Below are 114,317 nucleotides of genomic sequence, written 5' to 3'. Positions count from 1 at the left end.
TGACGAACTGGCCTTTGCGCACCCGCTGGTCAATCCAGGAATAAGACCTGCCAAGCAAGGCAGCAGCCTCTCGCGCCGAATAGGTGGGCTCGACTCCCAGGGCGGCAGTTATTGGGGTGGGATCGGGTGACGTCATTTTTGGCCTCCTGCGCTGTGTGGCATTTGTGGCGCGCAGTTACGCACCACCTCCACAAATTCAGGAGCGGAATAAGCCAAGGATCACAGTCCACAAGCACAAGTGACACAAAATAGGTATGAGTCCTCGGGGCGCATTTTTCGCACCCAAATCGGATTCTCAGGTGCTGTGACCTGCGGTTTTTGTCTCATAAGCTGCGTAGAACCTTCACAATTTTTGGAAGCAAGGTAGAACCGACGGTGCCGGCAGCTCGGTGTCGTATTCGCTGGCGATGACAGGCGTGTTCTCATCCCAGGCAGCTACTCGCTTAGTCGTAAACCTGGTCATTAGCGGGCTACCCTCGCGGGCAGTAGATGTTGATCGCGGTGTCCACCGCGAACTGCGCCTGGGCCAAGGTCATGTCGGTTGATCCGGCCAGCCAGTCCCGCACGATCTGCGGCTCGGGTTCACCCAGGCTAAGCCTGGTGCAGAGCGTGTGGGCGGCATTCACCGTGGCGGCGAGGTTGGTCGAGGTAATTCCATTGCTGGACAGCAGGCTTAAGAACTCTTGGTCGAGGTCGGGGTGGCTCTGGATGGTGGGCAGGGGGGCCGCCTGGGGAGGGGCTGAGCTGTCGGTTGCGGGACCCGAGGGGGCACTGGGGCACCAAGTTTTGGGCGACCCAAGGTTCTTTCGTGCACCGCACTGTATCGGGGGACCCTCGCGGCCCAGAAAAAAGGAACGGAGATAACGCTTCGTTCGGCGACGGTCGCCATAGACCGGGTGAAAGGACCAACGTGTCTGAGACCAAAGCCGAGGTGCTCACCCCGCTCGACGTCGAGGTCGAGTTCCTCATTCCGCGCAGCAGCCAGAAGAAGGGAAGGGCCAAGGGATGTTTCGCCCCCTACTTCCGGGTGGGCCGCCGGGTTTACTACCGCCGGTGTGTGCTTGAGGACTGGATCGCCACCCAAGAGCGGCGAGGTGGTGATCACCCTGAGTGAACTCAAGAGCGATGTCCCTGACGGGTTCAACCCATCCGAAGACGGCTGGTACCAGTTCGAAACGGTGGTGACGTGACCACAAGAGAAAGCCGCCCACTCCCCAGCAGGCGGCCAATCCAGATACTGCGACTGTCTATCTGTCATAGCACTTCGGGCAGTGACTTGTGCCGGAGTGGTCGGAAATGACCGCTTCGACGATGATCCGGCGTCTCCATGAGACCCCCATCCCCGTGTCATTCGCAGACGACACCTATGCCGACAGCCTCACCAAGTGGAGCGTAACCCTCGAACTCAACCCCGACGACCTGAGTAAGTCAGAGCTGTTCGGTGTCCTGGTGAGTGTCGCCATGTCCATGATGCTGCATGGCAACACCCAAGAGGACTTTGCCGACTGGTACCAGTTCTCTTGGGCGGCGTCGGAGAAGCTGGGGCGTTCCAACAAGCGGAACAGATCCGACATCCTTCAACTGACTGGACCCGTACACCGGGAACGAATAGGGAAGGATCTTCGGAAGGCTTGGGATCTAGCCGAGCGCAACCACCGGGCCGTGGTTCTCCCTGACGTCTCCCCACTACGTCAACACCTAGAGAACCACCCCTCCTGTGCTATGGGGGGTGTTGTGAGTACGGATAAATCCGTATCAGCACAAACACGCCGTGGGAGACCTCCAAAGCTGTCTCTGGTGGCTCTGTTCGATGACATGGTCTCCGAGATGCATAAGCTCAATCAGGAGACGTTCACGTATCCCTGCCGTCCCGCAGCACACAGGCTTGGGGTCGACAAGGAAACAGTCTGCAGCGCCCTCAAGAGGCTCTGCATCCTCGGCATCACCAAGCAGGTGCAGCGGGGTCAGGTCAAGGGCCTCAGTGGTGAGGGATATGCCGACGCCAGCAGGTACCGATTCCTGGTAGAGACACCGCGCCAGGCCATGGGGGGTGTTGTGAGTACGGAAAAATCTGACCAGCACAAACCCAAGCCCAAACCCAAGAAGAAGACATCGGTCTGCAAGCTCCCGCTGAAGGTCATGAAGAGGATCGACCAGGAGATCGGCCCCCTGACCTACCAGATGGTCCTGGATCACGGCGGCACAGTCATCCACTGGAAGAACTGGATTCGCTACCTGCAACGGGATCACAGGACGGTGCGGTCCAAGGAGGACCATTACAAGCTGGTGGTGGCCGAGACTGATCCCCAAGGGTCGATTGCCCTGGATGCCCACCGGCGTCGGCAGAAACTGAAGTCTTACGAGTACCTGAACGGCGAAGTCGGTGCTGCCGACCGCAGGCGAATGGTGGCGGCGACGAATGCCCACGGCATCCCCACCGGCTCTAGGGTCACGGTCAGCCGTGACCTGGTGCCAGGCGACTACGACGGCAGAACGTTCAGCTTTCTAGAGTGCTACAGGTTCTCGACCGACTGCCCCATAGCCAAGCACATGCTGGCCAGCCTCGGTGATGTTATCGGCATGCTCCGCGCCGAATCGGCCATCAGGGGGATGGAGGCATACGGCGTTCTGGTTAGTCGGGAGTATCCCGCGAGATGTAGATGCTGAGAGCATGCACCCACAAGAGAACCTCCGCGCTTCCATTGATCACCGTCAGCTGAGCGCGATGGTGCAGAAGATCAACGCCTTGAGGTCGGCGTTGCGACGGAGGGAGACACGTTGTCGGATCTGCCATGACGAAGTAGTGCGCCTACATGTCGACAAGCTGCTGGATTGGCGCGGTGTCCCGATCCCCGTCGGCCCAGGCCGTGTTCACGTAGTCACCTACAACGACGTGATCACCGTGCCGCCCCGGCACCACAAAGACCAAACGCAGATACGACCGGCCGACGAACTGATCACCCTCAGTGCCGGATCCCTACCCCAGGTGCTCAACCTGAATGCCCCCGAACACAATGGGCCGACCGGGTGGATAAAGCATTCAGGGGGAAGATAGAGCTATTGAGGGTGTGGGTTACCGTTGCAGTAGGTCACCATGAGCTGTCGTCATTGGCGTGCGCCTACGCAGTAGCCAGATGGGCGCTGAAGGCACTCGTTGGCGTGGTATCTATGTTCCGCCGATTTGCCAAAGATCAACCCGGTTTGCCAAAAAATCAACAAAAAAGTTGGACCCCGGCTCCGGCCGGAGCCGCAAGCCCCGCAGGTTAGGGACCCGTCACCCGACCTGCCGGTCAGCCAGGGCACTGATAGGCGGCTCGCCTCTCAATTAACCCGGTACCCGAGCCGGACATTGCGTCAAAACGACCCCAATGGGGATGAGGCGAAGCAGAATCTGAATGCAGACGGCCCATGCCTGAGGCGCTTTAGTCGGATGGCTGCCTCGACCAGGCGCGAGTCGTGATCATGGTCGAGGAGGGAGAACTTGTCCAGAATTGAGGTGGCATTCATAGCCGCAGCTACCGCCCTGGTTGCTTTCGCTCCAACCGCCCATGCCGATGAGGACAGTGACTTTCTGGGCTGCCTGGCCAATCACGACGTCACGTACCAGAACAAGGCGGCGATGCTCGATCTGTTCCATCGCATCCAGGTCGATTTGAGGGACGGTGTGCCTATGCCAGTCATCGAGCACAACCTGGTGTACAACTTCGACGTATCGCCAAGCATCGCGCAAGTGGACGTGGAATGTGCCGGGGCGGCAACGTTAATGGAGGGTCATTAGTAGCCACAAACTGGCTGTCGGCGGGTTACAGGAACAGAAGCAAAACGGCTGGTTTCGGGTCTCGGATGACCCAGAACATGATCTGGCTGCGCCGTCGGTCATATCGGCGGATACGTGGGTGCCTAATGAGGATAACCGCGCATGGTCCCGGTGTTCTTATCGGCGCTCGATAACCATCGCCCCCCGGGATTTCTTGCTTCACCTCTCTTGAACCCCCGATTACCAAAACAGCTATAGCGAGTACACGCTCCACATGGGGGTTGATGGGTTCTCCAGAGTCCGTCCACCGGAAAGCAAGGCCCGACTGCCCTGTAAACACCAGACGACGTATCCCTCGCTCGACTGCCCGGTGGACTTCCCGCCGGTCCGACGACGGGCAGCGATCCCCATGCCCCCATGGCTGCCACGTCAGCCCCGTCGCTGGGCTGCCGGGAGCGGCGCAGAACATCTGCTGTCCGGTCGATGAGTCTGTGCCGGATCTTCATCCAGTCAGGGCAAGGGTCACCGACCGTATCAGTCGACGCGACCGGAGCTGATCCCAGCGCAAGCCCGATCAGCAATAGTCCCGTTGCTGCGACACTAGCCAGGATGCAAGCGGTACAACAATTCTCATGTTTGATCCTTTAACGGCTCAGCCGGGCGAGGGCGACCCGTCACTGCATCCGAAGGGGCCGCACGTGCGTGGTCCTGGGCAGATAACGTGTGCGCCATACTGGTCGATGTGGCAACCGGAAGGATCGGTGTACGCCGGGTTAGGCACACATACCCACGGGGTGCCAGCAGGCCCGCCAGCTTTGGGGAGAGTCCCGGGCGGGCACATCGCCGAGTAGGCCGGCGCTGAAGGTGCCGACATCACACCGACCACCATTGCCGCCAGCGGTGCCAGCAGTAGTGCTTTCATGTCCGCGCCCCCCATGTCCAGTACGGGCCGAACCTAAGTCGGGATCATAAACCTACTTCTGCTGGACTGCGGATTTTCCGCAGTTTCTTGGCTGAGGGTTCGGGCTTAGACGAGGCTGCCCCGAGACTTTGCCGCCCGCCCCCGAGGGGTTGATCAACGCAGTGACGCAATTTGCTAAATCCGCACCATCCGAGCCTGCCACGTCCTACGCTAAGGCACGAGCAGGCCAATCAAGATCGGTGTGGGCCCCGTCGCGGTCGTCACCGTTGGGCTTAGCCCAGCACTGGCACCCCCCGCCAAAGCCGACGTATTCGTCCCGTGCCCCGACGGGCTTGAGGGCGTAGTGGGCGGGCACACCACCTGTGAATTCGCCGAAAACGTGCGAGCTGCTTTCTTCGCTTGCGGCGGGTGCCACCATTTCCCCGCGTACTCGCCGGTCACCGGAGAACTCTATGAGATGGACTGCGAGGGTTTGTACCGCGCATACATGGCCGACGGTGAGGTGTTGACGTCGACTCATTGCTACGCCGGCGAGAATGCTGAAGTAGTGATTTGGTGAGCACGGCCGAAATCACAATACTTGGTGGTGCGTTGTTGATCGGGTCCAAGTCTCGAACACGCGCATGACCCTGCAATGGACCACACGACCCCACAAGCCCCTCGATGGTAGCAAGGCCGACTTCGAGACAGGAATCACGGGTCGCCGCCCGCGGGGCGCGCCACGGCGGGTCTCGTATAACTGCCCGATTAAGATTGAAGAGCCTCGTTACCGCCCCTGGGGGCAAGTATAGACACGCCCGACGTCGACACGCCGAAGGGCGTCAGGTGTCAGATTTCGGACTCCTTGACCAACGCCGTCATGACTGAGCATCGAAAGCATCCAGCATGTCATCGATAAATTTTGCGACAGTGGCAAATAATTTCTCTAAGTATGACAACGCGTCGCGGCCATCTTTGTACCGAAATTGCTCCCAGGTGTCGATTCTATTGTTGGTCGGGTCATCTGGAAAAGGAAAGTAGACAGTTCTATCCTGTCGAACCGCAAAACCTGGTGATGACCCGCCTTGTATTGCCCCCGCATGGAGGACGTAGTTGCCGAACTTCCGTGCGTCTTTCAGCGCGGAATTTGCGTTCTCAAAACGGCACTCTATTGCCGTCTTGAGCGGACCGTCTTCCAATGCTGCAAGCAGTCCTGCAGGCTCCCCCTCGGGGTCGTTCCGCCTGACCCGGTCATCGACCGCCCGTGCCCAAGTCAGCGCATTCATTACCGCATACGCTGCATGACGCGAAGCATTGAGCCCAACGGTTGGTGGTCCCGTCTCAGGCGCGGGTATGTGCTTTTTGATGTAGGTGTCGACGTACGCTTGTGCAATTTGACGAGCTGCCCTTAAAGCTTCGATCTCTCGCTCAATACCGCCTGCGGCGACAATTATTTCGGACACCAACCCGCGCACCATGTGATAGCGCAATACGTCATCGTCAACTCGTGCGTGGGTAGCAGCAGGCAGGTTCTTTGCGTCTTTCCAGGGTGCTTGCGCAATCTTTAATTGAGTCGGTGGCCGCATTGTTCGCTGAACCCAGCCGTCGCACTTAGGTAACGGAGTAAGATCGCTTGGCATAGTTACGTCCAGGGGCGTAGTGTACAGCGTGTTGCGGCTGCCAGGCGTGTCGTAGCCGGGTAGCGGGCGGTCATCGCGTGATCCTTCGAAACGACGAGCAAAAGTCAATCGAAGGAGAGCAACGCGATGACCTCATCCCACCTTAGCGACGTCGAGAAACTGTTGGCCGATCAACTCGCCGAGGCGAGCCTCGATCTGCTGCGCGGGTTGCTGTCGGCGTTCATCCACGCCTTGATGGACGCGAAAGCCGACGCCATCTGCGGTGCGGGCTATCGCCAGCGCAGCGACGGGCGGTCCAACCTCTGTAACGGCTATCGGCATCATGATTTCGATACCCGGGCCAGCACGATCGAAGTGGCGATTCCCAAGCTGCGACAGCGCAGCTATTTCCCGGGGTGGCGGTTGGCCCGCCGCAAGCGTGCCGAGCGGGCGCTCACGTCGGTGGGGGCTACCTGCTACCTGCTGGGGGGTGTCCATCCGGCGGATAGAGCGCTTGGTCGAATCCCTCGGTGTCACGGGGCTTTCCAAGTCTCAGGTGTCAATGATGGCCCAAGAGTCTCCTTGGCGGCATCGACGCTCATACCGCCGTAGGTGCGCCGCCAGTTGTACAGCGTCGCCGCCGACACCTCCAGCTCGGCGGCGATCTCCTCATTGGTCATTCCCGCCGCGGCAAGCTCATCAGCACGGCGCAGCTTGCGCACGATGTCCTCGGCGGAATGCCTCTTGCGGCCAGCCATGTGATTCATCGTCCCTTCCGCCCCCCACCCGGGGGCACAGGACTCTAAACCGTAGTTCCCCCTGGTCTGGTGATGAATGCGCTGTGACCTGCGGTTTTGTGTTGTCCACTGACTACATGTAGCCGAGGCGGTGAGTGGTGCCGAGTAGTTCGAAGGCACGGTGCTGCAGTGCGGTGGGGGTGGTGAACATGGTGAATGCTGCCATGTCGGCGGTGGGTTGGATTCGGTTGGCGCAGAGGGTGGCCAGGTCGGCGAGCAGGCTGGTGAAGCTGTGTACCGGGGTGGCGTCGTCGGTGCGTTTGCGGGCGGCTTTGGCCAGGGCGGCATCGGAGCGTTGAGCGGCGACAACAGGATTGACGCGTTTAGCGGCGCCGGCAGCTTTGTCGTGGTCATAAAACAGCAGGGGAGCCAGGGCTTGCTTCATGTGCCAGCTGATGTAGTAGGACAGCATCCGTAGGAACATGTGGGCGCGGACCCGGTCAGCCAGGCGGTGGTGGATGGGCCGCACGTCAAGCTCGCTGTTGAGGGTGCGGAAGAACCGTTCGACGTCTTCGAGTCCCTTGTAGCGCAACACGACGTCGTCGCGGTCCAAAGCGGTGGTGGGCAGGTTGGTGCGCAGCACGTAGATGCCATCGAGGGCGGCTTCGGCGGCGATAGCCTCGTCGTTGCGGGTGAAGCTGAACGCGGTGTCGGTGATGGTGAGGTGGAAGTGTTTGGCCATCTTGTGGCGGTTGATCACCTTGCCGACCCGCAGGGCGATCGTGTCTTTGCCGCGCAACGGGCGCCGTGTTCGGGTGGTGGCTGCCGCGATGGCGGACAGTTGTTTTTCGGTGGCCGCCAACAACTCGTGACGCTTGCGGGTGCGCCGTTGGGCCAGGTCGGGGTTGTGGCAGGCGATCAGGCGTTCACCGGGGTAGTCCGGGGAGTCGATCTCGGCGAGGTCTTGGGTGTCAAACAAGCTCAGCTGCAAGGCGTCGGCTTCGACGAGGGCCTTGATCTGGGGGGCGCGTAGCGCGGTGATCCAGTCCAGCCCGGCGGGGTGAAGTTCGGCGGTGATGCGCGCGCTGGTGATCATGCCGCGATCACCCACCAGAGCCACCCGGGATAGCCCGAACCGGTCTTTGAGCTTTTCGATCTGCACAGACAGGGTTTTCGGGTCGGCGGTGTCGCCGTCGAACACCTCGATGGCCACCGGTATCCCGGTGGAGGTGCACAGTAGTCCGTAGACGATCTGCAGGCGTCCTTTGACCCCGTCGCGGGCGTGCCCGATCTTGCCCAGTGGGCAGGTGCGGCCCTCAAAGGCCGCCGAGGACACGTCGTAGAGCACCACGGTGCCATCAGCTAGATGCCGTGCGGCCAGCTGGTCTTCGATGCTCTCTTTGCGGGCCAGCGCCCAGTCCATCGCCGCATACAGGTCGTCCTCGTCGGCCCCGTCGACCCCCAGCACCTCACCTAGCGAGCTGGTCGCGGTCTGGGCGCGCAGTCCGCGGGCGGTGGCCAGCTTGGATGCCGGGGCGATGACCTGGGCCACCAGCATTGCCATCACCAGATTGCGCCGACGTGACGGTGTCGGGTCGATGAGTTCTTCGACACCTAGGCCGCGGGCGGTGCCCAGCACCGCGGCCACATGCCCATGCGGCAGGCTGCGGGTGATCTCGAAGGCCTCGGATAGATCGCCCACCGTCGGCAAGCCTTTGAGCACCCGCGTCAACGCCTCGACCTTGGGCGCTGGCCAGCGCGACAGGTTGGCCAGGGTGCGGTTTTTCACCTTGCCGTCCTGGCGGTAGGACTCCCGCAGCAGAATCGCCGGCGGTGACCCGCGATTCGGCACCCGCGCCACATACATGTCTACTTTATATCACATAAAACCAGCCAGTATGGCCCGCCACTATATGACACGCCGCAACAAATTTAGAATACATGTCTACACTCACGTTCGGCTGCGGATGCAAAGCGTCTGCTCAGCAACGGAAAACAAGAACCAGACCCGTCTAGCGGGGGGAACTACGGTCTAAAACACGGCGGACTCATCCACCGGGGGACACACCATGGGCACGAAAATTACCCCGCCCGTCCATCTGGGTCGTCTTCGTGGCAACGACGACCGCACTACGGACCACCCCACGATCACGGGCAACCTACGCATACGACCAAATCGACCAGGCCCGAACAGAACTGAACGCCGTCTCGAAATAGACCACATTCGAGACACACCGTCGTGCCCCTTGAGGGTGATGGATCGTCCTGGTCGCAATGTCTCGGAAGTTCGTCTCAGAAATATCCATCTCACCAACGGTGTTCCAACACTTATGAGTCAGGCGGGTGAGAAGAGAACTGGCGGCACCAATCTCGGTATCCGCATCGGTTACACACGTATCTCGACAGTCTCGCAGACTCTTGAACAACAACAGGCTGCACTCGATGCTGCCGGTGTCGCGAGAACTTTCTCCGACATCATGTCTGGTGCCCGGGACGACCGTCCAGGGCTAACTGCTCTTATGGAATACGTCCGCGAAGGCGACACCGTTGTGGTGTGGAAACTAGACCGTCTAGGGCGCAACACCCTGCACATCCTCGAGACCGTCAAGGCACTAACGGATCGTGGCGTTACCCTGGTGTCTACCAGCGACGGCATCGACTCCAGTACCGCAGCGGGGCGGATGATGATCGGCGTCCTCGGGTCGCTGGCCGAATACGAGAGCGAGTTGACCCGAGAGCGCACGGCGCTGAAGCGAATGGCTTCGCGGGCCAACGGCACCCGGTTCGGAAGACCCAAGAAGGTAAAAGAGCCAGACCACATCGCCACAGCGAGGCGAATGAAGGCCGATGGTCATACCGCCAAAGACATCGCCCGATTCCTGGGCGTCAGTCGAGCGACCCTATACCGGTACTTGGCCTCATAATCTTTTGGCATAGCACAAGAGCGCCGACGTAGGTACGCCACGGACATTCGTCCACCACTTGGCCAGTTCGACCGCTGACCCCATCGGCCCGCTTCCTCCCTGGTGTTGGACGTAATATCAAGTATTTCACCAGATCACCACCGCTGCATCATTGCCGCCAGTGCAAAGAACGCCTGGGTGAGTCTCGCCATCGCTAAGGCGCGCGATGAAGTGGGCGTCACTGCAGTCCATTGCGTAAATCTCGCCCGTAACAGGGCTGTATGCTTCGATGAGCGGACCACCGTAGCGGAAGTAATTTTCCCGCACATTGTCGGCGAACGGGCACGATGTAGGTGTGCCGGCAACGACACCATCCATACCAGATGGGCAGATGTCGAAAACAAAGTCGGCATTGGCGTGGGTTGCTAGTGCGACGGCCCCAGCAGCCAAGGCTGCAACAGCCACTGTTGGAACGGCGGCAATCAGTTGGTTCATGTCGAGGCGCTCCTTTCTATGCGCCAATCCTTTTATGCCGAGAGTTTGACTCGGCAATTTTGTGACGTTGCCCGAACCGTCGATTAGAGCGTAATACTTGCACGAATCACCTACATCGGGATTTGTGAAAATTGCCGGCCAGCCCGTGTCAGCGGCGCTCAGCGGGACGGCCTGATGAAGGTGGACCGCTCGATTTATGGCAGGGCTGCTGATTTTCAGTTCGACGTCACCACCGACGGGCGGCCGATCAAGACCGTGTCGATCATCGACGAACACACCCGCGAATGCCTCGGCGACATGGTCGAGCGCAACATCACCGGCGAAGACCTGATCTGCGAGGGCCAAAGGTATACGAGCACCGGTTTAGTGCCTCAAGGTCTGCTCTACCGTTACCTGCTCGACGCTCTGTCTCAGCCTGAGCGAGTGCGTGAGACGATCGCGAAGAGGATCTCGAAACGTCAGTGAGAAGGGCCTAGCGTTTACGTACGGTAGCATCGTCACCTTCGCCGTAGTGCGGAGTCACACGGCATGCCCGATGCACACCTACAACATCAGCGTCTATTCGGCCGCTGGTGGATGATCCACCCCGAGATCGACCAACTCACACAAGCACGCCACGCCGGCGAGATCGAAGACATGGCGCGTTCACTGATCGCGGTCAGCACCGGCCAACCGATCGACGCCATCGCGGTGCACGTCCGCGATTGACGCGCGAAATCATTTCCGGTCTTCAACCGCGGTTGGTTGCTCAAACCACAACAGTCCGCCCGGCTCCATGGACCCGAGGCTGTGACCCGCGACCCATAACCCGCAGTCGGAGTCGTACCACCGGACCAACTTCTTGGGAAAGTCAACCTCGGGAAACGGGTTGGCGTCCTAATCGTCGCCGCGATGCGCCGCGGCCCGTCCCAGACAGAACGGGCAATCATCATGGTCGGCGTCCATGCCCTCTAACGCCCGGTCGGTGATCCGCAGCTCGCGGTCATCGGGCAAATCAGACTCCTCCACGCCCACCATATTCGCACCCGATGCTCGTGTGGACGGCATCTGGTGTGGCATTCCGAGTGCGGCACCGTCACATTTGGGCCGGCGTTGGCCGCCGGCTGCATTCTGCTCGACGGGCTGGCGTGCGTGCGGTAGAGCGATATGCCGCCCCGTGGCCTCAGGCCGCAGTAGCCGCCATGGCGGCGATATCGGTGCAAATCGCGCTAAAGTTGACTGTGTGACCGGGCCACCCAGGAAGACGCTGTTTGATCAATTCGCGCGAAACGATTCCTCTCTGATGTCATACGGTGGCAGTGTTTTTGACTTCTACAACCGGGTCGATGAACCCAAGTGGGCTCGCGTGCGCGACGAGCTGGAAGAGTGGTACAGCCACTACCCGGACCACGGTGGCAGGCTGAGGAAAGACTTCCGCAGCCGCGATCAAGATCAGCATTTCGGCGCCTGGTGGGAGCTGTACATGTACACCTTTTACCGGCTGCTCGAGTACGAGGTCACCCCGCACCCCACGCTGCCCAACGGCAAAAAGCCAGATTTCCTGATAACCCGCGACGGCGCAGGCACTTACGTTGAATGCAAGGCGGTTATCGAAAGGCCCAGGAACGCGTTGGAGGCGTGGATATTCGACTGCACCAACAAGGCCAGCCACCCCGACTTCATCCTGATACTCGATATCGAACAAGAGGGAAGGCAGCAGCCCCGCATTGCCCAGATCCGCACACCGATCGAAAAGTGGCTGCAAGGGTTGAATGCAGACGACGAGGTCGCCGCCCGTGAGGCCGGCAAGCCACTGCCGACTCTCCCGCTTCCTATTGGCGACTGGCAGCTTTTGTACACCGCCTACGCCCTGCCCCCTGAGCAACGCGGCAAATACACGCGTCTGCTGGGCCTGCACTCAGCGCGCGTAGTGATGTACGACAACGTAGGACTCATCAGACGAGCTGTCAGAGACAAGGGCAAAAAGTACACCGACGTCGACACACCGCTCGAATACCCATTTATTGTCGCGCTCAACACTGCGACGGTCTTCATCGACGACGACGAGATCGACGATGCGCTGTTCGGATCGAGGTCCACGCTGTTCAACCCTTACGGGGAACCGAAATTCACTCCACTGGGTCGCCTTCCGAATGGATATTGGCGCGCGGACCCGCTGGGTGGGACTCGGGTGTCTGCCGTGCTGATGGGCCTAAACATCGACCCGGTGGGAGCCGCTAAAGACACTCCACGCATGTGGATCAACCCGTGGGCGCCAATGCCGATTTTCGAAACATACGGGCTCGCAACAAACACTCTCCAAGACGACGGACAAGTCCTCAGAACCAACGGCAACCTCGTAATCCACGAGCTGTTCGACCTACCGTCAGACTGGCCGCTGGTCGATAAGCAATGCGGATAACTTGGGTCCGTGCAACACAATTCGCTCTAAAAATGCTGCAAAGTCAGGCGATAAGCGACCGATTCAGCGGTACGGTTAGCGCGTGAGTGCAAACCCAATCACGTTGCAGCAGGCCGGCAACTCGCCGAACACAGCGCACTCATCACCCGCCAACACCCGAGGGTGCTGCTTATCGGCGCGGGCCGCAATCTCAGCCACCCGACGCCGCGCAGCCTCGACCAAGACCCATTTCGTTGTGCACATGTAGCTGACGATGCGCACCTCATTGTCCAGCAGTGGGCGTGCACCGTTCATGAAACGAACTCGACGCGATATTCGCCTATCTCAACGCCCGAATGCGGTAATCGGCGACGGGAGCCGATAACTACCAGGTTGCCGGGACTGCCCGCCAACCCACGCAGGGCCGGACCGGCAGTGACAGAAGTCGGCTAAGTCTGCGATGGTGCGAGTGACTTCCGCGACGGAACGACCGGGCTTGTCGATGGCGGTGACGACGACGGTGTCACCGGCGCGGGCATACTCGAGCATCGCCCCTCAGGGCCGGGCGGGCTGTCTTTGGCGATCCGGAGAGTTTGTCGGTGAACACCCGATCGGTGTCCACGCCGCCGTCGGGGGTTGGTGAGCAAGGCGGCTTCGCCAGAAGCGATCGGCAGCGGCAGTGACGGCGGTAGTATCCGCACATGCCTTTGGCGATCGGCACGGTTTTTGCTGGGTACACCATCCTCCGGCTGCTGGGTTCTGGGGGGATGGGCGAGGTCTACCTCGCTCAGCACCCCCGATTACGCCGGCGCGACGCGTTGAAGATTCTTCCTGAGGCGCTCACCGCAGATCGTGAATTCCGCGAGAGGTTCCACCGCGAAGCCGACCTCGTCGCCGAACTGTGGCACCCAAACATTGTCGGGATGCATGATCGCGGCGAATTCGATGGTCAACTGTGGATCGCGATGGACTACGTCGAGGGCACCGACGCTGGGCAGCTAATGAAAGCCCAGTACCCGGCCGGAATGCCACCACATGACGTCTCCGTCATCGTCACCGCGGTGGCCAGGGCGCTCGATTACGCCCACCAGCGGGGATTGTTACATCGCGACGTCAAGCCGGCCAACATCTTGCTCACCGAGCCAGAAGACGGTGAACGACGGATCCTGTTGGCCGACTTCGGAGTAGCCCGCCAACTGGCCGACGTCAGCGGCCTGACGGCGACCAATATGACGGTGGGCACGGTGGCTTACTGCGCACCTGAGCAGTTGATGGGGCTGCAGCTGGATGGGCGCGCCGACCAGTACGCGCTGGCGGCCACCGCGTTTCACCTGCTCACGGGCGCCCCGCCGTATCAGCATTCCAACCCGGTGGCTGTCATCAGCCAACACCTCAACGCAGCACTGCCAAAGCTAAGTGATCGGCGCCCGGAGTTGGCGCACCTCGATCAGGTGTTGTCAAGAGCGTTGGCCAAGGACCCCACCGACCGGTTCGGCCGGTGCCGCGAGTTCGCCATGCGGCTCAGTGAGCGGACCGCCGGCGACGCGGAAAGTGATCGTCTCACTGCGGCTGGCATCACCGTCGCCGCCCGCACAGCGGGAGCCGCGCAGGTGGAGCGATACAGCGCGAAACCACAGTCGACGAACGCGAAGCCCCCGCTGCGCTCTGAGGACAGCCTGCCATCGAGCACCGAGCCGGCCGCGGCAAAGAGGCAGCGCAGGCGGCGCCCGATCCTTGTCGGGGCGGAGATAGCGGTGGTGGTGTTGGCCGCCATTGGTGCGACCCTCTACGTGGTCGAGTGGGACAATCCCACAACCACCACACCGCCAACGAGAACCCCAACCCCACCTGCTGCCGTGCTCGACGGCACTTATCGGGTGGAGTTCGACTATGCAAGGCAGATGGAAAACGGCGCGCCCGATTCATCGCGGTCAAGTATCGGAAACAGCGCTTGGTGGGCATTCCGGTCATCGTGCAGACCTACCGGTTGCGTTGCTACCGGGACCGAGCTTGACGTCAACAACCATGACGTGGCGATGGCCCCCGGCCATACAGCGGAGTTCCATTTTGTTGATGGTCACTGGCAGCGAACACCCGTTCAGACCCAAGCACAGTATCCACATTGCCTGGGAGCAGACGGGAAAAGCGTCGTCGCGGGCGCGAACACCGAAATGGTTACGTGGTCGTTGAAGCCACAGCCCGACGGCACGCTTCGCGGCGGCCTGACCGACACCGTCCTGACCAATGAATGCGGCCGCCAAGGAGCGGTGTTCCAGGTCCCGTTGGTGGCGTCGCGGATGGGCGACGTGCCGCTGGGTGTCACCGTGGCCGATCCGGCGATGGTCACCGCTTCCCCAACGACCAGCACCGCAGCCCCGACTGTTGGGGGGGGCCGGGCTTGATGGCACCTATAGCGTAAACTTTGAGATCACAAAGCAGACGGAAAACGGTTCCGCAATAAACGGTCCCGCTGCCGACGAGACACATTGGTGGGCCTTTCGTTCCTTGTGCACATCGGCTGGATGCGTTGCCGCCGGGGCCGCACTGGCCGACGAAAACCACCAAGAGCCCACGGGTTTCGGACACGTGCTCCGTTTCGCCGACGGTCACTGGCAGGACACACCCACTCTTCGATCAGCGGAACAATGCGCTGGAGCAACAAACGGAAAAATTACCCAGGCCGTCACGCTTAGTTGGTCATTGGAGCCACAGCCCGACGGCACGCTCCAAGGCGTTGCGACCCTCACCGCTCTAACCAATGAATGCGGCCAGCAAGGAGACGTATGGCGGACCCCTCTTGTGCTGACCCGCCAGGGCGATGTACCGCCCAGTGTCGTCATAGCTGATCCAGCGTTGTTCCTGGCCCCGCCTGCGCCAGCCCCTGACGGGCCTCGCTGAATCTGCTAGAACGGATAGCAAGGAATTGAGGCGACGGCGCATGGCCGGGCTTCACACCCCGAACCGGGTCCGGCTGGAGACCCGACGAACCGTTCGGCGAGCCTCCTGCGGAGGTTGCCGAGCCCTGAATTGGTTTCCTGCCGAAGCCCCCACCGGCTAGGGCTCCTTGGTTGCTAGGGCTCCTTGGTTGCTAGGACTTTGAGGCTTGTCCTGAGTTTTTACTCTACCGTTGGCAGGACGCGGGCGTTGTGGATGTGTTCTGTGATTTGAACTAGCTTCGATTGCCTGAGCGGTACCGTGGATTGGATGTTCAGGTGGGCACCGACTCCTGCTTCTTCAAGACCTTTAGAGTCCTGAACAATGTGCTTCGGCTGATCCCGAACATCGCGGTCAGTTCGCTCACCGGTTCACCTGTTGGTACAGGTGTCCGGTTACGGGATGCCGGGCGGCTACGCAGATTTGGGTGACTACGGCAGCCCGCTGCCTCAAACCCCCGCCAGCGGCGAGAGAAGTTTAGCCGCCGGGCTCGGGCCGGCCGCCCTGGCACCGCCTTCCCCCCATCCACATTGCGGAAATACGGCGACTAGGAGTGGACGGAGCAGTACTATCCCGTCCCGTGAACACGCCCCGCGTCTTCTCCTCACAGCAGCGCTCTGAGATCCTCGATCAGCAGCTGATGGCGATGGCAAGCCACGGTGGTCGTGTGATGTCTCGCGCGGACACCTGGGCGGTCGTGGCCAGAGGACGCCCGGTCAACCATGTCCTGCACCTGCTGTTATCCCTGGTCACGTGCTCCTTGTGGGTTCCTGTTTGGTTGCTGATGACCGCATTTGCTGGCCAGCGCCAAAGGATAGTCAGGGTCGACGAGTACGGCAATGTGTCCTCCCTGAAGGCCCCGCTGGAAGCCCATCGAGTTATTGCCATCATCGGCGCCGTCATCTGGCTGATCTGGCTGCTGGTTTTCTTCTTTTCGCTCGTCTCAGGGTTCAGCCACAACGACACCTCATCGTCAATGGGCGTTGCGGTCGTCCAACAATTCGTCAACCAACCGCATGCACGACAGCACCCCGTGCTCTCGGCACACCCGACGAACGGCGGCCAGTAACCGCAGCTCGGAGTCAATCGTCGTGACGAGGGTCGCGCATACGGAGCAGCTTGCGCGCCACATCATCGCAGTGCAATACGCTAAGCGGTGGACTGCGGCTTTATTGCACGGCTGATACTTCGTTCGCCTAGATACCGCTGTTTACCTGCATAGATAGTGTTGCCCGGTACTGGGATTGAACCAGCCGATCTATATTTGCAACAAGACTTTATATAGCTTGAGAGCTATATAGCATGAATGTAGTATTGGACCGTGATTGACCTTGCTGAGATACGTCACGCCGCCAGACGAACGCAGGTCGAACTGGCCACTGCACTGGGCATGAGCCAGGGTCAGATCAGCCGGATCGAGCGCCAATCCGACCTCCTCTTGTCGACCTTGCGCGCATACCTGACTGCGCTCGGTGTGCAGGCCAGCCTGGTGGTGTCGGTGGGTGGGAAGACCATCACACAACAACTGACGGAGGAACGGCGGCGATGAGCACTTCGGGCCAGACCGAGATCACCCAAAGAAATCACCGGCGCGCTGTCCGCTTCTTCTGGGGCCTCTTGATCGGTGCGACCACGGTTAGCCTGATCGGCAACATCACCCACGCGATGCTGCCGTACATCCCACATGTCGTCGTCCAGATCGGTGCCGCCGCTGTGCCTCCCATCGCCCTCCTGGCTGCTGTGCACGGCATCGCCGTCGCGGTCCGTGCGGGAGCATCCGGCAGGGTTTACTGCTGGGCGGTTAGCGCTACGGCAGCCATCGGCGCCGGTGCGTTCGCCGTGAGCTTTTTGGCGCTGCGGGATCTGATGCGAGTCACCGGGTATGGCACTGCAAGTGCATGTATTTTCCCCGGCATCATCGACACGGCGGTGGCCGTCAGCACGCTAATGCTGGTTGCGCTCGGGGACAAACCGGTACGCCGTGCACCTCGTGTCAGTCCACAAACCGCGCCAGTACATACGGCAGCATTAACGCCCGTGCAGAGGGCAAAGGCCAACTTCAAAGCGTCCGCACAGGGCGGCATACGGGTACCGCCCTCTGCATCGGTACAACCCAACCCGGCACACACAGTGCAGGACTCAGCGCAAACCCAGGCGCCACAGGCTGACGCAGAAATTGCACAGGCCGATGCAGACCTTGCATTGGAGCTGATTGCATCCGGGGTGACTACACAGCCCGTCGAGACCGTGATCGCGGTGCTGGCGGCCACCCGTGGGGGCGCGTCGATAAACGCTGCCGCCAAAGCATCCGGGATTAACTACCGGACCGCGCAGCGGATCGTGGAGGCTGCCGCAGAGCACCGGCAGCGGCAGCTCGTGGCGGTCGGCTGAGGGCCCTCTACTAGCTGGAGGGAATTCCGCAAAAGTAAAGCCATGATGGCCAACGCCATCACCGTGCCCGCTTCGGGATGAGTCTCAGGCGTTGTCCATCCGTCCCAGTTGGTGACCAGCGTCAGTTGTCCTCGAAGACCATCGAGCCGGTGAGTTCGGAGAATAGCGCTCGGCGCTTCTGCCCGTCCCAGACGACTATCGCCAGGATCTCGTGGTTGTCCTCCGGGTGCGGCCCGGGTACAACCTCGATGATCTGCACGCGCTGACCGGTCTGCGGATCGTTGACGTGCGTGCCGATCCACTTCCAGTAGTCCGTCGCAGGCACGATGACCACCTCACGCAGATCGTCGTCCTTGGTCAGCCGGTCGAACTCATGGCTCGGCTTCACCGCGATCGTCAGCGTCTCGCCGGTAGCGTCAATCTTGGCGATTATCCGGATGCGCCGGTTCGGCTCGTCGTCCTCCAGAGCGGTAATCGTCGCGTACTGGCCGACGGATTGAATGCCGTCGCTTTGTACGGGAATGCTGATTTTATCGCCGGTCTGCAGCAAGCGCGCAGCGGTTCGCCGAGGCAAGAATGGAGGTGGTGTGCTCATACGCCAAAGCTATAGCCGTCCTCCGACAACACCCGGCCACTCGGTGAGGGCGTCGAGGGCGAATACAAGCCCGACCCGACAAACTGCGGTGAATATTCGCCCGACAACTTGCCGCATGGCTGATGCTCGCGTACTGCAGAAATGCCGGTGAGCATGGTGGGTAACACGATGGCACCCCGAAGATGCCGGGCGAACCGAAACGTGTGCAGCCGAGCCGGGCAGCGGGCCGGCGTCCCGGCTAGGCCTTCGTCGCGACGATCGCGATCGAGGTCAACACGTCGCGGTACTTGCGGAACGTGTTGCGCATGTCGAGCACCCGCTCACGGGCATCGCGATCGCGCACCACATTCCACGCGAACCGCAGCGCCCGCAACGGTCCTTCGTCGTCGATCACCCGGCGCGGCTCCAACAGCAGCAACGGTGCGAACAACACATTGTCGATCCGGAAGCCGGCGTCGGTGAGCAGCTGCCGCCATTCGGCGGCCCGCAGCGGATCGACGGTGGCCTTGATCGAGCGGGTCAGGGCCCGGCGAACCTCGGATTTGGCGTCCTCGTCGACGCCGTCTTGCAGCACCATCTCATGGATGGCGTAGCGGCCGCCCGGTCGAAGCACGCGGTAGGCCTCCCGTGCGATTTCGGGCTTGTGGGCATCGGTCTGCATGGTCAGTATCCCCTCACCGACCACCACGTCTGCGCTCGCATCGGGCAACCCGGTGTGGGCGGCCTCACCCCGAATAGCGCGGCCGCGGGCGCCGATGGCCGCACCGGTCAGCTCCGCCGCGTCCTCGTCGAATTCGACGGCGACGTAGCTGGCGGGTTTGCGGTGCAGGACCGTCATCGCGGTGACACCCAGACCGGGCGCCAGCTCAACCACATCGGCCCCCGGCACCCCCGCCGCGGAGAGCATCCGTTCGGTCAGCCCGCGACCGCCGGGCCGCAGCACCCGTTTTCCCAGTCTGGCCAGCAGCCAGTGCCCGGGAAGGTCAATCGTTTTCCGCCCCGACATCGGGAGTTCCATGCCGCCACCCCTAACTTGCTGAACAAGGCCGGCGTCGCCGGCGATTGACATGGTGCGCGCGGGCGCACCCGGTTCCGTTGCCAAGCCCCGCCGACCGGGGATTAGCCGAACGCATATCCGGCGCCGCCGCGGCCCGGCTACCTTGTGACACCCTGCGCAAGGGCTTGGTCCAGCCAGGATCGCAGCACCGCGACGGGTGCGGCGCCGGCCTGCCGCGCAAGCAGCTGGCCGTGGTCGATGACCAGCAGTGTGGGCACGGCCTGCACCCCGAAACGCCCGGAGACCGCGGGCGCGGTGTCCACGTTGATTTTGACGAGTTTCAGTTTCCCCGCCCGCTCGGTCGCCAGCTGCTCGAGCGCCGGTCCGACCATTCGGCACGGTCCGCACCAGGGGGCCCACAAATCCACCAGGACAGGGACCGAGGACTTCTCGACGACCTCGGTGAAATCATCATCGCCGGCCTCGACGATCCAGGGAAGCCAGCCCCGACATTGGGCGCACCGTGGTTTCCCCGGCCCGGCGGCGGGGATCCTGTTGCGTTGCCCACAGTTGGGGCATTGCACGATGGGTGGTTGCATGTTCCTGCCTTCCTCAGCGACCAACGCTGGGTCGAAATCTGGATCGAAATAGCGCACCGCCGGTTCGCGGCGGCACCGGTGGGCCGGCGGTTATTCGGTGCGCGCCGCGGCACCGTGCAATCACGGTGGGATCCTGTTGCGCCGTCTGCCAGAAGCGGATTCGAGTTCTTCGATGCGGTCTAATAAATCGAGCACCAGCCCGATCGCCGCATAATTCAGTCCCAGGCCGGCCCGCAGCCGCTGTATCCGGCCGGCCAGGGCCACCGCCGAGGGGTCGAACCACAGCTCCCCCCGGGCGTCGGGATGGCAGGGCAGCAGCCCCAGCGCGACGAATTTATGCACCGTGTCCGGGTGCAGCCCGCAACGCTGCGCGAAGGTCTCGATATGCAAGCGGGGCGGGCGGGCTAGCGGGTAGCGCCCGCTGAAAGCCGGTTCGCTCAACGTGCCCTCCTCGGATCAAAGCTGGACTCGGCGGCCAGTTGTTCGAATAGCTCCCGTTCCCGGTGGGTGGGTTTGGCCGGCACCACGATTTTGATCTCGGCGTATAGGTCTCCCGGTGACCCGCGCGGGTTGGGCATGCCCTCCCCCCGCAATCGCAGTCGCCGACCGGTCGAGGAGCCCGGCGGCACCTTGACCTTCGTTTCCCCTGCGGGGGTGGGCACCGCGACGGTCGCGCCTAACACCGCCTCCCACGGTGAGATCAACAAGTCGGTGCTGATGTCGCGTCCGTCAAGCCGGAATCGGGGATGCGGCGTGATGTGCACGACCAGGTACAAATCGCCCGGTGGGGCGTTGCGGCTGCCCCGGCCGCCTTCACCGGCCAGCCGGATGCGCTGTCCCTCGGTGACGCCGGCGGGAATGGTCACGGTGTAGGCCCGGCCGTTCAATCTGATTCGGCGGGTGCCCCCGCGGTAGGCTTCCTCGAGGGTCAGCTGCAGCTCGGCCTCTTGGTCGGCGCCGGGAACCGGGCCGAATCCCCCGACCCCCCCGAAAATACCGCTCAGCAGGTCATCGATGTCGATGCCGGCGCCGCGGAAACCGCCCCCGGCACGCCCGCCCACACCGGCGCCGGCACGCTCGTCATAGTCCTCCGGGATCCGGCGAAAGTCTTCGCCGAACCGGTCATAGCGTTCCCGGGTCTTCGGATCCGAGAGCACATGGTAGGCCTCGTTGACTTCCTTGAACCGTTCCTCGGCGCCGGGATCCTTGTTGATGTCCGGGTGATATTTGCGCGCCAGCCGCCGATATGCCTGCTGGATCTGCTCGGGGGTGGCGTCCCGAGAGACCCCGAGTGTCTGGTAGTAGTCACGCGCCACCACGATGTTCAGCCCCGACCGAATTCGGCGTCAATGACATCGTCGTCATCCGGGCGAACCCCGTGGGGCTGTCCGGCGCCGGCGGCGGGCGAGGGCTCTAGCCCGTAGAGCAGCTGCTGCAGGTCCGAGGTCAACGAGCGCACCCGCGCCACCGGTGTCTGCTCCTTGACGGCGTGCCGGGCGTCGGCGATCAGCGTTTCGGCGCGCATCCGGTCATGGGCCGCCACCGAGTCACCCAACTGCGCCAGCCGCCGCTCGACTTGATAGGCGACCGCATCGAGTTCGTTGCGCGCCTCCGCCTCGCGACGCAGCCGCTCGTCTCGGCGGCGGTGATGCTCGGCTTCGGCGATCATGCGTTCAACGTCACCCTCATCGAGGCCGGGCCGCTCACGTACGGTGATGTGCTGCTGGGCGCCGGTGTCCTTGTCACGTGCGGTGACGTTGAGGATGCCGTTGGCATCGACGTCGAAGGTGACCTCGATCTGCGGTTCACCGCGCGGTGCGGGGCGGATGCCGTGCAATGTGAATCGTCCGAGAACCCTGTTGTCACTGGCCATTTCGCGCTCACCTTCCAGCACCACGACATCGACGGCGGGCTGGTTGTCTTCAGCGGTGGTGAAAACCTCGCGCCGGCGGGCCGGGATGGTGGTGTTGCGCTCGATAATCTTGGTCATCACCCCGCCGTGGGTCTCCACCCCCAGCGACAGCGCTGTGACATCCAGCGTCAGCACGTTGGAGAGCTGGCCCGTCAGCACCCCGGCCTGCACCGCGGCGCCCAGCGCCACCACCTCCTCGGGGTGGATGCCCACGGTGGGGTCCATGCCCGCGGTGAGCCGGCGCACCAGCGCCTGCACCGCCGGGATCCGCGTCGACCCTCCGACCAGGATGACCTCGTCGATGTCGACGGCCGTCACCTTCGCATCGGCCATCACCTGCCTTACCGGAGCCAGGCAGCTCTCCATCAAATCGGCGGTGAGGTTTTCAAACGTCGAGCGCATGATGGGCATTGTCAGATGTTTGGGTCCGGCGGCATCAGCGGCGATGAACGGGATGTCGATGCGGGTCCGCGCGACCGAGGACAGCTCGATCTTGGCCTGTTCGGCCGCTTCGAATAATCGCTGCAACGCCTGGGCGTTCTGGCGTAGGTCGATACCGTTCTGCCGTTGGAACTCCTCGGCCAGGTAGTCGACCAGCCGGCGGTCGAAATCATCGCCACCCAGATGCGCATCACCGGCGGTGGCGCGCACCTCCACCACACCGTCCCCCACCTCCAGCAGGCTCACATCGAAGGTGCCCGCGCCCAGGTCGAACACCAGCACCGTCTGGTGGCCCTTCTTGTCCAAGCCATAGGCCAGGGCCGCGGCGGTGGGCTCGTTGATGATGCCCAGCACCTCCAATCCGGCGATCCTTGCGGCATCCCTGGTGGCGATGCGCTGCGCGTCAGCAAAATGCGCGGGAACCGTGATGACGGCTTCGCGTATTCGCTCACCGAGAAACTTGCTCGCGTCGTCGGCAAGTTTGCGCAGCACCTGGGCGCTGATTTGCTCGGGGGCGACGATCTCGCCACGCACATCGAACCGGGCCTCGCCGTTGGGCCCGGCCACCACATCGAAGCCGACCGCCTTGGCCTCGTCGGATATCTCGGCGAAGCGCCGGCCGATGAAGCGCTTCGCCGAATGAATGGTGCCCTTGGGATTCATGATCGCCTGCCGGCAGGCCGATCGCCCCACCAGGCGCTCACCGGACTCGGTGAAAGCCACCACTGACGGGGTGATTCGGGAACCCTCGGCGTTGGGGATCACCATCGGCCCACCGTCACGCCACACCGCGATCACCGCGTTGGTGGTCCCCAGATCGATACCCACCGCGGTCGCCATCAGGTAGTCCTTCCCAGATCCTTCCCGGTCTGTCTCGGGTCCGCCCCAGGCAGCGTTTCCTCGTTACCAGCCCGGCCGGATGAGCTGCCGGACGCCCCGGCCCGACGATCATTCCCAACGCTTCATGTTTGCCGCACTCTTCCGTCTCGGGGCTAAGACATGCCAAGAATCAACCCGTTCACGCCCACGCAAATAGGGGCCAAAGGCCCAACAGCGCAGGACCATTGCCCCTCGAGGAAGACGCGCCCGGCCCGGACGCCCTCGGGCGGACCGTGGGTCTCATATCGACGTTCGAGCACACCAGGTGGTTAGGGTGCCGATATTCGGTGTGGAGCCGCCACCGCCGGATACTTCTGCCGTTTGTGCTGCCGGATCCGTCGAGTAGCCTGAGCCGGTGGACGCGCGCTCCCGGGTGCTCATCACGGCCGCGGAGCTGGCCCGCCTTATCCGGGCTCACGAGCCGGTGACCGTACTCGACGTGCGGTGGCAGTTCGATGAGCCGGATCAGTACGCGGCTTACCTTCAGGGCCACGTCCCGGGCGCGGTGTATGTGTCACTCGAGGACGAACTCAGCGATCGCACCGTCGCCGGCCGCGGCCGTCATCCGCTGCCGTCGGGCGACAGCATCGAGGCGGCCGCCCGCCGCTGGGGAGTCCGTGACGATACGTTGGTTGTGGCCTATGACGACTGGAATCGCGTCGGTTCAGCGCGGGCATGGTGGGTGTTAACCGCGGCCGGGCTCGACAATGTCCGTATCCTCGACGGGGGCCTTGTTGCGTGGCGGTCGGCCGAGGGTCACTTGGACACCGGTTCGGTAACCCCGCAAGTCGGGAACGTCACCGTGCCGCAGCGTGATTTGTATGCCGGAAATCTGCCGACGTTGACCGCGCAGCACTGCGGCGGCGGAGGGCTGACGCTGATCGATACCCGGGTGCCCGAACGCTTCCGCGGCGACGTTGAGCCCATCGACCCGGTCGCGGGCCATATCCCCGGCGCCAAGAACATTCCCAGCACCGCCGTGTTGGCCGGCGATGGCACGTTTCTCGACCAGAGCGCCCTCCACCGGATATTGGCGGCCCACAATATCGAAAATATCGGGACCGCCGACCATGTCGGTGTCTACTGTGGCTCGGGCGTCACTGCGACGGTCACGATTGCCGCGTTCGCCGCGATAGGGTGCGTGGTGCCGCTGTTTCCCGGGTCATGGTCCGAGTGGATTTCGGATCCGGCCCGCCCCGTCGCGCGCGGTCCTGGGTAACGGAGGATTTCCTACCGGTCATCACCGATGGTCGATACCGCTGGCTGGTCACAGGTACGGGCCGGTCTCGGACGCTCCGGTTTGCCCGGGCTGCACAGCTCCCGGAGGCAGCACGCCCTGACGCATCTGCTCGAGCTGCGCCCGGGCGGCCATCTGCTGGGCGAACAACGCGGTCTGGATTCCATGGAACAGCCCTTCCAGCCAGCCGACCAGTTGAGCCTGGGCGATGCGCAATTCGGCATCCGAGGGTGCGGTGTCCTCGCTGAACGGCAAGGTGAGTTGGTCTAGTTCCTCTCGCAGTTCCGGTGCCAGGCCGTCCTCGAGTTCTCGGATACTGATGGCGTGGATCTCGCGCAGCCGGGTACGGGTGGCCTCGTCAAGCGGCGCCGCCCGTACCTCCTCGAGCAGCTGCCTGATCATGGTGCCGATCCGGATCACCTTGGCGGGCTGCTCGACCAGGCTGGTCAGCGACGTTTCCTCTGGGGATCCGGTTTCCTCTTTGCCCGCCGTCGCCCCGGAGTCAGCGCCGACGATCTCGGCCTTGCCGGCGCCTTTTTCGGCACTCAATCCAGTCACCGTCCCTCGTGCATCCGCCGGCTATCCCCGCGGCGTGGTCCAGGCCGTTGGTAGCCTGCGGGCCGCTCCGCTCCCGCCGATCCCCGTCCCCGACTCGGGCTTCCTCGTAACAGTAGTTCATCGAGCATCATCAACCGTTGCCGTGGTGTTATTCAAGGCCGATGTCCCCGCCACGGTCCTTGACGATATTGGCACTCAATTTTTTGCTTTTTTGCTCGGCGTCGGTGCGACGGCGAGGGGTTATTCTCCCGGCGAACGTCACCAGGGTAGAAAGCATTTTTACCGGTTATCGAATTGCGGACAGTAGGCGTCAATAGCGTCGTATGTGCCTTCGATCGCCTGACGATAGTCCAAGTCCGGGCTCTTGAGCTGAGTTTCATGGATGAGCTGCTGGACGGTTTCACCGTTTTCCAGCGCTTGACATGAGTCATGCGCGCTGGCTATTCCGACCGGCACATTGCGGAAATAGATACCGTCCCGCGCGAGTGAGTTTAAAAACTTCTGGTCAGCTCCGGGCTGCGGTGGGGGCTGGACTACCGGGGGCGGCTGAGAAGGCACCCATCGGCGGGGCACCTGCACAGCGGGTGCCGGGACTGCGGGCCGCTGAGGCGCGGCCAGCTGTGGCTTCGGTGACACAGCCAGTGGCCGGGGCACCGTCTTGGGTGCGGGTGCGGGCGTATTGGGTGCCGGGACTTGCACGATGGGCACCGGCGCGATGCTGAAGTGCTCCGGCTGCGATGAGGAATACGCTAGCGTTCCGGCGAAAGCCGCCGCCAGTACGGCCATCGCGGCGATGGCCGCAGGGATGATCCGGCCGTCCAGGTTGCGCAGCAGGCGGCCGACCCGCCCGGCCCTCCTATCGCCGTACCCGTGTTCCGGCTCGTCCCCGCCCTCGGGTTCCTCGCCCCACGCATAGATTGCCGCCGTACCGGGAGGTTCCAAGCTGACCTGGGTATTTGACGAAGTTTCGTCGCTCATGGCTCGATCATCCCTGGGGGTCCGACAACGCGCCACGATCGCACGATTGAGCGTGCCCCCGGCAGGATTCGAACCTGCGACACCGGCTTTAGGAGAGCCTGCAAGCTCTCCCGGCCGTCGCCCCGAAAGGTGCTCTGAGCTGGCGATATAACGCCATCCAGCACCACCACGAGCCACGGCGTGTCGCGGAGTCACCGACCAAGCACCGACCACAGATCAGCGGTGGTTACCGGGCTCGGAAATGAGCGAAGCCCCCCGGCTGCAACCAGGGGGCTCCACGGAGGCGAATGTGAATACCACCGTTTGCGCGCGCGAGCTGATTGTATCGCGGGCGCTCGACAACACCACCGTGACGGTTAACCGGGGCGGTGCCAAATGAGCCAGATGCCAGACGGCTGGTCGGTGGAAGTGGAGGCCGGCGAGGTTGTGGTCCGATTCCGGTCGGCTTGGGAGCGACATGACCACCACCTGACCGCCGAAGAAGCGCGGGCGCTGGCCAATGAGCTCGGGGTTCGGTATCTGCTCGTCAGCGGCGCTCTGGGGGTGGGCGACCCGGATGCTGTGCGGTCCGCCCTGAGGGACTACACGGCGCGCAGTGTGCCAGCGCTCGGGATTGATGAGTACGCGCAGCAGGTCTACGAGGCGCTCAACGAACGTGCCATCGATGCCCCATACGTCCAACTGGCGGCCGAGCCCATTGCCGAATCGGTGGAGGACTCGAGTGCAGCAGAGCATGAGCCGATTGCGTCCGCTGATCATGGTTACGAGGTCCGGGACTACCGCGACGACAAGGATGCTCGGCCGCGGGTCGAGGCGTGGGTGCCTGAGTATGAGTGGCCCTTTGTCCGCGGGGTGAAGTACGCCGGTGGATGGTTGGTGCTGGCCGATCCGATTGTTGCCGAGGTGGCCGGACTCGGTGAAGTTGATCTGACCGGACTGGACGCTGTTGACGCCGATCATGCCTTGGCCTGGGTGAACTTGCTTGCCGCTTTGTACGTAAAGGTGGCCGCCAGGCGCCATCGCCATTTCCACCGGCCCGGTTCGAAGGGCGGTGATCGGTGATGGCCGTTGAGACGAGCGAGGGCACCGCGGTGTCGTGCGGCGGCCCGGCGGCCCGGAGCGCGCCAAGCGCGAAGGGCCAGAGGACCGGCGGCGCGAGCGCAGCGAGCGCTCTTGGTAGTACTCAGAGTTATTGCTTCACACCGCAAGTGGCTGGTGAAAAGGTCGGGTTGCCCGAGGTCGATTCGAAGGAACGCCGTCGGGTCCGGTGGGCAGCTCGGGCGATGTTGTGGCAGGCATCTTCGCTGAAGGCGGTCCGGTGTTGCGGCCGGATGCTGCACAACGATGCGATTTGCGATCCCGATGACGGCCAGGGGGTTGTTGTCCGGCGTCGAGTGGTCGATGGGCGGATGGTCGCGAGCTATCAGAACCTCATGACGTGCGGGTCAGTATGGGCCTGTCCTCGGTGTTCGGGGGTGATCGCCCATACTCGCGCCGAAGAGATTGGCGCAGCAGTACGGGAGTGCTGCCGGCGTGGGGGTCGTGTGTACATGCTGACGCTGACGATGCGGCACTCAGGTCGAGACGCGCTCTCTGAGTTGTGGGACGCATTGAGCGTGGCGTGGCGAGCTACTTTTGGCGGGCGTACGTGGACGGGGCAGCGTGCACGGAGGACTGTTCAGGGCGGCCGCTCGGTGCTGCTGGCGCCTGTGATGGGTGACGCGGAGCGGTTCGGAGTAGCTGGTCTGGTTCGTGTCGTCGAGGCGACCTACGGACGGCCCGTCGATGGCGGCAATGGCTGGCACCTGCATGTCCACGCACTCGTGTTCTCGATGAGTGAATTGTCAGCGGGATTGGTGTCGGACATTGAAGCGGTTCTAGGTATCGATGTCGACCGAAGCTGGCTGGGGCGCAACGTATTTGCATCGCGAATCTACCAGCGATGGTCGTCTGGATTGCTCAAGGCGGACTGCCGAATGCCGGGCTATGTTGCAGTAGATGTCCGTGAGATCACGGACGAGGGAGCTGAGTACGTAGGCCGCTACTTGTCGAAATCAACATATGACGTGGCCACGCGGATTGGAATGGAGATAGGTGCTGGTTCATTGACGAAGGGCGGAATCGTCGAGCGAAACAAGACCCCGTTCGAGGTACTCGCCGAGTTGGCCGACTCGGTAGACGCTCGGGGGTTTGGTATTCGGACGCCGCGTCGGTGGTCAGTGGTGGCCGCGGGCGACGGGGATTGGGCGGTTATTGACAGTGAGACTGGCGAAGTTGCGAACGTGACGCCGCCTGGCGAGTGGCGTGTTTGGCATGAATGGGAGCGGGCTTCGAAGGGCCGGCGGCAGATCGTATGGTCCCGCCGCCGCGCCGAACCGGATTCTGAACGTGAGTTGCTATGGAACGCGTTGCTTGACGCGCGGGGGAACACGGCGGAAGCTAGCGACGAAGAAGTGGCCGCCGAGGATCTGGGCGGTGAACCAGTCGGCGAGATACGAAGGCGCGATTGGTATCGGTTGGTGGTGTGGCGGCCAAGTCTGATCGTGGAAGTCTTAGAGACTGCTGAAGATTTTGGGGCAGAAGTGATTTCATCGCTGCTGGGTCAGTACGGTGTTGAGTTCGTGCAGCGTCAGCCACCACATTAGATGGAAATTGCAGTGGGTCACTGACGTTGGGCCTCATGTAATCGAACTAAACTCGCGTCATTGATGGTGCTGGACGTCAAAACGCGAAACGTATTTGCGCGATTCGCGTGTGAGCAGCATCGGGTCCCCCATCTATATAAGGTTCGTCCTGCAGCAACGGCTGGCGAGACAGTTGGATTAGGGACCAGGCTGCGACGGCGGCGACGACGATGACGCCGGTGAGCCCCAGCCGGTGGAAGTTGCGCTGCAGGGTGCGTTCATCCGGAGACCAGCCTAGTTGGGTGCGTAGGATGCGCCGGATCGCCGCGGCGGTGCGCTGCGGGTTTTCTCGGCGCAGCGCCACCGCCAGCTCCAGCACCTCGGCCGGGGTGCGCGGGGTGCATTGGCGCGGGTTGGGCACCAGGGCGTCGAACCCGCCGGCCCGCCAGTCGCGGATCCAGCGGTCGATGGTTTGGCGGCTGATGCGCACCTTCCGCCCGAACGGATCGACGTGCTCCCGGCAGGCCAGCTCGCGCACCATTTTTCCCCGCTCCTTGGTGGAATGCGCCGCATCGGCGGCTTCTCGGATCAACTGGTATCGGAACAATCCGATCGCTCGGGCCCGCTCGGCCCGCACCTTGTCCTCATCATCGACCGCCACCGGCCGTCCTCCTTTGCTGCCTGTCAAACACACGACAGCGCAAACAATTACGGCCTCTCGACCCTCGGCGGCAGGGTCGACTCGTGTTGCGCCCGCTCGCCGGGCCAGCCCGGTGCCAACAACCGCCCACCCGACACAGCCACCGCCGTCTCGGCCAGCGACACCGTGGGCAGCAAAAACCGGTGTGTGATGGCCACCGCGAGCGCCACAATCGCCACGACCGCATCGGCGAACACCCCGCCGGCCGCATCCGGCATCACCGGATCGGCATCCACCGCGGCCAGCCACACGGTGAACACCGAGCGCACCGCCTCGGCCCGCTCGGCAAAGCGGCGCAGCCAGCCGCGCACCGTCTCGGCCGGGCGAGCCAGCTCCGCGGCGATCCGGCGGAACCCGATCCGGCGCGTGGCTTTCGCCGCCAGCGCCGACAACACCACCGCCGCGGTGTCGGCGCGGCGCAACAACGTGCTCACCGGCAACAACACATGCGTCACCCCGCAGCCGGTGCACCGCGAGCGGCGCGGACACAGCTCCACCGGCCCATCCGGGCCGCGCACCTGCCGCGGTCGAGCCCGTCCCCAGCCGGCCAGCACACTCCCGCATGACGGACAGCTCAACTCACCGGCCGCCAGCCTGCACTCGACTTGATCGACATCTGCTTCTACGGTGACCACTGCGCCTCCAAGCGCAAACAGGCGGCCCTCCCGTAGCACTCGGCCAAGAGACGACGGGAGGGCCGTCGCCTACCAATGACTTGATCACCGTGCCGCCCGGGCACCATGAACAACAAACCAGGCCCCAGCACGTCGACACGCTGCTCACCGCCAGCGCCGGATCCCTACCCCTACGTGCTCACCCTGAATGCCCACGAACAGTCCACCCGGTTCTAGAGTCGGGTTTTGTTGTTCTGGATTCAGTTGATTTCGCAGGCCACAGGGGTGTGGGTGTGGCTGCATCGGGCAGCGTACTCGGCCGGGGTGAGGTAGCCCAGTGCGGAGTGACGGTGCCGGTGATTATGTTCGTGCTTGAAGTCGCCGATGACTACTCGGGCCTCCAGCAGGTTGGTTCAGTGGTTGCGGTTGAGGCACTCCTTCCTGAGCCTGCTGTTGAACGATTCGATGTAGGCGTTGTCCCACGGCGCTCCGGGTGGAATGTCGGACAATCCGACTGTGCCGTCACAAAACTGTTGCAACGCTTGCGAAATCATCTCCGGGCCGTTGTCCATGCGCAGCACCAGCGGCGGTCCACCGGCGGTGGCGAACACCCGCTCGAGTTCATCGACGAGACGCTCGCCGGTGATCGAGCGCTCCACGATGTTCAGCAGCGATTCGCGGGTGTGCTCGTCGACCATCGACGCGATCTTGACGGCCTTGCCGTCGATGGTGGAGTCGAACTGAAAATCGATCGCCCACACCACCTTGGGTGCGTCCGCGACGACCTGCGGCGCCGACGACACCCCCGCGCGCTTACGCGGCGAATGCGCCCGCCGCTGCGGTCCTTCCTCACGCCACAGCCGGTGGACCTTCTTTTTGTTGACCTCACGGCCCTCATCGTGGCGCAACGCCGCCCAGGCGCGCCGAAACCCATGGCACGGATGTTTGGTGGCATACGCGCGCAGCCAGACCCGCAGATCGGCATCCGGGTCGGGCCGGGGTGGTCGATGACCATTCGTTCTTCTTCCGTGAGCGTCACGGCGAATGGCGCATCGAGCTCGACCTGCGGTCCAGCGGACACTTCGTCAAGGCCCTGATTGGTACCGGTGTTGCGGGCGAAGCTCGCTACGACCTGACTTGGCTCACGTTTCCGGGTTTTTTGACCGTTAGCTGTTTGACCTGCTGGTTTGGGTGCCGCGTGGCCGGGATTTGCGCACTAATTTTGGGTTCGTAGGCTGCCTGGATGGCGTATGTCCGCACCGTGAAGACCGCATCCGGGGCGGTCGCGGTACAAGTCGTGTGGTCCTCGCGGCGCGGAGCCCGCCAGATCGAGCACATCGGCTCAGCCCACGATGCCGCGGAAGTGGCCGTGTTGAAAGCAGCCGCCGCCCAGCGGTTGACCGCGGGCCAACAAGTGCTGGATCTGGGTGTGCAGGCCCCGGCTGGAACTGAGCCGCTGCCGATCACCTCGTCGCAGGCGGCTCATTTGTGGGACGCCCTGTGCACAGCCTACAGAGTGCTTGGATTTGAGTCAGCGACCAAAAGCGACAACGTGTTTCGTGAACTGACGCTGGCCAGGATCATCGAATCGGCCAGCAAGCTCGACACCACCCGGGTACTCAATGAGATCGGAATACCCGCGGCCTCGTATGCCACGCTCAAACGCCGTCTGCCGACCTATGCTAAACCCAGCTGGCGCCAAGCACTGGCCAAGGCCCGCTCCGCGCACGCCGGGTTGGGGCCAACCTCGCTGGTGCTCTTCGATGTGTCCACGCTGTACTTCGAGACCGATAGCGGCGATGGATTCCGCGAACCCGGTTTTTCCAAGGAACGACGCCTCGAACCCCAGATTGTTCTCGGCTTACTCACCGACGCATCAGGATTCCCGTTGACAGTGGAAGCATTCGAGGGCAACAAGGTCGAGACCGCGACTATGCTGCCGGTCATCAACGCCTTCAAAACCGCACACGGCCTCACTGATGTCACGATAGTCGCCGATGCCGGGATGATCCTCGAAGCCAACCAGATCGCGCTGCACGCTGCGAGTGTGCGGTTCATCTTGGGCACCCGTATCCCACATCTGCCCGGTGTGGTCAGCGAATGGCAGGCCCAACACCCCGGCGAGACGGTTCCCGATCAGCTGGTGCTGACCCAACCCTGGCCGGCCAGCTCGACCGAGAAGACCCGCGGTGTCCCTGACCGGATGATCTACTACCAGTACCGTGTTGACCGGGCCAGGCGCACCCTGCACGGTATCGATGAGCAGATCGCCAAAGCCGAACGGGCCGTCGCCGGAAAAGCCCCGGTCAAACGCAACCGCTACATCCAGCTCACCGGCGCCGCTACAACGGTCAACCGGGAGTTGGAAGCCAAAAACCGCGCCCTGGCCGGGTGGAAGGGCTACACCACCAACCTGACCGACCACACCCCTGACTTCGTCATCAGCGCCTACCACCAGCTGTGGCACATCGAGAAAAGCTTCCGAATGTCCAAGCACGACCTGGCTGCCAGACCCATCTACCATCGGCTACGCGACTCCATCGAAGCGCACCTGAGCATCGTCGTCACCGCGCTGGCCGTCAGCCACTGGATCGAACGCCAAACCGGCTGGAGTATAAAGAAATTCATACGCACCGCCCGTCGCTATCGGACTATCACCATCCAAGCCGGCGACCACACCCTCACTGCCGCACACCCACTACCCGACGACCTCCACCAAGCCCTCACCGCCATCGGCGACGCAACTGCGCACTAAATTGAGCCAAGTCGGGAAGGCCCTGATTGGTACCGGTGTTGCGGGCGAAGCTCGCTACGAAGACCGCGAGCTGGACGAAGGCGATGCGATCGCCCGCGGGCTGGACTGCGATGAACGGTATGGAACCACACTGGTCGAGCGGGCAAAGTTCATCGTCGACATGATCAGAAGTCACCTCGCGCGCCAAACATGCACGCTACGCACACACGATCTGTCGTCGCTGGAAGCACTACTCGGCCGAGAGGTTCGCTGGTGCCCAGCCTGTGGTGCCCGTTTGCCACCAAATTGATACTGACAATCCGCCGGTCAGCGCATGTGTCGGACCATCCGATAACGCTCTACTCGTCATGCTGTTGGTGTTCGGTGAGGTATTCGTTTTTGGTGTAGGTGCGGCCTTGGCCACGGCGACGTTCGGCTTCTTCGAAGGCGCGTTGGATTTCTGTGTGTCCGGCGTGGCCGCGTAGGTATAGGAAGAGTTCGCGGTCGAGGGCGTAGACGCCGGGTATTGGATTAGTCAGATGGCGTTTGAGTAGGTCGTGTGGAGGTTGAGCATCGTCTTGGCCTGCGTCGAGACGGCGTAGTGCCTCTTTGGTGATTTCGTCGGCGGCGGCTTGTTCGCTGCTGGCGGTGACGTGCCATGTTAGGCCTGGGTATTGGGCACGCCATTGGCCGTCGTTGGCTTGGGTGATGAGCGGTCGGATGTGTGTTGCATATTGCTGATAGAGGATGTCGAGTTCGTCATCGCCGCTGGTTTGGGTCATGGTGTGGGCTCCTCTAGGGGAAGTCGGCATACTTGGTTATTTGTTTGTCGTCAGTGTATGTCATTGCGGTCCCTCACTGCCATTGCCGTGGGCTTGACTGTATTCGGTGGATACGCGGTCCGGGTCAGAAGTCCGATTAGGGGCCTCGTTTCAGAATGCTGTCGCCGCGACTGTTAATGTGTCAAACTCGAACTGGTAGATGTTAAGGGATGAGAGTGAGGTCAGGCTGGCGTCAGCGTTCAGCGCGTCTGATAGCACATCGTGAATGCGACGTGCCTCGTGAGCGTATCTCTGAGCTCTGGTAAGGATACGTTCTAGCTGCGACCCAGCAGCCGCATTTGCGGCGTGCCATCGGTTGAGAAGCGTGTCTACATCCGTCTTGTATAAGAATTGTTGTTGTAACGGATGTTTAGCAGGAATTGTTCTGTGCAGGCCTTTAACTTCGTTGGACAAGCGTCGATGATTGAATATCGTGTTCAGATATGTTGTTTGCACCGACGCAGCTTTCTTTATTGACTTACGCGTGTATTGGGCGCGATACTTTTCGGCTTCGTCGTGGATTAGCTGCGCAACATGTGCAAATTGGTCGAGCAAGTCGATGAGATGCCAGGTTGTTATGAAAAGTTTGTTGCGCGCACGTCTGCATACATCCCAAGTGGCTAACGGACTATTAAGCACGCGAACATAGCAGATGCGTGCGGACTCGAACCTCTGAGCGGTTTCTGCGATTGAGACTTGAGTGGTCGTGATTTTCGCCGTGTATGGCTGGATGTTCTGGGCCCAATACTGAGCGGTGAATGCCTTAATCTGGCGTTGGCTACTTCTCCTGGCGACCTCTACCAGAAGGGCATATTTCATTCGCTGAATTGCAGATGCCATGTTGATGGCGTACTGACATGCGAGGTGCTTCCAACTGGTTCGGTAGAGCGGTATGTGGGCGGTGGGGTCACCATTACCTTGAAGTGGAATTGGTGGCAGGCAGCCGGTGATAAATAGCGCTTTGTTCACCGGTTGCGCGAGGGCGTTATAGGTCTGCTGCCTCAGGCGTTTTGCATTGCTGATCTCAATGCCGGTCTCCGCTCGGACGAGGGCTTGTCCACCACCAGCGCCCCTTGCCAGCTTCGCGAGTGGGTTCAGTGCATCGCTCAGCGCTGTAGCTGTCGCCTCGAGTGAATGGTCGTTCATGAGTGTTGGATCTACTTCATTCATAGCGATGACGGTATCGCCGAGGAGCGACACGATCCGCAATCGCCGGCAGACCGATGCTGGCGGTAAAGCGGATTACGCCGGGATGGGCCTTGACCAGCGAAGTTGTGAATCTCGGGCATCCGTCGCTGGGAGTCCCTACCGTGGTGCATTCTGCATGACACCTGGGGCAAGTGGCTCCGGTGACGTGAAAGGAATTGTGGAATGGCCGAATTGACGACACTTAGGGTGCCCGTGCCAGCGGACTCGCTGATGGTAATCGGTACAGGCGGCGGAGGACGAACTCGGGCAGTGTATCGAGACGGCGCCGCTACGGATGATGTGGTTCAAAGGGACGGCTCGGCAGTTCACAGACTGTCTGGAGCGGCGGTCTCGGTGGCAGGCATCGGCCTGGACGGTGCGGTCTTGGAAACGACTACACCGCTTGAGACTGTGCCGGCCGGCACTATCTTCCGCGTTGAAGGTGCCGCAGAGTTATCCATTCGTGCGGATGTACGGCAGGGCTTCGGAGATCGAGGTGCTCGCGGCGTGTTGGCGGTAACGGTGTACGCGCAGACGTTGACTGCGGTGGGTTCAGTGGACCAGCTCCTGCGCGGCGGGTCACGGCGGGCAAGTGGCGAATAATGCGGACTCCGAATCGCTTTCATTACTGCGATCCGTTCCGGCTGTCGCCGTTGGGTCAGATGCGGGCAGCCGTTGCGTGGATGCGCGGGCCAGCGACCATGACGCGATGGCTGCTGTTGCTCTTCAGCGCATGTGCGGTGGTGACGGCCCTCGGATTCACAGTTGAGTTGGTGATGCAGGCTGCATCACCAACGTCAATGATGCCGCGGAATCAGTCATCGCCGCGGAACCGGCCGCTGTCGCAATCGCGATATGTCAGGCCAGCGTGGGACATGAGTCATGCGGGTCCATCGTCATCAGGCCTCATCGACGTTCCGGGCATCTCGGATTGTCGTCCGCTTCCTGCGGTCAAATGGCCGCCTTATTCGGATCCGTTTGGTGAACCGATGGTCGTGGTGGTCGACCGGTCCGGTGTGGTGTGGGGACCTTCGTGCATCGTCTCGCCAGGTAGGGCGTGGTCATGAATGTAGGTCGGATGCTCACGGTATTTGCGGTGCTGAGCATCGCTTGTGTTGTTGCGGCTGGATTGGCGGATACTTGAGATGGCCGACCCATTGGCGGCATTCCCCGTGCGTCGTCAAGTGATGGTCATAAAGACGTTGCTTATTGGCGAATGTTGCGACCGCAGTGATACGACGGCGCCAACCAAGTGGCTGTACTATCGATCCCCTTCTGAAGTGCGAAGTGCAATAGGCGAATTGCAGCAAAAGTCATGCCTCTGGTTCAGGGGCATTGGGTGGGATGTGCCGGCGACAGCTCCCTCTAAACCATTACGGCAGAGTATCTTTCAGCGGCTGGTGGCGGCGTTCGGCTCGTCGTGTGCCTCATGTGGAGTGCCGGGCGGCCATGTGATTGACCACGATCATCTGACTGGGGCTGTGCGTGGCCTGCTGTGCAGAGTGTGCAATGCGAATGTTGATCGATGTGTACATGTCAGTTCCGAAGAATGTCGGTATGCCAGATACCTGAATGATCCTCCGGCAGCGACGCTCGGGTTGAAGTACTACGCCGGTCATCGGTGGCGTCCATCCGACGATGCTCGGTCGAGAATCTTGGGTTTCAATCTGCTGGATCAGCGGTCCTGGCCGTCGCCACATCCCACACAGTGGGAGTGGGATGTTCCCCCTCCCGAACGGCTGTCCCCGATTGCGGAAAAACGGCTGAGGGAGGGCACATCCAGAAATGAAACCATCATGGTTCGTCAGCGTGACAAGCGCTCGGTGACGTGACCTATGCGCGGGTTTCTAGGGCGCGTGGGCGCCTTCATCTGCATTGTGTGGATGGTAGCAATCTCAGGCTACGGGGTTCCCTCCTTCCGCGCTGTGTGTGCTGTCGCGGTTGGTGCCGCATTGGTGATTATTGCGATCAGTTGGCGTCGACGGCGTCGCACGGCGATGTACGGACCGGATTTGCGTTTTGCGATGTCTGTGTTACTCAGCGAAAACAAGTGGGGTGACCTTCTTGAGATCGTTGGCTTGACGGTAGTTGCGCATCTGCGGCGCAGTCGTGTGACTCAGGCGGCTCGCGTTGTGGTGGGCGGTCGACGTGGCCAGAGGCGAATTGTTCGATACATCCCAGCAATTCTTGGGATTCGGGAAACCTCATACGGCCTCGCGGTACTAGTCCGTGGCGTCCCGGGTCAGAGTAAGGATACATGGCAGCGGCGTTGCGGCCAGCTGGGGTCCGCGTTGCGAGTACTTGAAGTGACTGTCACTGAGCCGTGGGGTGGCACGTTTGAATTGCATCTGCGTGTTCGTGATCCGCTACGGGAATCAATTGTGCTGCCGGCCCCGTTTGTTGGTAGCGGGTTCGATCTTCCTTTGGGCGTCGACGAAGACGGCCGTGCGATAGTCGGCGATTGCCGCAATGTGAGCGGCGTTGTAGTAGGAGGTGTACCCGGAGGAGGGAAGAGTGCATGGCTTGCGTTTGCGCTCACCTCGATGGCTCATAGAGAGGACGTCCAATGGCTTCTCATTGATGGCAAGCAGGGTTATGACTTGGAAGTGCTTGCGCCCCGGGCATATCGTTACATCAGTGGCGAGGAAGCTGGTGATCTCGCGGGGGTCAGGGATTCCCTTAAGGATGTTCAGACAGTGATGTGTGAACGGCTGAGGAATGCACTGCATTTGTACGGTCAACCGAATCTATGGAGCGCTCGACCCTCGCGGAACCATCCAGTCGTGTTCGTGGTGATTGACGAGTGCCAGGCGTACCTGGATTCGCGCTCGTTCACAAGTAAGGAGGAAAAGATTGTTGGAGGCGAAATAGACTCCTGTGTACGAGATTTGGTGAAGCGAGGTCGGTCCGCAGGGGTCGTCGTCGTGCTCAGTACGCAACGTCCTACAGCCGATAGCATTCCTACGAGTACGCGTGACAACTGTGGATTACGTATCTGCTTCTCTGTCCGTACGCGTGAAGCGGCCGCTGCGGTGCTTGGTGAGTACAGCGCGGATAGCGGAATTTCACCTATCGGTGCTCCTACCGGTGTTGGTGTGACTTCTATTGCGGGACAGATGGTGCGGTTCAGAAGCCCGTACGTGCCCCAGGATGCAATTCGCCGTTATGTGAGCGCGATGACGGAATTCGCGCTGAATCCCTTGGATGTTCTTTGCGTCGCGAGGAGGGACTTATCAGACGGGCGGTCGGTGGGTTGATCTTCAACGAGGTGCGGATTCGGAAGATTCTGCGTGTGGTGATGCACAGTGCTCGAACACAAGGCCGCGGTCTTGGCCGCGGCCGCGTGAGGCAGGCAGTCGGTGGGAGGGGTATGGGGTGACATCTAAAGAAATACGGGGCGTACGGGATTGGTATCCAGTGGATAGTGAGCTTCTGAAAATCGAACAGTTGGCGCGGCGGCTAAAGGTGTCTGTTGGCTGTATCCGAGCGTGGCGACTTCGTGGCGAGGGGCCGCCGGCGATTCGAGTCGGAACGGCGCTGCGTTGGGACGCAGCCGAAGTCGAGAAATGGCTCGACTTGCGGCGAGAGTCACGTATGGACGGATAGGTGTCGTGATTGAACCCCGTTTTGGTCCGAATGGGACGAGGGTCTACCGGGTAAGGGTGTATTACCGAGGCCGCTATGTTGCCTCTCGCACCTTCCCGCGGAAGCGAGACGCTCAGGAGTGGGAGCGCAAACAGCTCGAGACACTGAAGACGGGTGTATGGGCGGACCCTAGAGCGGGGGAGAAGCCGGTCCGGGAGTGGTGCGAGATCTGGTTGTCAGCGCAGCCTGTGCGGCAACCCGCAACCGAGCGGAAGATACGAGGCGTGATCGGGAAACAGATTGCGGCTGCGTTTGGTCGACGCCCACTGGTGTCGGTTAGGCCATCGGACGTCCAAGCCTGGGCGGCTGACATTTCGCGTAAACAGTCTGCGGCGACGGCCCGGCACTCACTAGGTGTTCTGCGAAGGGTGTTCGACTACGCGGTTCGAGATGGCGCAATTCACCGCAACCCGGCCGCCGGCATACGGCTTCCGAAGATCCAGGGCAACGACCCACGGCCGCTAACGCATGACGAGCTCTGGCGGCTGGCTGGCCATCTCGAAGACTCAAGGGATCGTCTGCTGGTACTTGTGGCGGGATACTGCGGTTTGCGGTGGGGCGAATTGGCGGCGCTCCGCTGGTCAGACGTCGACTTTGGAAAGAACACACTGCGCGTGAGCCGCGCGTACTCGGAGGAAGCACCACGGGGTGAGCTGTCACCGGTGAAGGATCACCAGGCGCGCACTGTGCCGATCCCGCAAGTTGTGTCTGAGGAGCTCCGAAGATACGGGGCGCAGCGCGAACCTGAAGCACTTGTTTTCCCGTCTGCAAATGGCACACCACTTCGGAACCGCAATTGGCGCCGTGACGTCTTCGACCCGGCGGTTGAGGCCCTGGCCCTGAAAATCACTCCGCACAACCTCCGGGACACTGCAGCGTCCCTGGCCATTCAGGAAGGGGCGTCGGTCGTGGCTGTGTCACGCCTTCTAGGGCACGAATCAGCCGCGACGACGCTGAACCACTATGCGGGGTTCTTCCCGACAGACCTTTACGACGTCGCTTCGCGTCTGAATGCAGCGGCGCGGCGGACCATTGCAAGCCAGTCGGTGTCAATTGATAGCAATGAAACACCGACCAAGTGCCGACCGGAAGGGAGGGAAGAAGACTAGTCAGTCGCCCGGAAACCGGCGTTGACCTGCGGAAACGCTTGGTGCCCCCGGCAGGATTCGAACCTGCGACACCGGCTTTAGGAGAGCCGTGCTCTATCCCCTGAGCTACGAGGGCGGGACACCCTTTCGAAGACCTGACTAAAACCTAGCGGAGTGCGCGACCGGCAGGTTTTTACCGGTGCAGATTCATAGCTCGCAACTCTTTCACAACCGGCAACGTATTCCCAATTGAGCATTGGACAGGCCAAAGGGTGGCAGGTGATCCTGTCAGCTGTGACTGCTGAGCTGCTCCCTCTCGACGGTGTGACCGTGGTTGCTCTCGAGCAGGCGGTGGCGGCGCCACTGGCCACCCGCCACCTTGGCGACCTCGGCGCCCGGGTGATCAAGATCGAGAGGGTCGGGGAGGGCGATTTCGCACGCCACTACGACCAGGCCGTGCGTGGCCTCGCCTCACATTTTGTCTGGCTGAACCGGGGGAAAGAATCGGTGGCGCTGGATCTGAAGTCGCCCGAAGGACAAGCCCTGGCGCGCCGGCTCATCGGCCGCGCCGACGTGTTCGTCCAGAACACTGCCCCGGGCGCAGCCGAACGGCTGGGCCTGGGCGCCGAGGATCTCGTTGCCTGCAACCCCCGGCTGGTGGTTGTCGGTATCACCGGGTACGGCACCGGCGGTCCCCTGCGGGACCGCAAGGCCTACGACATGCTGGTGCAGGCTGAGGCGGGCCTGATTTCGGTCACGGGCACCCCGGAGACCGCCACCAAGACCGGGATCCCCTGTGCGGACATCGCGGCCGGCCTGTATGCAAGTCAGGCCGCGTTGGCTGCCCTTTTTCGCCGGACCCGCACCGGACGGGGCGCGGTGATCGACATCTCGATGTTCGACGCCACGGTGGAATGGCTAGGCCACCCCATGTACGTGTGGCTCTACCAGGGTCGTCAAATCCCCCGGATGGGCCTGAGCCATGCCGCGATCGCGCCATACAACGCCTACCCGACCGCGGACGGTCAGATACTTATCGGTGTTCAGAACGACCGCGGCTGGCAGGCTTTGGTCCGCGACGTGTTCGATCGGCCCGACCTAGCCGATTGCCCGGATTTTGCCACCAACGTCCAGCGGGTCGCACACCGGGAGGAATGCGACCGCGTGGTCGCCGGGGAAACCCGCCGTTTCGGCACCGTGGAACTTGACGCCCGCCTCGCCGCAGCCGGCGTGCCCGCCGCACAAATCACCGACATGGCCGGCCTGGTCAGACACCAGCAGTTGGCAGCGCGGGACCGCTGGCGGCGGGTGGACACGCCCGCCGGCCCGGTGGACGCGGTATTGCCGCCCGTCTCGTTTCGCGATGTCGAGGCCGTGATGGGGCCCGTCCCGGCGCTCGGCGCCCATACCGAAGCGGTGCTCGCCGAGTTAGGCGTCGACCAGGCAGGCATCGACCGTCTGATCGCAGACGGTGTCGCGGGAGTCCCGGCCGACATCGCCATCCCCGGTGGCTGAGTGAGGGCATGATCGGCGGCATCCGGCGCCCGAGGACCGACCGAAACGCATCGGGGTAGCCGGACGGCGGTGTGCAGGCGGAAACGGCGGCCTTCGAGCCGCGGAGCTTCCTAGCATGGAAGGCAGGCTGTAACCGGTCAACCGCGAACGGGACCGTACGGTGCCGAGGGGTTGGGATGGCGGCGAAAGTGGGGACTAACACATGGGTCGACTAATGGCCGCGTTCGGTGCTGCCGCGCTCTGCATGCTCATCGGGGCATGCAGCACCGCCGGCAACCCGAGCCACAAAACGACGACCACCACGTCGACCACCACCAAAAAAATTGCGCCTCCGGTTGCAGAGGGTGCGCTGAAAGGGTTTCTGCTCACACCCGAGCAGATCAATGCCGCCATGGGGGCAACCGGCATGACGGTCACGAAGAGCCGCGTCGCGATGCCCGACGACAGCGCCACGATGGAACCGCGGGAATGCCTGGCCATCGATGGCGCGGCACAGGCCCAGGTCTACGCCGGCAGCAATTTCATGGCGGTGCGTGATCAAACCCTCCAAGAGGGCGATAACTTCACTCATTTCGCCGAGCAGGCAGTGGTGTTATTTCCCTCCGCCAAACAAGCGCAGGCCTTCTTCAACGCCTCGGCGCAGAAGTGGCAGGCCTGCCACCAGTACACGCATATCCAGTCCAAAACGCAGTGGACCGTGGGCGCGATATCCCACACCGACGGCATGCTGAGCACCATCGCAACCCTGGAGAACGCCCCAGGCGAGGGCTGGGCCTGTGGACGGGCGCTGGCGGTCAGAAACAACGTGATTATCGACGTCAACACGTGCAGCGCCGATCCGAAGAACTCGGCTGTCGATATCGCCAACCAGATCGCCGCCAAGGTACCCACGTAAACGGGCAGGAAGGCCGCCGCGCTGCCGGCATCGTCGCCGGGGTCGCTGGGTTGGAGCCGATGGCCCGGCTCCTCCTCAGGCCGCCGCGCGGCCGGCATCGTCGCCGGGCTGGAGCCGGCTAGCGGCGAATGCGGCCGCTTGGTCGGTCATCTCCGGGACATACAACAGGTGCGGGACGATGCTGCCGCCCTCGGAGCAGATCATGTCACCGGGAACACACAAGTCGATGGTTTTAGCGCGGTAGAGCGGGCTGATCGTCGGCAGCTGACCACCCGCCAGCGACTTGGCGTAGGTGCTCTGCGGATTGCCGAAGAGGGCGACCGCAACGACGTGATTGGCCACCTGGGGCGGCATCGAATCGGTGGCCAAATCGATGACGCCGGCGCCCTGAGAGTAGCCACCCAGCACCATTTTGGTGGCGGGGCATTTGGCGGCCAGGTTTTCGACGTAGGTGCTCGCATCGTTAGCGCCGGCGGAGGCGCTGTTGACGTAGTCGCTGCTGGCGGGGTAGTTGACCGGGTAGACGCCAAGCGATAGGCCGGGAACCTGCGCACGAAGCGAGCCGATGAACGCCTGGCCGACCCGTCCGACACCGGGGGGTTCGCCGGTACCGCGAGCGAACACGACTTCACTGTCCGGACACGGGTCAGCGACGGCGGCAGGATGATCGCCGGGTGCGACCAGTAGCACGCTCGCCGTCCAGGCCGCGGCACCCAGGACGCGGGCGATGTCGGGGATCGGCATCTCTTGATGCTGACACATCGTTCACTTCGGTCGGCAACTGGCGGGTGCGGTCGGACACCGCTGCCGAGCACCGCACCCGCCGCCGGGCGTCCTAAGGCACCGGTCCCGTTCTCGCCCAGGATGAAACGGCCTATAGTGACGGTTATGCGCCGATTTCGTTTGAGTCCGGTTCTGTGTGCAGGTGCCGCAGCGCTCACCCTTGGGATGGCTGCGACGGCCTTACCCGCGAAAGCCGCGGCCGACCCTAACGATTCCACCGACGACTTCCCCATTCCCCGGAGAATGATCGAGACCACCTGCACCGCCGAACAAATATTGGCAGCCGCCCGAGACTTCGCCCCGGTGTATTACGAGCGGTACATGATCGACTACAACAATCACCCGAACGTTCAGCAGGCGACCCAGGACAAGGCGCACTGGTTTTTCTCGCTGTCACCGGCAGAACGCCGGGATTATTCCGGGCATTTTTACGCGCCCGTCGCCGACCCGCTGTGGCTGGCCTGGCCCAACCACATGAAGATCTTCTTCAACAACAAGGGCGTCGTCGCGAAAGAAACCGACAACTGCGCGCACTACCCACCGGCCGACATGTCGGTGTGGGGCTGGACGTGATGCGCCGCGCCTCCTAGCCCCCTTTAGGCCCTCTTTTTAGTTTTTAGTCGTCGACCGCGTCTTCGACCGCGACCCCGCCGCGGGGGCGGCCTCGGCGGGGTCGCATCGACGACTTACCCCTCGGCCGCCGGTTGCGCAACCTCCCCCGGGGCGCTTCGGTGGTGAGGGCATCCTCAGCCGCCGGCGGTTCTTCGGTACCCGATTCGGGCCCGGAGGCGGGAGCGGTTGGCGCAGGCTGTGCCGACGGGTCCGGTGGCCCGCCTGCTTCGGCACCCGTCCCGACGTCTACTGCTTCGTCGGCCTCGCTGACCTGGGCCTCGTCGGCCTCGACGGTCTGGGCCTCGACGGTCTCGGCCTCGCTGACCTCGGCCTCGACGGTCTGGGCCTCGACGGTTTCAGCCTCGACGGTCTCGGCCTCGCTGACCTCGACCTCGGCGGTCTCCGGCCCTTTCTTGCGGTCCCTCTTGCGGCGCAGACGCCGGAGTATGGGTTCCCTCTGCGGCTTGGCCGGTTTCGGCGACGGTGGTGGCAGTTCGGCAACGAACGACAGGTAGAACGCGAAAATCGCGAGGATCGCAACCGCAGCTGCGGCCCCGTAGATCCCGAACAACCACGGCCCGGCGGCGTTGAGGCTGAGCCAGATCTCGCTGATCGCGGTGCCGACGATCAGCACCCCGGCCAGCGTGTGGGCCGCGATCGATCCGATCCGTAAAGAAAGGACCAGCTGCGGGGTGCCGGCCTCGGGTTTGCGGGTGCGTAACAGCGTGAACACCACCGGCAACGCGGCCAGTCCGATCAGCGCGCCCACGACGATCCGAAGCGCCGTGCCCAGGGCGTGCGTCGTGTCGCCCATCAGCTCAGGCCAGCGCGGCAACACGAAAAAGAAGTAGAGAACGCCGGCGGCAACGGAAAACAACGCGTGCCACAGCATGGCGACGGTGCGCCCCATAACCCTCCTCATGCTGGTGGGCTCACGTTGGCCTAAAGGCCCGACCACCACGTCTGGTCGCACCTCGGACCGAGCGCGGAGGATGCGGGATTTGAACCCGCGAGGGCTATTAACCCAACCCGCGTTCCAGGCGAGCGCCATAGGCCACTAGGCGAATCCTCCGTCGGCCATGGTAGCCGAGCCTCATCTGGCCGGCGCCGATCACTCCCGCCCGGGTACTACACTCGCGATGGACCCCGTGCGGCGTCCATCCTGTGAACTCCCCCAGGGCCGGAAGGCAGCAAGGGTCAACGGGCTCTGGCGGGTGCGCGGGGTCCCCCAAGTCGGCGGCCCCTGGCGGGCCGGACCCGGTACTTCTTGATACGCCTTCTAAGGCGCCACGGCGTTTCCCGGTGAAACGGCGCGAGTGAAAGGGCGCGAGGTGTCGTTGGATTCCCTCAGTCGTGCGGAGTTGGCAGCTCTGCATGCGCGCCACCAGCAGGACTACGCGAAGCTGCGGGCCATGAAGTTGGCCCTGGACCTCACCCGGGGCAAACCCTCACCCGAGCAGCTTGACCTGTCCAACGCGCTGCTGAGTTTGCCCGGAGACGACTACCGCGACGAGGAGGGCACTGACACCCGTAACTATGGTGGCCTGCACGGCCTGCCCGGGCTGCGGGCGATATTCGGCGAGTTGCTATCCATTCCGGTGCCCAACCTGATCGCGGGCAACAACTCCAGCCTGGAGATGATGCACGACATCGTCGTTTTCTCGATGCTGCACGGCGGCGTGGACTCGCCACGGCCATGGAAGGACGAACCCGCCGTCAAGTTCCTGTGTCCCGTCCCGGGCTACGACCGGCATTTCGCCATCACCGAGTCGATGGGGATCGAGATGATTCCGATCCCGATGCGCGGGGACGGCCCGGACGTCGACCTGATCGAAGAATTGGTCGCCGTCGACCCCGCCATCAAGGGCATGTGGGCGGTACCGGTGTTCGCCAACCCGACCGGCGTCACCTACTCCTGGGAGACAGTGCGCCGGCTGGTCCAGATGCGAACGGCAGCAGCCGATTTCCGACTGTTTTGGGACAACGCGTATGCGGTGCACACCCTGACGCTGGATTTCGTTCCGCAGATCGATGTGCTCGGATTGGCCGCCAAGGCCGGCAACCCCAACCGGCCTTATGTCTTCGCCTCGACGTCGAAGATCACCTTCGCCGGTGCCGGCGTCAGCTTCTTCGGCGGATCGCTGGGCAACATCGCCTGGTATCTGCAATACACGGGTAAAAAGATGATCGGTCCGGACAAGGTCAACCAGCTGAGGCATCTGCGGTTTTTCGGCGACGCCGACGGTGTTCGCCTGCACATGCTGCGCCACCAGCAACTGCTGGCGCCCAAGTTCGCGCTGGTCGCCGAGATCCTCGGGACACGATTGCGCGACTTTAAGATCGCGACCTGGACGGAACCCAAGGGTGGCTACTTTGTCAGCCTCGACGTACTGCCCGGCACCGCGCGGCGCACCGTCGCTCTGGCGAAGGACGCCGGTATCGCGGTCACCGAGGCGGGTGCGACGTTCCCGTACCGCCACGACCCGGAGGACAAAAACATCCGGATCGCGCCGACATACCCGTCGATACCGGAGCTGCGCACCGCGATCGACGGGCTGGCGACCTGTGCACTGCTGGCGGCCACCGAGACGCTTCTGGCCCGGCCCGAACGCGTCTCCGGGCGGGGTTGACCGACCATGGCCCTTTACCGCAAATACCGGCCGGCAACCTTCGCCGAGGTGGTGGGGCAAGAGCACGTCACCGAGCCGCTGTCCACCGCGATAGCCGCGGGGCGGATTAACCACGCTTACCTGTTCTCCGGGCCGCGGGGTTGCGGGAAGACGTCGTCGGCGCGCATCCTGGCCCGCTCGTTGAACTGTGCGCAGGGACCGACGCCCACCCCGTGCGGGGTTTGTGAGTCCTGTGTGGCGCTGGCGCCCAACGGACCCGGCAACATCGACGTCGTCGAGCTCGATGCGGCCAGCCATGGCGGCGTGGACGACACCCGCGAGCTGCGGGACCGCGCGTTCTACGCGCCCGCGCAGTCGCGCTACCGGGTGTTCATCATCGATGAAGCGCACATGGTGACCACCGCGGGATATAACGCACTGCTCACCATCGTGGAGGAACCGCCCGAACACCTCATCTTCGTATTCGCCACCACCGAACCGGAGAAGGTGCTGCCGACCATTCGCTCGCGCACCCACCACTATCCGTTTCGGCTTTTGCCGCCGCGCACCATGCGGGCACTAGTTGAGCGGATCTGTCGCCAAGAAGGCGTCATCGTCGACGACGCGGTGTATCCGTTGTTGATCCGCGCCGGCGGCGGCTCGCCACGCGACACACTCTCGGTGCTGGATCAGCTGATCGGCGGTTCTGAAGCGGGTCCGGATGGGGTTCGGGTGACCTATCAGCGGGCGCTGGGGCTGCTGGGCGCCACCGACATTGCGCTGATCGACCAGGCCGTCGACGCGCTCGCCGCCGAGGACGCCGCGGCGCTGTTCGGGGCGGTCGAATCCGTGGTCGAGGCCGGCCACGACCCCCGCCGCTTTGCCGCTGATCTGTTGGAGCGCTTTCGCGATCTTCTTGTGCTGCAAGCAGTTCCCGATGCCGCGACCCGGGGCGTGGTGGACGCGCCCGAGGACGTGCTAGAGCGGATGCGCGACCAAGCGACCCGCATCGGCCCGGCAACGCTGACCCGCTACGCCGAGGTGGTGCAGGCCGGCCTGGGTGAGATGCGCGGTGCGACGGCCCCGCGTCTGCTGCTCGAGGTGATCTGCGCGCGCCTGCTGCTCCCGTCGGCCAGCGACAGCGAGTCGGCGCTGCTGCAGCGCCTGGAGCGGATCGAAACCCGGCTTAACATGTCGATTCCGGCGCCCATTGCTTCGGATCGGTCGACCCCGAGCGGGCCGGCGCGCAAAACCCCGTCCGAAGCCGCCCACGTCCCGATGCCCGAACCGGGCACGCCGGCGAACGACGGGCCACCCGGCAGGCCACCGGCGGCGACCGCGGTCCCCGGTGCACCCGACGCGGCTGCAGTGCGAACCATGTGGCCGGCGGTGCGCGACAAGGTGCGACGGCGTAGCCGCACCACCGAGGTGATGCTGGCCGGCGCCACCGTGCGCGTCGTAGAGAACAACACGTTGGTGCTGACCCATGAATCGGCGCCATTGGCCCGACGGCTGAGCGAACAACGCAACGCCGACGTCATTGCCGCGGCACTCAAAGATGTGCTCGGGGTGGATTGGCGGGTACGGTGCGAGACGGCCGCGCCATCGACCGGAGCTTCCGATACACCCGCGCCCGTCGACCCCGCTCAGCGTGCCGAGGAGGAGCGCATGCTGGCCGAAGCGGGCCGAGACACCGCCCCGGAGAGGGAACGCGATCCCGAGGAAGTGGCGCTCGAATTACTGCAAAACCATCTCGGTGCCAGGCGCATCGAAAACGGCTAGCCGAAACCTCGGGAAGTCCCGGCCGTCGCGCAGTGTGCTATGGCTGCCACCACGGGCGCAGCGGCAACTCATCGCGGCCGTGCTTGTCGACGTTGCTTGCCAGCACGTGATGTAGCTGAATCGTGTTCCGCTCGAAGCCTACCCGCGACGCAGCCATGTACAGCCCCCACACCTTGGCGGTGGGCAGACCGACCTCGGCGACCGCCTCGTCCCAGCGGCTGACGAGGTTGCGACACCAGTCGCGCAACGTCATCGCGTAATGGTGGCGGAAGTTCTCCGCGTGCAGCACCTCAAAACCGGCTTCTTGGATTTCGGTGGTGATCCGCCCCGACCCGGTTAGCTCCCCATCGGGGAAAACGTAGCGATCGGTGAAGCCGCCGGCCCGGAATGTCGAGCTGTTGTCGGGGCGGGTGATGCAGTGATTGAGCAGCAGGCCGCCGGTGCGCAACTTGCGTTTGAGGAAGCCGAAGTAAGACGGGTAGTTCTTCACCCCGACGTGCTCGGTCAGCCCGATCGACGAGACCGCGTCGAACCCGGTCTCGGGGACGTCGCGGTAGTCGCAGTGGCGGACCTCGGCCAGCTCCGAGAGCCCTTCGTCGCAAATCGCCTTTTGCGCCCAGGCGGCCTGCTCGGCCGACAGGGTGGCCCCGACGGCCCGCACACCGCGGCGGGCCGCGTAGCGGACCATGCCGCCCCAGCCGCAGCCGACGTCGAGCAACCGGTCGCCGGGTCGCAGGCGCAACTTCTCGAAAATCAGCCGGTGCTTGTTTTCCTGGGCCTCCTCCAGCGTCGCACCCGGGTGCGGGTAGACCGCGCAGGTATAGGTCATCGACGGGCCGAGCACCATTTCGTAGAAGGCGTTGGAGACGTCGTAGTGATGGTGGATGGCTTCGGCGTCGCGGGCCTTGCTGTGCCGCAAGCCCTCGGCGATCCGCCGCCACCGCGGCCGGGCCTCCTGGGGCGGCGGTGCGATCGGCATCAGGTGCTCGAGGCCGACCGAGCGGACGACGCTGGCCAGCAGTCGCGGCGACGGCCGCTTGAACTCGAGCCTTTCGGCCAGTGCCTTCAACAGCTCGTACGGGTCGCCGGGGTGCACGCCGCGCGGCTCCAGGTCACCCGCGATGTAGGCGCGGGCCAAACCGAGCTCGCCGGGCGCGGTGACCAGGTAGGTAGTCCCCCGCGGGGTGAGCAGATCCAGGCCCAGCACGGCGTCGTCGGGCCCGGCGCAGCTGCCGTCATAGGCGGTGAACTTCAGCGGCCGCGATCCGCCTTGCATGAAGAGCGCCAAAATCTCCGCCAGGCTGAGCTTGCCGGCGGTGCGGGTAGGGTCCTTGATCGTCGTCATCGTCGTTGTACCGCCTTTGCGTAGAGATCGAGGAGACGCGAATCCGGGTCGTAGGCTTTCTTCACGGTGTTGTAGGTTTCCCCGCCGTAGAGTTCGTCGAACTCCTCACGGGTGTAGTAGGAGTCGGAGTACAACGACTTGTGACCGTCGAGTTCGCCGACCTTCGCCTCGATCAACCGGTTTGTCGCACCCTCGGTCGCTCCCGCGGGAACCGAGGACCAGAACCCGATGTTGACGTAGGTGCGGTCGGGCCGGATCGGGTACAACGGCCAGCCGTCACGATCGCGCAGCCGCAGCGGGCACAGCCAGATCGGTGTGATGGGCACGGTGTCTAAGAACCACTTGAGGAACTCGGCGCAGCGCTCGATCGGCACCTCGACGTCTTGCACCACGCGTTCGCGCGGCGGGCGACCCCGGCGCTTCTCGATGCGGTCGGCGATCCCGAGGCGCCGGTCTAGGGCCACCAGCTTCCAGTAGACGCTGCTGCGCCGGTAGCGCCGCGGCCAGAGCCGGCGCACCCGCGGGTTCTGGGCGCCGAACGCACGCGAGCACCAAAACCAGTCGGTGTCCCAGCGCCAGAAGTAGTCGTGAATCGTCAACCGGTCTTCTTTGACGCCGGCGTCATGTTGAATCGACCGGTAGTAAATGTTTTGCCCGGTGTAGTCGCTGACCGGGCCGGGGGTGGTGGTCCGCACACCGACGCACAGATAGCTTTCACCGGCGCTGAACACCACCCCGTCGAGGTAGTCCACGGGAACGCCGTCGAAACCCTTGGTGTCGACGATCCGGTCCATTGTCGCGACCATCTCGGCGAGCGAGTGGAACCGGACGTGCCGCAGCGCGACGAACGGCGTGACGTCCTCCAGCTCAATCCGCAGCCTAGTTGAATAGCCCAGTGTTCCATAGGAATTCGGGAAAGCACGGTAAAGGTCGGCATGCTGGCGGGGAGATACCGTGAGCAGTTCGCCGGCCCCGGTGAGAATGTCCATCTCCAACACGGATTCGTGTGGCAGACCGTTGCGGAACGATGCCGACTCGATACCCAGCCCGGTGACCGCACCGCCGAGGGTGATGGTCTTCAACTGCGGCACCACCAGCGGCGACATTCCGTAGGGCAGGGTCGCGGCCACCAGCTTTTCGTAGCTGCACATCCCGGCCACATCGGCCGTTCGGGCCTCGGGATCGATGGCGATGACGCCGGTCAGACCCGAGGTGTCCAGACCCGGGGCGTCGCGTTTAACCCGGGTGCGAAACAGGTTCGAAGTGGGCTTGGCAAGCCGGACGGACGCCGTTGCGGGGATGGCACGATAGCTCGCCAACAACCGCTCGACGCCCGCCGCATACGCCGCTGATCCGCCTGCTGCATCGGGCATCACATATACCCTAGTCCCCAGGGGCGGCGCGTGCACGACGCCGACATCCGGAGCGCCACCACCGTGACAGAGGAGTCTTGCCGCATGGGACAGATCAGCGCAGCCAGCACCGTTGTGATCAACGCGCAGCCGGCGAGGGTCCTTGACGCCCTTGCCGACTATCAAACCGTTCGCCCGAAGATCCTCTCGCGGCACTTCAGCGAGTACCAGGTGGTGCGGGGCGGCAAGGGGCAGGGCACGGTTGCCACATGGAAGCTGCAGGCCACCAAATCACGTGTCCGTGACGTGCAGGCCAGCGTCGACGTCGCCGGGCACACCGTGATCGAGAAGGACGCGAACTCCTCCATGGTCACCAACTGGACGGTGGCTCCGGCCGGAACCGGATGCAGCGTTACCGTGAAGACCTCGTGGACGGGCGCGGGCGGTGTCAAGGGTTTCTTCGAAAGGACCTTTGCGCCGTTGGGCCTGAAGAAGATCCAGGCCGAGGTGCTGGCCAACCTGAAAAAAGAACTCGAACGCTCGGAACCCTAGTGTTTTGCCGGCGGTTTTGGGATCCGCCTGGGCGCACCGGTGGGCGGGTTGGGCCGGTCGAAGTGTGGGCCCTACCGGGCCTGTGGTTGCGTGCCCAGGAAGGCCACGATGCCACGGACCACGGCGTCGGCGTATTTCTGCCGACCCGTGGGGGTCTCCATCAGCGCCGAATCGGCGGGGTTTTTCATGTTGCCCAATTCGACCAGGATCGCCGGATACTGCGCCAGGTTGAGTCCGGCTAGGTCGGATCGCCCGTACAGCCCGTTTTGGCCGATGTAATTGGCGGGGGGAATACCCGAGGCCGCCAGTTGGTCACGCATGATCCGCGCGAACTGCACCGACGGGCCGGCCTGGACCGGGTTGAGCGGGGGAGCCGAATAGTTGACGTGGAAGCCTCGCCCGGTCGGCGGGCCGCCGTCGGCGTGGAGGGACACGATCGCGTTGGGGTGCACCGCGTTGGCCATGGCGGCCCGCTCGTCGACGCAGGGACCCACCGAGGTGTCGTCGCCGCGCGACATGGCGGTTCGAGCCCCCAGCGCGTTCAACTCGGACCGGACCAGCAGCGTGGTGTCCCAGGCGAAGGTGTGCTCCGGATAGCCGTCGCTGGTCGCCGTTCCGCTGGCCTGACAGTCCTTGGTGCCGCCGCGACCGGTGGGCACCTGGCGGGTGATGGACGCGTCGTTGGCGCCGTTGTGCCCGGGGTCGAGGAACACGATCATGCCGGCGACGTTCGCGGGAACCCCGGCCGCCATGGGCATGCCCGGCATCGAGGCGCCGACAAGCACACCGGCGGCCATCGCCACCCCGACACGGAGGCAAACGGGCGCGTGCATTGGGTTACCGTAGCGCGACGGCGGCTACGCTGAATGCTTCGAACCGCGCGAGAACCGCAGGCGACACCAAGTCGAGACCACAATGCAAGGGGACCGTCATGCAACCCGGAGGCCAACCGCCGGATATGTCGGCGTTGCTCGCCCAGGCGAAACAGATGCAGCAACGGCTGATCGAAGCCCAGCAGCAGCTCGCCGACACCGAGATACACGGGCAAGCCGGCGGGGGTCTGGTGCGGGTCACGGCGAAGGGCAACGGCGAGGTGGTGGCCGTGAAGATCGACCCCAAAGTCGTGGACCCCGAGGACATCGAAACGTTGCAGGACTTGATCGTCGGCGCACTGGCCGACGCAGCCCAACAGGTCACCAGCATGGCGCGGGCCCGGCTGGCGCCGCTGGCCGGCGGGTTAGGCGGCGTGCCGGGCAAGGCGGAGTCCTGATTTGTTCGAGGGCCCGGTCCAGGATCTCATCGACGAGCTCGGCAAGCTGCCGGGTATCGGGCCGAAGAGCGCGCAGCGCATCGCCTTTCACTTGTTGTCTGTCGCGCCGCCGGAGATCGACCGGCTGACCGCGGTGCTGGCGAGGGTTCGCGAGGGAGTGCGGTTCTGCTCGATGTGCGGCAACGTCTCCGACGCCGAGCGCTGCCGCATCTGCGCCGACCCGCGGCGGGACGGCTCGCAGGTCTGCGTCGTGGAGGAGCCGAAGGACATTCCGGCCATCGAGCGCACCCGCGAATTCCGTGGCCGCTACCACGTGCTTGGCGGCGCGCTGGATCCGCTGTCCGGCGTCGGTCCCGACCAGCTGCGCATCCGGGAGCTGCTGAACCGCATCGGCGAGCCGGCCGAGGGGGTACAGATCTGCGAGGTCATCATCGCCACCGACCCCAACACCGAGGGTGAGGCGACCGCTACCTACCTGTTGCGGGTGCTGCGCGACATCCCGGGGCTGACCGTGACGAGGCTGGCATCGGGGCTCCCGATGGGCGGTGATCTGGAGTTTGCCGACGAGTTGACGCTGGGCCGCGCGCTCACCGGCCGCCGCGCCATGGTTTAGGCCGCTGCGCTCGCAACCGCTCGCGGCGCAGCAGCTCCACCTCGGGAAGCTCCAGCGGCGTCAGCTCGCCGACCACTCGGGTCAGCAGCAGGTCGGCCAGCTCGGGATTGCGGGCCAGGCACGGGCCGTGCATGTAGGTGGCGATGACGCTGCCCTGCACCGCGCCGTCGAAGCCCTCGCCCAGCCGGTTGCCCGCCCCCTTGCGCACCGCGCCCAGTGGCGATGCCGCGGCGCCCAGGACCGTCCCGCCGCGGTGGTTCTCGAAACCGGTCAACGGCTGGGTCAAGCCGACGAGCACGGGCGTGCTGACCAACTCGCCGATGGTGCGTTTCGCCTGCGGCGAAGTGGTCACGTCGAGCAGACCCACGCCCTCGACCCGTTCCCCGGCCGAGGTCTCATACCACTGCCCGAGCACCTGAATCGCCGCGCAAACAGCCAGCACCGGCACCCCCCGGCCGGCCGCGCGCTGCAGCCCGGGATGTCTGATGAGGTGGCGGGTGGCCAGCCGCTGCGCAGCGTCCTCGGCACCGCCCAGCGTGTAGAGATCCAACGACTCGGGCACCGGGTCGGCCAGCGTGATCTCGACGATCTCCGCCGCGATGCCCCGCAACAGCAGTCGTTGCCGCAGGACCACCGCATTGCCACCGTCGCCGTAGGTGCCCATCACGTCCGGCAGCACCAGCCCGATCCGCACCACCGAGTCGGCCGCACGGGTCATTTGAGCCCCGCCAAGCTCCGGTGCAGCTGCAAAAATGCGGTGTAGTTGGCGACGACCTCCACCCGCCCGGGGGGGCACGACGCGATGGCCGCCACCGGGTCATGCACCAGGGTGTGCCGCACCCCGGCGTATTCAAGCCGCACGGCCAGGTCGGTGCCCCGTTCGCCGGCGGCAACCACCGGTGGGCGCTCGCTCCGCTTATCCCCGCCGGCTTCGCCTCGTGGCCCCCCGGCGCCCGGTGATCCGCCGGGCTCGTCGGCCAGCCGCTCGAAGCTCACGTCCCACAGCCACGATAGGTCCTCACCGTCGGGGACTCGTCCGTTCACGGCGATGACCACCCCGTCCGCGTGCCGATCCACCATCGAGAGCGCCTCCTGCCACCCGGCGGGGTTCTTGGCCAGCAGCAGCCTGACGATGTGCTCACCGAGACGCCACGTCCGGTAGCGTCCGGCGACGTCGTCGACCCTCGACACGGCCGTCAGCGCACTCGCGGGATCCGCCCCCAGCGTGACAGCGGCCGCGACCGCCTGGGCGGCGTTGCCGCGATTCACCGAGCCGGGCAGCGCCAGCCGCATCGGCAGCGCCAGCCCGTCAGGCCCGTATAGGGTGTCCTCGTCGAACCACCAGTGCGGGCGGGGTCGTTTGAAATCCGTTCCCGTGGAATACCAGTGGTGGCCCTCACGAACGATCACCTCGCCGCTGCGCGGGCAGCTGACCGAGTCGCGTGACCACCCGCCGCCCGCGGCCACCCACACCACCTGAGCGCTGTCGTAGGCCGCCGACGTCATCAACACGTCATCGCAGTTGGCGACGACGATGGTCTTCGGGTGCCGGGCGAGCCCGGCCCGCAGGGTGCGTTCGATGACGGTGATCTCGCCGACGCGGTCCAGCTGGTCGCGCGACAGGTTGAGCAGGACGACCAGGGCGGCTTCCACCGCGTCCAAGACGTGCGGCACATGCATCTCGTCGACTTCCAGGACCGCCAGCCCAGCGTCGCGATCCGCGGCCAGCGCGGCCACCAGGCCGGCATCCATGTTGGCACCCTCGGCGTTGGTGGCCACAGCGCCCAACGTGCGCAGCGCGGCGGCGGTCATCCGGGTGGTGGTCGACTTGCCGTTGGTGCCGGTGACGATGACGGTGCGCCGTCCGGCGCCGAGCTGCCGCAGAACCGAGCGGTCCAATGTCATGGCGACCAGCCCACCGATCATGGCTCCGGCGCCGCGCCCGGTGACCCGCGACGCCCACCGCGCGCCGGCTCCGGCGGCGAGTGCGAGACGTGCCCGGGTGGTGATCACCCGCGCAGTTTAAGGTCACGACACGGGTCGGTGTGACCCCGGTGACGTCGGTGCGACGTGCCATCCTCAATTCATGCGAATGCCCCGGTGGCAGGCCCGAGGATGACCCCGAGTATGACCTGGGGCCGGCCGGCCACCGTTCCCGGCGGCGGCTGGGCCGTCGTCGACGTCGAGACATCGGGCTTCAGGCCCGGTCCGGCGCGGGTCATCAGCCTGGCCGTGCTGGGCCTAGATCCCGAGGGCCGAATGGAGCGATCCGTCGTAAGCCTGCTCAATCCCGGGGTGGATCCCGGCCCGACCCATGTGCACGGCCTGACCGCCGCGATGCTCGCCGACCAGCCGCGGTTCGCCCAGATCGTCGGCACGGTCGTGGAGGTGCTGCGCGGCCGCACCCTGGTCGCGCACAACGCCGCGTTCGACTACGCGTTCCTGGCCGCCGAAGCCGAGATGGCCGGAGCGGAACTGCCGGTCGACACCGTCATGTGCACCGTCGAGCTGGCCCGTCGGTTAGACCTCGGCGTCGACAATGTGCGGTTGGAGACGCTCGCCGCGCACTGGGGGGTGGTGCAGCAGCGGCCGCATGACGCGCTCGACGACGCCCTGGTGTTGAGCCGGGTGCTTCCCGCGGCGCTTGAGCGGGCCCGGGAGCGCGGCGTGTGGCTGCCCGTGCGTCCGGTCACCCGTCGGCGCTGGCCCAATGGCCGGGTCACCCACGACGAGCTGCGCCCGTTGCGGACGCTGGCGTCACGGATGCCGTGCCGTTATCGCAACCCGGGCCGGTATGTGCACGGCAAGCCGCTGGTCCAGGGGATGCGGGTGGCCTTGACCGCCCAGGTGACCCGGACCCAGGAGGAGCTCATCGAGAGGATTCTGCACGCCGGCTTGGCTTATTCCGATACCGTCGACCCGGAAACCTCGCTGGTGGTCTGTAACGAACCGTGTCCCAAGCACGGCAACGGCTACCTGGCCCGGAAGCTGGGCGTGCCGGTGGTCTCCGAAGTGTCTTTCCTGGAGTGCGCCGAGGACGTCGCCGCCGGCACCGATACCGCGGAATTCACCGGTGCGACGGCCCCAGGCGGACAGTACGCGCTGTTTTGACCCACCGCTCGCCGAACGCCGCGGACTTCGACGAATTCGGACTCGGCCCCGGGTTCAACCGCGGCAGGCGCGGTTCACCGCCGATACCACGGCGCGCAGCGACGCGGTGGTAATCGACGGCGCGATGCCCACGCCCCATACCGGCCGAGCGCCGTGGTCTTCTGGGTGAGGACCCGCTGCGCCCGGCTGCGCCGCGCTGGCGATCCTCACGCTGTCCCCTGGGTGAGGACCCGCTGCGCCCGGCTGCGCCGCGCTGGCGATCCTCACGCTGTCCCCTGGGTGAGGACCCGCTGCGCCCGGCTGCGCCGCGCTGGCGATCCTCACGCTGTCCCCTGGGTGAGGACCCGCTGCGCCCGGCTGCGCCGCGCTGGCGATCCTCACCACCGACGCCTCGACGTAGGCTGCGGCCTGCGCCTGCTCTCCGGCGGACATCGCATGCTCGGAGTAATCCAAGACGTGGATGTGGAAGCCGATCTGGCTGAGCGCGTCAACGAAGGCGGCCAGCGGACCGTTGCCGGTGCCGCTGATCTCAGTCTCCACGCCGTCGACCCGCACCACAGCTTCGATACGGTCGGTGCCGCCGTTGACCTCGGAGGCGACAACCCGCTGCCGCACCCACTGCAGCGGCCGGACCGGGGCCAGGTACTCCTCGGCGAAGGCTTCCCACATCTCCTTCGGCGAGACCTCCCCACCCTCGCCGTCGGCGATCTTCTGGATGACCCGGCTGAACTCGATCTGCAACCGCCGTGGCAGCACCAGGCCGTGGTCGGTCTTCATGATGTAGGCCACCCCGCCCTTGCCCGACTGGGAGTTGACCCGGATCACCGCTTCGTAGGTGCGTCCGACATCACGCGGGTCGATCGGCAGGTACGGCACCTGCCACAGCATGTCGTCGACGTCGGACCCGGCCTCATCCGCGGTGGTCTTCATCGCGTCCAACCCCTTGTTGATGGCGTCCTGATGGCTGCCGGAGAACGCGGTGTAGACCAGATCACCGCCGTAGGGGTGTCTTTCGTGCACCGGCAGTTGGTTGCAGTACTCCACGGTGCGCCGGATCTCGTCGATGTTGGAGAAGTCGATCTGCGGGTCGATGCCGCGGGAGAACAGGTTCAGCCCCAGCGTCACCAGGCAGACATTGCCGGTGCGTTCGCCGTTGCCGAACAGGCAGCCCTCGATCCGGTCGGCACCCGCCTGATACCCCAATTCGGCTGCAGCGACGGCGGTTCCGCGGTCGTTGTGGGGATGCAGCGAAAGGACGGCGGACTCACGCCATTTCAAGTTGCGGCTCATCCATTCGATCGAGTCGGCGTAGACGTTGGGGGTTGCCATCTCGACGGTGGCCGGCAGGTTGAAGATGATCGGGTTGTCCGGAGTCGGACGGATAACGTCGCCGACAGCGTCGCACACCTGCTTCGCGTACTGCAGTTCGGTGCCGGTGTAGGACTCCGGGGAGTACTCGAACCGCCACCGTGTTCCGGGATACCTGGCCGCCTCTTCGAGGCATTTACGGGCGCCCTGCACCGCGATCTCCAGCACGGCGGCGCGGTCGGCGCGAAATACCACGCGCCGCTGCAGGATTGATGTCGAGTTGTAGAAATGCACGATCACTTTCGGCGCGCCCCGGCATGCCTGGAAGGTGCGCTCGATCAGCTCCGGACGGCACTGGGTGAGCACCTGAATGGTGACGTCCTCGGGGATCGCGTCTTGCTCGATGATCTCGCGGACGAAATCAAAATCGGTCTGGCTCGCCGACGGGAAGCCGACCTCGATCTCCTTGTAGCCCATCCGCACCAGCAGGTCGAACATACGACGCTTGCGCGCCGGGCTCATCGGGTCGATCAGGGCCTGATTGCCATCGCGTAAATCCACCGCGCACCACAGCGGGGCTTTGTCGATAACGCGGTCGGGCCAGGTGCGGTCGGGCAGGCTGATCGGTTCGACTTCCTCGGCGTAGCTGCGGTAGCGATGGATCGGCATGCTGGAACCGCGCTGGGTGTTCCACGCGGGCTGGCCGGGATTAGGCGCGCCCGCGGGCTTGGTGATGGTGTGAACCGACGTGAACGCGTCCGCGCCGTCGGGGGAAGGCCGGGAAAAGCTTGTCACAGTGAATTGCTCCAGGGTTACGGAAAAGGAACCTCAGACCGGCGCATCGCGAACACCCGCGACGGGAAGCCGGTCCGGATCAGACCCCGCCGCGGCGTCCGAGAAGGAGCACCCGCTGCACAGTGGGTACTCTACCGCGCGGGGTCCGGTTACCGAAATGCCGGTCCGGCCCGGGGGGACGCCGGCGCCGGCCCCGGGGTTTTCGGGCCGGGGCCGGGAGGCCTCGCATGGCCTGCGCTGTCGCCGGGCGGACCCACGTATTCTGTTGTGGACCTAAACCCCAGCGATGCTGGTGAATCGAGAGGTGATAGTGGCGCTCGTCGTGCAGAAGTACGGCGGTTCGTCGGTGGCCGATGCCGAACGAATCCGCCGCGTCGCCGAGCGCATCGTCGAGACCAAGAAGCGGGGCAACGACGTGGTGGTAGTGGTCTCGGCCATGGGCGACACCACCGACGCCCTGCTGGAGCTGGCCCAGCAGGTGTGTCCGGTGCCGCCGCCCCGCGAACTGGACATGCTGCTGACCGCCGGTGAACGCATCTCCAACGCGCTGGTGGCGATGGCCATCGAGTCGCTCGGCGCTCAGGCCCGCTCGTTCACCGGCTCGCAGGCCGGTGTCATCACCACCGGCACGCACGGCAATGCGAAAATCATCGACGTTACCCCGGGCCGACTTCGATCCGCGCTCGCCGAGGGCCAGATCGTGCTGGTCGCGGGTTTCCAGGGGGTCAGCCAGGACACCCGGGACATCACCACGCTGGGTCGCGGCGGCTCGGACACCACGGCGGTCGCCTTGGCCGCCGCGCTGGGCGCCGACATCTGCGAGATCTACACCGACGTGGACGGTATTTTCAGCGCAGACCCCCGGATCGTGCCCAACGCCCGCCGGCTGGACACCGTCACCTTCGAAGAAATGCTGGAGATGGCGGCCTGCGGTGCGAAGGTGTTGATGCTGCGGTGCGTCGAATACGCCCGCCGCTACAACATTCCGGTGCACGTTCGCTCGTCGTATTCGGACAAGCCCGGCACCGTCGTTGCCGGATCGATCGAGGACAAGCCTATGGAAGACCCTATCTTGACCGGAGTGGCCCACGACCGCAGCGAGGCCAAGGTGACCGTCGTGGGACTTCCTGACCTCCCGGGCTATGCGGCCAAGGTGTTTCGCGCGGTCGCCGATGTCGACGTGAACATCGACATGGTGCTGCAGAACGTGTCCAAGGTCGAAAACGGCAAGACCGATATCACCTTCACCTGCTCACGCACCAGCGGACCCACCGCGGTGGCCAAGCTCGAGTCGCTCAAAAATGAGATCGGTTTCACCCAGGTGCTTTACGACGACCACATCGGCAAGGTCTCGCTGATCGGGGCGGGCATGCGCAGCCATCCCGGCGTCACCGCCACGTTCTGCGAAGCGCTCGCCGCCGTCGGGATCAACATCGACCTGATCTCCACCTCCGAGATTCGGATCTCGGTGCTGATCAAGGACACCGAACTGGACAAGGCGGTGCTCGCACTGCATGAGGCGTTCGGTCTCGGCGGCACGGAACAGGCGACCGTGTACGCCGGGACGGGGCGGTAATGGTCGCGCTCGGGATCGTCGGCGCCACCGGTCAGGTGGGCCAGGTGATGCGCACCCTGCTCGACGAGCGCGACTTTCCCGCCACGACGGTGCGGTTTTTCGCCTCCGCCCGCTCGTCGGGCCGCAAGCTCGCGTTCCGCGGTGCGGAGATCGAGGTTGAGGACGTTGCCACCGCCGACCCGAGCGGGCTGGACATCGCTTTGTTTTCCGCAGGGGCGACGGTGTCTCGGCTGCATGCGCCGCGCTTCGCCGCGGCCGGGGCGACGGTGATCGACAACTCTTCGGCGTGGCGTAAGGATCCCGAGGTCCCGCTGGTGGTCGCCGAGGTGAACTTTGCCCGTGACGCCCACAACCGACCCAAAGGCATCATCGCCAACCCCAACTGCACCACGATGGCCGCTATGCCGGTGCTCAAGGTGCTGCACGACGAGGCCCGCCTGGTACGCCTGGTGGCCTCCAGCTATCAAGCGGTGTCCGGCAGCGGTGTGGCCGGGGTGACCGAACTGGCCGGGCAGACCCGCGCGGTTATCGATCACGCCGAGCACCTGGTGCACGATGGCGGTGCCGTGCAGTTCCCGACGCCCAGCGCCTACGTCGCGCCGATCGCGTTCAACGTGGTTCCGCTGGCCGGCACCCTGGTCGATGACGGCTCCGGCGAGACTAACGAGGATCAGAAGCTGCGTGACGAAAGCCGCAAGATTCTCGGTATTCCCGACCTTTTGGTCAGTGGTACCTGCGTGCGGGTTCCGGTGTTCACCGGCCACTCGCTGTCGATCAACGCCGAGTTCGCCCGGCCGCTCTCACCCCGCAGAGCCCGCGAGCTTCTCGACGGCGCTCCGGGTGTGAAGCTGGTCGATGTGCCGACGCCGTTGGCCGCCACCGGTGTCGACGAGTCGCTGGTCGGCCGGATCCGACAGGATCGCAGCGTGCCCGACGGGCGCGGCCTGGCGTTGTTTGTCTGCAGTGACAACCTGCGCAAAGGGGCGGCGCTCAATACCATCCAGATCGCCGAGCTGCTGCTCGCCGAATTGTGATCCGCGGGTGAGTTCGGCCCGCACCCGCCGGGTCACGCGGTCATCGCTGATGGCTGCGTCGGTGGCGTGTTTCCTTGTGCCACATGGAGTTTGGGTAGCAAGAGCCGATCCTCCCGCGCCCCGGCCCGAGCCGATCTTGCAGCCGCTGGCACCCGGTGAAGTGGTGCGGATCGGTCCGGCCGCCGGCACCGGAACCCCGACCCGGGACTACGGCATCGGCGCCACCGATCTGTGTGCGTTCATGGAATTCCCCAGCGGCGTGCTGCAGGTCTGTGGTGACAGCTTCCCGGGGGAGGGGGTCGGCTTCGGCCGCGGATACGCTCCGGTCGCGCTGCGCGTCGAAACTGGCTCCGTCGACAGCCCGGCCGGGGTGCGCTACTTCGGCGTCATGGGGGTGGACAAACCCCTGCTGGCCGACCCCACCCCACCCGGTGCCTCTCAGCTGCCCGCCGGCGTGGTGCAGATCAACCGGCAGAGCTACCTGCTGGTGACCACCGCCGTCAACCTGGTACCGCAGAATTCACGCCTGGTGAAAGCCAATCCGGCAGAAGACAATTGGCCGACGGTCCCCGGGTCTATCCGGGAGGCGTCGTACCAGGACGGCCGGCAGACGCAGATCAGCGGATATTACGACCCGATCCCCACCGCCGACTCTCCGAGCGGCTGGGTGTACATCGTGGCCGACAGCTTCGAGCGCACCCAGCCGGTGGTGCTGTACCGCGTCACGCCGGAGGCGTTCACCGACCGCTCTCGCTGGCAGGGCTGGGCGGCCGACGGCGGCTGGAACAAGCCACCCACACCGTTGTGGGGCGACAGGGTGGGGGAGATGAGCTTCAAGCAGATCGACGGCAAGGCGGTGCTGTCGTATTTCAACGCCAGCACCGGCAACATGGAAATCAGGGTGGCCGACGATCCGACATCGCTGGGCACCGCGCCGGTGACCACGGTGGTGCGACACGACGAGTGGCCGGAACCCGCCGATAGCCTGCCACCCCCCTCCGACAACCGGCTCGCGCAACCCTATGGCGGTTACATCTCACCGGGCTCGACACTAGATGAAGTGCGGGTATTCGTCAGCCAGTGGAACAACGCCGACCCCCGCGCCCGCGCGCCCTACCGGGTGATCCAGTTCGCGGTCAACCCGTATAAGCCCGAGCAAAGCTAGCCGGGCTGCTCATAGCGATTGCATAGCCAGCACATAGCCGCGGCACTGGTAGGCCCGACAGGGTAGGAGGCATGACTGAAACACCAGAACCCATCACCGGGCGGACCCCGCCCGTCACCGCAGCGCTGCACCGACCGAACCGGCTCTACCAGGCCGCGGCCTGGGTGGCGATCGTCGCCGGAACCGTGTTCGTCGTCGCGGTCGTGTTCTTCAGCGGCTTCGTGCTAGGCAGACACGCTGGGCCGCATCACTTCCGCCCCCAGCACCACCACGCCGCCGTGTTCCACCCGCGTCATGCGCACCGCGGATCAGGGCCGATGGCACCGAGAGGGCCCGTCCGCGGGCCCGGTGGTGTGACCCCCGGACCGGGCCAGCCACCGGCGTCTTTGGCCCCGACCCCCTGAGATCACGAATCGTCGGTAATCAAACCGGTAATCAAATCTGGCCCGGCGCTCTAGTCGAAGGGCGCCGGGTCACGGCTGCCCAATCGGGTGCGGGTGTCTTGACGGCACCCACTTCGGGTACTGCGGCAGCCCCATTATCCCCATTGCACCGTCTTGCATCGCTCTCATTGTCGATATATCGTAATATATCGAAGCAGCCTACCGCAGATGCTTCTTGCCGGAAACCGGGAGACATCCATGAACGAACCACGATCGGGGAGCGGGTGGCGGAGTGAACGGACGCGGCCGGGGGAGGCCGGGGACGTTGAGCTTTATGGGAGCGACCGTCCCGCCGCTTGGGAACCCATATACGACGAGGAGTCCGAATTCGAAGCCGAGTACGACGAGGAACCCGACGACGAGGAACCCGACGACGAGGAACCTGGCGACGAGGAACCTGGCATCCCACCGGGCTTCGGCCCCGGTGAAGGGTGGGGCGAGCATCCCGGCCCTGGTCGCGAACCAAAACTCGTCCCAGGTCCCAGACCGGGCCCTGGCCCCCACCCCGGACCTCCCCACGAGCACGGTCCCGGCGTAACAAAGACCCCCGGAAAGAAGGCTCCGGGCAAGAAAGCTCCGGGCAAGAAAGCCCCGGGGAAGAAGGCTTCCGGCCCTTCGCCGCCACCGCCGTATGGGCACGGACCCGGGCGTCCCGAGGGGCCCGGTCCGGAAGTGGGTTTGGGTTTTCGGCCGGGCGCCGATTTTGGTTTCGATTTCGGTTTCGGCTTCGGCCAGGGCGGCACTCGCGGCCGGGGCGGCTTCCGCTCCGGCCGTCGCGGTCGCCGCGGTGATATTCGCGCGGCCATCTTGACCCTGCTCGCCGAGCGACCCATGCATGGCTATGAGATGATCCGGGAAATTACCGAACGCAGTCGGGATCTGTGGCGGCCAAGCCCGGGCTCGGTATACCCGACGCTACAGCTGCTGGATGACGAGGGGCTAGTCACCGGTTCCGAAAGCGAAGGCAGCAAAAAGCTTTTCGAGTTGACTGACAAAGGTCGCGACGCCGCCGAGAAGATCCAGATCCCGCCGTGGGAGGAAATCGTCGGGGGCGTCGACGTGGGTCAGGTCAACTTGCGCGCCGCGCTGGGTCAATTGTTCGGCGCGGTGGCGCAATCCGCATATACGGCCAGCGCTGAACAGCAGCAGCGCATCCTGGCCATCCTCAAAAACGCCCGGCGCGAGATCTATCTGCTGCTTGCCGAGTCCGACTAAACGACGGCCGTACCGACCGAGCTACCGTCGGGTGCGCAGACCCGACGACATTTCAAATGATATTCAACTGATATCAGCCCCCGCGCTGGGCGAAGGGGCTGTGAGCCCAGTGCCGACCGCATCCGGCCGAATCCGACGGGGAGGCGGGGGGTAACTATTCTCGTCGCAAAACGAACGCGACTCGCTTGGCAAATACCAGGGTTAGCGTTCCGAGCAAATTATGGTCGCTTCGTGTACCGTCGAACGGTCCTGAAGCTACCGTTGTTGCTGGCAGCAGGCATGGCGATGACCCAACTACCCCGCGCCTCCGGGGAGCCGGGCCGGTGGTCGGCAGACCGCGCCCACCGCTGGTATCGGGCGCAAGGTTGGCGGGTCGGAGCGAACTACATACCCTCGAACGCCATCAACCAGCTGGAGATGTTTCAGGCCGCCACATACGACCCCCGGCGCATCGACACGGAGTTGGGCTGGGCCCGGTTCCATGGTCTCAACACCGTGCGGGTTTTCCTTCACGATCAGCTGTGGGCCCAGGATCGCCAGGGCTTTCAAACACGTCTCGCCCAGTTCGTCGGAATTGCCGCCCGTCACCGCATCAAACCACTTTTCGTGTTGTTTGACTCCTGCTGGGATCCGTTGCCCAGGTCCGGTCCGCAGCGCGCACCCAGGCCCGGGATACACAACTCCGGCTGGGTGCAGAGCCCGGGTGCTGAACGCATCGCCGATCGCAGCTATACCCGGGTGCTCTATGACTATGTCACCGGTGTGTTGAGCCAATTCCGCAATGACGATCGCGTTTTAGGTTGGGACCTATGGAACGAACCCGACAACCCCGCGCGCGTCTATCGCGACGTCGAACGCAAAGACAAACAGGAGCGTGTCGCCGAGCTGTTTCCCCAGGTGGTCCGGTGGGCGCGTTCGGTTAATCCCAGTCAACCGTTAACAAGCGCTGTGTGGCAAGGTGATTGGGCAGATCCTGGGAGTCGCAGCGCTATTAGCGAGAGCCAGCTCGACAACTCCGACGTCATCACCTTTCACTGCTATGGCGAACCGGCGGCTTTTGAGTCTCGGATCGGTGAGCTTTCCCCGCTGGGCCGGCCCATCCTCTGCACCGAGTACATGGCTCGGCCGCTGGGCAGCACGGTTGACGCAATCCTGCCAATCGCAAAGCGATACAACGTTGGCGCCCTCAACTGGGGACTGGTTGCCGGGAAGACTCAGACCTACTTCCCTTGGGACTCGTGGGATCACCCGTACTCGACGATCCCGGATGTGTGGTTTCACGACCTGCTGCGGCCGGATGGACGGCCTTTTCAGGACAGCGAAGTGCAAACGATCAAAACCCTCGGCGCCCAGCCGGCGTAGTCGGGTGATGAGCCAGGGGAGTGTTCGGCGTGTCGGGAGACGCCGCACTTCAGGGGTTCCGTTAAGCGCTCTCGCCCTTAGACCTAGGCGGGAGACTTAGGCGGGCACCACCGCGGTGTCGTTGTCTTCGGGAAGATCATGCCGGACGGCGCGCACCCTGCCGCCGGGCAGGCAGACCGCATAACCGCGGTATTTGCCATACAACTCCCATGCGATGCGATGAGCGTCGCCCCCGACGTCAATCTGGTGGCCGCTGGAGAACTCGAGGTGCAGGTGGCCGTTCTCGGCGCAGGTGGCCCGGGTGCAGGTGGCTCCCGCGAAATCCAGCAGCGCCCGCTGCCAGCCCGAGAGGTTGCGGGGATCGATAAGCACCTGTTCGGCAGGGTGAAGCTCTGCCGGGGGCAGGGTCAGCCGCAGCGATCCGGAAATGACGAGCTGGTTGTAATCGTCCAGATTAAGCACCAGCCCGTCGCGCAGCGCGATGCGTTGGACGGCGTGTCCTTCGATCCACCGGTGGAGCATGAGCGGTCCTTCGGCCGTACCAAGATCACTAATGATACCAGCAGTATCGTAACGATACTAGCAGTCTTGTTTACGGGCGAAAGGCCCGTGATCCGCGTGACCCGGGAGTCCCGGTAACCCGGTTCGGATGGAGAGGCCGATCAGCCGCAGCCGGCATCGCACCGCAGGCCGTCATCGGGCGGGGTGTTACAGGTGTTACAGATAGATGTCGAGCAGCACAGCCACCGTGAGCGCGACGGGGAAAACCGGCAGCGCGAACGCGAAGGCCGCCCATGGATACCGGTGTGCCCGACGCAGCCGCCAGCCCCACATCCCGGCCGCGACCGCGAGTGCACCGGAGAGGGCCAACACGTCCAGGCTCCAGCGGCTCACCGTCGTGGTCGCCTCCCCGATTGAAAAGGCCACCAGCCAGCCGATGTAGCCGATGAGCATTCCGCCGGCAGCGCCTGCGGCGGTCTCGACGCGAATCATGAGACGCGCGCTCAGAAGTTGATCATGTGGCCGAGCAGACCATGAAAGCACTCCTGCAGCGCCTCCGACATGGTCGGGTGAGTGTGTACGTTGCGTGCCAGCTCGTTTGCCGTCAGATCCCACTTCTGCGCGAGCGTGAGCTCCGGCAGCAGCTCAGAAACGTCGTGACCGATTAGGTGCCCGCCCAGCAGTTCCCCATGGGTGGCGTCGCCCACCAGCTTGACGAAACCACTGGGGTCACCCATCCCGTGAGCCTTGGCGTTGGCGGTCAATGGAAACTTGGCGACCTTCACGTCATAACCCTCGTCGCGGGCCTGCTGCTCGGTGAGCCCGAAGCTGGCGACCTGCGGCTGACAGAACGTCGCCCGCGGCATCATCCGGTAGTCGCCGAGCGGCAATGTCTCAGCGCCGGCGATGGTTTCGGCAGCCACCACGCCCTGCGCCTCGGCGACATGGGCGAGTTGGCACAAACAGGTGACATCACCGATCGCATAGATGTGGCCGACGTTGGTGCGCATGTAGTCGTCGACTCCGATCCCCCCGCGCTCGTTCAGCCGCACCCCGGTGGCCTGCAGCCCGTAGCCGTCGACATTGGGCGCGAAACCGATTGCCTGAAGCACCTTGTCGGCCTTGAGCTCGTCGGTTCGGCCGTCCGCGCTGACCCGCACCGTCACGTGCGAGCCGTTGTCGGCAATGCCTTCCACCTTGGTCCCGGTGAGCATCTTGACACCCAGCTTCTTGAACTGCCTCTCGATCTCCTGGGACACCTCGGCGTCCTCGATGGGCAGCGCCCGGGGCAGAAACTCCACGATGGTGACATCGACACCGTAGTTCTTCAGCACGTAGCCGAATTCCATCCCGATGGCACCGGCGCCGGCGATGATGATCGAACCGGGCAGCTCCCTTGACAAGATCAGCTCTTCGTAGGTGACGACGTTCTGCGACACCGCGGTTCCCGGCACCAGCCGGGCGCTGCTGCCGGTGGCGATGATGGCGTTGTCGAAGGTGACGGTCTGGGTGCCGCCGTCATTGAGATCCACCGTCAGCGTGTGCGGATCCCGGAAGCGGCCGTAGCCGTGGATCTCGGTGATCTTGTTTTTCTTCATCAGAAAGTGCACGCCGGCGACGCGGCCCTCGGCCACCTTGCGGCTGCGATCATAGGCGACGCCGTAGTCGAACCTCGCCTCGCCGCTGATTCCGAACGTCTTGGCCTGCTTGGTGAAGATATGCACGAGTTCGGCGTTGCGCAGCAGCGCCTTAGACGGAATGCAACCGACGTTGAGGCAGACACCGCCCCAGTACTTCGGTTCCACGACCGCGGTGCGCTGCCCGAGCTGGGCGGCGCGAATGGCCGCGACGTATCCGCCGGGGCCGGCTCCGAGGACGACGACGTCGTAATGAGTCACGGCCCCTACCCTAACGGGCGCCGCCAATCGGAAGCCACGGTCGTGGGCCCGCCCCGATCGCAGCCGCCCCGCCGTCATCCCGCCGGGCACCGGTCAGTGCGGAACGATCCCCACCAGGCAGTGGGGAACATGCCGACAGTAGTAGTAGCCGTAGAGCGGAGCCGCAGCGGCCACCGACGCGAACACCGCGGACATCAGCGCGATGGCCAGCGCCGCGAGCAGCGGCCGGTCGGGCACCATCGCCAGCATCAGGCCCGTGACCGCGCAGACCACGATGTAGGCCAAAACGGCGAACACCGCCGGCCTCTTGTCGATCGCGTGGTACCACCAGGAGAACAGGCCAAGCCCGATCGCGGCCGCCGCGACCCACACCCCGGCGATCACCAGGATCAACTTCCACCACTTCAGGTAGTGGTAGCGGCCGGGCACGGCGACCGGCTGCGCCGGCAGCGGAATCGGCCCGGACGGCGGGGTGAGCGAGACCGCCGGTGCACCAGGGCCCGACTCCCCCTGCGGGGTGACGGCCGGAGCCCCGGCGGGATCGGGCTCTTCATGCTTGGGACGCGTCGCCCCCCGCGGGGCGGGCGCTACCTGCCCCGCGCCCGGCGGCGGTGGTGGCTGCGGCCAGGCTCCGGTGTCAAAGAGCGGGGTGTAGGGCTCGGTTTTCGGCTGTGACTCCTCGTCAGGCACCGCACACCGCCTGGATCGTGACGAGCACCCCGAACCACCCGGGCGCCACCGCCAGCACACATGCGCCCAGCGCGGTGATCCACCGGCGCCGGGACAACAGGATCAGCACCAGTCCGACGCCCACGGGCACACCGACCACCAGCGCGATAACCGCGTCCGGGCGGACCCGCGTCGGCACCAGCACGGTGGCCGCGCTTCCGGCCACCCATCCGGCAGCAATGCCGACCAGCATGGCGCCGGCCAGCAGCCAAGAACGGGGCAGCGGGATCACGGTGTTCGACCTTACTGCCGCTTTCGGGGATGAGGGTGGTACCGCTGCGGCGTGCCCCACCGGTGGCGGGGCGCGCCGCAACCACCCGGAACCGCCCCCGCCCCCCGGCCCCAGCGGTCACCACGGCAACAATGGGCTCATGCCCGGTGACGCAGCTGAGGACCGCTATCTGTGGCTGGAGGACATCACCGGCGAGGACGCGCTGAACTGGGTGCGTGCGCATAACGCGCGGACGGTGGCCGAGTTCTGCGACGGGGATGGTGAGTTCGAGCGGATGCGGGCCGAGGCGCTAGAGGTGCTCGACACCGACGCCCGCATCCCCTATGTCCGCCGCCGCGGCGAGTTCCTCTACAACTTCTGGCGTGACGCCGCTCACCCGCGGGGGCTGTGGCGGCGCACCACCTTGGACAGTTACCGTCGCGAGGTTCCGGACTGGGATGTGCTGATCGACGTCGACGCGCTCGCCAGGGCCGACGGCGAGAACTGGGTGTGGGCCGGGGCCAGCGTCATCGAACCCGACCACACCCGTGCGCTGATCGGCCTGTCCCGCGGCGGCTCGGACGCGGCTGTGGTGCGCGAATTCGACATGCTGACCCGCCGATTCGTTCCCGACGGGTTCGTATTGCCAGAAGCCAAGACCCGCATCAGCTGGGCCGACCCCGATACCGTTTTGGTAGGCACCGACTTCGGCGACGGCTCGCTGACCGAATCCGGTTACCCGCGGGTCGTCAAGCGATGGCGACGGGGCCGGCCACTGGCCGATGCCGAAACGGTGTTTGAAGGGGCACCGAGCGATGTGGTGGTGGCCGCGTCGGTGGATCGCACGCCCGGCTTCGAACGCACCCTTATCCGGCGGGCCCTGGATTTTTTCAACGACGAGGTGTACGAACTGCGCGGTCCGGAGCTCATCCGCATCGACGCTCCCACCGACGCAACGGTATCGGTGCATCGCCAATGGCTATTGATCGAGTTGCGCAGCGACTGGCTCACCGGTGCCGCCAGCTATCCGGCGGGCTCACTGCTGGCGGCCGACTATGACGAATTCCTCGGTGGCACTGCACGATTGAAGGTGGTTTTCGAACCCGACGAGCACACCTGCCTGCACCAGTACGCGTGGACCCGTGACCGGCTGATCATCGTCACCCTTCTCGACGTGGTCAGCCGCGTCGAGATCGTCACACCCGGCGGCTGGGAGCGCCGAGCGGTAACGGACATCCCGACGGCGAGCACCACGGTGATCGCCGCCGCCGACGATACCGGTGACGAGTTTTTCCTGGATTGCAGCGGGTTTGACACCCCATCGCGTTTGCTGCGCGGCGCCGCCGATGAGCCGCCGGCGCCGATCAAGTCCGCACCTGAGTTTTTCGACAGCAAAAACCTTTGCATCGCACAGTATTTCGCCACATCTGCGGATGGCACCGCGATCCCGTATTTCGTCGTGCGGCCCCGTGATGCGAGCGGACCCGGACCCACGCTGCTGGAGGGCTACGGCGGGTTTGAGGTGGCCCGCACCCCCGGGTACGACGGCGTGCTGGGCCGGCTTTGGCTGGCCCGCGGCGGCACCTACGCGCTGGCCAATATCCGCGGCGGCGGCGAGTACGGACCACGCTGGCATACCCAGGCGATGCGCGCGGGCCGGCACCATGTGGCCGAAGACTTCGCCGCGGTGGCAACCGATGTGGTGAACCGCGGCATCACCACGGTACACCGGCTCGCAGCGCAGGGCGCCAGCAACGGCGGGCTGCTCATGGGCGTCATGCTGACCAAATACCCCGAGTTGTTCGGGGCGCTGGTATGCCACGTGCCGCTGCTGGACATGCGCCGCTACCATCGGCTCTCGGCGGGTGCGTCGTGGGTGGCGGAATACGGTGATCCGGACGATCCGACCGAATGGGCTTTCATCGCCGAATACTCGCCGTACCACAACATTTCGGCGGATCGACGCTACCCGCCGGTGCTGATCACCACCTCCACCCGAGATGACCGGGTGCATCCGGGGCATGCCCGCAAAATGACGGCCGCCCTGCAAGCAGCGGGGCATCGGGTGTGGTACTACGAAAACATCGAAGGCGGGCACGCCGGCGCCGCGGACAATGCGCAGACCGCGTTCAAATCGGCGCTGAGCTTCGGGTTTTTGTGGCGCATGCTGACCGCCGGGGGGACCGGCGCGGGCTAACGCCAGGCCCGCCGCGTCAGCTCGGGGTGGCGCCCGCAAACTCGCGGCCGGCGGGTGCCTTCGGAGCCACTCGCGAGCGGGCGGGCCGGGTGCGCACGCGCTCCGGCCACCAAAACCAGCGGCCCAGAAGCGCGGCGACCGATGGGGTCATGAACGAGCGCACCACCAGGGTGTCGAACAGCAGGCCCATGCCGATGGTGGTGCCGACCTGGCCGATGACGCGCAGGTCGCTGACCACCATGGCCATCATGGTGAACGCGAACACCAGCCCGGCCGAGGTGACCACCGACCCGCTGCCGCCCATCGCGCGGATGATGCCGGTGTTCAGGCCGGCGTGGATCTCCTCTTTGAATCGCGCCACCAGCAGCAGGTTGTAGTCCGAGCCGACGGCCAACAAGATGATGACCGACATCGCCAGCACCATCCAGTGCACGTCGAGCCCGACCAGGTGCTGCCAGATCAGCACCGACAAACCGAACGCGCTTCCCAGCGACAGCAACACGGTTCCGACGATGACGGCGGCGGCGATCACGCTGCGGGTGATCACCAGCATGACGATGAAAATCAAGCACAGCGCTGAGATTCCGGCGATGATCAGGTCGTACATGGCACCGGTGGACATGTCTTGGTAAATGGGCGCGGTGCCGCCGAGGTAAACCTTGGAGCCTTCCAGCGGGGTCGCCTTGATGGCCTCGTGCACGGCGCGCTTCATCGGTTCGACGCGTGCAATACCCTCGGGGGACGCGGGATCGTCCTCGTGGAAGATGATCATCCGCACCGCGTGACCGTCCGGCGACAGGAACATCTTGATGCCGCGCTGGAAATCGGGGTTGTCGAAGGCTTCCGGGGGCAGGTAAAACGAGTCGTCGTTTTTCGCCTTGTCGAACGCGTGGCCCATCGCGGACTGGTTTTCCATCATCGCCTTCATCTGATTCTGCAGGCCGCCCATGGTTTGCTGCATCGTCAGCGTGTAGGTGCGCATGGTCTTCATGGTGGCGATCATCGGGGGTAGCAACGTAAGCATTTGGGGCATCAGCGAATCCAGCCGGTCCACGTCCGGCAGCAGATTCTGAAAGTCGTCGGTCATCGTGTCCACGCCGTCGATCGCGTCGAAGATCGACCGCAGCGCCCAGCAGATGGGAATGTCATAGCAATGCTTTTCCCAGTAGAAGTAGCTGCGGATCGGCCGGAAGAAATCGTCGAAGTTCGCGATCTCGTCCCGCAAATCCTGGATGTCGCCCAACATGCCGTGCATCTTGGTGTCCATGCTGTGGGTGGTTTGCGACATCTCGCGCATCAGCTCCAGCATTTTCTCCATCGTGTTGATCATCCGCTGCATGTCGTCGGCCATCTTCAGCATGTCGTTCATGCGATCGAGCATGTACTGCATGTTCAGCTGCTGGGTGGTGCCCTGCATACTGATCGCAAACGGGATCGACGCGTGGTCGATCGGGGTTCCCAGTGGCCGGGTGATGGCCTGCACCCGCCCGATGCCGGCCACCCGGAAGACCGCCTTGGCCACCTTGTCGATGACCAGGAAATCGGCCGGATTGCGCATGTCGTGATCGGTTTCCAGCAGCAGCAAATCCGGGTTCATCCGGGACTGGGAGAAATGCCGGTCGGCGGCCGCGTATCCCAGGTTCGCCGGGATGTCGGCGGGCATATAGGCCCGGTTGTCGTACCCGGGCCGGTAGCTGGGCAACGTGATCAAGCCGACCAGCGCGACCGCCACCGTCGCGGCCAGCACCGGCAGCGGCCAGCGCACGACCGCCGCGCCGATTTTTCGCCATCCCCGGATGCGCATCGCCCTCTTGGGCTCCAGCAAGCCGAAACGACTGGCCACCACCACGACCGCCGCCCCCAGCGTGAGGGCGGCGAAAACCACGACCAGCATGCCGATCGCCAGCGGAACACCCAGGGTCTGGAAGTAGGGCAGCCGGGTGAAGCGCAGGCAGAAGGTCGCGCCGGCGATCGTCAGGCCCGAGCCGAGGATCACGTGGCCCGTCCCGCGATACATCGTGTAGAACGCGGACTCCCGATCCTGGCCGAGCGTGCGGGCTTCCTGATAGCGGCCGAACAGGAAGATCGCGTAGTCGGTCGAGGCGGCGATGGCCAGCATCACCAGCAGATTGGTCGCGAACGTGGAGAGCCCGATGATCTTGTAGTAGCCCAGGAACGCCACCACGCCGCGCGCCGCCGCCAACTCCAGGAAGACCATCGTCATGACCAGCGCTACCGTGGCGATCGACCGGTAGACGAACAGCAGCATGACGATGATCACCACAAAGGTGAGCCCGGTGATGAATTTCAGGCTGCGGTCGCCGGCGATACGCTGATCGGCCAGCAGCGGGGCCGCCCCGGTCACGTAGGCTTTCACGCCCGGCGGCGCCGGGGTGGTGTTGACGATGTGCTGCACCGCGGCGACGGATTCGTTGGCCAGGCTCTCGCCCTGGTTGCCGGCCAGGTACACCTGCACATAGGCGGCCTTGCCGTCGGGGCTTTGCGACCCCGCCGCGGTTAGCGGATCGCTCCAGAAATCTTCGACGTTTTCGACGTGTTTGGTATCCGCCCGCAGCTTGGCGACCACGGTGTCGTAGAAGCGGTGCGCCGCGTCGTCGAGGGGTTGCTGGCCTTCCAGCACGATCATGGCCGAACTGTCGGATTTGAACTCGTGGAAGTCCTGTCCGACACGCTTCATCGCGATCATCGACGGCGCGTCCTGAGGGCTCATCGACACCGTGCGCATCTCGCCGACGACGTCCAGCTGAGGAACGGTGACGTTGAGCAGGATGGTGATCGCCAGCCAGCCCAGGATGATCGGTACCGCCAACCGGCGGATCCACCGCGGCAACCGGGCCCGCACCGCTGCTATCGGCGCCGGCAGAACGTCGGTCGGCGGGTCGCTCGTCGTCGCCGTCATGCGGATTTTACCAAGCAGAAGGTCTGGGCGTTCACGCCGGAGGAGATCCTTTCATCCTTGACCACGCCGTCTACGGTGATGCGGCAGCCGATGGTGTCGCTGTGGCCTTGCGCCACGATGACGGGGCTGACCGCCGGGTCGGTGGTCGACAATTGCAGCGACCACGGCAACGGCGCGCTGTCCACACGCTGGGGTGTGGCATTGAGATCCAGGTAATTGATGTCCGCCGCCGCGCCGCTCGGGCCGAAGATCTCGTAGATCACCACCTTGGGACGAAACGGCTTGGTGTCTTCGAACTTGACCGACGAGCCGCCGGCGTTGCCGTGCGCGCCGAAGTAGCCATGGACTCGGTACACGGTGAAGCCGCCGACGGCGACGACCGCCGCGATGAGCACCGGCATCCACACCCGTTTGAGAACACCAAGCATCACACCCTCGTTCTTCTTGTCGCTGCCTTTAATAGCTGGCGATGAATACCGCTTCAGCGCTTCCCGTCGGGCCGGCGCACGAACTCGACGGGCGGCTGGAGGAAGTCACCGGCGCCCATCGGATCGCCCGGGGCATCGGCCGGGCCCTCGAACGCTGCGCCGCCGGGATCCACTGAGGTGATGCGACTACCGAAGCGCGTCAGTCCATTGTTTTCCGGCCGCTTTTCTGGCCGCCGGCCCGGTCTCCTGCCATGTCCACCATCCTCCTTAACTATTGACGCATAGATTAGCTGATCTAATGTGCTGGCGCCAGAGACGCCAGAGCTGAGCGTCGGTAATGTCGGATCGTTACGGCGGGCGGACGGCGGTGGGGGGCAACAACGGACGGCTGTGTCGAGTCCGGTGTTACCACCGCGATTCAGCGATTCGTCCCGGATTGCCAGAGCCTGCTCAGGGCCGCGACGGACACCCCCAGCACCGTCAGCACGCCGCCGACGGCCAGCGTGAGGTCAAGCCACTGGTGCATGCCGGTTTCGGCATGGTTGGCCAAGACCTCGGCGATCTGGCCGATATCGCCGCCGCTGTGGTCGAGCGCATTGGTGACGCGGCGGTGTGCGACCGTGACGACCGCCCAGTCGACCGCCCCGGCCAGCAGCGCCGAGACGCCGAGGCCGGATAACGCCCGCCAGCGGCGGCGGGCAGCGGCCAGCGTTAGCAGCGCGGCGGTGGCGCTGAGCGCCGCCGCACCGATGCTCACCCGCGGACCCCAGCTGGTGAGGGGCCGTAATCTGCCGGGTTGCAATGTCTTTGACCGATCCACGGTCAACGGCACCGTCATTGTCGCGGGCGCCTGCACGTCGAAGTCGCTCAGCAGCTGCCGAAACGGATTGTCGTCGATCATGGGGGTCAGGTCGAGCACCCAGGAATCGGTGTTCGTGGGGGCCACGGCGCCGCCGAACAACCACTCGTGGGCCACCTTGCTCGCCTGCGCGAACCTCGGCGGAAACGACGGGCCGGCGGTGTAGGCACTGGCCACGTCGTGCACCAGTGAGCTGTCGTCGGGGCGTCCACCATGGGCGATGAGCGTCGTCACCCGGCTGGTGAGCACGGTTGCCATGGCCGACTGCAGGGTCGGATCCCCGGCGGCTTTGCGGGCGAGGGCCGCGTAACCGTCGGCATCGATCAGGTTGACCTGCACCCATGCCGTGGGGACCGCCACCGCCAGCGCCGCCGTGGTGGCTAGCCAGAGGACCATCGTTGCTGCGAATCGCACGTCGCCTCCCCCGGGACGGCCGCGTCGGGAGATGCCTCCCTAAAAGAAACCTACCCAGCCGGGCACCAGGCCCCGCCAGCGCCCGCCGGCTCACCGCGGCAACGCCGTCAGGGCACAATGCCGCGCACGTAGGCAGCCTGGCCCAGGTGCTGGGCGCAGTCGTCGATGATGCTGACCAGGCGCACACCCGCGGTCACCGGCGGGTCCCAGCGCCGGTCCACGATGCGCGACAGCTCCTCGACGGTCACGCCGGCAAGGTACTCCAGCGTGAGCTTGTGCACGGCGTGGTAGTAGCCCGATAGCAGCTCGGCCGGTGCCCGCACCTTCGCCACGTCTTCGGCGCCGTGCCCGTAACCGGTGTCGTCGCGCGGCAAATCCAGGCCGAACCGATCGACCCAGCCGTCGCGAGTCCACACCTGCTCGACACCCGCGATTTCGGCGACCTGGATGTCCTGCACCCGCGCGCTGTGCCAGATCAGCCACGCAATGCTGTTGGCGCTCGGCGTGGGCCGATAGCCGGACACCTCGGCGGTCAGTCCGTCGGTGAGCTCGTCGACATGCTCGATCAGGCGGGTGAACGCGTCGCGCAGCAACTCCCGGGCGGCGGCGGCGTCGGTGCTGGACATACCGGCGACCTTACGGCCCGCCCGGCGTTTCACGGAAGAGGCCCGGTGTTTCACGGAAGGCGGATCCGAGAGAGGACCCCAGGAGGTGCCCGTCGGGACGGGCGCGGGCCGGGGGTGCCGGCACGGCCGTAGATTATTTGGGTGAGCTATGACTTGGTGATCCGCAACGGCAGCATTGTCGACGGGTTGGGAGGCGAGCCGTACCGCGGTGACGTCGCGGTCCGCGATGGCGTCATCGTCGGTGTCGGCACGGTCGACGGCGAGGCGACCCGGGAGATCGACGCGACCGGGCTGCTGGTCACGCCCGGCTTCGTCGACTTGCACACCCACTACGACGGGCAGGCGATCTGGTCGGATCGGTTGACGCCGTCCTCGGCCCATGGGGTGACGACGGTGGTGATGGGCAACTGCGGGGTGGGTTTTGCGCCGTGCCGCCAAGAGGACCACGACGTGCTGGTCGACGTGATGGCCGGCGTCGAAGACATTCCCGGCGCGGTGATGACCGACGGTCTACCGTGGACCTGGGAGACTTTCCCCGAATACCTGGATGCGCTGGAGGCCGGCACCCGCGACATCGACGTGGCCGTCTATCTGCCGCATTCCCCGCTGCGGGTCTATGTCATGGGGCGACGCGGTGCCGACCGCGAGCCGGCGACCGCCGAGGACCTCGCGCGGATGCGGGCGCTGGCCACGGAGGCAATGCGGGCCGGGGCGCTGGGATTCGCGTCGTCACGGCTGATGATCCACAAGACCGCGAGTGGCTCGCAGATCCCGAGCTATGACGCCGCCCGCGAGGAGATCCTCGAGATCGCCAAGGGTGTTGCCGACGGGGGTGGCGGGTTGATCCAGTTCGTTCCCGACATTCCCGTCGGCGGGTACCAGCCGGTGTTGCAGCAGGTGTTCGACGTCGCCGAGGAGGTCGGCCTGCCGGTCACTTTCACGCTGGCGATCGGCAACGCCGGCGAGCCGGCGTGGCCGGACGCCATCACCATGATCGAGAACGCCAACAAAAAGGCGGGCGCCGACTCCCGTTTTACCGCACAGTTGTTGCCGCGCCCCATTGGTCTGGTGATCGGGCTGGAATTGTCCGCCAACCCGTTCGTGCTCTACCCCAGCTACCGTGAGATCGCGCACCTGCCGCTGCAGCGGCGGGTCGCCGAGATGCGCAAACCCGAGGTGCGTGCCCGTATTTTGGCCGACAAGCCCGGCCAGGGCCACCCGCTGCAGCATCTGGCCCAGGCCTGGGACTGGATCTTTCCGCTGGGCGACGAGCCCAACTATGAGCCCCGCCAATCCGACAGCATCGCGGCCCGCGCCCGCGCCCGCGGGGTACGCCCGATCGAGGAGGCCTACGACCGGCTGCTCGATGATGACGGGCACGCCATGCTGTTGGTGGCCGTGGGCAATCTGGTGAACTACTCGCTGGACACCGTCGGTGAGTTGCTGCACCGCGACGACGTGGTGCTCGGCCTGGGCGACGGCGGCGCGCACTACGGGATGATCTGTGATGCCAGCTTCCCGACGTACTGGCTCGCCCACTGGGCGCGCGACCGGGCATCCGGACGGTTTTCGGTGCCGGCGGCGGTCCGCGAACTCACTTCGGTGCCGGCCCGTGTCGCCGGGCTGGGCGATCGCGGCCGGATCGCCGTCGGCTACAAGGCCGACCTGAATGTCATCGACCACGCCCGGCTGCGGCTGCATAAGCCGGTCATCACCTACGACCTGCCCGCGGGTGGGCGCCGGCTCAACCAGACCGCCGACGGCTACCGGGCGACGGTGGTGTCCGGCCAGGTGATCGCTGAAAACGGGGTGCCCACCGACGCGCGCCCCGGCAGGCTGATCCGCGGTCGACGCCGACCCGGCGGCGCTGTGCGGTGATGTCCGGACGCCGCGGCGCGCCATCCGGCCACCGCCGACCCCCGCTCGGCAGCGCCGGATTCTCCCGCAGCCGAATACAGTTGTCCCCGTGAGTGCACAGGTGGATCTCGAGCGGTTGGCCGACGCTCTGAGCAATTACAGTTTTGCCTATCTCATCACCGTCAACGACGACTGGCGGGTGCGGGCGGTGGAAGTCGAGCCGATGTTTGACGGCCGGCTGTTCGATATCGGGCCGATCGGTGGACATACCCGCGAGAATTTGTCCCGGCTCGGCACCGCCACCCTGGTATGGCCGCCGCGAGATCCGGGCGACTATTCGCTGATCGTCGACGCCGACACCGAGACCGCCGTCGACGCCGACGCCGCCACGCCGGTGCGAATGGTGCCCACCCGTGCGCTCTTGCACCGTCCGCTGGCCGGCGACGAACCGACGTGTGCGAGCAGACACGCCTACGACTGCGTGGTATTCAGGGCACCCTCGTCGGCGACCGCCTAACCGAAGTCCGGAGGCGACAGCCGAAGCGACGAAAAAGCCCGGTCCCCAAGGGGACCGGGCTCCTTCGCGACTGGACCGGATTGTCCGGCTCCTCCTCGGGCCGCTGCGCGGCCCGCATCGTCGCCGACTGGACCGGATTGTCCGGCTCCTCCTCGGGCCGCTGCGCGGCCCGCATCGTCGCCGACTGGACCGGATTGTCCGGCTCCTCCTCGGGCCGCTGCGCGGCCCGCATCGTCGCCGAACTAGAAATCCATGTCGCCCATGCCGCCGCCTCCGCCTGGAGTGGCGGCCTTCTCCTTCTCCGGCTTGTCGGCCACGACGGCCTCGGTCGTCAGGAACAGCCCCGCGATGGACGCCGCGTTCTGCAGCGCCGAACGGGTGACCTTGACCGGGTCGGCGACACCGGCGGCCAGCAGATCCTCGTAGACACCGGTCTGCGCGTTCAGGCCGTGACCGGGCGGAAGGTTACGCACCTTCTCGGCCACCACGCCGGGCTCCAGCCCCGAGTTGAACGCGATCTGCTTCAGCGGAGCCTCCAGGGCCACCTTGACGATGTTGACGCCGGTGGCCTCGTCGCCCTCGAGCTTGAGCTCGTCCAGCGTTGGGGCCGCTTGCAGCAGCGTCACACCACCGCCGGCGACAATGCCCTCCTCGACGGCGGCCTTGGCGTTGCGGACCGCGTCTTCGATGCGGTGCTTGCGCTCCTTGAGCTCCACCTCGGTGGCCGCCCCCGCCTTGATCACCGCGACACCGCCGGCCAGTTTGGCCAGCCGCTCCTGCAGCTTCTCGCGGTCGTAGTCGGAGTCGCTTTTCTCGATCTCCTGGCGGATCTGGGCTACCCGCCCGGCGATGGCCTCCGGGTCACCGGCGCCCTCGACGATGGTGGTCTCGTCCTTGGTGACCACGACCTTACGGGCCCTGCCGAGCAGACTCAGGTCGGCGTTCTCCAGGGTGAGGCCAACCTCCTCGCTGATCACCTGGCCACCGGTGAGGATCGCCATGTCCTGCAGCATCGCCTTGCGGCGGTCACCGAATCCGGGAGCCTTGACCGCCACCGACTTGAAGGTGCCGCGGATCTTGTTGACGACCAGGGTCGACAGCGCCTCGCCCTCGACGTCCTCGGCGATGACCAGCAGCGGCTTGCCGGACTGGATGACCTTCTCCAACAGCGGCAGCAGATCCTTGATGGCCGACACCTTGGAGCTGACCAGCAGGATGTAGGGCTCCTCCAGGACCGCTTCCTGACGCTCGGGGTCGGTGACGAAATAACCCGAGATGTAGCCCTTGTCGAAGCGCATCCCCTCGGTGAGCTCCAGTTGCAGGCCGAAGGTGTTGGACTCTTCGACGGTGATCACACCCTCGTTGCCGACCTTGTCCATCGCCTCGGCGATCAAGTCGCCGATCGCCTGGTCGCCCGCCGAGATGGCCGCGGTGGCCGCGATCTGCTCCTTGGTCTCGACTTCCTTCGCGCCCTTGAGCAGGGTCTCGGTGACCTTCTCGACGGCCTGCTCGATGCCGCGCTTGAGGGCCAGCGGGTTAGCGCCGGCAGCCACGTTACGCAGCCCCTCCTTGACCAGCGCCTGGGCCAGCACCGTGGCCGTCGTCGTGCCGTCCCCGGCGACGTCGTCGGTCTTCTTGGCGACTTCCTTGACCAGCTCGGCGCCGATCTTCTCGTAGGGATCCTCCAACTCGATCTCCTTGGCGATCGACACGCCGTCGTTGGTGATCGTGGGGGCGCCCCACTTCTTTTCCAGGACGACGTTGCGGCCCTTGGGCCCCAGCGTCACCCGTACCGCGTCGGCGAGGCTGTTCAGGCCCCGCTCGAGGCCTCGGCGGGCCTCCTCGTCGTACGCAATTATCTTGGCCATTGCGAAGTGCTTCCTCCGGATCGCGGATGACACGTCTGTGGCCGGGTGCAGTGCCCGCGACGGACGACCACAGCTGAGCTGGATCTCACCGTCCCGACCTAGCACTCACCGGTCGCGAGTGCCAACTGCATTCTTAGCACTCGACCATGCCGAGTGCAAGAACATGTCGGGCGGGGCCGTCATGGCGCTTGGCATTCATCGACCCGTGATCTGCGTCGAGGTGGCGCCGACCGTTCGGCACCGATACGGCGGGGCGCGCGGCAGCGCCGCCCGGCGGTTTCGGCGCCCGAAAGTGCGGCCGGCCGATAATGGCGGGGTGCGCTCGGTCGAGGAACATCAACGCGTGGTCGCCGACCTGATCACCGCGCGCCGACCCGTGGCGATGCCCCTGGCCGACGCGGTGGGTCTGGTGCTGGCCGACGATGTGATCGCGCCGATACCGTTGCCGGTTTTCGACAACTCCGCGATGGACGGCTATGCCGTACGTGCCGACGAGGTAGCCTGGGCGAGCGCCGAGCGGCCGGTGAGCCTGCCGGTGGCCGACGATATTCCGGCCGGACGCACCGACATACCCACGCTCGAGCCGGGCACCGCGCACCGGATCATGACCGGCGCGCCGATGCCGGCCGGTGCCACCGCGGTGGTGCCGGTGGAGTCCACCGACGGGGGAACGGACACCGTGGCGATTCATGCCGCCGTCGACGAGGGACGCCACATCCGCCGGGCCGGCGAGGATGTCCGCGCCGGCGGCCTGGTGCTGCGGGCCGGACAGGTGGTGACCCCGGCGGTGGTGGGTTTGGCCGCGGCACTGGGATTGCCCGAGCTGCCGGTGATCCCCCGGCAGCGGGTGCTGGTGATTTCCACCGGGTCGGAACTGGTGACACCGGGCACGCCGCTGCGGGCGGGCCAGATCTATGAGTCCAACTCGATCATGCTGGCCGCGGCGGTGCGCGACGCGGGCGGGTTGGTCGTCGCCACCCCGACCGTCGGGGATGACGTCGCGCAATTCGCCGCCGCGCTGGATCGATTTGCCGGTGACGCCGATTTGATCATCACCAGCGGCGGGGTCAGCGCGGGCGCCTATGAAGTGGTCAAAGACGCGTTCGGGCGTGCCGGGGATCAGGGAGTGGAATTCGTCAAGGTGGCGATGCAACCCGGAATGCCGCAGGGCATCGGGAGGGTGGCCGGCACGCCGATCGTCACCATGCCCGGCAACCCGGTCAGCGCGCTGGTGTCCTTCGAGGTCTTCGTCCGTGCCGCATTGCGGCGAGCCATGGGCCTGCCGGTGCCGGAGCGGCCGCGACTCTCGGCGGTGCTCACCGAGACCTTGACCTCGCCGCGCGGCAGGCGGCAGTTCCGCCGCGGCGTGTTGGACGCCGCAGGCACGGCGGTCAGTGGGTGCGGGCCACCGGCCTCCCACCACCTGCGCTGGCTGGCCTCGGCCAACTGCTTGCTGGATATTCCCGAGGACGTCGTGGAGGTGCCCGCCGGGTCAGCGCTGCAGGTCTGGGATCTCAGGTAGGCGCCCCAGCCGCCCGGGCTCCGTAGGATGGCCGAGTGGCGCGCCGCCCCCTCTGCGACGACCCGGTTTTCACCCCCCAGCGCCTGCTGGGGCTGGCACGCCGGACGGTGCCCCGGGTGCACCCCGCGGGGCTGCCATTCATCGCCGCCGGTTTGGCGGTGGCCCTGGCGGGAGCGCGCGCCGGACGCGGCTACCGGTGGGTGCGCCGCGCGGGCCTGCTGACGGCGGGCGCGTGCGCGGGCTTCTTCCGCCACCCGCACCGGGTGCCGCCCACCCGCCCGGGTGTGGTGGTTGCCCCCGCTGATGGCCTGATCTGGGCGCTCGACACCGCGCCACCGCCCGCTGAATTGGGCCTCGGCGCCGCGCCGCTGCCGCGGGTCAGCATCTTTCTCTCGCTGTTGGATGCGCACGTGCAGCGGGCCCCGGTCGGCGGTGAGGTGCTCGCCGTGCGGCACCGGTCGGGCCGCTTCCGGCCGGCCGGCCTGGCCGCGGCCGGCAACGACAACGAGCGCACCAGCGTGCGGATCCGCACGTCCGGCGGTGCGGAGGTCGTCGTCGTGCAGATCGCCGGGCTCTTGGCGCGGCGCATCGTCTGCGATGTACGGGCCGGAGACAGGTTGTCCACGGGCGAGACCTACGGGCTGATTCGTTTCGGCTCTCGGCTGGACACCTACTTGCCGGCAGGGGCGGACGTGCTGGTCACCGTGGGCCAACGGGCGCTCGCCGGCGAAACCGTGCTGGCCCAGCTGCCATGATCGCCAAGCCCCGCGCCGGGCGGGTGGTTAAAGCGGTCAACCTGCGCATCCTGCCCAGCGCGATGAGCGTGCTGGCCATCTGCGCGGGCCTCACCGCGATCAGGTTCGCGTTGCTGCGCCAACCGCACGCCGCGATAGCGCTGATTGCCGCGGCTGCCATTCTCGACGGGCTGGACGGGCGGGTGGCGCGGCTCCTGGATGCCGAGTCGCGCATGGGTGAGCAGATCGACTCGTTGGCCGACGCGGTGAACTTCGGGGTGGCGCCGGCGATGGTGGTTTATGTGTCGATGCTGTCGGCTGCGCCGGCGGGTTGGGTGGCGGTGTTGCTGTATGCGGTCTGCATTGTGTTGCGGCTGGCCAGGTTCAACGCCTTGATCGAGGATCCCAGCCTGCCCGATTATGAGCGGGAGTTTTTCGTCGGAATGCCCGCCCCGGCCGCCGCGATCACCGTGCTGGGTCCGCTGGCCGCCACCCTGCAGTTCGGCGAGGGGTGGTGGAGTTCACCATGGTCGGTCGGTACGTGGCTGGCGGCTTGCTCGTTGCTGGTGGTCAGCAGGATCCCGATGAAGAAGATGCACGCCATCAAGGTGCCGTCGAACCTGGCGGCCCTGCTGCTGGCGGGGCTGGCGATCGTCGCGGCCGCCGCGGTCGTCGCCCCGTACCTTTTGATCCTGGTATTCATCGTCGCCTACCTGGGTCACATCCCGTTCGCCGTGCGCAGCCACCGTTGGGTGGCCGCGCACTCGGAGGCCTGGGGCGACAAACCCAGGCAACGGCGGGCCGCTCGCCGCGCCATCCGCCGGTCCCAGCCGCACCGCCGGTCGGTGGCGCGGCTGGGGCTGCGCAGGCCGGCCGGTTGAGAGCGCCGGGGAAAGCTCGGCAGCGCCCGCTCGCCGCCCGGCTCAACGCCGGCCGTCGACTCTGGTTGGTGTTGCGACATTGCCCGGCTGCGCCGGGGAATCCCCTCCCGGCATCCGGTCAACCGGCCGCCGGCGGGTGCGCTACCACGTGGACGCGGTAGCCGTAGCGGGGGGTACCGTCGCTGCCGCGCAGCGGCACCCCACCCAGCATCGGCATCCCGGGCATGCCGGGCATGCCTTCCGTTGCGAGGTCGGAGGCGGCGGTGTCCGGGGTGGCGGGGGTCCACTCGGTGGCGTGGAACGCCGAATGGGCCGGGCTTGTCGCCGGCGCGGCCGCGGCCCAGCTCGGCGGCACCGACAGCCTGCCCATCGAGGCCGCCCCGCCCACCGACACGCGCAGCGCGCCCAGCCCGCCCGTCCCGGCACCGGCCGCCGCCGCGCCACCGGCCGCGGCCGCACCGGCATCGGCGGCCCCGCCGGCGGCGTCCGCCGCCCCGGAGCCGCCGCTGGAGATAAAGCTGCTAAACCCCGTCAAGGTCTGAAGGATGTTCGTCGGGTCCGCGATCCCCGACGACAGCAGCGAGCTTTCCACGTTCCCCGCCGGGGAGCTTTGCAGGTTGTCCAGGAAATTCATCAGGTTCGATAGCCCCGACGACGCCGACGACGACGATGACGTGGAGGCGGCCGACTGCGCCGGCCCGGCGAGCTCCTGCAGCGCCTGGGGTATCGCGGAGGTGAGCTCGGAGAGCACCGACTGCGCGTTGGTGCCGGCGGAGGCGCCGGCGGCCTGGGTGACCGCGGCCGCCTGCCCGGCCAGACCGGCGGCGTTAGTGGTGTCCGTCAGCGGGGTGAACGGGGTCAACGTGGTGGCGGCCGCGGAGGAGCCGGCGTAGTCGTACATGGCCGCGGCATCCTGCGCCCACATTTCGGAGTAGGCGGCCTCATTGGCCGCGATCGCCGGGGTGTTCTGCCCCAAGAGGTTGGTCGCGACCAGGGATGCCAGCTGCGTGCGGTTGGCCGTGACCACCGTCGGGGGCACCGTCATGGCAAACGCCGCTTCGTAGGCGCCGGCCGCCGCCCTGGCGTGCGCCGCCGCCTGCTCGGCCTGCTCGGCGGCAGCGCTCAGCCACCCGACATAGGGGGCGGCCGCAGCCGCCATCAACTCCGACGACGGACCGTGCCAGCCTTCGCTGGTCAGCCGGGAGATCACCGACGTGTAGGCGGCCGCGGCCGGGTTCAGCTCGGCCGCCAACCCGTCCCAGGCCGTCGCGGCGGCCAGCATCGGCCCCGAGCCCGCGCCCACATACATGCGCGCGGAGTTGATCTCCGGCGGCAGCGCGCCGAAATCCATCAATCCTGGTTGGATGCCCATGAAAACCATTGGAATTCTCCTTCAACGGAACAGCCGAACCCGGACCGCTGGAGTGTTATCCCGGAGCGCTGAAAGGGGTCTGCCTCCGATGAGTTGGCAGGGGTCAGGCGACTCGACGCAACCCGATTTCGGAAACGGTGCCGGGGCCGGATCGAAACGAAAGGGTCAACGACTTAGGGCTTGGACTGTCGCCCGGGCCGGCGTCTTGACGCATCTCGTCCTCACCTCCTTACGGCCGGGGCACACGGGGGTGCCACTGTGGGTGCACAACGGGGATGAGGCCACCGGGCCAAATCGGCCCGGCGCGGCACCCCTCTCGTCAGAGCTTCGGCACTGCACGGCGTGCACTGTCTTGTTAGTCGTTTGCACGTACCGAAGAGTTCCGTCCCGCTTCGGCTGAGCTGCCGTGGCCCCAAGGTCATCGCGACCGTTAGTCGTCTGACAGACGGAAATCCACCATCGCGGTGACCGTGTCCACGGCGTCACTGAGCGCGGCCAGCCGCTGGGCGGCCGACGGCGCCGACAGCACGGCGTAGCGGTCGGCGGGGCCGATCGGGACTCGCGACGCCAGCGCATACAGACGCGCTCCGGCGTCCACCGGGGCGTTCCCGCAGCCCAGGAGGGCCTCGCGCGCCGGCGGCGCAACACCACGGGCGGCGGCGATCCGTTCGAACAAGGCCAGCACCCGGGCTTCCAGCTCGCGGAGCTGTCCGGCAGTCACCGACTCGCCGGGCTCGTCGGGCCAGTCCCGCACCTTCGCCCGCGGGTAGGGGTCATCCGGCAGCCACTCACAGACCCGGATCCGCCCGCCCGTGCGGCAGCGCAGCCGGTAGCGGCCCGAACCGAGATCAACGCATTCGACGATGCTTGCCAGCGCGCCGACATCGCAGCGTTCGTCTTCACCGCCGACTTCGCGGCCACGGGAAATCAATACCACCCCGAACCGGGGATCGCCGCTGCGCAGACGGTCGTGCACCAGCGCGGTGTAGCGTGGCTCGAAAATCTGCAGCGGAAGATCCTCGTTGGGCAGCAGCGCCGATTCCAGCGGAAACATCGGCAGCAGGACGGCTTCGGACCCACCGACGACCATCAGATGTCCAGTTCGGCGACGAGTGAGTCGACGACCGCGCGCAGGTCTCCGTCGTGTTCTTCGGCGACCCGCCGCTGCCGCTGGTATGAGGCACCCAAGCGGCAGATGTCTTCCACCGCCGCCAGCTCGTCCGTGCAGTGCAGCAGCTTTGCAACGGGCTCAAGGCGATTGAGCACGTCGGGGATGTCATCGGTGACCGGGCGTTCGTTACCCTCGGCGTCCAAGATGATGATGGCGTCCAGACCGTAGCGAGCAGCGCGCCACTTATTCTCCTGAACATGCCAGGGCGGCATCGTCGGCAGCGTCTCGCCGACGTCGAGTCGCAGTTCCATGTCGTGCACCAGGCAGTGCGTCAACGCGACCAGAGATCTCAGCTCGCGCAGGTTGGACACCCCATCACAGACTCGCACCTCCAGTGTCCCGAGATGTGGCGAGGGTCTGATATCCCAACGGATTTCGTCCATGTGGTCGATGATCCCGGTTTTCTTCTGGTCATACACGAAGCCTTCAAACTCTGCCCAGGTTTGGAAATGAAACGGCAGGCCAGCCGTCGGGAGCTGTTGAAACATCATCGCGCGATTGCTGGCGTACCCGGTGTCCTCACCGGCCCACCAAGGGGAGGACGCCGAGAGCGCCAACAGATGCGGGTAATAATTGAGCAGTGAGGTCATGATCGGCATTACTTTCGCCGCCGACCGAATCCCGACGTGCACGTGCACTCCCCAGATCAGCATCTGCCGACCCCACCACTGGGTGCGTTTAATCAGCTCGGCGTAGCGTGGCGAATCGGTAAGCTTCTGGGCCGACCACCGCGCGAACGGGTGTGCGCCCGCACCGAATAACTCCATCCCGCGGGACTGTACGATCGGCCGGACGGTGCGCAGCGTGTCGTGCAGATCCTCTATGGCCTGGGCAGTGGACTCGCAGACGCCGCTGACGATTTCGATGGTGTTGCGTAGCAATTCCTTGTGCACGCGGGGGTTTTCGCCAATTTCGGCGATGACGGCGGAGGCTTCGTTGCTCAGGTCCCGAGTCTTCGGATCGACAAGCGCGAGCTCCCATTCCACCCCGACGGTCGGCCGGGGCGAGCCGGCGAAATCTATTCGGGCCTCGTTTCTGCTAGCCGGCACCGATGACACCGCACGCCACCCGCTTGCCGGAGTCACCGGTGGTCAACGTGGTCTCGTCGGGACCAGGTGTCCCGTTGGCCTGGGTGTAGCGTTCCGGCGGGATGTTCGCGAAGTTGTCCGCACCGGCGTGAATGATCAGCGCGGTCTTCTCCCCGGCCAACAGGTCGTCTTTGGTGAACGCGTCGGTGGTGGTCACCAGCAGTGCCGCGCCGTCCTTGCGCACCTCCAGCGAGGTCAGGTCACCGCTGGCGGGCTGCGTGGTATGTCCCGGAACCTGGTAGTGCCCGCCGGCGGACAGGAAGTTGCCCGGAGGGCCACCGGTTGGCGCGACCGAGTTGGGTTGGCACTTGCCTATCTGATGGATGTGCAACCCGTGGAATCCCGGTGTCAACTGACCAAGGGTGGTCGTCGCCACCGTGATACGGACATAGCCGGGGTCGAACTCGAACTTCGCGATCGCGACCTGGGTCCCGTCGGGGGCCCTGAGGCGAGTGGTCAGGCTCTGGGGCTCCCCTTTCGGTGGTGTCGTCGTCGGCGACGGAGACCCGGTCCAGATGGACGGGGTAGTGCCCGGGGTTGACGTCGGGGGCTGGTTAGGGGTGCAGGCGCTCAGCAGCGCAATCGGAGCGGCGGCGATTGTCGCGGACATCAGGGCGGCGATGTTGCTGGTGGGCTTAGGCATATCGAGAGCCTATCCCGGCGACGAAGCGGGCCGGGACGGCCCGCTGAGGAGCGGGATCAGCGGGTTCAGTCCGGCGACGATGCGGGCCGGGACGGCCCGCTGAGGAGCGGGATCAGCGGGTTCAGTCCGGCGACGATGCGGGCCGGGACGGCCCGCTGAGGACAGCCGGGTGCCAGGGCAATGGAACTCAGCGGGCCACCACGACGATGACACCCGGCGGCTGGTCGGCCACTTCGGGTATCCGCGGTTCGACCGCTGCCCCGAGCCTCTGGCCGACGGCTTCCGCGGTGGCGCGCTCACTGTCGGCATTGGTGAAATACACCGTGGTGACCGAGACATCGGGCAGGGACAAGTTGCCGATATCGGTGACGTTGAAACCGGCCGCTTTGAGTTCGTTAGCGGTGCGCCCGGCCACGCCGTCTTGCCCGGAGATGTTGTACACCCGTACCGCCGCCTGCCGGGCCGCAGGTGTCGCTGGTGGCGACGGCCGGGTGGTGGTCGTGGTGACGGCGGCCGCCCGCGACGAGTCGTCGTCGGCGCTCCCGCCCGAGTTCATGGCCTGCCAGCCGAGCAACAAAAAGATGACACCTAAGAACAGCAGCACCATCACCATGGCCCGCAACGGGAGCCCCGAAGAATCCGGGATGCGCTCGTTCATCGGGCCCACTGTATCCAGAAGCGGACTGTATCCAGAAGCGGACCGTAGACCGCAAAGCGGCCTCAGGTGACCTCGAAGCCGAGCCGCCGCGCGGCCCGCGCCTTTTGCCGGCTGGCACGTAGTCGTCGGAGCCTCTTCACCAGCATCGGGTCGGCCGCAAGCGCCTCCGGCCGGTCGACGAGGGCGTTGAGCACCTGGTAGTAGCGCGTCGCCGACATCGAGAACAACTCCTTGATCGCTTCTTCTTTAGCGCCGGAGTATTTCCACCATTGGCGTTCGAATGCCAGGATGTCGCGTTCCCGGCGTGTTAGCCCGTCGGTGATTTCAGAGTCGTCCCCCGATCGATTTGCCCGCGCCATGGCGCTATCCATATCGCTTCCCCTGGAACCGTCTGGTGAATTCTGATTAATCGGCTTTGTTTCGGCGAATATTCAACCACGGCCACGGCGGCGGCGCCGTGACCCTGGGCCACGACACGCCCGGCCCGATGGCGCATCGGCCACTCGTCGCTGCGCGGGGGTGGCCGTGCTCCTCCTCCGGCCGCTGTGCGGCCGGCATCGTCGCCCGGCTTAGGCTTGGCGATCATGGCTGTTGTCCCCATTCGCATCGTCGGAGATCCGGTCCTGCGCACCCCGACGACTCCCGTCCCGGTTGGCGCCGACGGCTCGCTGCCTGCCGAGCTGGGCGATCTGATCGCCACCATGTACGACACCATGGACGCCGCCTACGGGGTTGGCCTGGCCGCCAACCAGATCGGGGTGGGCCTGCGGGTGTTCGTCTACGACTGCGCAGACGAGCGCGGGCAGTCCGCGCGTCGCCGGGGCGTAGTGATCAACCCGGTACTTGAGACCTCCGAGATACCCGAGACCATGCCGGACCCGGAGACCGACGAAGAAGGATGCCTGTCGGTTCCCGGCGAGTCATTCCCGACCGGTCGGGCGAAGTGGGCGCGGGTCACCGGACTGGATGCCGAGGGCAACCCGATCGCCATCGAGGGCACCGGGCTTTTCGCGCGGATGCTGCAGCACGAAACCGGACACCTTGACGGCTACCTGTATTTGGACCGCCTCGTCGGCCGGTATGCGCGGGCCGCCAAACGGGCCATCAAGGCCCACGGCTGGGGGGTTCCGGGCCTGTCGTGGACCCCGGGCGAGGGACCCGACCCGTTCGGGCACGGATGATCTCCTGGCCCGCGCCGGGCACCCGGGTAACGGTGCGTTACCGCCGGCCGGCGGGGTCGATCCCGCCGCTGACCGATGCGGTGGGCCATCTGCTGGCTATCGATCCGGTAGTGCGACTGCGCACCAAGACCGGCAAGGTCGTGGAAATCCAAACCGCGGACGTGGTGGCGCTGCGGGCATTGACCGCCACCCCGGTGCGAAACGCCCACATCCGTGCGCTGGAGCACGCCGCCGCTTTGGCCTGGCCCGGCATCGAGCAGCAGTCGGTAGACGGCTGGCTGCTGCGCGCCGGACACGGTATCACGTTGCGTGCTAATTCCGCAGTGCCGCTGGATGTTTCGGCTGATTACCGGACCATCCCGGCGATTGTCGACTGGTATCGGCACCGGGGCCTGACACCGCGGCTGGCCATCGCGGACCGCTTGCTGGGTCTTCCCGGCGCCGGCGAACGCCCGAACCGGATGTTGGTGCGCGACGTGTCGGCAGGCAAGCCGCACCCCTCGGTCACCTTGGCCGCCCGCCCCGACGACACCTGGCTGCGGCTCTACCACCGCGCCATACCCGTCGATGTGCTGACCGCGGTCCTCGACGGGGAGGTGGTGTTCGGCGTCTGCGCCGGTATCGCAGTCGGGCGAGCTGCGGTGACCGAGGCTCCCGACGGCACCCGCTGGGTGGGCCTGTCGTCGGTCACCGTGGCGGCTGCGCCGGGTGGATCCGAGCACCTGACCAGGCTGTGTGAGGCGCTGCTGGCCTGGGGCGCGGATCGTGGCGCCACCCGTGGCTACGTGCGTGTTGCCGACGAAAACACCACCGCGAACGGCCTCGTCGACTCCCTGGGATTCACCCTGCACCATCGCGGCCGTTACTATCCGGTGGCGTCGTACGCTGACAGCCATGCCAGAGGGAACGTTACGGCTGGCCACCTGGAATGTGAACTCGATTCGCACCCGCCTGGGGCGGGTCCTTGACTGGCTGGGGCGCGCCGAGGTGGATGTGCTGGCCATGCAGGAGACCAAGTGCGCCGATGACCAGTTCCCCGCCCTGCCGTTTGTCGAACTGGGCTACGAGGTCGCACATGTCGGCTTCAACCAGTGGAACGGTGTGGCGATCGCCTCTCGTGTCGGGCTGCGCGACGTCGAGGTCGGGTTCGCCGGTCAGCCCGCCTGGCGCAACAGCCCGGAGGGGAAGGCCGCTGCGGAAGCTCGCGCCTTGGCGGCCAGCTGCGCCGGTGTTCGGGTGTGGAGCCTCTACGTGCCCAACGGCCGGACCCTAGACGACCCGCACTACACCTACAAGCTGGATTGGCTTGCCGCGCTTCGTGATACAGCGGAAGGCTGGCTACGTGACGACCCGTCGGCACCGATCGCGTTGGCCGGCGACTGGAATATCGCCCCGACGAACGAGGACGTCTGGAGCGTCGAGTTCTACCACGGCCGTACCCATGTCTCCGAGCCGGAGCGCAAGGCGTTCAATGCCATCATTGATGCTCAATTCACTGACGTGGTAAGGCCTTTCGCACCGGGCCCGGGAGTCTACACCTATTGGGATTACACCCAGCTGAGCTTCCCCAAGGACCGGGGTATGCGCATCGACTTCATCCTGGCCTCGCCGGCGCTGGCGGCCCGGGTGACCGCCGCGCGGATCGTCCGCGAGGAGCGCAAGGGCAAGGCGCCCAGCGACCACGTGCCGGTGCTAGTTGACGTTCGACTCGGGTGAGCCGCGGCACATCACCGCCAGACGGTCGCGCATGTTTGCGGTTTTCTTCGTGGCGAGTCGGGGCGAAGCGCTCGATTTATGCGATCTGAACAGAATATTCTGATGGCATGGAATTTGCCCGTTTGCGGGTATACCGTCCCTAGCTGAGATTGCAGCGGGGCTGACTAAGGCACAGGGAGTGAGCAGATCATGGGTGTCGTCGACGGCGCGATTCGCAGCGTGGGTCGAACGGTGGGTCGGGCAGCGGAGGTGACCACCGAGGCCGCGGGCGCCGTGGGCGGTGCTGCGGTGAGCGCCGTTATCGGGGGGGTGACCGGTGCCGCGGAAGGCGTGCGGCGCGGCGTGAAAAGCGGCGTGAAAAGCGGAAGTCACTCCACGCCCGCGGCCGCGTTGACCCTGGGCGCGCTCGGTGTTACCGGTGTGCTCGAGTGGCCGGTGGTGTTGACGGTGGGCGGTGCCGCGTTGCTGTTGCGGCACCTCAGCCAGCGTCGCAACGGGACGGCCACACCGGTGACGGCGGTGGCGAAAACGGCAGAGCCCGCCAAATCGGTGCCCCAGAAGAAGGCAACTGCCGCGGCCAAGAGGACAACACCGACCGCCCGGTCGCGCGCCGGGGCCCGTCGTTAGCGGCCGCCGCCGAGTAAGGATTGGGTACCGTCGGGTCCGTGCGAAGGTTCCTGCCGCTGCGTGCCGTCGCGACGGGCATTCAAGCGACGTCCGCGCTGGCCGGCGCATCGGTGCAAACCGCCACAACGGCCGCAACCTCACTGGCCACGGCCGGCGTCGCTATCGCCGCCATTCCGTTGCGGCAGGGTGCCAAAGCGTTCTCCCACGAGCTTGCCCCGGCGCTGGGCCGGCACTGCGCGCGGGGCGATGGCCGCGCCTGGGTCGAGGTACGCGGACTTGGCGGCGCTGACGGCGCCGAGCTCGGCCGGACTGTGCTCGAGGCGGTCCGGGACCTTCCCGGGGTCACCTCGGTGAGTCTGAACTACCCGTTGTCGCGGGTGGTCGTCGGCCTCGGCGACGACCACCCGTCGTTGGGTGAGCTGTGTCGTGCCGTCGCGAACGCCGAGAAACGCGCTCACCGCTCCCCGACGCCGGTGGACGGCCAGCGTGCTGCCCACCCGGAACCTTTGCCGGGCGACGGGCTGCTGCTGGCGGCTAGATTGCTCACGGTCGGCGTCAACGCGGCCGGGCTGAGCGCAACGGTGGTTGGCCGGGCATTGCGCTGGCCGCGGCTCCCGAACAGCGTCGAAGCCGCCGTGGCGGCCGTGAGCCTGCAGCCGCGGCTGCGCAGCCTGCTCGAGAATCGCATCGGCAAGCCCGCAACCGACACCGTGCTGACGCTGGCCATGGCCGCCGCGCACACCGTGACCCTGTCACCGGCGGCAATGCTGGTGGATCTGATGACCGAGATGCTCAAAGCCGCCGAATGCCGCGCCGCGGCCCAGGCGTGGGCCCGACACGAGCCCCAGCTGGCCCGTTATGCCGACAACCGCGCTTTTCATCCGCCGCGGCGGCCGGTGCCGGTGCCCCCCGGTCCCGTCGAACGCCACATTCAGCGCAGCGCGTGGATCCAGGCGATCGGCGCCGCGGCCGTGGGGGCCGCCACCCGCCGGGTGGACATGGCCGCTACCGCGGCGCTGGTGGCCGTGCCCAAGGCGATGAAAGCCACCCGGGAATCGTTCGCCGCCACCCTCGGACGCGGCCTGGCCGACCAGCACCGGGTCTTGCCGCTGCGGCTGGATAGCCTGCGCCGCCTGGATCGGGTCGACGCCCTTGTCATCGACCCCCGGGTGCTGTGCCGGGACCAATTGCGGGTACTGCGCATCCGGGGCGCCCGTGAGGACGAGGTTGCGGCGGCCTGGCACAGCGCACAGAGCCTGCTCACGCACCGCGACCTGGGCCCCGGCTGGCATCCGGTGCCCGGCATGCCGGTACGACAATCGGGCGAGCCCGGTGACATCCAGGCGTTGATCTGCCCGGCACACGAGCCGCTGGCGTCGGCGGTGATGGCGGAGGCCCGCCGATCCGGACTGGACCTGGTCACGGTCGACGTCGCCGAACTAGGTGAATTGGCGCCCTCTTTCGACGAGATCCGGAAACTCGACAACGGCTCGATCGATGACGCGCTGGCCGCCGCCGTCATCGCCTTACAGCAGGCCGGGCACACGGTGGCGGTGCTGTCATCGGCCGGCACCCGCGCGCTCTCGTCGGCAGACCTGTCGTTGGGCATCATGCCGGCGCCCGGCACCGGTCCCCCGCCCTGGTATGCGGACCTGATACTGGCCGATCTCGCCGGTGCCTGGCGGGTGCTGCACGCCCTGCCCGCGGCCAAGTCGGCGACCCGACGAGGTATCGAGCTATCCACCGCCGCCTCGGCGCTGGGTTCGCTTTTCATGCTGCCCGGGGTCCGCGGCCGGGGGCCCGGGCCGGTCACCACCGGGGCGGCGGCCGGTGTGCTCACCGGATACCTGCTGGCGCGCGGGGTGGTTCGGACGCCTGCGCCCCGGCCGGCACCGGCCCACGAGTGGCACGCGATGTCGGTCGAACAGGTCCGCGAGCTGTTGCCGCCGCCGGAATCCCGGGACCGAGAACCCGTCGCCGAGCCGGGACCCGGGCCGACCCGTGCGCTGGTCGGGGGTCTGCGCACCGCCCGGCGCGGCGCCGAGCTGGCAGCACGACCCCGGCAAGCGGTGTGGAATTTCCTCAAGGCGGTTCGCGCCGAACTCGATGACCCGTTGACCCCGGTGTTGGCGATCGGCTCGGCGGCCAGCGCGGTGCTGGGTTCACCCGTCGATGCGATCATGGTCGGCTCGGTGCTCACCGGTAACTCGATCCTGGCAGCCAGCCAGCGGTTGCGCGCCGAGAGCCAGCTGAACCGGCTTCTGGCGCTGCAGGTTCCTCCGGCCCGGAAAGTGGAAACCGGTGCGGACGGCACGCCGCAGTACACCGACATCGACGCCGAGCAGCTGCTGCCGGGCGATGTGATCGAGGTGCGAACCGATGAAGTGATCCCCGCAGACGCCCGGTTGGTTGAGGAGGACGACCTCGAGGTCGACGAGGCGACGCTCACCGGTGAGTCGCTGCCGGTGGAAAAGCAGGTCGAAGCCACACCCGGCGCAGACCTCGCGGAGCGACGTTGCATGCTCTACGCCGGGACCAATGTGGTGGCGGGAACCGGGGTGGCGGTGGTGACCGCCGTGGGAGCCGACACCCAGGCGCGCCGCGCCGCCGAACTCGCGGCCGGCGAGCTCCCCCCGATCGGGCTGCAGCATCAACTCAGCCGTCTCACCAACCGGGCGTGGCCGGTCAGCGCGGCCGGAGGTGTTCTGGTCAGCGCCCTCGGCTTGTTGCGTCGCAAGGGTTTGCGCCAGGCAGTGGCCAGTGGCATCGCGGTCACGGTGGCGGCCGTGCCCGAGGGGATGCCGCTGGTCGCTACCCTGGCCCAGCAGGCCTCGGCGCGTCGGCTGACGGAGTTCGGCGCGCTGGTGCGCATCCCGCGGTCGGTGGAAGCGCTCGGGCGGGTCGACGTGGTGTGTTTCGATAAGACCGGAACGCTGTCCGAGAACCGCCTTCGAGTGGTTCAGGTGCACGCCGCGCCGGGTCATTCCCGCGACGAGGTGTTGCGTTGCGCCGCGCAGGCCGCGCCCCCGGCGCTGAACGGCGGCCGACACATCCACGCCACCGACGGCGCCATCATCGAGGCGGCGGGTGCGGACGGCTCGAACACCCTTCCCGAACCCGACGCGCACCTGCCGTTTCGCTCCGGTCGGTCGTTTTCGGCGTCGGTGTCGGATGGCGAGCTCACCGTCAAGGGCGCGCCGGAGGTGGTGCTGGGCGCCTGCCGTGAGCTTCCCCTCGGCGTGCACGCCAAGGTCGACGAGCTGGCGGCCGGCGGGTTGCGGGTGATCGCGGTCGCGCGGCGACGGCTGACCCCCGATCAGGTCAAGGCCGTGCAGGAAGACCCCGACGACGACGAGTTGATCGCCGGCTTGTCCACCGCGGAGCTCTCGCTGGTGGGTTTTCTGGGGCTGGCCGACACGCCGCGTCCGCAGGCGGCCCGCCTGATTTCGGATCTGCGCGAGCGGGACGTGGCGGTGCGGCTGATCACCGGTGATCATCCGATCACCGCGGCGGCGATCGCCGACGAGCTGGGCATGCGGGTCGGCGCCGAGCAGGTGATCAGCGGGCTGGAGTGGGACGCCATGTCGCGCAAGGAGCAGGAGCGTGCCGTCGCCGAGCGGGTGGTGTTCGCCCGGATGTCACCGGAGCAGAAGGTGCAGATCGTGCAGACGCTGGAACGCATCGGGAAGGTGTGCGCGATGGTCGGCGACGGCTCCAATGACGCCGCGGCCATCCGGGCCGCCACGGTCGGGATAGGGGTCGTCTCGCGCGGCAGCGACCCGGCTCGCGTGGCTTCCGATGTGGTGCTGGTCGACGGGCGCATCGAAGCGTTGCTGCACGCGATCGAAGAGGGCCGGGAGCTGTGGCGGCGGGTGCAGGCGGCGGTGTCGGTGCTGCTCGGGGGCAATGCCGGCGAGGTGGCGTTCGCCATCATCGGCAGCGCGATCACCGGTAGTTCGCCGCTCAACACCCGCCAGCTGCTGCTGGTCAACATGCTCACCGATGCGTTGCCGGCGGCGGCCCTTGCGGTCAGCCCGACCGCCCAAGCGGGCGGCAGTGGCGGACGCGGCCCCGACGAGTCCGCGCTGTGGCGTGCCGTGGGGGTGCGCGGTGCGACCACCGCGGCCGCCGCCACCGCGGCGTGGGCGATGGCCTCGTTCACCGGACGTCGGCAACGGGCGTCCACGGTGGCGCTGGTCGCGCTGGTGACCGCCCAACTGGGGCAGACCCTGCTGGATTCCCGCGCCCCCTTGGTAGTGCTTACCGCCGCCGGCTCGCTGGCGGCGATGGGGACGTTGATCAGCATTCCCGGTGTCAGCCAGCTGCTCGGGTGCACCCCGCTGGGTCCGATCGCCTGGGCGCAGGGGCTGGGGTCGGCGGCCGTGGCGACCTTGGGGGTGGCCGCCGCTACGCGCTTTGTAACTGGCCGGAGTACGCCCGAGCCAGAACCGCCATCCGTTGCCGGCGCGACGCCGGGCGGGTCTTCACGATCTCCACGACGCCGACGCGCCACAGCACCGCATACAACTGAATCAGCGGCACGGTTAACACTGGTGCCAGGACCTGAGGCAACTGATCGGTGAGGGCGTCGGTCATCGACATATTTCCGACAGTGACCGCGGCACCCGGCTTGTCGGCAAACACATCGTTACTGAAAGGCAAAACATGGTCGAAAAAACGTCGCGCCGCGGAACTCCGCAAAGCGAAGCCGTCCAGAAGATCCGCGAAGGTGAGACGTTCGCGGTGAACCTGCCGATCGTCGGGCAGGTCATGGTCCCGCGACCGGACCAGCTCGCCTACTACGCCGGCCTGGCGGCGCTGGCCGCTTTCGAGCTCATCGACTGGCCGGTGGCCCTGGTCATCGCCGCCGGGCACATCATGGCCAACAACCACCACAACCGCATCCTCGAGGAGCTCGGCGAGGCGATGGAGGAGTGCTGAGCCGGCCGGTGAGCATCCGCCGCCGAAGCTTGCCCACCTTGCGCACGTTGCCCACCGTGCCCACCCTTGCCAAGGGCTGCGCTAGCGTGGAGTCACAAGTCCACGCGCGGGAGCGCACGCCGAGTGCGCTGAGAGGACGGCTGAGGGCCGTCGACCGTATGAACCTGACCGGGTAATGCCGTCGTAGGGAGATGTTCATGACCGATCTGTCCGCACCCGTCGAGCCGATGTCCGTGACCACCGGACCGATCACGGGCAGCAGCAAGGGGTATCGAGATCTCGAGGGTCTACCGGGTTTACGGGTGCCGTTCCGCCGGGTGCACCTGTCCAACGGGGAGCACTTCGACCTGTACGACACCTCCGGCCCGTACACCGATCCCGACGCGGTGATCGACCTGCGCCGCGGGCTGCCGCCCCGGCCCGGCGTGGTGCGCGACCGTGGCACCCAGCTGCAGCGGGCCCGCGCCGGGGAGATCACCGCCGAGATGGCGTTCGTCGCCGCCCGCGAGGGCATGCCCGCCGAGCTGGTGCGCGAGGAGGTCGCCCGCGGCCGCGCGGTGATCCCGGCCAACCACAACCACCCGGAAAGCGAGCCGATGATCATCGGCAAGGCGTTCGCGGTCAAGGTCAACGCGAACATCGGCAACTCGGCGGTGGCGAGTTCCATCGCCGAAGAGGTCGACAAGATGGTGTGGGCCACCCGCTGGGGCGCGGACACCGTCATGGATTTGTCCACCGGCAAGGACATCCACGAAACCCGTGAGTGGATCCTGCGCAACTCGCCGGTGCCGGTCGGCACCGTCCCGATCTATCAGGCGGTGGAGAAGGTCAACGGGGACCCGACCAAGTTGACCTGGGAACTCTACCGTGACACCGTGATCGAGCAGTGCGAGCAGGGTGTGGACTATATGACCGTGCACGCCGGGGTGCTGCTGCGCTACATCCCGCTGACCGCCAACCGAGTGACCGGCATCGTGTCCCGCGGTGGGTCGATCATGGCGGCCTGGTGTTTGGCACATCATCAAGAATCCTTCCTGTACACCCACTTCGAGGAGCTGGCCGATATCTTCGCCCGCTACGACGTCACCTTCTCCCTCGGCGACGGGCTGCGGCCCGGATCGATCGCCGACGCCAACGACGCCGCGCAGTTCGCCGAGCTGCGCACCCTGGGCGAGCTGACCAAGATCGCGAAAGCTCGTGGGGCACAGGTCATGATCGAAGGTCCAGGGCATATCCCGATGCATAAGATCGTCGAGAACGTCCGGCTGGAAGAGGAGTGGTGCGAGGAAGCGCCGTTTTACACGCTGGGTCCGCTGGCCACCGACATCGCCCCGGCCTACGACCACATCACCTCGGCGATCGGCGCGGCCATCATCGCCCAGGCCGGCACCGCCATGCTGTGCTACGTCACTCCCAAAGAGCATTTGGGATTACCGGACCGCAAGGACGTCAAGGACGGGGTGATCGCCTACAAGATCGCCGCCCACGCCGCCGACCTGGCCAAAGGGCACCCGCGCGCGCAGGAGCGTGACGACGCATTGAGCCGGGCGCGCTTCGAGTTTCGCTGGAAGGATCAGTTCGCGCTTTCGTTGGATCCGGACACCGCGCGCGAGTTCCACGACGAGACCCTGCCCGCCGAGCCCGCCAAGACCGCGCACTTCTGCTCGATGTGCGGGCCGAAGTTCTGCTCCATGCGCATCACCCAGGATGTCCGCGACTACGCCGCCGCGCACGGACTGGAGTCGGTAGCCGACATCGAAACCGTACTGCAGCAGGGCATGGCGGAGAAGTCGCGTGAGTTTGCCGAGCACGGCAACCGGGTGTATCTGCCGGTGACGTGAGGTATCTGCCGCTGCCGCGCCGTGGTGAGACGCCGGTGCGGGTGCTGACGATCGCCGGATCAGACTCCGGTGGTGGCGCCGGACTGCAGGCCGACGTCCGCAGCTGTGCGCTGCTCGGGGTGCATGCCCTCTGCGCGGTTGTCGCGGTCACGGTGCAGGACTCTTTGGGTGTCAAAGGTTTTCATGAGGTTCCCGGTGACGTCATCGCAGCCCAGATCGAGGCCGTGTGTACTGACATCGGGTTGCAGGCCGCCAAGACCGGCATGCTGGCGTCGGGTGAGGTCGTGCTCGCCGTCGCTAAAGCCTGGCGTGACCACGGGGCGGGTGTGCCGCTGGTTGTCGATCCGGTGTGCGCCTCCATGCACGGGGATCCCTTGCTGCATCCGGATGCGCTGGATCCGCTTCGCGCGGAGCTGTTTCCGCTTGCCACCCTGGTGACGCCGAACGTAAACGAGGTACGGCTGCTGGCCGGCATCGAGGTGCTCGACCGCGGCTCGCAGCGGGAAGCGGCCCGCGCGCTGCATGCGATGGGGCCCCGATGGGTGCTGGTCAAGGGCGGGCATCTGCGGTCTTCCCAGCTCAGCACCGACGTGCTGTTCGACGGCAGCGATTTTCACGAATTCCACTCCTCGTGGGTAAACACCATCCACGACCATGGCGCCGGTGACACCCTGGCGACCGCCGTGACCTGTGCGCTTGCCCATGGGGCCACGGTGCCGGACGCGGTCGCTTTCGGGAAGCGATGGGTGACCGAATGCCTGCGCGCCGGCTACCCCCTGGGACATGGCCACGGCCCGGTGTCCCCGCTGTTCCGGCTGATCCCGTGACCGGGATCCTCGAGCAGATCGCCGGTGTCGTGCACCACCCTGCGGGTGACCCACCCGGCCGGGTACGAGCTCGCCCGAAAGGCGTGGTGGTGTTGACCCATGGTGCCGGTGGCAGCAGGGAATCCCCACTGCTGCAGCAGGTTTGCGAAGAGTGGGCGCGCCGTGGCTGGCTGGCGGTGCGCTATGACCTGCCCTATCGACGGCGCAGGCCGACCGGGCCGCCGTCCGGATCGGGGGCGGGCGATCGCGCCGGCATCGCCGAGGCGATCACGGTGTGCCGCGGTTTGGCCGGCGGACCGCTGATCGCCGGCGGCCACTCTTACGGCGGTCGCCAAACCTCCATGGTGGTCGCGCACGGTGCGGGGGAGGCCGCGGCGGCGGTGAGCCTGTTGACGCTGCTCTCCTATCCGCTGCATCCACCCGGTCGGCCGCAACGCACCCGCACCGGGCACCTGTCGGGCATTACCGTGCCGACGGTGTTCGTCCATGGGTCGTCGGACCCCTTCGGCACCCTTGAGGAAGTGCGCGCCGCCGCGGCGTTGGTCGCCGCCCCGACGGAGGTTGTCGAGGTCGCCGGCGCGCGCCACGACCTGTCCTCGAAGACCCTGGATGTGCCCGCGCTCGCCGTCGATGCGGCGCTGCGGTTGCTGGGGTGAGGTCGGCCCGAGTTTTCCGCCACACCCCCGGCGGCAGGTGCCCGGTACCGCGGGTACAGTATCGTCAACCCGTGGACCTTTCGCCCTATGACGTCATCATCGTGGGCGCCGGTTTCGGCGGCATCGGCGCGGCGATCCAGCTCAACCGGCTCGGCTACGACAACATCGTCATCCTCGAACGCGAGGCCGACCTCGGGGGGACCTGGCACGTCAACCGCTACCCGGGGCTGGCCGTCGACATCCCGTCCACCACCTACTCCTACTGGTTCGAGCCCAATCCGTACTGGTCACGGCTGTTTGCGCCGGGGCCCGAGCTCAAGCGCTATGCCGAGCACGTCGCCGACAAGTACGACGTGCGCCGCTACATGCGGTTCAACACGGCGGTGGAAGGTGCCCGCTGGGACGAGGACGCCCGGCTGTGGTTGGTCGCGCTGGCCGGTGGTGATGCGCTGACCGCGCGCATCCTGATCACCGCGACGGGCTTTTTGTCCCAGCCGCACACCCCCGACATCCCGGGTATCGCCAGCTTTTCCGGCAAGGTCGTGCACACCACCGCCTGGGACGACGGCTACAGTTTCGACGGTCGCCGGGTCGGGCTCATCGGCACCGGGGCCACCGCCGTGCAGCTGATCCCCGAGCTGGCCAAACAGGTTGCCGACCTCACGGTTTACCAGCGCACCCCGATCCACGTGGTGCCCAAGATCGACTTCGCCATCCCGGTGTGGCTGCAACAGGTGTTCGCCCGGATCCGGCCGGTGCACCGGGCGTTTCGCTGGGTGACCGACACCCTCTTCGAGTTGATGACGGTGACCGGGGTGCTGCACTACCGGCAGTTTCGCCGGCTGAACATCGCCGCAGCGGATCTGGCCAAGATCAACCGGTTCATTCACATCCGCGACAAGGAGTTGCGGCGCAAGCTGACTCCCGACTACGACTTCGGCTGCAAACGGCCCACCTGGTCCAACAGCTACTACCGGGCTTTCACCAAACCGCATGTGCACCTGGAGACCAATTCGATCGAGCGAATCGAGCCGGACGGGATCGTCACCGTAGACGGACACAAGGCCGTGATCGACACTCTCGTGTTGGCTACCGGGTTCGACTTGTGGGAGGCTAACTTCCCGGCTTTCGAGATCGTCGGGCGGGAAGGCCGTAATTTGGGAAAGTGGTGGCGTGAGAACCGATTCCAGGCTTACCAGGGTCTGTCCATCCCGTATTTCCCGAATTACCTGAGTCTGGCGAGCCCCTATGGGTTTTCCGGACTGTCGTTCTTTAATACCATGGAATACCAGATGCGGCACATGGATCGGTTATTGGGGGAGGTAAGACGCAGAGGGGCAACGACATTCGAGGTCACCGAAGAAGCAAACGCTCGTTTCCTGGACCGGATGACCAAGCTGCTGGACGACTCGGTGTTCTACGCCGGCGACTGCGTCACGTCGAGATCCTACTATTTCAACCGAGCCGGTGAGGCGTCGCTGCTGCGCCCCACGTCGACACGCAATGCGGTGCGCGAAGGCTCGACCTTCCCGTTGAGTGACTACGCAATTTCCTAGCTGAGCCCCTCGCCCAGGCGGTGACACCAAAGCCCAAACCCCGCAAGGGGTGTCATCCGAGTGCATCGCCAAAACAGGCCCGGTGGCAAGGGGCGCCATCGGTTGTTCCCGTGGATGTGCCGGCCGACCACGTCCGAACTCATGGCCGCATCGGCGTGCGGTGCCGCTTATCGTGCGGCGGAACCCCGTTGACTCCGGTGATGGACTGGGCGTAGTTTCCGACGGCGAACGCAACGCCGGAACCCATGACGGCCAGGGCTTCCCGGTTAATGTTATCAACCGTGTCATTGGCGTTGTGGTAGTCGGGGTCGAAGGCAACCCCGGGTTTGCCGCCCCACAGCCGCGCCTGGGCAGGGGTTTTCTGCTGCGATGCGCCGGTGGTCATGCCACCGATCGGCACACCTGCTACCAGAAATGGCCGATAGTCGGCTTTAGTGGTCAACGGCATATCGGCGGGCCGCTTGCCGGCCAGGTTTAGGTAACCCGCCAGGGTTCGTTCGATACCGGCCGAGCCCTCGGGCACGTCTTGGGGGGCAACGCCGGAACCCGGTGGACCGGACTGGTCGCCGTCATCGGTGAAAAACCCCGCGTTGGGTGAGCCCAGCATGTCGAAGTTCAGGTACAGCGCGATGTCATTGAGCTGGTTACGGTCCAAGCCGAACACATAGTCCAGGGATCCGTTGATGCCCTCTTCCTCGGCCCCCCAGAACGCGAACCGGACCGCGTTGGTCACCGCCGGCTGCGGACCCAGTTGCAGCGCGGTCTCCAGTACCGCGGCCACCCCCGAGGCGTTGTCGTTGATGCCCGGGCTATCGTGCACGCTGTCGAGGTGCGCGCCGACCATCACCACATCGGTTGGTGAGCCGGTCTTAGTCTGTGCCAACACGTTTCGTGACGTGATCTTGGCGGTTTCGGTGTCTAGGATGAGCCGAACCGGCCCGGTGGCGTGCCGCAGGGCGGTGCCGCCGTCGATGCCGACAACCGCGACCGGCACGGTGAGCCGGTTGTAGTAGCCGGGGCTGAACAGTTTGGGTGGCGCGCCCTGGCTGCCGGGTTCGCTGACCACGACCAACGCTCGCGCCCCCTTGGCCACAGCGGCGTTCTGCTTGTCGACGATGGAGCAGTTGGTGTCGTCGGTCACGGCGATCGCATCTTTGGCCGCGGCGGCCCGGTAATCGCTCGCGGCACACCCGGCCGGACGTGCCGGCAGCACCACCCGGCCGATGAGGCCGCCGGGAGGGGTGCGCACCAGCAGGGACGCCTGATCCACGGGATAGCTGCGACCGGAGACGCTGACCATCGGCTTTCCCGGTGACGCGGTATACAACCTGTCGAACTGCGGTGTAGAGACGTCGAATCCCTTGTCGCGCAGCATTTTCACCACATAGTCGACGCTGGCGTCATAGCCGGGGGTGCCCTCGGCGCGGTTTCCCTTATTGGCGTTGGCGATGTCCTGGAAAGCCCGCAAATGCGTGAGCAGCGCATCCACGGTCACCCTGGCGGCCAGGGAGTAACCCAGGCCGGCCGGTGCCGCCGACGGTCGGGCATGCGACGCGCATCCCGCCACCAGCGCCGCCAGCGCCAGCGCCACGGCACCCGTCCGAGTGACCATTACTTGCTGAGCACATGCCGGGTCCGGTCCTCCCGGGCCGGAACGCCGTTGCGCCCGCCGAGGTCCTGCGCGTATAGCCCGACCGCGTAGGCGACACCGCCACCGAGGATGCCGAGCGGGGTGCGGTCGATATGGTCGAGCGTGTCGGTCTTCTTGTGATAGTTGGGGTCGAACGGCTCGTCGGCGGTTCCGCCCCAGAGCTTAGCCTGTTCCGCTGACTTCTTCGCCTCCGCACCGGAGAACAGCCCCCCCGAGGGGATACCCGCCACGGTGAATCCGTCGTAGTCCGAACGGCCGTCAAAGGCGGTGTCCTGCGCGACCTTACCGGCGGACTTCAGATAGCCGACAAGCGTGCGCTCGATGCCGGCGGAGCCCTCGGGCACCACCGGCTCACCACGCTGGTCCGGAGGCATTGACAGGTCGCCGTCATAGGTGAAGTACCCGGGGTTAGGGGAGGCCAGCATGTCGAAGTTCAGGTACAGCGCAATGTCTTTAAGCGCCTCGACGTCCAGTGACTGAACGTATTTGCGCGACCCGACGAGCCCGAGTTCCTCCGCACCCCAGAAACCGAACCGCACCGCGTTGCGCACCCGTGGCGAGCTTCCCAGCTGCACCGCGGTTTCCAGCACGGCAGCCACCCCGGAGCCGTCGTCGTTGATACCGGGCCCCTCGGGCACGCTGTCCAGATGCGCGCCTGCCATCACCACGTTGGATGTCGACCCGGTCTTTGTCTGGGCAATCACATTGCGGGCCTGAAACGTTCGGGTGCTGGCATTGAGTTTGACGGTTGTCGGCCCGGGATGCGCGCGCAGCTGGGCCCCGTCTGCCCTGGTGATGCTGACCACCGGGATCTTGGCGTCGGAGTTCTCCCCCAGGGTGCCTCCCATCTCCTTCTCGTCGACGTTGTCGGCGACGATCAACGCCACCGCCCCGCGCTGCACCGCGGCTTCCTCCTTCTGGAGAAACGGGCAGGTGCCCCGGTCCACCAGCACGACCGCGCCGGACACCGGGAGCCCGTCGTAGTCGGATGCCGTGCAGCCCGGGCTGTCCTCGACCGGTGCGGGTACCAAAGGTCCGCTCACCCCCGCGGCCGGGGTAGCGGGGCTGAACTCCAGCGCATGCGCGTCCAGGGTTTTGCCGGCGACGGTCACCGACCCCTTCTCGGCATGGAACACCCGGGCCTGAAACTCCGGGGTTTGCACATCGAAGCCGCTGGACCGCAACGTCTTCACCACATAGTCGACGGTGGCGTCATAGCCCGGGGTGCCCACCGCTCGGGTGCCGTTGTTGGCGTTGGCGATGTCTTGCAGTTTCGCCAGATGCGCCATCATGGCGTCGGTGCTGACCCGGTTGCGCAAGGCGGTGGCGAATTCGGTGGCAGCGGCTTGTTCCGTGACCGGCCGCGAGGTCCCGGACCGCTCGACACAGCCACCGGCCAGAAACGCGGTGACCGCGACCGCGGTGATCGTCGTCAGCGTCGTCCTCAAGTTTTTCACCATCGGGCCCAGGTTAGACGCCCCCGCCGGGCGACGGCATCGCGCCGTGGCGGCCTTGGCCGGCGGCCCTCCGGTCACGGCCCGCTCAGGCTGAGCGCACGATGAGCTCGGCGACGGCCCGCATTCCGGCGGCGTTCGGGTGAAACGGCGCCGGGCGCCACGGCAGCGGCCACCCGGCACCCACCGTCCACGGGTCTGCCGACCAAGCGTGGTGTGCCCGGCTGGCTTGCCCGGCCCGCACGATCTCACAGCCGGTTGCCTCCGCCGCCGCGGCGGTGAGCTCCTCCAGGCGGGCAGCGACATGACGGCCCAGGTCGGCGTCGGTCTGCGACAGCGGCGGGGCGGGCACGCCCGCCGGCGGCAGCAGGGTGAGATAGTCGACAAACACCACCCGGGCCCGCGGTGCTCGGCGGCGGACCGCCGCTCCGACCTCGCGCAGCGAATCGCCGGCCCGCCCGAGGGCATCCTCCCGAGCCCGCGGATCCAGCAAAGCGGCGATCCTCGGCAGCAGCCGGGCGGGCCGCGGCAGGGAGGCGGCCACCAGCAGCGGCACGTAGCCGACGTCGTTGCCGCCGATAGTGATCGTGACCAGGGCCTCGGACCCGTCGAGCGCATCGATCTGCGGCGGGGCGCCCCGTTGCCGGGCGGTGAGCAGATGAGCCGTCGTCGCGCCGGAGAAGGTCACGTCCACCAGATCGAGGTTTAATCGATCGGCGACCAGGTGAGCGTAGTTGCGTGCCGAACGGCCCGAGCCCCACGGCGCACCCCGGGCGCGCGGGGGGATACCGGGACCGGCCGCCATCGAACTTCCCAGGGCCACATACCGCGTTCTAGGTGTTTCACCTCGTGCTGCGCCCGATCGATCCGTCATCGGGCAGGGCTGGACGCCTGGGCCCAAAACCGCTTCGGAATCCGCCCGGCGCGCCGGGCCAGGTAGCCGGCGTTGACGGCGGCGGCCATGGCGGCGGCCATCGCGGGCGGGTCGGCGGCACGGGTCACGGCACTCGCCAACAACACCGCGTCGCACCCCAGCTCCATCGCCAGCGCCGCGTCACTGGCGGTGCCGATCCCCGCGTCGAGCACTACCGGCACACCGGCCCGGGCGACGATCATCTCGATATTATGCGGGTTGGCGATGCCCAGCCCGGTGCCGATCGGCGAGCCCAGCGGCATCACCGCCGCGCATCCGGTGTCTTCCAGCCGGCGCGCCAGCGCGGGATCGTCGTTGGTGTAGGGCAGCACCACGAAGCCGTCGTCCACCAATTGCTCTGCGGCCCGCACCAATTCCACGGCATCGGGCAGCAGCGTGCGCTCGTCGGCGATCACCTCGAGTTTGACCCAGTCGGTGTGCAGCGCCTCGCGCGCCAGTTGCGCGGTCAGTACCGCCTCGGTCGCGCTGCGGCAGCCCGCGGTGTTGGGCAGCGGCGTGATCCCGAGCCGGCCCAGCAGCTCGAGCATGCCGGTGCCGCCGTCGGTATCGACGCGGCGGATCGCGACGGTGGTCAACTCGGTGCCCGATGCGATCAACGCCTGTTCCAGCACCGCGAGATTGCTCGCTCCTCCGGTGCCCAGGATCAGCCGCGAGGTGAAGCTGCGCCCGGCGATCGTCAGCTTGTCCGCGTTGCCGCTAGCCACCCTGCACCGCCGTCACCACCTCGAGTCGCGCGCCGTCGGACAACGGTGTCGCCCACCGCGACCGCGGCAGCACCGCCTGATCCAGCGCCACCGCGATCCCCCGGTCGGGGTAGCCCAGGGATCGAAGCAGCCCGGCCACCGTGGTCGTCTCGTCGACTTCCACACGGCGCTCGTTGACAATGACGATCATCGATGCGTCCCCACTGAAACGAGTTCGGACACGATCTGCTCGGCGGTCCACGGCGCCAGCAGAAAACCGGAGCGGCCATGCCCGGCGGCGACCAGGGTGCGGGTGTCCAGCCGCTGCACCAGTGGAAGGTTGTCCGGGGTCATCGGGCGCAGCCCGGCGGCACATTCGGCCAGCTCGTACTCTCCCAGCCCGGGAAGCACCGCGCAGGCGTCGTCGAGCAGGTCACGCACGCCCGAGACGGTCGGCGCGGTGTCGCGCCCGTGCTCATACTGGGTGGCCCCGACAACCATCCCGTCGGCGCGGGGCACCAGATAGACCTGTCGCCCGTGGACTCGGGCGCGGATTACCCGCCGCGGCACCGGCATAGCGCCTTTTCGCCAGCGCAGCCGCAGCACCTCGCCCTTCACCGGACGGATCGGCAGGCCGGGCCACAGCGCCGGGGCGTCGATACCGTTGGCGATCACGACCGCGTCGGCTTCGATCGCCGAGACATCGGCTACCGGTGGTGCCCACGTGACGGCGAGCCGCTCGCAGGCAAGGCGCAGCGCCTCAAGCACCGCGCGGTTGTCCACCGCGAGTTCGGTGGGGGCCCGGAATCCATGCCGGATACCCTGTGCCAGAAGGGGTTCCACGTCACGGGCGGAGGACTCCCAAATCACCGGGTGACCTTGCGCGGACAACCAGTCCGCGACCGTGCGCAGGTCGGCGACGTCGGCAGAGTCGACGCCCACCACCAGCGACTCGCGGGCGGTGATGACCTGCGGCGGTAGCCCGTCCAGAAAACGACCCTGGTGCCACAGCCGCAGCGACTCCAGCCCCAGCCGCAGCAGCCGCTCTTCACCGGGCCAGCCCTCGCTGTGCGGGGCGAGCATGCCGCCGGCCACCCAGGAGGCACCGTACTCGCCGGTGCGATGCACCCGCACCGACCAGCCGGCCTGGGCGGCCCGGCGCGCCACCGACAACCCGATGACACCGCCGCCGATCACGGCTAATGACCCCGATGCCTCCGGTGGCACGGTCTCTCCCTTCGCCGGCATGATCCGGATCAGGTGTGAACGGTAAGGGCAGGCTCGCCGGGCGGATGCCCGATCGCCCGGCCCCTCCCCGGGTCTTGCGACCCGCGTCGTCGCCGGGCGGACCGTGTGCCCACTCTCAGCCCCGCACGTGTTTGCTGGCCCGGGACTCCCGTGACACGGTTTTCCACGCTTTTCCACGTTCCACGCTAGCGGCTACCGTCACGGTGTGCACGACGGTATCGCTCGTAGCCGGCTTGCGGCCGCCCGGTTGTACCTGTGCACCGACGCTCGCCGTGAGCGTGGCGACCTGGCCGAGTTCGTCGACGCCGCACTGGCCGGCGGGGTGGACATCATCCAACTGCGCGACAAGGGCTCGGAAGGCGAGCGCCGGTTCGGCCCCCTGGAGGCGTGCGACGAACTGGCGGCGCTGGGGGTCCTCGCCGAGGCCGCCCGGCGTTACGGTGCCCTGGTGGCGGTCAACGATCGCGCCGATATCGCCCGTGCCGCGGGCGCTGATGTGCTGCACCTGGGTCAGCGTGACTTGCCGCTGCGGGTGGCGCGGGAAGTCGTCGGCCCGGGCACGCTGATCGGCCGCTCTACCCACGACCCCACCGAGGCGGCGCGCGCGGTGGCTGAGGATGTCGATTATTTCACCGTCGGCCCGTGCTGGCCCACGCCGACCAAGCCGGGCCGCCCCGCGACGGGCCTGGAGCTGGTCCGCTCCGCCGCCGCGCTCGCCGGGCACAAGCCGTGGTTCGCCATCGGCGGCATCGACTCCCGGCGGTTGCCGCAGGTGCTCGAGGCCGGTGCCCGCCGGGTGGTGGTAGTGCGAGCGATCACCGCTGCCGAGGATCCGCGGGCCGCCGCGGAAACGCTCAGCGCAGCGCTTGCAGCAGCGAGCTGATCCGGGAACTCGGCCGCGAGGGGATCCGATGCTCGGCGGGCACACACCAGACGAACACCCCGGTCTCGATCTCCACGGTGCGCGGCAGCTGCCGGCGCCGTTCGTCACCGGGGCGCAGCGGCACGGGCGCGGGTGTGACCCGCAGCCGCTCCCAGCTGGCCGCCAATCCGGGATGCAGCGGAAAGTCGGCCACCTCGTTCTCGTCCACCCAGCGCAGCTCGGCGCTTTCCCGGTTGGGCACTGCGCACAGCAGTTCGTCGGCGTCGGCGACGACCGTGGTGTAGGTCCAGCACGTCCCGTCGGCCCCGGGCACCTCGGCAGTGACCACGGCGGCACGAACCCGGATCCGGTTGGGGGGCAGACCGGTTTCCTCGTGGGCTTCACGCACGGCGGTCTGCTCGGCGGTCTCGTGGCTGTCCCGGGCACCACCCGGAAGACCCCAGGTGCCACCCTGATGGCTCCACGGCGCCCGATGCTGAAGCAGCACCGCCGGCGTGCCGTCGGGGCGCGGCGCCCGCAGCAGCAGGCCCGCCGCGCCGTAGCGGCCCCAGTACGCAACCCCGGTGTGGGAGATCGCCCATCCGTCACCGTCGCCGAGCACGCCGTCCAGAATACGGGCCCCGGCGGCTCGCAGGGCCGGCGTGAATGGTGAGGGTCCCCGGTAGCAGCCCGGGAGGATGCCGGCCGTGACGCTCGAGCGACCCCGACACGGGTCGTGAGTGACCGCTCTACGGCTACGCACCGGGCAACGTCGACTCTTAGAATTCTTTTATAGAGTCGGTGGCACGAATGGCCGAAAGGTGAGGTCTTAGCAAACGTGTCCGTGGAGTTGGCGCACCCGTCGACCGAGCCCCTGGGGTCGCGGTCGCCAACCGAACCGGCGCATCCTCGCTGGTGGTTTATTTCGACGACTCCGGGCCGTATTTTGACCATCGGTGTGATCCTGGCCGCCCTCGGCGGGCTCAGCGCGTTTGCCACCTCGACGACGATCAACCACCGCCAGCAAGCGTTATCGACGGTGTTGAACCACACCGAGCCGCTGGCGTTCGCCGCGGGGCGGCTCTACACCACGCTGTCGGTCGCTGATGCCGCGGCGGCGACGGCGTTTATCGCCCAAGCCGAGCCGACCGCTGTCCGCCAGCGCTACGAGCAGGCCGTTACCGACGCGGCGGCGGCGGTGACCCGGGCATCCAGCGGGCTCACCGATGAGCCGCTGGTGCAATTGCTGGGCCGGATCAACGCCGAGCTGGCCGTCTATACCGGGTTGATCGAAACCGCACGCACCAACAACCGGGCCGGTAACCCCGTGGGGTCGTCGTATCTGTCGGAAGCGTCGACGTTGATGCAGCAGACGATTCTGCCTGACGCGCAACGGCTTTACCAGGCAACATCGGAACGGGTGGACGCGGAAACGACGGCGTCGACCCAGATTCCGGCCCCGGTGATCCTCGTCGTCGCGACCACCATGGCCTTCGGTGCGTTCGCGCATCGGTGGCTGGCGCGGCGCACCAGGCGACGGATCAACCCCGGCCTGGTCGTGGGCGCGCTCGCGATCCTGGTGATGGTGGCCTGGGTGGGCACGGCGCTGACGATTTCCACCACCGCCTCCCGCGACGCCAAAAACACGGCGGCGGAGTCACTGAAGACCATCACCAACCTCGCGATCACGGCCCAGCAGGCCAGAGCCGATGAGACCCTGTCGCTGGTGCGGCGCGGGGACGACGACAGCGGCACGCGATCCTTCAATCAACGCCTCGACACCATGCAGCAACAGCTGGACCGATATTTGTCCCGCACCGACGCCGCAGGCAAGGCCGACTTGCAGGGTGCCGGTCAGTTGCTGGCCCGGTGGCGGCAGGCCAACGAGCGGATCAACTCCTACATCTCGGTGGGCAACTACCTCGCCGCCACCGAGGTGGCGCTGGGCAGCGGCGAAAACAACTCCAGACCCGCGTTCGACAAGCTCGAGGGCGAGCTGAACATGGCGATGGAACAAAGTCGCGAGCAACTACGCAACGAAATCGCCAACGCGCGCCGCGGGTTATCCGGTGCCACGGTCGGCGCGGTAGTGCTCAGTCTGGGCGGCGCTGTCGCGGTCGCTTTGGGTCTGTGGCCCCGGCTGAACGAGTATCGCTAATGACCCGCACGCTCCGGATCCTGGGTGCCGCCGCGATGGTCGGCCTGCTGGCCGGTTGCGGCCACCCGGTGCCCATGCTGCCGACGCCGGTGCCGACGCTGGCCCCACCCACACCGGCCGGCATGGAGGTGATGCCCCCGCAGCCGCCGCCCCCGGAACACGAGCCCGAGCATTGCGACCGCACCGCGAGCCTGCGCCCGTTTCCCACCAAGGCCGAGGCCGACGCCGCGGTGGCCTATATTCGGGAACGCGGCCGGCTGATCGTCGGACTCGACATCGGCAGCAACCTGTTCAGTTTCCGGGATCCCGTCACCGGCGAGATCACCGGGTTCGACGTCGACATCGCCGGTGAGGTGGCCCGCGACATCTTCGGCAGCCCCTCTCATGTCGAGTACCGGATCCTCTCATCCGCCGAGCGCATCACCGCGTTGCAGAAATCCGAGGTCGACATCGTCGTTAAGACCATGACCATCACCTGCGAGCGGCGCAAACTGGTGAACTTCTCCACCGTCTATCTCGACGCCTACCAGCGCATTCTGGTGCCCCGGGACTCGGCGATCACCAAGCCCGCCGACCTGTCCGGCAAGCGGGTGTGTGAGGCTCGGGGCACCACGTCGATCAACCGCATTCGGGAGATCACCCCGCCGCCGGTCATCGTGTCGGTGGTGAACTGGGCTGACTGCCTGGTGACGCTGCAGCAGCGGCAGGTCGACGCCGTCAGCACCGACGACACGCTGCTGGCCGGGCTGATGGCACAAGACCCCTACCTGCACATCGTCGGCCCGAATATGGGCACCCAGCCCTACGGCATCGGGGTCAACCTGAACAACACCGCGCTGGTGCGGTTCGTCAACGGCACACTGGAACGTATTGAACGCAACGGCACCTGGAATGCCTTGTACCGCAAGTGGTTGACAACTCTGGGGCCGGCGCCGGCCCCGCCCACCCCGAGGTATCTGGACTGATGGGCCAGACCATGGAACACGACGAGGAAAGCCGTCACGACGAGGGCCCGGCCACCCAGCCGGCGGACGTGCTGGGCTCATCGTCGGTGAGCCGTCCCGCGCACACCCAGGCGATCTTTCGCCCCCGACTCGACGCCGACATCGAGCCCGGGCCGGCGGGGACCATCGAAACCGAACCGCAACAGCGGATGACCGCGCCGGTCCGGCGACTGGGTGGTGGTTTGGTGGAGATCCCCCGGGTGCCCGACATCGATCCCCTCGAGGCGCTGATGCCCGATCCGGTGGTCCCCGAGTCCAAGCGGTTCTGCTGGAACTGTGGACAGCCGGTGGGTCGCTCCGGTGCCGACGGCAAGGCTCCCCTAGAGGGCTGGTGCCCGCATTGTGGAAGTCCGTACTCGTTTCTGCCGCAATTGAATCCAGGCGATATTGTCGCTGGCCAGTATGAGGTCAAGGGATGTATCGCCCATGGTGGCCTGGGTTGGGTGTACCTGGCGTTCGACAAAAACGTCAATGACCGCCCGGTGGTGCTCAAGGGTCTGGTGCATTCCGGAGACGCCGAGGCCCAGGCGATCGCCATGGCCGAACGCCAGTTCCTTGCCGAGGTGGTGCACCCCGCGATCGTGCAGATCTTCAACTTCGTCGAACATCCCGACCGCCACGGGAATCCGGTGGGCTACATCGTCATGGAGTATGTCGGCGGGAAATCGCTCAAACGTCTCAAGGGTGAGAAGCTGCCGGTGGCGGAGGCGATCGCCTACATCCTGGAAATTCTGCCCGCGCTGGGATACCTGCACTCCCAGGGGCTGGTGTACAACGATCTCAAGCCGGAGAACATCATGCTCACCGAGGAGCAGCTCAAGCTGATCGACCTGGGGGCGGTGTCTCGGATCAATTCGTTCGGCTATCTCTACGGCACCCCGGGCTACCAGGCACCGGAGATCGTGCGGACCGGTCCGACGGTGGCCACCGACATCTACACGGTGGGGCGCACGCTGGCGGCGCTCACGTTGGATCTGCCCACCCGCCATGGCCGTTACCTCGACGGACTGCCGGAAAACGACCCGGTGCTGGCCAAATACGATTCGTTTGCCCGGTTGCTGCGCCGGGCCACCGACCCCGATCCGCTGCGGCGCTTCGCCAGCGCCGAGGAGATGTCCGGGCAGCTCCTGGGTGTGCTGCGGGAGGTGGTCGCCCTGGACACCGGGGTGCCCCGGCCGGGATTGTCGACGATTTTCACCCGCTCCCGGTCGACCTTCGGGGTGTCGCTCTTGGTCGCGCACACCGACGTCTATCTCGACGGCCAGGTGCATTCGGAGAAGCTCACCGCCAAGGAGATCGTCACCGCGCTGCCGGTGCCGATGGTGGATCCGGCCGATGTCGCCGCCCCGGTGCTCCAGGCGACGGTGCTCTCCGAGCCGGTGCAGACGCTGGATTCGTTGCGCGCCGTCCGCCACGGCGCTTTGGAGTCGGAGGGCATCGACTTATCCGAGTCGGTCGAATTGCCGCTGATGGAGGTCCGTGCGCTCCTTGACCTCGGCGATGTCGCCAAGGCCACGCGCAAACTCGACGACCTGGCCGAACGGGTCGGCTGGCGCTGGCGACTGGTCTGGTATCGCGCCGTCTCCGAACTGCTCACCGGGGACTATGACGCCGCCATCAAGCATTTCACCGAGGTGCTGGATACCTTCCCCGGCGAATACGCGCCTAAGCTCGCACTGGCCGCCACCGCCGAACTCGCCGGCTACACCGACGAGCACAACTTCTACCGCACGGTGTGGCGCACCGATGACGGTGTCATCTCGGCGGCTTTCGGACTGGCCAGGGCCCAGTCGGCGGCCGGCGACCGCGAGGGTGCGGTGCGCACTCTCGACGAAGTGCCCGCCACGTCCAGGCATTTCACCACTGCCCGGCTGACCAGTGCGGTGACGCTGCTGTCCGGCCGCTCCATCGGTGAGATCACCGAGGAGCATATCCGCGACGCGGCGCGGAGGGTCGAGGCGCTGCCGCCCACCGAGCCGCGCGTGCTGCAGATCCGCGCCCTAGTGCTGGGCACCGCGTTGGACTGGCTCGAGGCGGGCCACCGCGCCAGCACCAACCACATTCTCGGGTTCCCGTTCACCAAACACGGCCTGCGCCTGGGGGTTGAGGCGTCACTGCGCGCCCTGGCCCGGGTGGCGCCGACCCAGGCGCACCGCTACACACTGGTGGACATGGCCAATCGGGTTCGGCCCACCAGCACGTTCTAACTCGCTAACTCGCTAACTCGTGCCGCCCGGTGGGCTCCCCTATCGACTGTGCATCCTGGGCGTCGACTGTGCATTCTGGGCGAGAAAATCGCGTGGTTCCCGCCCTCAGCGCACACTCGACGCCCTCAGCGCACACTCGACGCCCGAAGCTGTCGCGCCCGCCGGACCCGGCGCACGATGTCGGTGGGATGGTCCTCGGCGACCACCCGAACCACGAGCCAACCCATGCACTCCAGCTTTTCCAGGCGTCGAATGTCGCTGAGGTACTGCAACCGGTCCGCCCGATGGTGATCACCGTCGTATTCGACGGCCACCATGCAGTCCTCCCAACCCATATCGAGGTAGGCGACCGGAAGACCGTCTGCACCCGTAACGGGAATCTGGGTCTGTGGCCGGGGCAGACCGGCGTCGATGAGCAGCAGCCGCAGGTAGCTTTCCCGGGGTGACTGGGCGCCGGCATCCACCAGGTCAAGCGCGGTCTCCAGGCGGCGGAGCCCGCGGGCGCCCGGATGACGCTGGGCGATGCCCAGCACCCTGTCCACCGTGAAAGCCGTTGCACGCGCGAGCGCGTCTAGGAGGCCTCTGAACAAGGAAGCCTGGCGGGGCGGGAAGA

At 65.8% G+C, this 114,317-nt stretch carries 104 protein-coding genes, 3 tRNA genes, 1 other RNA gene, 10 pseudogenes and 2 riboswitches (1 of these 120 running past the window's edge); of the genes and pseudogenes, 58 read left to right on the top strand and 60 right to left on the bottom strand.

Annotated elements, in window-relative coordinates; translation table 11 throughout:
* Together QJR12_RS01365 and QJR12_RS01360 are read right to left on the bottom strand one after the other, a co-directional pair.
* Positions 1-136, bottom strand: the start of a protein-coding gene (locus QJR12_RS01365; protein ID WP_300575336.1) for a hypothetical protein. Its footprint begins 191 nt before the window's first position; only the first 136 of its 327 coding nucleotides appear in the window; its start codon is at positions 134-136; its stop codon lies off the left edge, out of view.
* A gap of 334 nt (positions 137-470) precedes the next feature.
* Entirely contained in the window at positions 471-710 is a 240-nt protein-coding gene (locus tag QJR12_RS01360; RefSeq protein WP_300576457.1) for a DUF732 domain-containing protein, read from the bottom strand.
* 200 nt (positions 711-910) lie between these two features.
* Here QJR12_RS01360 and QJR12_RS01355 point away from each other — a divergent pair, with 200 nt between their 5' ends.
* From QJR12_RS01355 to QJR12_RS01340, 4 genes are all read left to right on the top strand, one after another.
* Positions 911-1,114, top strand: coding sequence for a hypothetical protein (locus tag QJR12_RS01355; RefSeq protein WP_300575334.1), 204 nt, complete (start codon positions 911-913; stop codon positions 1,112-1,114).
* 182 nt (positions 1,115-1,296) lie between these two features.
* Positions 1,297-2,667, top strand: coding sequence for a hypothetical protein (locus QJR12_RS01350; RefSeq protein ID WP_300575332.1), 1,371 nt, complete (start codon positions 1,297-1,299; stop codon positions 2,665-2,667).
* Between the two features lie 814 nt (positions 2,668-3,481).
* Positions 3,482-3,778, top strand: coding sequence for a hypothetical protein (locus QJR12_RS01345; protein ID WP_300575330.1), 297 nt, complete (start codon positions 3,482-3,484; stop codon positions 3,776-3,778).
* 1,142 nt (positions 3,779-4,920) lie between these two features.
* Positions 4,921-5,238, top strand: a complete 318-nt coding sequence (locus QJR12_RS01340; protein ID WP_300575328.1) for a hypothetical protein — start codon at positions 4,921-4,923, stop codon at positions 5,236-5,238.
* A gap of 298 nt (positions 5,239-5,536) precedes the next feature.
* Here QJR12_RS01340 and QJR12_RS01335 read toward each other — a convergent pair whose 3' ends face one another.
* Positions 5,537-6,406, bottom strand: a complete 870-nt coding sequence (locus QJR12_RS01335) for a hypothetical protein (protein ID WP_300575326.1) — start codon at positions 6,404-6,406, stop codon at positions 5,537-5,539.
* A gap of 18 nt (positions 6,407-6,424) precedes the next feature.
* On the opposite strand from QJR12_RS01335, the pseudogene QJR12_RS01330 reads away from it, so the two are divergent.
* A pseudogene (locus QJR12_RS01330) lies at positions 6,425-6,854 on the top strand (transposase); the annotation flags it as partial.
* Here QJR12_RS01330 and QJR12_RS01325 read toward each other — a convergent pair.
* Together QJR12_RS01325 and QJR12_RS01320 are read right to left on the bottom strand one after the other, a co-directional pair.
* Positions 6,811-7,035 (bottom strand): transposase, encoded by a 225-nt coding sequence (locus QJR12_RS01325; protein WP_300575324.1) that lies wholly within the window; start codon positions 7,033-7,035, stop codon positions 6,811-6,813. The pseudogene QJR12_RS01330 and the gene QJR12_RS01325 overlap by 44 nt on opposite strands.
* Positions 7,036-7,147: 112 nt before the next feature.
* Positions 7,148-8,881, bottom strand: coding sequence for an IS1634 family transposase (locus QJR12_RS01320; RefSeq protein ID WP_300575322.1), 1,734 nt, complete (start codon positions 8,879-8,881; stop codon positions 7,148-7,150).
* Between the two features lie 388 nt (positions 8,882-9,269).
* Between QJR12_RS01320 and QJR12_RS01315 the strand changes: the two genes are divergently transcribed.
* Positions 9,270-9,938, top strand: coding sequence for a recombinase family protein (locus QJR12_RS01315; RefSeq protein WP_366526284.1), 669 nt, complete (start codon positions 9,270-9,272; stop codon positions 9,936-9,938).
* Between the two features lie 126 nt (positions 9,939-10,064).
* On the opposite strand, the gene QJR12_RS01310 is transcribed toward QJR12_RS01315, so the two are convergent.
* Positions 10,065-10,412, bottom strand: coding sequence for a hypothetical protein (locus QJR12_RS01310; protein WP_300575320.1), 348 nt, complete (start codon positions 10,410-10,412; stop codon positions 10,065-10,067).
* A 204-nt stretch (positions 10,413-10,616) separates the two neighbouring features.
* On the opposite strand from QJR12_RS01310, the pseudogene QJR12_RS01305 reads away from it, so the two are divergent.
* Positions 10,617-10,751, top strand: a pseudogene (locus QJR12_RS01305) (IS3 family transposase); the annotation flags it as partial.
* Positions 10,752-10,940: 189 nt separating this feature from the next.
* The gene (locus tag QJR12_RS01300; protein WP_300575318.1) at positions 10,941-11,120 is read left to right on the top strand and encodes a hypothetical protein; all 180 of its coding nucleotides are present in this window, start codon (positions 10,941-10,943) and stop codon (positions 11,118-11,120) included.
* 168 nt (positions 11,121-11,288) lie between these two features.
* Here QJR12_RS01300 and QJR12_RS01295 read toward each other — a convergent pair whose 3' ends face one another.
* Complete coding sequence (locus tag QJR12_RS01295) at positions 11,289-11,420, bottom strand: hypothetical protein (RefSeq protein ID WP_300575316.1); 132 nt, start codon at positions 11,418-11,420, stop codon at positions 11,289-11,291.
* A 214-nt stretch (positions 11,421-11,634) separates the two neighbouring features.
* Between QJR12_RS01295 and QJR12_RS01290 the strand changes: the two genes are divergently transcribed.
* On the top strand, positions 11,635-12,813 hold the full coding sequence (locus tag QJR12_RS01290; RefSeq protein WP_300575314.1) for a hypothetical protein: 1,179 nt from the start codon (positions 11,635-11,637) through the stop codon (positions 12,811-12,813).
* 75 nt (positions 12,814-12,888) lie between these two features.
* Here the strand turns inward: QJR12_RS01290 and QJR12_RS01285 are convergent, their stop codons facing one another.
* Positions 12,889-13,107, bottom strand: coding sequence for a hypothetical protein (locus QJR12_RS01285; protein ID WP_300575312.1), 219 nt, complete (start codon positions 13,105-13,107; stop codon positions 12,889-12,891).
* Between the two features lie 129 nt (positions 13,108-13,236).
* Positions 13,237-13,453, bottom strand: a pseudogene (locus QJR12_RS01280) (recombinase family protein); the annotation flags it as partial.
* A gap of 40 nt (positions 13,454-13,493) precedes the next feature.
* Between QJR12_RS01280 and QJR12_RS01275 the strand changes: the two are divergent.
* The 4 genes from QJR12_RS01275 to QJR12_RS01260 all read left to right on the top strand — a co-directional run bounded on the left by QJR12_RS01275 (position 13,494) and on the right by QJR12_RS01260 (position 18,117).
* A complete protein-coding gene (locus QJR12_RS01275) occupies positions 13,494-15,194 on the top strand; it encodes a serine/threonine-protein kinase (RefSeq protein ID WP_300575310.1) in 1,701 nt (566 codons plus the stop codon).
* A gap of 1,112 nt (positions 15,195-16,306) precedes the next feature.
* Positions 16,307-16,795 carry a hypothetical protein gene (locus tag QJR12_RS01270; RefSeq protein ID WP_300575308.1) on the top strand — a complete coding sequence of 163 codons (489 nt, stop codon included), beginning with the start codon at positions 16,307-16,309 and terminating at the stop codon, positions 16,793-16,795.
* A gap of 252 nt (positions 16,796-17,047) precedes the next feature.
* Positions 17,048-17,275: a helix-turn-helix transcriptional regulator gene (locus tag QJR12_RS01265; protein ID WP_300575306.1), complete on the top strand. Its 228-nt coding sequence runs from the start codon at positions 17,048-17,050 to the stop codon at positions 17,273-17,275.
* Positions 17,272-18,117 carry a DUF2637 domain-containing protein gene (locus QJR12_RS01260; protein ID WP_300575304.1) on the top strand — a complete coding sequence of 282 codons (846 nt, stop codon included), beginning with the start codon at positions 17,272-17,274 and terminating at the stop codon, positions 18,115-18,117. Before QJR12_RS01265 ends, QJR12_RS01260 begins: the two co-directional genes overlap by 4 nt.
* Positions 18,118-18,238: 121 nt before the next feature.
* On the opposite strand, the gene QJR12_RS01255 is transcribed toward QJR12_RS01260, so the two are convergent.
* From QJR12_RS01255 to dnaK, 6 genes are all read right to left on the bottom strand, one after another.
* The gene (locus tag QJR12_RS01255; protein ID WP_300575302.1) at positions 18,239-18,667 is read right to left on the bottom strand and encodes a hypothetical protein; all 429 of its coding nucleotides are present in this window, start codon (positions 18,665-18,667) and stop codon (positions 18,239-18,241) included.
* Positions 18,668-18,950: 283 nt separating this feature from the next.
* Positions 18,951-19,718, bottom strand: a complete 768-nt coding sequence (locus QJR12_RS01250) for a class I SAM-dependent methyltransferase (RefSeq protein WP_300575300.1) — start codon at positions 19,716-19,718, stop codon at positions 18,951-18,953.
* Positions 19,719-19,867: 149 nt separating this feature from the next.
* The gene (trxA, locus tag QJR12_RS01245; protein ID WP_300575298.1) at positions 19,868-20,308 is read right to left on the bottom strand and encodes a thioredoxin; all 441 of its coding nucleotides are present in this window, start codon (positions 20,306-20,308) and stop codon (positions 19,868-19,870) included.
* Positions 20,309-20,428: 120 nt separating this feature from the next.
* Positions 20,429-20,749, bottom strand: coding sequence for a chaperone modulator CbpM (locus QJR12_RS01240; RefSeq protein ID WP_300575296.1), 321 nt, complete (start codon positions 20,747-20,749; stop codon positions 20,429-20,431).
* The gene (locus QJR12_RS01235; protein WP_300575294.1) at positions 20,746-21,624 is read right to left on the bottom strand and encodes a J domain-containing protein; all 879 of its coding nucleotides are present in this window, start codon (positions 21,622-21,624) and stop codon (positions 20,746-20,748) included. Before QJR12_RS01235 ends, QJR12_RS01240 begins: the two co-directional genes overlap by 4 nt.
* A gap of 8 nt (positions 21,625-21,632) precedes the next feature.
* Positions 21,633-23,501, bottom strand: a complete 1,869-nt coding sequence (gene dnaK / locus QJR12_RS01230) for a molecular chaperone DnaK (protein ID WP_300575292.1) — start codon at positions 23,499-23,501, stop codon at positions 21,633-21,635.
* 394 nt (positions 23,502-23,895) lie between these two features.
* On the opposite strand from dnaK, the gene QJR12_RS01225 reads away from it, so the two are divergent.
* Positions 23,896-24,759, top strand: a complete 864-nt coding sequence (locus QJR12_RS01225; protein WP_300575291.1) for a sulfurtransferase — start codon at positions 23,896-23,898, stop codon at positions 24,757-24,759.
* Between the two features lie 48 nt (positions 24,760-24,807).
* On the opposite strand, the gene QJR12_RS01220 is transcribed toward QJR12_RS01225, so the two are convergent.
* The 3 genes from QJR12_RS01220 to QJR12_RS01210 all read right to left on the bottom strand — a co-directional run bounded on the left by QJR12_RS01220 (position 24,808) and on the right by QJR12_RS01210 (position 26,457).
* Positions 24,808-25,293, bottom strand: coding sequence for a bacterial proteasome activator family protein (locus QJR12_RS01220; RefSeq protein WP_300576451.1), 486 nt, complete (start codon positions 25,291-25,293; stop codon positions 24,808-24,810).
* Between the two features lie 321 nt (positions 25,294-25,614).
* Entirely contained in the window at positions 25,615-26,313 is a 699-nt protein-coding gene (locus QJR12_RS01215; RefSeq protein WP_300575290.1) for a DUF732 domain-containing protein, read from the bottom strand.
* Positions 26,314-26,366: 53 nt separating this feature from the next.
* Positions 26,367-26,457 (bottom strand) — tRNA-Arg (locus QJR12_RS01210).
* Between the two features lie 411 nt (positions 26,458-26,868).
* On the opposite strand from QJR12_RS01210, the pseudogene QJR12_RS17690 reads away from it, so the two are divergent.
* Positions 26,869-26,958: pseudogene (locus tag QJR12_RS17690) on the top strand (antitoxin); the annotation flags it as partial.
* A 1,049-nt stretch (positions 26,959-28,007) separates the two neighbouring features.
* Positions 28,008-28,958: a hypothetical protein gene (locus QJR12_RS01200; protein ID WP_300575288.1), complete on the top strand. Its 951-nt coding sequence runs from the start codon at positions 28,008-28,010 to the stop codon at positions 28,956-28,958.
* A 214-nt stretch (positions 28,959-29,172) separates the two neighbouring features.
* Here QJR12_RS01200 and QJR12_RS01195 read toward each other — a convergent pair.
* The 3 genes and pseudogenes from QJR12_RS01195 to QJR12_RS01185 all read right to left on the bottom strand — a co-directional run.
* Positions 29,173-29,598: pseudogene (locus QJR12_RS01195) on the bottom strand (helix-turn-helix domain-containing protein); the annotation flags it as partial.
* Positions 29,599-29,645: 47 nt separating this feature from the next.
* Positions 29,646-30,272 carry a hypothetical protein gene (locus tag QJR12_RS01190; RefSeq protein ID WP_300575287.1) on the bottom strand — a complete coding sequence of 209 codons (627 nt, stop codon included), beginning with the start codon at positions 30,270-30,272 and terminating at the stop codon, positions 29,646-29,648.
* Positions 30,273-30,511: 239 nt separating this feature from the next.
* Positions 30,512-31,243, bottom strand: a pseudogene (locus QJR12_RS01185) (IS3 family transposase); the annotation flags it as partial.
* A gap of 8 nt (positions 31,244-31,251) precedes the next feature.
* Here QJR12_RS01185 and QJR12_RS01180 point away from each other — a divergent pair.
* Together QJR12_RS01180 and QJR12_RS01175 are read left to right on the top strand one after the other, a co-directional pair.
* Positions 31,252-31,485 carry a hypothetical protein gene (locus QJR12_RS01180; protein WP_300575286.1) on the top strand — a complete coding sequence of 78 codons (234 nt, stop codon included), beginning with the start codon at positions 31,252-31,254 and terminating at the stop codon, positions 31,483-31,485.
* Positions 31,486-31,494: 9 nt separating this feature from the next.
* The gene (locus tag QJR12_RS01175; RefSeq protein ID WP_300575285.1) at positions 31,495-33,006 is read left to right on the top strand and encodes an IS1634 family transposase; all 1,512 of its coding nucleotides are present in this window, start codon (positions 31,495-31,497) and stop codon (positions 33,004-33,006) included.
* Here QJR12_RS01175 and QJR12_RS01170 read toward each other — a convergent pair.
* The 3 genes from QJR12_RS01170 to QJR12_RS01160 all read right to left on the bottom strand — a co-directional run bounded on the left by QJR12_RS01170 (position 32,975) and on the right by QJR12_RS01160 (position 34,976).
* Positions 32,975-33,193 carry a hypothetical protein gene (locus QJR12_RS01170; protein ID WP_300575284.1) on the bottom strand — a complete coding sequence of 73 codons (219 nt, stop codon included), beginning with the start codon at positions 33,191-33,193 and terminating at the stop codon, positions 32,975-32,977. The two genes, QJR12_RS01175 and QJR12_RS01170, sit on opposite strands and share 32 nt — an antisense overlap.
* Positions 33,194-33,344: 151 nt before the next feature.
* Positions 33,345-33,767, bottom strand: coding sequence for a hypothetical protein (locus QJR12_RS01165; protein WP_300575283.1), 423 nt, complete (start codon positions 33,765-33,767; stop codon positions 33,345-33,347).
* Between the two features lie 150 nt (positions 33,768-33,917).
* Positions 33,918-34,976: a hypothetical protein gene (locus QJR12_RS01160; protein ID WP_300575282.1), complete on the bottom strand. Its 1,059-nt coding sequence runs from the start codon at positions 34,974-34,976 to the stop codon at positions 33,918-33,920.
* A gap of 1,163 nt (positions 34,977-36,139) precedes the next feature.
* On the opposite strand from QJR12_RS01160, the gene QJR12_RS17685 reads away from it, so the two are divergent.
* Complete coding sequence (locus QJR12_RS17685; RefSeq protein ID WP_366526279.1) at positions 36,140-36,826, top strand: endonuclease domain-containing protein; 687 nt, start codon at positions 36,140-36,142, stop codon at positions 36,824-36,826.
* A 543-nt stretch (positions 36,827-37,369) separates the two neighbouring features.
* Here QJR12_RS17685 and QJR12_RS01155 read toward each other — a convergent pair.
* Positions 37,370-37,546, bottom strand: coding sequence for a hypothetical protein (locus tag QJR12_RS01155; protein WP_300575280.1), 177 nt, complete (start codon positions 37,544-37,546; stop codon positions 37,370-37,372).
* 652 nt (positions 37,547-38,198) lie between these two features.
* Here QJR12_RS01155 and QJR12_RS17680 point away from each other — a divergent pair.
* A complete protein-coding gene (locus tag QJR12_RS17680; protein WP_366526278.1) occupies positions 38,199-38,600 on the top strand; it encodes a helix-turn-helix domain-containing protein in 402 nt (133 codons plus the stop codon).
* Between the two features lie 407 nt (positions 38,601-39,007).
* Positions 39,008-39,748, top strand: a complete 741-nt coding sequence (locus QJR12_RS01150; RefSeq protein WP_300575278.1) for a site-specific integrase — start codon at positions 39,008-39,010, stop codon at positions 39,746-39,748.
* 39 nt (positions 39,749-39,787) lie between these two features.
* Here the strand turns inward: QJR12_RS01150 and QJR12_RS01145 are convergent.
* Positions 39,788-39,863: transfer RNA gene (locus QJR12_RS01145), tRNA-Arg, on the bottom strand.
* A 158-nt stretch (positions 39,864-40,021) separates the two neighbouring features.
* On the opposite strand from QJR12_RS01145, the gene QJR12_RS01140 reads away from it, so the two are divergent.
* A complete protein-coding gene (locus tag QJR12_RS01140; protein WP_300575276.1) occupies positions 40,022-41,242 on the top strand; it encodes a CaiB/BaiF CoA-transferase family protein in 1,221 nt (406 codons plus the stop codon).
* 214 nt (positions 41,243-41,456) lie between these two features.
* A complete protein-coding gene (locus tag QJR12_RS01135) occupies positions 41,457-42,137 on the top strand; it encodes a sensor domain-containing protein (RefSeq protein WP_300575274.1) in 681 nt (226 codons plus the stop codon).
* 75 nt (positions 42,138-42,212) lie between these two features.
* Here QJR12_RS01135 and QJR12_RS01130 read toward each other — a convergent pair whose 3' ends face one another.
* Positions 42,213-42,881: a cutinase family protein gene (locus QJR12_RS01130; protein ID WP_300575272.1), complete on the bottom strand. Its 669-nt coding sequence runs from the start codon at positions 42,879-42,881 to the stop codon at positions 42,213-42,215.
* 144 nt (positions 42,882-43,025) lie between these two features.
* On the opposite strand from QJR12_RS01130, the gene QJR12_RS01125 reads away from it, so the two are divergent.
* Entirely contained in the window at positions 43,026-43,493 is a 468-nt protein-coding gene (locus QJR12_RS01125; protein WP_300575270.1) for a DUF5078 domain-containing protein, read from the top strand.
* Between the two features lie 43 nt (positions 43,494-43,536).
* On the opposite strand, the gene QJR12_RS01120 is transcribed toward QJR12_RS01125, so the two are convergent.
* Complete coding sequence (locus QJR12_RS01120; RefSeq protein ID WP_300575268.1) at positions 43,537-44,442, bottom strand: hypothetical protein; 906 nt, start codon at positions 44,440-44,442, stop codon at positions 43,537-43,539.
* A 76-nt stretch (positions 44,443-44,518) separates the two neighbouring features.
* A tRNA-Ser gene (locus QJR12_RS01115) sits at positions 44,519-44,604 on the bottom strand.
* Positions 44,605-44,669: 65 nt separating this feature from the next.
* Between QJR12_RS01115 and ffs the strand changes: the two genes are divergently transcribed.
* From ffs to QJR12_RS01100, 3 genes are all read left to right on the top strand, one after another.
* Positions 44,670-44,766: signal recognition particle sRNA small type (ffs, locus tag QJR12_RS01110), an RNA gene on the top strand.
* A 97-nt stretch (positions 44,767-44,863) separates the two neighbouring features.
* Positions 44,864-46,162 (top strand): aminotransferase class I/II-fold pyridoxal phosphate-dependent enzyme, encoded by a 1,299-nt coding sequence (locus tag QJR12_RS01105; RefSeq protein ID WP_300576448.1) that lies wholly within the window; start codon positions 44,864-44,866, stop codon positions 46,160-46,162.
* Positions 46,163-46,168: 6 nt separating this feature from the next.
* Positions 46,169-47,923 (top strand): DNA polymerase III subunits gamma/tau, encoded by a 1,755-nt coding sequence (locus QJR12_RS01100; protein ID WP_300575266.1) that lies wholly within the window; start codon positions 46,169-46,171, stop codon positions 47,921-47,923.
* 37 nt (positions 47,924-47,960) lie between these two features.
* Here the strand turns inward: QJR12_RS01100 and QJR12_RS01095 are convergent, their stop codons facing one another.
* Complete coding sequence (locus QJR12_RS01095) at positions 47,961-49,268, bottom strand: class I SAM-dependent methyltransferase (protein WP_300575264.1); 1,308 nt, start codon at positions 49,266-49,268, stop codon at positions 47,961-47,963.
* Positions 49,265-50,641: an FAD-binding oxidoreductase gene (locus tag QJR12_RS01090; protein ID WP_300575262.1), complete on the bottom strand. Its 1,377-nt coding sequence runs from the start codon at positions 50,639-50,641 to the stop codon at positions 49,265-49,267. Before QJR12_RS01090 ends, QJR12_RS01095 begins: the two co-directional genes overlap by 4 nt.
* An 84-nt stretch (positions 50,642-50,725) precedes the next feature.
* On the opposite strand from QJR12_RS01090, the gene QJR12_RS01085 reads away from it, so the two are divergent.
* Positions 50,726-51,172, top strand: coding sequence for an SRPBCC family protein (locus tag QJR12_RS01085; protein ID WP_300576445.1), 447 nt, complete (start codon positions 50,726-50,728; stop codon positions 51,170-51,172).
* 71 nt (positions 51,173-51,243) lie between these two features.
* On the opposite strand, the gene QJR12_RS01080 is transcribed toward QJR12_RS01085, so the two are convergent.
* Entirely contained in the window at positions 51,244-52,005 is a 762-nt protein-coding gene (locus tag QJR12_RS01080; RefSeq protein WP_300575260.1) for an Rv3717 family N-acetylmuramoyl-L-alanine amidase, read from the bottom strand.
* 98 nt (positions 52,006-52,103) lie between these two features.
* Here QJR12_RS01080 and QJR12_RS01075 point away from each other — a divergent pair, with 98 nt between their 5' ends.
* Together QJR12_RS01075 and recR are read left to right on the top strand one after the other, a co-directional pair.
* A complete protein-coding gene (locus QJR12_RS01075; RefSeq protein ID WP_300575258.1) occupies positions 52,104-52,442 on the top strand; it encodes a YbaB/EbfC family nucleoid-associated protein in 339 nt (112 codons plus the stop codon).
* Between the two features lies 1 nt (position 52,443).
* Positions 52,444-53,055, top strand: coding sequence for a recombination mediator RecR (gene recR / locus QJR12_RS01070; RefSeq protein WP_300575256.1), 612 nt, complete (start codon positions 52,444-52,446; stop codon positions 53,053-53,055).
* On the opposite strand, the gene QJR12_RS01065 is transcribed toward recR, so the two are convergent.
* Entirely contained in the window at positions 53,030-53,752 is a 723-nt protein-coding gene (locus QJR12_RS01065) for a type 1 glutamine amidotransferase (protein ID WP_300576442.1), read from the bottom strand. The two genes, recR and QJR12_RS01065, sit on opposite strands and share 26 nt — an antisense overlap.
* A 17-nt stretch (positions 53,753-53,769) precedes the next feature.
* The gene (locus QJR12_RS01060; protein ID WP_300575254.1) at positions 53,770-55,068 is read right to left on the bottom strand and encodes a Mur ligase family protein; all 1,299 of its coding nucleotides are present in this window, start codon (positions 55,066-55,068) and stop codon (positions 53,770-53,772) included.
* A gap of 102 nt (positions 55,069-55,170) precedes the next feature.
* Here QJR12_RS01060 and QJR12_RS01055 point away from each other — a divergent pair, with 102 nt between their 5' ends.
* Entirely contained in the window at positions 55,171-56,166 is a 996-nt protein-coding gene (locus QJR12_RS01055) for a DEDDh family exonuclease (RefSeq protein WP_300575252.1), read from the top strand.
* 54 nt (positions 56,167-56,220) lie between these two features.
* On the opposite strand, the gene leuA is transcribed toward QJR12_RS01055, so the two are convergent.
* Positions 56,221-58,269 carry a 2-isopropylmalate synthase gene (gene leuA, locus QJR12_RS01050; RefSeq protein WP_300575250.1) on the bottom strand — a complete coding sequence of 683 codons (2,049 nt, stop codon included), beginning with the start codon at positions 58,267-58,269 and terminating at the stop codon, positions 56,221-56,223.
* A gap of 310 nt (positions 58,270-58,579) precedes the next feature.
* Here leuA and QJR12_RS01045 point away from each other — a divergent pair, with 310 nt between their 5' ends.
* From QJR12_RS01045 to QJR12_RS01020, 6 genes and pseudogenes are all read left to right on the top strand, one after another.
* Positions 58,580-59,845 (top strand): aspartate kinase, encoded by a 1,266-nt coding sequence (locus QJR12_RS01045; RefSeq protein ID WP_300576439.1) that lies wholly within the window; start codon positions 58,580-58,582, stop codon positions 59,843-59,845.
* Positions 59,845-60,879 carry an aspartate-semialdehyde dehydrogenase gene (locus QJR12_RS01040; RefSeq protein ID WP_300575248.1) on the top strand — a complete coding sequence of 345 codons (1,035 nt, stop codon included), beginning with the start codon at positions 59,845-59,847 and terminating at the stop codon, positions 60,877-60,879. Before QJR12_RS01045 ends, QJR12_RS01040 begins: the two co-directional genes overlap by 1 nt.
* A 49-nt stretch (positions 60,880-60,928) precedes the next feature.
* Positions 60,929-62,044: a DUF4185 domain-containing protein gene (locus QJR12_RS01035; protein WP_300576436.1), complete on the top strand. Its 1,116-nt coding sequence runs from the start codon at positions 60,929-60,931 to the stop codon at positions 62,042-62,044.
* Positions 62,045-62,115: 71 nt separating this feature from the next.
* Positions 62,116-62,448, top strand: coding sequence for a hypothetical protein (locus tag QJR12_RS01030; RefSeq protein WP_300575246.1), 333 nt, complete (start codon positions 62,116-62,118; stop codon positions 62,446-62,448).
* A 690-nt stretch (positions 62,449-63,138) separates the two neighbouring features.
* Positions 63,139-63,702 (top strand): annotated as a pseudogene (locus QJR12_RS01025) (PadR family transcriptional regulator); the annotation flags it as partial.
* Between the two features lie 231 nt (positions 63,703-63,933).
* A complete protein-coding gene (locus tag QJR12_RS01020; protein ID WP_300575244.1) occupies positions 63,934-65,064 on the top strand; it encodes a 1,4-beta-xylanase in 1,131 nt (376 codons plus the stop codon).
* Positions 65,065-65,160: 96 nt separating this feature from the next.
* Here the strand turns inward: QJR12_RS01020 and QJR12_RS01015 are convergent, their stop codons facing one another.
* The 5 genes from QJR12_RS01015 to QJR12_RS00995 all read right to left on the bottom strand — a co-directional run bounded on the left by QJR12_RS01015 (position 65,161) and on the right by QJR12_RS00995 (position 68,424).
* Positions 65,161-65,586, bottom strand: a complete 426-nt coding sequence (locus tag QJR12_RS01015; RefSeq protein ID WP_300575242.1) for a DUF6188 family protein — start codon at positions 65,584-65,586, stop codon at positions 65,161-65,163.
* Between the two features lie 195 nt (positions 65,587-65,781).
* Positions 65,782-66,057: a hypothetical protein gene (locus tag QJR12_RS01010; RefSeq protein WP_300575240.1), complete on the bottom strand. Its 276-nt coding sequence runs from the start codon at positions 66,055-66,057 to the stop codon at positions 65,782-65,784.
* Between the two features lie 11 nt (positions 66,058-66,068).
* On the bottom strand, positions 66,069-67,463 hold the full coding sequence (gene lpdA / locus QJR12_RS01005) for a dihydrolipoyl dehydrogenase (protein WP_300575238.1): 1,395 nt from the start codon (positions 67,461-67,463) through the stop codon (positions 66,069-66,071).
* A 93-nt stretch (positions 67,464-67,556) separates the two neighbouring features.
* Positions 67,557-68,153 carry a hypothetical protein gene (locus QJR12_RS01000; protein WP_300575236.1) on the bottom strand — a complete coding sequence of 199 codons (597 nt, stop codon included), beginning with the start codon at positions 68,151-68,153 and terminating at the stop codon, positions 67,557-67,559.
* Positions 68,146-68,424 carry a putative holin gene (locus QJR12_RS00995; RefSeq protein ID WP_300575234.1) on the bottom strand — a complete coding sequence of 93 codons (279 nt, stop codon included), beginning with the start codon at positions 68,422-68,424 and terminating at the stop codon, positions 68,146-68,148. Before QJR12_RS00995 ends, QJR12_RS01000 begins: the two co-directional genes overlap by 8 nt.
* A 139-nt stretch (positions 68,425-68,563) precedes the next feature.
* Between QJR12_RS00995 and QJR12_RS00990 the strand changes: the two genes are divergently transcribed.
* Positions 68,564-70,600 (top strand): prolyl oligopeptidase family serine peptidase, encoded by a 2,037-nt coding sequence (locus QJR12_RS00990; RefSeq protein ID WP_300575232.1) that lies wholly within the window; start codon positions 68,564-68,566, stop codon positions 70,598-70,600.
* Positions 70,601-70,616: 16 nt separating this feature from the next.
* On the opposite strand, the gene QJR12_RS00985 is transcribed toward QJR12_RS00990, so the two are convergent.
* Together QJR12_RS00985 and QJR12_RS00980 are read right to left on the bottom strand one after the other, a co-directional pair.
* On the bottom strand, positions 70,617-73,520 hold the full coding sequence (locus QJR12_RS00985) for an MMPL family transporter (protein WP_300575230.1): 2,904 nt from the start codon (positions 73,518-73,520) through the stop codon (positions 70,617-70,619).
* Positions 73,517-73,948: an MmpS family protein gene (locus QJR12_RS00980; RefSeq protein WP_300575228.1), complete on the bottom strand. Its 432-nt coding sequence runs from the start codon at positions 73,946-73,948 to the stop codon at positions 73,517-73,519. Before QJR12_RS00980 ends, QJR12_RS00985 begins: the two co-directional genes overlap by 4 nt.
* Positions 73,949-73,989: 41 nt before the next feature.
* Here QJR12_RS00980 and QJR12_RS00975 point away from each other — a divergent pair, with 41 nt between their 5' ends.
* Positions 73,990-74,124, top strand: a complete 135-nt coding sequence (locus QJR12_RS00975; RefSeq protein ID WP_300575226.1) for a hypothetical protein — start codon at positions 73,990-73,992, stop codon at positions 74,122-74,124.
* 242 nt (positions 74,125-74,366) lie between these two features.
* Here QJR12_RS00975 and QJR12_RS00970 read toward each other — a convergent pair whose 3' ends face one another.
* A complete protein-coding gene (locus tag QJR12_RS00970) occupies positions 74,367-75,221 on the bottom strand; it encodes a hypothetical protein (protein WP_300575224.1) in 855 nt (284 codons plus the stop codon).
* Between the two features lie 107 nt (positions 75,222-75,328).
* Positions 75,329-75,847, bottom strand: a complete 519-nt coding sequence (locus QJR12_RS00965) for a mycothiol transferase (protein ID WP_300575222.1) — start codon at positions 75,845-75,847, stop codon at positions 75,329-75,331.
* A 141-nt stretch (positions 75,848-75,988) separates the two neighbouring features.
* On the opposite strand from QJR12_RS00965, the gene QJR12_RS00960 reads away from it, so the two are divergent.
* Both QJR12_RS00960 and QJR12_RS00955 read left to right on the top strand, forming a co-directional pair.
* Positions 75,989-77,725 carry an amidohydrolase family protein gene (locus QJR12_RS00960; protein WP_300575220.1) on the top strand — a complete coding sequence of 579 codons (1,737 nt, stop codon included), beginning with the start codon at positions 75,989-75,991 and terminating at the stop codon, positions 77,723-77,725.
* Positions 77,726-77,813: 88 nt separating this feature from the next.
* Positions 77,814-78,221, top strand: coding sequence for a pyridoxamine 5'-phosphate oxidase family protein (locus QJR12_RS00955; protein ID WP_300575218.1), 408 nt, complete (start codon positions 77,814-77,816; stop codon positions 78,219-78,221).
* Positions 78,222-78,463: 242 nt separating this feature from the next.
* Here QJR12_RS00955 and groL read toward each other — a convergent pair whose 3' ends face one another.
* Positions 78,464-80,089, bottom strand: a complete 1,626-nt coding sequence (gene groL / locus QJR12_RS00950; RefSeq protein ID WP_300575216.1) for a chaperonin GroEL — start codon at positions 80,087-80,089, stop codon at positions 78,464-78,466.
* Between the two features lie 316 nt (positions 80,090-80,405).
* Between groL and glp the strand changes: the two genes are divergently transcribed.
* From glp to pssA, 3 genes are read left to right on the top strand one after another with little or no spacing between them, the layout of a single operon-like run.
* The gene (gene glp, locus QJR12_RS00945) at positions 80,406-81,611 is read left to right on the top strand and encodes a gephyrin-like molybdotransferase Glp (RefSeq protein ID WP_300575214.1); all 1,206 of its coding nucleotides are present in this window, start codon (positions 80,406-80,408) and stop codon (positions 81,609-81,611) included.
* A 35-nt stretch (positions 81,612-81,646) separates the two neighbouring features.
* Positions 81,647-82,366, top strand: a complete 720-nt coding sequence (locus QJR12_RS00940) for a phosphatidylserine decarboxylase (RefSeq protein WP_300575212.1) — start codon at positions 81,647-81,649, stop codon at positions 82,364-82,366.
* Entirely contained in the window at positions 82,363-83,226 is an 864-nt protein-coding gene (gene pssA / locus QJR12_RS00935) for a CDP-diacylglycerol--serine O-phosphatidyltransferase (RefSeq protein ID WP_300575210.1), read from the top strand. Before QJR12_RS00940 ends, pssA begins: the two co-directional genes overlap by 4 nt.
* A 118-nt stretch (positions 83,227-83,344) precedes the next feature.
* Here pssA and QJR12_RS00930 read toward each other — a convergent pair whose 3' ends face one another.
* From QJR12_RS00930 to QJR12_RS00905, 6 genes are all read right to left on the bottom strand, one after another.
* Positions 83,345-84,607: a PPE family protein gene (locus QJR12_RS00930; protein WP_300575208.1), complete on the bottom strand. Its 1,263-nt coding sequence runs from the start codon at positions 84,605-84,607 to the stop codon at positions 83,345-83,347.
* Between the two features lie 421 nt (positions 84,608-85,028).
* Complete coding sequence (locus tag QJR12_RS00925; protein WP_300575206.1) at positions 85,029-85,688, bottom strand: LON peptidase substrate-binding domain-containing protein; 660 nt, start codon at positions 85,686-85,688, stop codon at positions 85,029-85,031.
* The gene (locus QJR12_RS00920; protein ID WP_300575204.1) at positions 85,688-86,818 is read right to left on the bottom strand and encodes a glutamate--cysteine ligase; all 1,131 of its coding nucleotides are present in this window, start codon (positions 86,816-86,818) and stop codon (positions 85,688-85,690) included. Before QJR12_RS00920 ends, QJR12_RS00925 begins: the two co-directional genes overlap by 1 nt.
* The gene (locus tag QJR12_RS00915; protein WP_300575202.1) at positions 86,808-87,500 is read right to left on the bottom strand and encodes a superoxide dismutase family protein; all 693 of its coding nucleotides are present in this window, start codon (positions 87,498-87,500) and stop codon (positions 86,808-86,810) included. Before QJR12_RS00915 ends, QJR12_RS00920 begins: the two co-directional genes overlap by 11 nt.
* A gap of 187 nt (positions 87,501-87,687) precedes the next feature.
* Positions 87,688-88,158, bottom strand: a complete 471-nt coding sequence (locus QJR12_RS00910) for a LytR C-terminal domain-containing protein (protein ID WP_300575200.1) — start codon at positions 88,156-88,158, stop codon at positions 87,688-87,690.
* Between the two features lie 62 nt (positions 88,159-88,220).
* Positions 88,221-88,529 (bottom strand): DUF3263 domain-containing protein, encoded by a 309-nt coding sequence (locus QJR12_RS00905; RefSeq protein WP_300575198.1) that lies wholly within the window; start codon positions 88,527-88,529, stop codon positions 88,221-88,223.
* Positions 88,530-88,742: 213 nt separating this feature from the next.
* On the opposite strand from QJR12_RS00905, the gene QJR12_RS00900 reads away from it, so the two are divergent.
* The 5 genes and pseudogenes from QJR12_RS00900 to QJR12_RS17675 all read left to right on the top strand — a co-directional run.
* Positions 88,743-89,339 (top strand): peptide deformylase, encoded by a 597-nt coding sequence (locus tag QJR12_RS00900; protein ID WP_300575196.1) that lies wholly within the window; start codon positions 88,743-88,745, stop codon positions 89,337-89,339.
* Positions 89,336-90,211 (top strand): annotated as a pseudogene (locus QJR12_RS00895) (GNAT family N-acetyltransferase); the annotation flags it as partial. The gene QJR12_RS00900 and the pseudogene QJR12_RS00895, both read left to right, overlap by 4 nt.
* Positions 90,212-90,233: 22 nt before the next feature.
* Positions 90,234-91,055 carry an exodeoxyribonuclease III gene (locus QJR12_RS00890; protein WP_300575192.1) on the top strand — a complete coding sequence of 274 codons (822 nt, stop codon included), beginning with the start codon at positions 90,234-90,236 and terminating at the stop codon, positions 91,053-91,055.
* 189 nt (positions 91,056-91,244) lie between these two features.
* The gene (locus QJR12_RS00885) at positions 91,245-91,682 is read left to right on the top strand and encodes a hypothetical protein (RefSeq protein ID WP_300575190.1); all 438 of its coding nucleotides are present in this window, start codon (positions 91,245-91,247) and stop codon (positions 91,680-91,682) included.
* Between the two features lie 725 nt (positions 91,683-92,407).
* Positions 92,408-96,022 (top strand): annotated as a pseudogene (locus QJR12_RS17675) (cation-translocating P-type ATPase); the annotation flags it as partial.
* A gap of 67 nt (positions 96,023-96,089) precedes the next feature.
* Here the strand turns inward: QJR12_RS17675 and QJR12_RS00875 are convergent.
* Entirely contained in the window at positions 96,090-96,278 is a 189-nt protein-coding gene (locus QJR12_RS00875) for an Rv1535 domain-containing protein (protein WP_300576433.1), read from the bottom strand.
* Between the two features lie 69 nt (positions 96,279-96,347).
* On the opposite strand from QJR12_RS00875, the gene QJR12_RS00870 reads away from it, so the two are divergent.
* From QJR12_RS00870 to QJR12_RS00850, 5 genes are all read left to right on the top strand, one after another.
* Positions 96,348-96,623, top strand: coding sequence for a hypothetical protein (locus QJR12_RS00870; RefSeq protein WP_300575188.1), 276 nt, complete (start codon positions 96,348-96,350; stop codon positions 96,621-96,623).
* A gap of 96 nt (positions 96,624-96,719) precedes the next feature.
* Positions 96,720-96,831, top strand: a riboswitch (TPP riboswitch).
* The gene (gene thiC / locus QJR12_RS00865) at positions 96,830-98,464 is read left to right on the top strand and encodes a phosphomethylpyrimidine synthase ThiC (protein ID WP_300576430.1); all 1,635 of its coding nucleotides are present in this window, start codon (positions 96,830-96,832) and stop codon (positions 98,462-98,464) included. Its footprint overlaps the riboswitch before it by 2 nt.
* Complete coding sequence (gene thiD, locus QJR12_RS00860; protein WP_300575186.1) at positions 98,461-99,291, top strand: bifunctional hydroxymethylpyrimidine kinase/phosphomethylpyrimidine kinase; 831 nt, start codon at positions 98,461-98,463, stop codon at positions 99,289-99,291. The genes thiC and thiD overlap by 4 nt, the downstream gene beginning before the upstream one ends.
* A 5-nt stretch (positions 99,292-99,296) precedes the next feature.
* A complete protein-coding gene (locus QJR12_RS00855; protein ID WP_300576427.1) occupies positions 99,297-99,947 on the top strand; it encodes an alpha/beta family hydrolase in 651 nt (216 codons plus the stop codon).
* A 71-nt stretch (positions 99,948-100,018) separates the two neighbouring features.
* Entirely contained in the window at positions 100,019-101,503 is a 1,485-nt protein-coding gene (locus QJR12_RS00850) for an NAD(P)/FAD-dependent oxidoreductase (RefSeq protein ID WP_300575185.1), read from the top strand.
* A gap of 139 nt (positions 101,504-101,642) precedes the next feature.
* Here the strand turns inward: QJR12_RS00850 and QJR12_RS00845 are convergent, their stop codons facing one another.
* From QJR12_RS00845 to thiO, 6 genes are all read right to left on the bottom strand, one after another.
* Positions 101,643-103,115 carry a M28 family peptidase gene (locus QJR12_RS00845; RefSeq protein ID WP_300575183.1) on the bottom strand — a complete coding sequence of 491 codons (1,473 nt, stop codon included), beginning with the start codon at positions 103,113-103,115 and terminating at the stop codon, positions 101,643-101,645.
* On the bottom strand, positions 103,115-104,614 hold the full coding sequence (locus QJR12_RS00840) for a M28 family metallopeptidase (protein WP_300575181.1): 1,500 nt from the start codon (positions 104,612-104,614) through the stop codon (positions 103,115-103,117). The genes QJR12_RS00845 and QJR12_RS00840 overlap by 1 nt, the downstream gene beginning before the upstream one ends.
* 82 nt (positions 104,615-104,696) lie before the next feature.
* Complete coding sequence (locus tag QJR12_RS00835) at positions 104,697-105,482, bottom strand: SGNH/GDSL hydrolase family protein (protein WP_300575179.1); 786 nt, start codon at positions 105,480-105,482, stop codon at positions 104,697-104,699.
* On the bottom strand, positions 105,479-106,222 hold the full coding sequence (locus QJR12_RS00830; protein WP_300576423.1) for a thiazole synthase: 744 nt from the start codon (positions 106,220-106,222) through the stop codon (positions 105,479-105,481). Before QJR12_RS00830 ends, QJR12_RS00835 begins: the two co-directional genes overlap by 4 nt.
* A 16-nt stretch (positions 106,223-106,238) precedes the next feature.
* Positions 106,239-106,436 (bottom strand): sulfur carrier protein ThiS, encoded by a 198-nt coding sequence (gene thiS / locus QJR12_RS00825; protein ID WP_300575177.1) that lies wholly within the window; start codon positions 106,434-106,436, stop codon positions 106,239-106,241.
* Positions 106,433-107,473: a glycine oxidase ThiO gene (gene thiO / locus QJR12_RS00820; protein WP_300575175.1), complete on the bottom strand. Its 1,041-nt coding sequence runs from the start codon at positions 107,471-107,473 to the stop codon at positions 106,433-106,435. The genes thiS and thiO overlap by 4 nt, the downstream gene beginning before the upstream one ends.
* A riboswitch (TPP riboswitch) is annotated at positions 107,442-107,635 on the bottom strand. Its footprint overlaps the gene before it by 32 nt.
* Positions 107,636-107,690: 55 nt before the next feature.
* On the opposite strand from thiO, the gene thiE reads away from it, so the two are divergent.
* Complete coding sequence (thiE, locus tag QJR12_RS00815) at positions 107,691-108,356, top strand: thiamine phosphate synthase (RefSeq protein WP_300576421.1); 666 nt, start codon at positions 107,691-107,693, stop codon at positions 108,354-108,356.
* On the opposite strand, the gene QJR12_RS00810 is transcribed toward thiE, so the two are convergent.
* On the bottom strand, positions 108,328-108,957 hold the full coding sequence (locus QJR12_RS00810) for an NUDIX hydrolase (RefSeq protein ID WP_300575173.1): 630 nt from the start codon (positions 108,955-108,957) through the stop codon (positions 108,328-108,330). The genes thiE and QJR12_RS00810 overlap by 29 nt on opposite strands.
* Before the next feature lie 216 nt (positions 108,958-109,173).
* Here QJR12_RS00810 and glnX point away from each other — a divergent pair, with 216 nt between their 5' ends.
* The 3 genes from glnX to QJR12_RS00795 are packed head-to-tail and all read left to right on the top strand — an operon-like array spanning position 109,174 to position 113,704.
* The gene (gene glnX / locus QJR12_RS00805) at positions 109,174-110,493 is read left to right on the top strand and encodes a protein kinase G-activating protein GlnX (protein ID WP_300575171.1); all 1,320 of its coding nucleotides are present in this window, start codon (positions 109,174-109,176) and stop codon (positions 110,491-110,493) included.
* A gap of 35 nt (positions 110,494-110,528) precedes the next feature.
* Entirely contained in the window at positions 110,529-111,458 is a 930-nt protein-coding gene (locus tag QJR12_RS00800; protein ID WP_300576418.1) for a glutamate ABC transporter substrate-binding protein, read from the top strand.
* A gap of 11 nt (positions 111,459-111,469) precedes the next feature.
* On the top strand, positions 111,470-113,704 hold the full coding sequence (locus QJR12_RS00795; protein WP_300576415.1) for a serine/threonine-protein kinase PknG: 2,235 nt from the start codon (positions 111,470-111,472) through the stop codon (positions 113,702-113,704).
* A 125-nt stretch (positions 113,705-113,829) separates the two neighbouring features.
* On the opposite strand, the pseudogene QJR12_RS00790 reads toward QJR12_RS00795, so the two are convergent.
* Positions 113,830-114,317 (bottom strand): annotated as a pseudogene (locus tag QJR12_RS00790) (hypothetical protein); the annotation flags it as partial.

It is taken from the genome of Mycobacterium sp., from assembly GCF_029961025.1.
Taxonomy (GTDB): Bacteria; Actinomycetota; Actinomycetes; order Mycobacteriales; family Mycobacteriaceae; genus Mycobacterium.
The sequence above is the reverse complement of the archived record's forward strand: the minus strand, read 5'-3'. Positions and strand labels throughout refer to the sequence as shown.

Excerpts from the sequence above, each read along its gene's own strand:
- QJR12_RS00910 (WP_300575200.1), bottom strand. The coding sequence starts at position 88,158 with ATGAACGAGCGCATCCCGGATTCTTCGGGGCTCCCGTTGCGGGCCATG.
- QJR12_RS01350 (WP_300575332.1), top strand. The coding sequence starts at position 1,297 with ATGACCGCTTCGACGATGATCCGGCGTCTCCATGAGACCCCCATCCCC.
- QJR12_RS00800 (WP_300576418.1), top strand. The coding sequence starts at position 110,529 with ATGGTCGGCCTGCTGGCCGGTTGCGGCCACCCGGTGCCCATGCTGCCG.
- QJR12_RS00795 (WP_300576415.1), top strand. The coding sequence starts at position 111,470 with ATGGAACACGACGAGGAAAGCCGTCACGACGAGGGCCCGGCCACCCAG.
- QJR12_RS00930 (WP_300575208.1), bottom strand. The coding sequence starts at position 84,607 with ATGGTTTTCATGGGCATCCAACCAGGATTGATGGATTTCGGCGCGCTG.
- pssA (WP_300575210.1), top strand. The coding sequence starts at position 82,363 with ATGATCGCCAAGCCCCGCGCCGGGCGGGTGGTTAAAGCGGTCAACCTG.
- thiS (WP_300575177.1), bottom strand. The coding sequence starts at position 106,436 with ATGATCGTCATTGTCAACGAGCGCCGTGTGGAAGTCGACGAGACGACC.
- QJR12_RS01260 (WP_300575304.1), top strand. The coding sequence starts at position 17,272 with ATGAGCACTTCGGGCCAGACCGAGATCACCCAAAGAAATCACCGGCGC.
- QJR12_RS01080 (WP_300575260.1), bottom strand. The coding sequence starts at position 52,005 with ATGCACGCGCCCGTTTGCCTCCGTGTCGGGGTGGCGATGGCCGCCGGT.
- QJR12_RS01135 (WP_300575274.1), top strand. The coding sequence starts at position 41,457 with ATGGCCGCGTTCGGTGCTGCCGCGCTCTGCATGCTCATCGGGGCATGC.
- QJR12_RS01155 (WP_300575280.1), bottom strand. The coding sequence starts at position 37,546 with ATGAGCCATCGAGGTGAGCGCAAACGCAAGCCATGCACTCTTCCCTCC.
- QJR12_RS00915 (WP_300575202.1), bottom strand. The coding sequence starts at position 87,500 with ATGCCTAAGCCCACCAGCAACATCGCCGCCCTGATGTCCGCGACAATC.
- QJR12_RS01275 (WP_300575310.1), top strand. The coding sequence starts at position 13,494 with ATGCCTTTGGCGATCGGCACGGTTTTTGCTGGGTACACCATCCTCCGG.
- QJR12_RS01165 (WP_300575283.1), bottom strand. The coding sequence starts at position 33,767 with ATGACCCAAACCAGCGGCGATGACGAACTCGACATCCTCTATCAGCAA.
- QJR12_RS01215 (WP_300575290.1), bottom strand. The coding sequence starts at position 26,313 with ATGAGCGACGAAACTTCGTCAAATACCCAGGTCAGCTTGGAACCTCCC.
- groL (WP_300575216.1), bottom strand. The coding sequence starts at position 80,089 with ATGGCCAAGATAATTGCGTACGACGAGGAGGCCCGCCGAGGCCTCGAG.
- QJR12_RS00900 (WP_300575196.1), top strand. The coding sequence starts at position 88,743 with ATGGCTGTTGTCCCCATTCGCATCGTCGGAGATCCGGTCCTGCGCACC.
- QJR12_RS00985 (WP_300575230.1), bottom strand. The coding sequence starts at position 73,520 with ATGACGGCGACGACGAGCGACCCGCCGACCGACGTTCTGCCGGCGCCG.
- QJR12_RS00990 (WP_300575232.1), top strand. The coding sequence starts at position 68,564 with ATGCCCGGTGACGCAGCTGAGGACCGCTATCTGTGGCTGGAGGACATC.
- QJR12_RS01030 (WP_300575246.1), top strand. The coding sequence starts at position 62,116 with ATGACTGAAACACCAGAACCCATCACCGGGCGGACCCCGCCCGTCACC.
- QJR12_RS00965 (WP_300575222.1), bottom strand. The coding sequence starts at position 75,847 with ATGTCCAGCACCGACGCCGCCGCCGCCCGGGAGTTGCTGCGCGACGCG.
- QJR12_RS01040 (WP_300575248.1), top strand. The coding sequence starts at position 59,845 with ATGGTCGCGCTCGGGATCGTCGGCGCCACCGGTCAGGTGGGCCAGGTG.
- QJR12_RS01035 (WP_300576436.1), top strand. The coding sequence starts at position 60,929 with ATGGCTGCGTCGGTGGCGTGTTTCCTTGTGCCACATGGAGTTTGGGTA.
- QJR12_RS01160 (WP_300575282.1), bottom strand. The coding sequence starts at position 34,976 with ATGAATGAAGTAGATCCAACACTCATGAACGACCATTCACTCGAGGCG.
- QJR12_RS01090 (WP_300575262.1), bottom strand. The coding sequence starts at position 50,641 with ATGCCCGATGCAGCAGGCGGATCAGCGGCGTATGCGGCGGGCGTCGAG.
- thiO (WP_300575175.1), bottom strand. The coding sequence starts at position 107,473 with ATGCCGGCGAAGGGAGAGACCGTGCCACCGGAGGCATCGGGGTCATTA.
- QJR12_RS01285 (WP_300575312.1), bottom strand. The coding sequence starts at position 13,107 with ATGAACGGTGCACGCCCACTGCTGGACAATGAGGTGCGCATCGTCAGC.
- QJR12_RS00870 (WP_300575188.1), top strand. The coding sequence starts at position 96,348 with ATGGTCGAAAAAACGTCGCGCCGCGGAACTCCGCAAAGCGAAGCCGTC.
- QJR12_RS01085 (WP_300576445.1), top strand. The coding sequence starts at position 50,726 with ATGGGACAGATCAGCGCAGCCAGCACCGTTGTGATCAACGCGCAGCCG.
- QJR12_RS00975 (WP_300575226.1), top strand. The coding sequence starts at position 73,990 with ATGAATACCGCTTCAGCGCTTCCCGTCGGGCCGGCGCACGAACTCGAC.
- QJR12_RS01315 (WP_366526284.1), top strand. The coding sequence starts at position 9,270 with ATGGATCGTCCTGGTCGCAATGTCTCGGAAGTTCGTCTCAGAAATATC.
- QJR12_RS00980 (WP_300575228.1), bottom strand. The coding sequence starts at position 73,948 with ATGCTTGGTGTTCTCAAACGGGTGTGGATGCCGGTGCTCATCGCGGCG.
- QJR12_RS01015 (WP_300575242.1), bottom strand. The coding sequence starts at position 65,586 with ATGCTCCACCGGTGGATCGAAGGACACGCCGTCCAACGCATCGCGCTG.
- QJR12_RS17680 (WP_366526278.1), top strand. The coding sequence starts at position 38,199 with ATGTTCTTTGCGTCGCGAGGAGGGACTTATCAGACGGGCGGTCGGTGG.
- QJR12_RS01175 (WP_300575285.1), top strand. The coding sequence starts at position 31,495 with ATGGCGTATGTCCGCACCGTGAAGACCGCATCCGGGGCGGTCGCGGTA.
- trxA (WP_300575298.1), bottom strand. The coding sequence starts at position 20,308 with ATGCAACCACCCATCGTGCAATGCCCCAACTGTGGGCAACGCAACAGG.
- QJR12_RS01100 (WP_300575266.1), top strand. The coding sequence starts at position 46,169 with ATGGCCCTTTACCGCAAATACCGGCCGGCAACCTTCGCCGAGGTGGTG.
- QJR12_RS17685 (WP_366526279.1), top strand. The coding sequence starts at position 36,140 with ATGGCCGACCCATTGGCGGCATTCCCCGTGCGTCGTCAAGTGATGGTC.
- QJR12_RS01055 (WP_300575252.1), top strand. The coding sequence starts at position 55,171 with ATGACCCCGAGTATGACCTGGGGCCGGCCGGCCACCGTTCCCGGCGGC.
- QJR12_RS00890 (WP_300575192.1), top strand. The coding sequence starts at position 90,234 with ATGCCAGAGGGAACGTTACGGCTGGCCACCTGGAATGTGAACTCGATT.
- QJR12_RS01120 (WP_300575268.1), bottom strand. The coding sequence starts at position 44,442 with ATGGGGCGCACCGTCGCCATGCTGTGGCACGCGTTGTTTTCCGTTGCC.
- QJR12_RS01125 (WP_300575270.1), top strand. The coding sequence starts at position 43,026 with ATGCGCCGATTTCGTTTGAGTCCGGTTCTGTGTGCAGGTGCCGCAGCG.
- QJR12_RS01130 (WP_300575272.1), bottom strand. The coding sequence starts at position 42,881 with ATGCCGATCCCCGACATCGCCCGCGTCCTGGGTGCCGCGGCCTGGACG.
- QJR12_RS01325 (WP_300575324.1), bottom strand. The coding sequence starts at position 7,035 with ATGGCTGGCCGCAAGAGGCATTCCGCCGAGGACATCGTGCGCAAGCTG.
- QJR12_RS01010 (WP_300575240.1), bottom strand. The coding sequence starts at position 66,057 with ATGATTCGCGTCGAGACCGCCGCAGGCGCTGCCGGCGGAATGCTCATC.
- QJR12_RS00925 (WP_300575206.1), bottom strand. The coding sequence starts at position 85,688 with ATGGTCGTCGGTGGGTCCGAAGCCGTCCTGCTGCCGATGTTTCCGCTG.
- QJR12_RS00835 (WP_300575179.1), bottom strand. The coding sequence starts at position 105,482 with ATGACGGATCGATCGGGCGCAGCACGAGGTGAAACACCTAGAACGCGG.
- QJR12_RS00905 (WP_300575198.1), bottom strand. The coding sequence starts at position 88,529 with ATGGATAGCGCCATGGCGCGGGCAAATCGATCGGGGGACGACTCTGAA.
- QJR12_RS01310 (WP_300575320.1), bottom strand. The coding sequence starts at position 10,412 with ATGAACCAACTGATTGCCGCCGTTCCAACAGTGGCTGTTGCAGCCTTG.
- QJR12_RS00845 (WP_300575183.1), bottom strand. The coding sequence starts at position 103,115 with ATGGTCACTCGGACGGGTGCCGTGGCGCTGGCGCTGGCGGCGCTGGTG.
- QJR12_RS01095 (WP_300575264.1), bottom strand. The coding sequence starts at position 49,268 with ATGACGACGATCAAGGACCCTACCCGCACCGCCGGCAAGCTCAGCCTG.
- dnaK (WP_300575292.1), bottom strand. The coding sequence starts at position 23,501 with ATGGCGACCGCGGTGGGTATCGATCTGGGGACCACCAACGCGGTGATC.
- QJR12_RS00885 (WP_300575190.1), top strand. The coding sequence starts at position 91,245 with ATGGGTGTCGTCGACGGCGCGATTCGCAGCGTGGGTCGAACGGTGGGT.
- QJR12_RS00875 (WP_300576433.1), bottom strand. The coding sequence starts at position 96,278 with ATGACCGACGCCCTCACCGATCAGTTGCCTCAGGTCCTGGCACCAGTG.
- QJR12_RS01300 (WP_300575318.1), top strand. The coding sequence starts at position 10,941 with ATGCCCGATGCACACCTACAACATCAGCGTCTATTCGGCCGCTGGTGG.
- QJR12_RS01250 (WP_300575300.1), bottom strand. The coding sequence starts at position 19,718 with ATGTCGGGGCGGAAAACGATTGACCTTCCCGGGCACTGGCTGCTGGCC.
- QJR12_RS01320 (WP_300575322.1), bottom strand. The coding sequence starts at position 8,881 with ATGTATGTGGCGCGGGTGCCGAATCGCGGGTCACCGCCGGCGATTCTG.
- QJR12_RS01075 (WP_300575258.1), top strand. The coding sequence starts at position 52,104 with ATGCAACCCGGAGGCCAACCGCCGGATATGTCGGCGTTGCTCGCCCAG.
- QJR12_RS00840 (WP_300575181.1), bottom strand. The coding sequence starts at position 104,614 with ATGGTGAAAAACTTGAGGACGACGCTGACGACGATCACCGCGGTCGCG.